Consider the following 115,343-nt stretch of genomic DNA (forward strand, 5'->3'; position numbering starts at 1 on the left):
ATGGATATATCCTACCGGTGTTGTATTATAATAGGAAAAAGAAAGCTTTTGAAGATGGACAAACTGTGCCCTCTTCAGATCCTTTCCCACATTCATTTCAATGTGAATGGCTGCCCGTACACTGAAAAATACACATACGGTCTGTGTCACGATCACCGCTGCATATACAAGTGCAAATATACGAATGCCTTTCAACGTATCCGGCACAATGAAATGATCGATGGCATAGCTTTGAAATAACGGCACCAACACATCCACCGCTACCAGCAACACATTGAGACTGATGGTGGTAATAAAATATTTATAATACGGACGAAAGAAGGGCAGCATCTTTTTCCACATTTTCAAGCTAAATGATTTCGGTTCCATCTACACCCCTCCTTCTAATAATCTTCGGTCATCCTGATTCATCTGAATATCATATATCTGACGATAAATCCCCTGCTGCCCAATTAGCTGATGATGCGTTCCGATTTCTTCTATTTGTCCATGATTCAGCACCATAATCTGATCTGCTTCCATCAACGTAGTGATCCGATGGGAAATCAAGATTACAGTAGCATCCTTCATCTTTTGCCTCAATGCATGACGGATATCAGAATCTGTCTTGGCATCTACTGCAGACAGCGAATCATCAAATACCATAATTGGAGCCTTAGCGAGAAGCATTCTGGCAATGGCAATCCTCTGTCTCTGTCCACCGGAAAGTGTAATTCCTCTCTCCCCTACTACCGTATCATACTGATCCTTAAATGCCATAATCGCATCGTCTATACAAGCTGTTTTGGCAGCCTCCCGAATCTCTTCCATAGAAGCATCCGGATTTGAGGCAGCAATATTCTCCCGTATCGTCCTGGAAAATAAAAACGGTTCCTGAAGGACCATCCCTATGTGCTTTCTTAACCACGGTTTTGGAATCTCGCTAATATCAATTCCTCCAATATGAATACTGCCTTCCTCTAATTCATACAGTCGATCTAGCAAATGAATGATCGTGGATTTTCCACTGCCAGTCCCTCCTAAGATTCCAAAGGTACTTCCTTCTGGAATGGAAAACGTCAGATTATGAAGAACCTTCTTTTCTTTTTCATAACCAAAAGAAACATTAGAAAACCGAATATCCAACGACTCAGGAATTTTCCCCACTTCCTCCATCGTCTCTTCAAGGGAATTTAAAATATAATTTACTCTGTCAAAAGAAACGCCTGCCTTACTCATCTCTGACAAGATCCTTCCAAGTCCTCTGATAGGCCAGACTAATGTGGTATTATAAGAAGCAAAGGCTACAAACTGCCCTGCTGTAATATCTCCATGAACGGCTTCGATGGCTCCTAATACGATGATAAAGATAACCTGAAATCCAGTGATCAGGTCACCGACTCCCCAATATAACCCAGATAAAGTTCCAAGCTTAATCCATAATCTGGCATAATTTAAGTTCTTTTCATCAAAACGATCAATTTCAAACTTTTCCCTTCCAAAAGCCCGCACAACCCGGACGCCGGTTGCATTCTCCTGGACCACTGTGGAAAGCTCTCCCTCTGCCTCATCTGCCACCGTAAAGTTCTTCGCGATCAAATGAAAAAAGACTCCGGAATACGCTGCTACGATCGGCACAAAAGCCAATGCTACCAACGATAACTTCACATTCATAGAGACCATCATCGTAAAAGAAATCCCAATGAGAAATACCGTACGAAATACCTCCAGCACCTGGGTCACTACGAAATTCCGAATCACTTCCACGTCTGCTGTACATCTCTGGATAATATCTCCTGTCTGATTCTCTCCATGCCATTTCATTGGAAGACGCTGTACATGAAAAAACAGCGTATCCCTCATATTTTTTGCAAAACCTTCCCCGGCCTTCGCTGTATAAGTACGATAGAAAAAGATAGAAATTCCATTTAAAAATGCAATTCCGATCACTGCCAAAGATAAGATCCATAAATGCTCTTTTAAATAACTCACACCATTCTCTGCCAACACAGAATCGATGGTAAAGCTAAAAATTTTTGGAATCCATGAATTTAATATGGTTGATACAAAGGACGCCACAAGTACGATCAGAAAATACCATCTGGACGCTCTGGCAAATCTTAGGATCAACCCCAATCTACTATTTTTCTTCATCTTTTCTCTCCTCGATTGAAACTGTGCTTCTATTATACACAATCTTATCAAAACTGACTACTCACTACCGCAAAGCTACCAAGTGATTATTTGTTTGCTCACAACAGTTCTCTCTCATGCATAAAAAATCCCTACTGAAATAACACAAGCATTCCAGTAGGGATTTTATCACATGAATGACTCTTATTTTATTTTGATTTGTTGATTTTCTGGATAGGCTCTAAACGCCATCCACTCTTCTCCCTTATTGACATCAAGCTCGATAAAGGTATTATCATAATAAATATCCAAAGAATATAGCTTTCCACTTTTCGTAGTTACTCTTCTCGTATATCCATATTTTCCACAAATCTCTTTGGATAGACTACTTCTATCTACACTTACCACACCATGATCCACATCCAGATTTATCTTAAAGCAATCTTTCTTTTCTCCAATCTGAACACAAGAACATTGAATTTTATCAAAGTCAAGTGAAAGCTTCCAAGTATTACTTTCCGGCATATGAGTCAAATCCGAAACCATTTCATATTTATCGGAGATTTCTTCTGGTATTTCCTGATAAAGCTGTCCATTCTGGATTTTTAATATTCGAGGCATCGTCAGACCATGAATCCACATATCCTCAGCGGCATAAGGCAAATTTTGCACGCCGCATCCAAACCAGGCAAACATCATCGGGGCTTTATCCTTCCCATAAAATACCTGAGGCGCATAAAAATCAAATCCTTTATCAATTTCATCGTAACACTCTACCTCAAATCTCATCTCCTCCAGATTCAGATTCCCGATAAAGTATAAGCTTGAAAATTCATTATGATAACGATCCCCTTCTGGTTCTCTTCCCATTAAGGATAAGAAGAGTACATCCTTGCCATCCACTTGGATATAAGAAGGACATTCATACATATATCCCATATCAAATCCATCGACGCATACATCAATCAGTCCCTGGTACTTCCATGATGTAAGATCTGTACTTTGATATAATAGCAGCGCTGCCTTTCCATCTAAAGTACCGCCACCAAGAAGCATATAATAGCATCCATTTTTTGAGAACACAAAAGGATCTCTGATCTCTCCGGTTAATCCATCTGGTGTTTCATCAATAATCGGATTGTTTTCATATTTATGTACGCTTCCATCCGGCTCCATCCATGCCATCGCCTGCTTTGGAATTTTGCCCTGTTCACTCTTATAGTTAGCTGTATAGAATAAATATAATTTTCCATCTGCCTCTATTGAGTTTCCAGAATAGCATCCATTCTTTTCATATTCCTGGTCTGGAACCAGCATCTCCTCTGACCACTTAAAATCCAAAAGATTTTCAGATTCTACATGTGCCCAATGTTTCATTCCATGCTCTGGGCCAAATGGAAACCACTGATAGAACACATGATACTTTCCCTGAAAATAAGCCAGACCGTTTGGATCATTCATTAGTCCACAGGGAGGATGTATATGAAATTTCGGATGTCTTGGTGTATTCCTGCAATAATTCATCAGTTGAGTGATATAGGATTGGTGCGTTTCATTTAATGCTGTATATTTTTCAACTTTTAAAAACTCCATATTATTCTCCAACAATATCCTTGCCCGCTGAAACTTTCATTCCTGTGCGGAATGTCACTGGGCTTTGATTTCCTTCTTCGGTTTTTACAAATACCACAACTGGATTTAAACCTTTTTCTTCAATTTTTTTCTTATTGAATGTTAATAACTTTTCTCCAGCTTTTACCTGATCTCCCACTTTTACAAAACACTGAAATCCTTCTCCATTCATATTGATCGTATCAATACCTACGTGAATTAAATATGTCATATTATTTTTCACACGAATTCCTACTGCATGATTACTTCCTTCCATAACAGTACAGATTTCTCCGTCTGCAGGAGCAACAATGGTTTCGCTTTCTGGAAGAATACCAATTCCATCGCCTAATACCTTTTCAGAAAATACACCATCTTTGATATCAGCAACTGGGATAACTGTTCCATCTACAACCGCTTTTACTGAAACCTTTACATCTTCATCTACAGAAGCTACTTCCTCTTCTTCTTCCTCTCTTGGAACTCCTTTTGCTTTATCATAAATTAAAATAAACACAATTGGAAGAATGAATGCGATCAGGTTTCCAATAACATAATATAACAATTTATCTGGAACCACTAACAATAGTCCAAGTACTCCAGTAAGCCCCTGACCAATAGCACGAACCCCTGCTAATTTCATAAATGCTCCACCGCATCCAGCTCCAAGACAGGCACATACAAATGGAATAATAGAATATTTTAAGTTTACAGCAAAGATTGCAGGTTCAGAAATTCCAACTAAGGTAGGAACAAAACTTGACATAGCGATGTCTCTGTCTTTTGATTTTTTCTTTGCCAGAAGGTACATACCGATTGCTCCACCACCCTGTGCAATAATGGATACGGACCAGATTGCCTGAATATAGTTGAATCCTGTTGTTGCGATTAAGTTTGCTTCAATTCCCTGAATTGCCTGATGGGTACCGGTTACTACTAATGGCTGAAGCATCGCTGCAAAGAAAAATGCTCCTAAGAATCCTAATTTGTTGTATAAAAGATCGATCAACCCTGCTAATCCATTACCAATCACATTTCCAACTGGTCCAAATACGGTAAATAATGCAATATTTGCAAATAAAATAGTAATTGTAGGAACCAGTACAAAGGAAATGACCTGTGGCACATATTTTTGTGATATTTTTTCCACTTTAGACATAAACCATGCTGTTAAGATTGCTGGGAATACTCCGCCCTGGAATGCAACCTTAGCAATTGCCAAAGGACCAAAATTCCAATAGTCTGCAGTGGACGGATCTAAAACAAATGCATTTCGATTCATCAAATCAGGGTGAATCATAACGATACCTACTAAAATACCAAGAATCGGGTTACCTCCAAAGCGCTTTACTGCACTATACATAACAAGGATTGGTAGATAATCAAAGGTCGTAGCAATAATTCTTAAGAAGTCTGCAATGTCTGCGATCAATGGACTCTGATCAACTAATGCACCTTCTAATCCAAATAATCCTTCTGCAGTTAATAAAGCTTTAATTCCAATAATGATTGCTGCTGCCACAAATGCTGGAATGATCGGAATAAAAATATCGGAGAAAACTTTAAATCCCTGTTGAAGTTTTCCCAGCTTACTTACGCCTTCTGCTTTGGCTTCTGCCTGAGATAATTCTTTTGCTCCAGTCAGTTCTACAAATACATCATACACATTATTTACTGTTCCGGTTCCAAAGATGATCATCAACTGTCCACTGTTAAATAAAACACCTTTTACTCCTTCAATGTTTTCCAATTTCTTTCTATCGTATTTTGTCTCATCATTTAAGATTAAACGTAATCTTGTTACACAATGGGTAGCACCCTTAATGTTTTCCTGTCCACCAATATGAGCGACTACTTCGCTGGCTATTTTTTTATAATCCATCTTCTTTTCCTCTCCTCTACTGATTAATCTCTGTTGAAATCTTAGTTCCTCTTGTTTTGATTGCTCCATTCATAACTGTTATGGAGAGAGCATTTCCTGGTCTATCACATAATCTGACGTTCAAGGCTGTTCCGTTCACATATAATGTAGCAATATCATTATCCACAATAAGCTGAATATGATATTCCTCTCCTGCATTCAGAGCAATCGGTCGCTCCAGTCCAATATTGAAGCACTGATACCATGGATAATTTGGACACTTGTTGAACACAATACGATTTTCTTCTACATAAAACCGATATTCATAAGATACTCCTGTCTCCAGATCCTCGTAAAATTTAATAGAAATTTCTCTTGTTCCCTCTTCAAAAGTCAGATACGTTTCCAGTGCTGTCAGAACGCCTGCTTCCTCACATAAAACACTTTCCTGTTTTATGTCAATCGTTTTCATACATGGGTTAAATAAATCCTTCCAGCCACTGAATGCTTCCATAACAGAATCTAATGGTTTTACTCCCAATGTTCCATCCTCTCTTTGGAATACTTCATGTGGTACGAAGGTTCCACCCCATAAATATGAATTTTTATCATCATCACCATCTCTTGTTGGTACCCATCCAAATAATACCCGGCGTTTGCCATCAAAAGCAGTTCTTCCGGCATAATATGCTCTTCCATCGAAAGAATCATCTTTTGGTGCGATCCATGGTCCGTATAGACTCTTACTCATACGATAATGAATCTTATTACCATCGCTGTACTCTGAAAATACCAGGTACCACCAGTCACCCATTTTGAAAATCTCTGGCATCTCAAACATGGTAAAAATTCCTGGTGACCAGAAGTCTCCTTGAAATTTCCATTTTTCTAAATTTTTTGATGTAAAAGAAACCAGTCGTCCTGTTTGCTTTCTCTTATCTTCCCCTTTTCTGGCACCCAGAATCAAAAGATACTCCTGCCTCTCTTCATCCCATAGTACAAAAGGGTCTCTCCAGTTTCGTCTATCATAACCACTCTGTGGTGGGATTTCCAATGCTTCTTTGGACTTTTCCCAATTGATTCCATCCTGACTGGTAGCATGAAGCAATGTCTGAGAGGTTTTTCCTGCTTTTAGGAATTCTCGATTATATCCAGTATAAAAGGCATGGAAACATCCCTGTGCTTCAAACACACTTCCCGCATAGATAAACTGATCTGCTTCTTCATCCGTTCCTCTTTTCAGGCTCTCTCCATAATCTTTATATGTTACAAAATCTTTTGTTGTTGCTAATGCCCATCCAAACGGCTCTCCAAATGGTCCTGGATTTCTTGTGTCTCTCTGATGATATACATAAAAGCTGCCATCTTTTCCATAAGGCATGATATCTCCTACCCAGACACCGTCTGGCTGATAATACAATTGATACATGATTTCCTCCTTCCTTTTTCATTATTATATGTCAATCGTTTTCATATGTCAATCGTTTTCACGCAGATTTTTCACCAAAAACCATTCTTATTTTTTGTGCTATTTTGACAATTATGTTCTTGAAATTGCCTCTTACATCAAAAAAAGAAGAAATCTTTCGATTTCTCCTTTCCCTTTTTATGTGGTTTTTCCTTCTAATAGCCGAACCGGGAGATTCAGACAACTTTCTACTTTTTTCCCTTCAATCAAATCTATTAATTTTTCTACCGCAACTCTTGCAATTTCATTGGATGGCTGCTGTACCGTTGTCAGTTCTGGAACAAATTGAAGTACTTCTCTTGTACCATCTATTCCTATCACCTTTAAGTCCTCCGGAATTCGAATTCCTTTCTGCTTTGCAATCTGCAAAACAATCACAGCCAAGGAATCATCTCCGGCGAACACTCCATCGATTTCTGGATGTTGATTCAGCATATCGTACACCAGCTTCTGTTTCTCTACATACTCCTTTACAAATGGGACTTCCAACACCAATGGTTCATAACCTTCCTTTTTCATCTCATCCAAATAAGCCTGACTTCTTTTATTACCAGGCATTCTCAATCTGCTATCCCCACGGATACATAAAATCTTCTTACATCCCCGTTCGATCAGATGTCTCGTTGCAAGTCTCCCTGCCTCATAATTGTCACAAGATACCACAGGTATATTTTCTCCCAAATATCGATCGATTCCAACAACCGGCATATGAAAACTAGAATATTCCTCTACCACTGCATTATGAGTTCCCACAATCATTCCATCAACCTGATTCCTTCTTAACATGTCAATATACTTCTTTTCGGTATCTAGTTGGTTCTTGCTATTGCATAAAAGCATCTTATAATTTTTCTCAGAAAGATAATATTCTATCTGCTCTACAATAACACCATGAAATGGAGAAGTTACCGTCGGCACGATGACACCAACAAAATATGTCCGATTATTTAACAATGCCCGTGCGATTTCATTGGGATAGTATTGAATTTTTTCCATAGCTGCATATACTTTTTTTCTTGTCTCTTCACTAATATATCCTCGATTATTTAAGACCCTGGACACAGTAGTCGGTGATACTCCTGCTACCTTTGCCACATCTTTTATTCCAGGTTTCATATCATCACTTCCCCACTCTTTTTTCTAGCATAATCTATCATACTCTTTGAATTTAGAAAAATCTATGAAAGCGCTTCTACAAAGGATTTTGTAATCAGCTGCGGTCTGGTAATAATGGAACCAACTACCACACTGAATGCACCTAATTCAATGACTCTTCTCGCTTTTTCCGGTGTATTAATATTGCCTTCCGCAATCACACGGTGTTTCACCTTCGCTACAATTTCTCTTAGGATCTCAAAGTCATTTTCCTCAATGCGAAGGTGTCTGCTTTGCTCTGTATAACCCACCATAGTCGTTCCGATAAAATCAAATCCCAGCTCATCTGCATGTAGTGCTTCTTCTATCGTAGAACAATCTGCCATAAAAAGCTGATCTGGATATTTTGTCTTCACTTCATGAAAGAAATCATCCAGACTCTTTCCACCTGGCCTTTTGGAAATCGTTGCATCCATGGCAATGATCTCTGGTCCGGCTTCCATAAGCTCATCTACTTCCTTCATAGTAGGAGTAATATAAACATCACACCCTTCATAATTTCTTTTTACAATTCCAATAACCGGAAGGTCCACCTGTGACTTGATTTCTTTAATATCTTCTTTTGTGTTAGCACGAATTCCATATGCACCGCCTTCTTTGGCAGCCAATGCCATCCTTCCCATAATAAAGGAAGAATGAAGTGGTTCTTCCGGCAAAGCCTGACAAGACACGATCAACTTTCCTTTTAACCCTTCGATTCTGCTATTCATTCTTCTTCTCCTATTCTTCCATTTTAGCCAAAGCTTCTTCTGTCAATTTAATGGCATCTTCGATACATCCTGGACAGCTTCGCAATACTTTTCCAGTTTCCATTCCCTTTAAATCCTTACATATCGTAGACCCATTCATATCGCGGAACTTTGCTACCAATTCTCTTACTGTCTTCATCGTTGCCGCTTTGGAATCCGGCTGTCCTAAATTAGCTGTACTGTTCTTCATCCCGATGACCATGGCTGCTCCGGAAAGTGCACCGCAGACTCCCTGCATATCTGCCATTCCAGCTCCAAATCCCTCTGTTAATTTAAATACGGTCTCTTCATCCAGACCCATCTCATCGCAAAATACGCATGCTACCGCCTGACTGCAGCTATACCCCTTTTTATGTTTTTCGTCCCCTAGGCTAATACGACTCATACCATATCCTCCTTGTATCTTTATCCAAAATTTTTAATCTCTTCTGATAAAAGATAACACTTTTTTGTGTTTGGTACAAGCCTAAACCTCAGATCCTTCCTTTGATTTTTCCACCGTCCTATGTGATGACAAAGCTTTTCTTTATTGTTATACTGAAAGAATGACCGATATCCCACAGAACTCGCCCTTACGGATTGAAAGGAAATATAGAAAGGATGAATACTTGTCAACTACCCATGACCGAAAGGTCATGGGCTTGTAACTGCCCAGTCGTAGTAACGGCTTACGCCTCCGACCTTTTAACCCCGATAGGTATATTACCTCCCGTGGCGTTACATCACAGGGTGGTTGACAGCACCCTTTGTAGCAAAGTTTACTCTGTTACAACTATATTCGGTACTTGGCTATCTGCGAGATAGTTTATTCCCATACGATACAGATTCATAGCTCCAATACGGTCATCATTCGATTTATAGCCACAATTCTTGCAAGTAAACAGATGTATTTTTTTGTTACGGTTCGACTTTTCAGTATGTCCACAAATAGGACAACACTGGCTCGTATAACGAGGGTCAACCTTAATGACAGTAGACTGGTTCTGTTTGGCTTTGTAGATTAGTTTCCGTTCAAGGTCATAGAATGACCATGATACAGAAACATAGCGGTCTTTCGTTTTCACACGCTCTGTAGCATTACGAATGCCTGCCAAATCTTCCAAAACAAAGAGCGTGTGCTTCGGGTTTGATTCAACAAGTGCCTTTGATACCTGATGGTTGATATCCTGCATCCAACGGTTTTCTCGCTGACCGATAGCTTTGATTCTTCGTCTTGAAGATGGAGTCTGACGTATTTGAAGCTCTTTACGAAGTTTGGAATAATTAGCACGTTTCTGCTTAATAGCCTTACCACTAACGAATCCGGACTTGTGGGCACTGTTATAGGTCGCAACAACAAAGTTAATTCCTCTGTCGATACCTACAACATTACAGATGTCAGAAATATTGCTTTCCTCGACATCATAAGTTACTGGTATGTGAAGATAATATTTACCATGTTTGTTTACAAGCTTAGCAGTGCCAAACTTGTAGATGGTATGGTCAAAATATTTAGACATACCATCAGCAAAATATGGTAACTTAACACGACCATTCAGAGTGTTCACTGAAAAGCAGTTTTGCGTCAAAGAATAATCTCTGTTCCAAACCAAATCATACTGTGGTTTTTTGAACGAAGGCTTAATCCATTCATTCTGATTTTCAAGGATGGTTTTATATCTCGCAATAACAGTCTTAAATACAGACTGAGTCATTTGCGATTTAAGACCAAACTTTTCTCGGAGCGTAGAATATAACATTTTGTTAAGCGAAAACTGTTTCAAATCGTGTGTACGGAATACATACTCTGAAACAAAGTTGCAGGCATCACGATATACAGACATGGTTTTATCAAGCAAAACCTTATCTGTATCATCTGCGACTATTTGAACTTTTGCTGTGATAGTCATCTGTTCCATAAAATGTACTCCTTTCATTGATATTTCACTAAATGTATTATATAATAATTATTAGTGAAAATCAATATTTGAGGTAAAGTTACGGATAACAGATATAATCGTCATAACAGACGTAAATACAGCTTAAAGGTGCATATAGTTTTGGTAACAAAATACCGAAAACAATTACTTAAAGGTTCTATCGCTAATGATGTTAAACAAAAGATATTCGATATAGCCAATACTCATGGTTACCAAATTATAGCTATGGATACAGACAAAGACCATATACATTTTCTGTTAAGTTACGATACCACGGAAAGAGTTGCGACATCGTTAAAATTGTAAAGCAGGAAACAACACATTACCTTTGGCAGAAATACAGTCCGTTTCTAGCCAAACAGTATTGGAAGAAAAAGATATTTGGGTCAGACGGATACTTTGCATGTAGTATTGGCGAAGTATCATCAGCTACAATTCAAAAGTATATTGAAAGTCAGGGTTAATGGCTAAAGATTTACAAGGCTCCTCCCACCGCCTAAAGGCAGTGGGTTTCCGCCTACGAAAACGAAAGGGGTTAATTTATGAAAGCACTTGCACGATATGGAATCAAACCAGGAGGATATCGTATGATCGATATCCCTGTCCCGGAATGTGGAGATAACGATATTCTCATCGAAGTAAAAGCCGCCGGCATCTGTGGCTCCGACCGAAAACATTATGGCATAGAAGCCGATGTAGATCAATTCAATTCTGTCCGCGGGCATGAATTCTCTGGAATCATCGTAAAAACAGGAAAAAATGTTGTTGATTGGAAGGTTGGACAGAGAATCGTTTCCGATAATACCAGTCATGTGTGTGGTACCTGTCCATCCTGTGATGCAGGAGATTTTATTACCTGCCCGGAACATGTGAATCTTGGACTGGATCACAGTCCTTATGGAGGCTTTACCAAGTATTGTCTCATTCCTGGAGAAATTCTTGCCATTCACAAGCACGCCATCTGGGAAATCCCAGAAAACGTATCCTATGAAGAGGCCGCTATCATGGATCCTATCTGCAATGTATACCAGGCCATTGCACAGCGTTCCAGCTTCCTGCCAGGACAGGACATTGTCATCATCGGTGCCGGTCCCCTTGGTATTCTGGCAGTTCAGATTGCCCGCATTATGGGTGCTGTTAATATCGTTTTAGTCGGCCGCCCAGGCGATGAAAATCTCCGCTTTCCAATCGCACGAAAGTTCGGTGCCACTCATACCATTGACAGCAAAGCAGAAGATGTAGTAAAACGCTGCCTGGAAATCTGTGGACGTGACAACTTAGGCCTTGTTGTCGAATGCAGCGGTTCTGCCATTGCCATGCAACAGGCCATCGCCATGCTCCGCCCAAATGGCCAGATCATCCGTGTTGGAAAAAGCACACAGCATCTTGATTTCTCCATCAACGATGTTTCCTCCAAAGCTCTGAGTATCATTGGACATGCCGGTTACGACTCCATAACATGGCGAAATGCCCTGCGGCTTTTAGCCGCCGGTAAAATCGATTTAAAATCCATTATTACCCATGAGCTGGGGCTTAGCCAATGGGAAAAAGGATTTGAATTGATGGCAAAAAAAGAAGCCATCAAAGTCATTCTTCATTATGACTATGATGATGAAGAATAAAAAAAGCTTATCTGTATATTAAGAGGAAGCCTCCATATACTATTCTCAATGGATTTTATGAGATATAAAAGGAGGCTTCCATGAAATTTTTCAAATATACTTGGCTTGCAAACTTGATATTCGATATCCTTGGATGTTTATTCATTGCCATCGGCATCCATGTCTTTATGGAGCCTGCCCATATTGCTCCAGGCGGAGTCTCTGGTATTGGAATTCTGCTAAAATACCTATGGAACCTGCCAGTAGGACTAACCACATTTCTATGCAATATCCCTTTGCTTTTCTTCGCATGGAAGCTTATGGGAAAAACCTTTACTCTAAGGACCCTTCAGACCATTTTCATCAGTACCATCCTTTTAGACTCTGTCGTCACACCCTATGTCCCTGCCTTTTATGGGGATCGTCTGCTCTCTTCCATCTTTGGCGGACTTCTTTCCGGAGTCGGTCTGGGTATTGTCTTTTTCCATGGATCTACGACTGGTGGAACGGATATTTTATCTTATTTTCTGAAACGAAGATTTCCCATACTGCCTACTGGTCAGGCCCTGCTCATTATCGATGCCTCCATCTTGCTGCTTTCCATGGTGGTCTATCGCGATCTGGAATCCGGACTATTCGGTACCGTTGCCCTCTATGCCCAGATGAAGGCCATCAATGGCATCATCTACGGTATGGATCAGGCCATCATTGTACTCATTATGTCTTCCAAAGCTCTGGAAATATCTGATTCTGTCATTACAAAAATGTCTCGTACTGCCACCCTGCTATATGGTATGGGTGCCTACAAAAAGAAAAGTTCCTTTACTCTTCTATGCATCATCCGCAGGCAGGAGCTTGCCCATTTAAAAGAAGTGATTCTAGAAACAGACCCCTCTGCTTTTGTGACTATTGCTCCTGCCAACCAGGTGTTGGGAGAGGGATTTCGTCCCATTGATAGTGAGTGAGAACGAAATCATTCCGGTCAGCAATCAGGCTACGGAGCTTCCAAATCTGATATATCATTCTTTTTATTTCTTTGTTCCCATATCATCATTCTTAAACTGCGTATAGGTTCTTGGCTTATAAGTACCACCAGAAAAGCTACAATAACGATACATACAATCCACCATATAATTCTTTTGATTTTCTGATGTCTTAGATTCTGCACTGCTAAGAGGATAGGTCACCTTCATCACATATACATCATCCTCATAAGCACGTACCAAATAATAGTAATAGATGTCAGAATCAAAATTATTCTTTGCTGCAAGAATCAGCTTTCCGGTATCTGGAGAATAAATAATCTCATCATATACATTCATGCTATTTTTAGCAGAGCTATAATAGCCTTCAATGGCCTCACTGGCAGAGGTATACTGGTTGTCTTCTTCATAAATCTCAAAAGCAGATACATCATCATCCCCAGTGAAGGAATAGCCACCATCAATTTTATATACTTCATTGTAGAAATTTTTCGGATAAGCAAAGGAATATCCCTCATCTGCCTCATAGACGATATAATCACTTGGTGATAATGGTGCACCGTAATCGATAGAATCATCTGCATAAACAACTGGCAGCCCATCATCCTGTCCCTCGGCAGTTCCCTCTGCATGTTCCGCATCATCGTCATGAACCACATCATCCCCATCATCATCGGCTGTGCTTGGTTCTGCCGTTGTCTGCGTTGTTTGTAGATTATTATTTTCTGTTTCTGCAAAAAACAGCTTCCATATAAAAAATCCAGCCACCGCAAGGGCAATCAACAGCAAAACGATCAAAATAATCTTTTTCGCGTTACCAGAATCTTCCTTCTCCTCTTCATATTCAAGGTCATCTTTCTCTTCAAAGACCGTTTCCACTTCTTCGTATTCTGATTCCTGCTCTACCGGTTCTTCTACTGTCTCATATTCCATTTCCTCTGTCTCTACCGGACTTCCACAATATGGACAAAACTTAGCCTCATCAGAAATTTTCTTCCCACATTCTCCACAAAACATACTACTCTCCTTTTCTACCAGTCTTCATTCAGCTCATCTAATGCCTCACGGAGCGTCCGCCTTGCATCTGCAATGGCTGCTTCGTCTCTGGTATTTAATACTCGTTCAAATTCCCTTAATTCGTATTCGATTTCCAGTCTGGTCTCTCCCACATTCTCCTCATACATCCGTTCTCCACGAAGAAGCAATAGCTTATTCTCTTCCTGATCTCTTGGATGAATCTTTAGATAAGATAGCTCCTTCATTCTGGCCTCAATCTCTTCATCGGTCATATCCACATCCTGGTTTTTTACGATCATGCGTTTCACCTCTCCTGTAGAAACAACCTTTACCTCCACTTCCAATAATGAATTAATATCATATGTATAGGTAACATCTACCGCTTCCGCTCCAGCTTTATTAGGCGGCACCTCAATCTCTAGCCTTCCCAGAGAGACATTATTGGCTGCAAATCTACTTTCTCCCTGAAGAATATGAATGCTCAGCCTTGTCTGCTGATCGTAGATCGTATGGAACTGCTCCGTTCTGCTGGCAGGAATAGTGGTATTCCTTTCAATAATCGGTGCAAAATGTCCGGATTCATACTTATCATCTCCCCGTTCAATGGCCACCTCTGTTCCCAATGTAAATGGACAGACATCCGTAAGGATCACTTCCTTGATCGCTTCTTTTCGCTCCTTCATAGCAGCCTGAATGGCAGCTCCCAGTGCCACTGCTTCATCTGGATGAACACTGGTATCCGGCATCTTCTTAAACAACTTAGCTACATACTTTCTCACTAATCGAAGCCGTGTTCCGCCGCCGACCAGAACGATCTCATCAATATCAGATACTTTAATCTTCGCATCTGCCAAGCTTTTCTTCACCGGCCTTTTAATACGGTCCAGCAATGGTTCACATCGCTTCTCAAATCTTCCAGCTGTGATCACTGCCTGTTTCTTCTCTTCTCCAATCTGGCAGCTCATGGTATAGCTGTTCTCGGTGGCAAAGCTTAACTTGCACTGCTCTGCCTGCTTTCGAATCATTCCCAACACCTTACTGTCCAGTTCTTCTTCAGAAAGACCCGTATCCTTCAGAAACAATTCCTGAATAACTCTGGTAAAATCTTCGCCTCCCAGGTAATTATCCCCTGCAACGGCACGCACCTCTAAGATATTCTGAAATAACTCCAGAATCGATACATCAAAGGTTCCACCACCTAAGTCAAATACTAAAATCTTCGTATTGGCATTCTTCTGGTAAAGTCCATAAGCAATCGCTGCAGCAGTTGGTTCACTGATGATTCTTTCAACTTTCAGCCCTGCCAGCTCTCCGGCACGTTTTGTTGCCTTTCTGCGTGCCTCATTAAAATATGCCGGCACACTGATCACTGCTTCTGTAATCTCTTCTCCCAGATAGGTTTGGGCATCCTCCTTTAAGCTGCGCAATACAAAGGAAGAAAGTTCCTCCGCTGTAAAAGAACGCTTGCCCAGCTGATAGGTCTTCTGGCTTCCCATATCTCTTTTAAATACACTGGCTGAGCTTTCTGGATACAGAATCTGCCGTTCCTTTGCCGTCTCGCCTACATAAATCTGTTCTTCCTCATCAATACTGACAACGGAAGGAGTCATATTCTTGCCCAGACGATTAGGAATAATCTTTGGTCCATCTTCTGTAAAATAAGCAGCCAGGCTATTGGTCGTTCCTAAATCAATTCCTATTATCATTCTTTAGTTTCTCTCTTCTAGTTTATTTTTGAATTGCCACACTTCCCCAAGATTCCGGTCCTGTGCCAGAATTCTCCGGCAAAGCTTTAATGCCTCCTGATCCTTATGTTCCATGGCAAGTAACACTGCCTCCGCAAACTTCTCTTCATAACAAAATCCATAAGAACAGAAATAGCACATCGGCCTTTCCTGCAGTTGAAGCAAATACTGCCTTGCAGTATCTATTTCACCACTATAATAATACATCATTGCAATATTATAGTAAACATACTTTTGATATTCCTTTTTCCGGAAGAAATCCTCCATGGAACCATAATATTCTGCAATCTTCTTCTCCGCTAAGCGACACATCTTCTTTGCATCCTGTTCTTTTCCCATTTTGGAAAATACCTCTACCAGCCTTACATAAGGTTCCTCTTTGCACAGACCACAGGCTTCATAATAAAACTTATAAGCCTTCTTAAAATCCCCTTTCTCTTCCAGATAAAATTCGCCAATCTGACAATACACATCTCCTGAATAAGAGAACATAAGCTCCGCCTGCTTTAACAGCTTTCTGGCTTTCAAACGGTTTCCATTATAATAATACGCCTTTGCCGCTTCGGTAAGCAGATGGTCCTTCACCCCTTCCTCCATGGTCATAGCCTTCTCATAATACTTAGCGGCATTTTCATAATCATTCATTCTCATATGAATCCAGGCTATCTCTTCCACTACTTCCACTGCCTGTCCATCAATCTTAAGACATCTGGCATAACATTCTAAGGCCTTATCAAACTGTCCATCTCTCTCATAAATCGGTGCCCACCAGCGGTACAGGGAGAACTTCTGCTGCTGGGTCACAGCCTTTTTCTCCGCCTTGCAATAATATTCAATTGCCTTTTTATAATCTCCCATCAATCGATATATATATCCCATACTGCTAATGGCATACAAATCCTCCGGTTCCAGCTCATAGGACTTTCGAATATCCATAAAAGCCTTAGAAAGCTGCATATCTTCGATATATAAATACGCTCTTTCCCGATAAAAATATGCATTGGCAACTACCTCAAGCTGCGCATTGGCATGAACCAATGCCTGATCAAAGTCCTGTCTTTCTCTATCCCTGGCAAATCTTCGCATATACAGATTCATTAAAGAATTATGTACGTATTCATGCCGTTCATGTGCTCTGGCCCCCTTTTCCATTGCATCAATGGCCTTATCGTCCTCTCCCATAGCTTCATAAGCACTTCCCATATCAATCCATGCATCGGAAAGAGACGCGTCCAGTACCAATACCGTCTGATATCTCAGAACGGCTTTTTCATATTCTCCAAACTTCTGATACATATCTGCCAAAAGCCACTGATACTGTGGCACTTCCTTATCGGCCTTAACCGCTTTTTTTGCATATCGTAATGCCTCATTGGCATAGTCTTCTTCATTCTCTGTCTCAGACAGACGATCATAGATGATTCCAATCCGATAACAGATCGCACCTTCCTTATTGGCAAGCTTTGGGACCAGCTTCTGCATCTTTTTTGCAATGGAAAGCAATTCCTCCTCGCTTGTTGCCTGCAGACGATCATATTCCAAACGGTAGAAGAAAAACTCTGGATCCTGAACCCGATTCTTCTCCGCCATCTGTATCATATTCTTAACCTCGCTTAACATATTGAAGTTTAAAAGCATGCGAATTACCATTACATAAGGTTTCCCCTGATCCGGAGCCAGTTCAATGGCCCGGTAAAAATCATCCATCACCTGTTGTGCCCGGAATAAATGGTAGTTGGCCTCCTGCCGATACACATAAGCCGGATAGAAAAATTCACTGATTTCCAGTACGATATTAGCCTCTTTGATACAACGTTCGTATTCCTTCCTTTTTAGAAAGGATTCCATGCGACGTTCTCGATACATCATCACATCAATCTGCTCCGTATCCAGCTCCAACGCCCGCATAAAATATTCCTGGCTGCGTTCCTCCATATCCAGTTCCAGACAATGCATGGAAGCAATAAAATGTGCATATCCATACCGTTTGCTTTTTCTCTCATAATCTTTTTCATTTCCTGTCAGCTTCTCAATGTTGGAAATCCAGATCTGGGTCATCTTAAATCCTTCCTCATAATCCCCGGTCTCTAAGAGAACTCTTGCGATCAGATTATAATAGTCAAATTCAATTTCGCCTTCTGGCTTTAGCTTCCGAAGTACCTTCAGAGACTGGTCAAACTTCTGATTCTGATAATAGCACCATGCCACGTCCATCTGCTTATCTTCCCGATCCTTCCATTGGCGAATCAATTCTTTATTGATCTCCACCATGGCAAGACAGATGCGCTCATCTGGAATCTTATCCTCCAGCACATCCAGGCAGATCTTCTTCGCCTGCTCATATTCTCCCAGCTTCTGGTGAATCTCCACCAGCTTCCTGGTTGCCCCTTGATGATCCTTTACTTGTGAAAGTACCTGCTCAAATACTTCTTTGGCTTCCTCATATTTCCCCTGTCTGCATAACAGCTCTCCTTCTAATTCCGTCAGAAATGGATCTTCATAAAGTTCCTCCCGAAGTTCCAAAAGAAGCTTCTCCCAACGAGGATCTTCTTTCGCCAGATAGTACTTTAAGACCTCCATCTTGGCATATGGATGCGTAATTTCAGAAGCCTCTACTTTCTCTACCAGCGGCTTGGCCTCTTCATACTTCTCATCATCCATCAACGTCTTTAGCATGTTGATATTCTTCATGTAAGCATCATAATCCCCATCCACAGGACCTTCATACAGTTGATAATCGTAGTAATCCTCATTTTCCCCGCGATATTGAATATAAGTAATAAAGTCATTGGAAATCTTCTCTGCGATCATTTCCCGTTCTTCTTCAAATTCAAAAACATCCCATACTCTCTTCCATACAAACTGTGGAAGAAAATAATGTCCCATTAAAAAACGGGTGATCTCCAATCTGGCTTCCTCTGCAGTATCCAGATCTGTACAGATTTCATTTTCAAAAATCTCTTCCCACTCATCTGCATCGATTCTTCGATAAAAGTTTTCATAAATCTGTTCTATCTCATACATCCACTGCTCCAATGGATTTTTCTTCTTTTTGGCCTTTTTTGCCCAGCTTACGGCTTCTTCATAAGCCTGTCTTAATTTCTTAAATCCTTCCGGATCCTCTTCCGGATTTACGGACACCAGCTTCCCTCGATATGCCGTCTTTATGACATCCTCATCGCTGGTGGGTGTAATTCCTAATATATTCCACATAACATTCTGCCACTCAAAATATGGACAAATATACCCATATCGAGATATTGAAAGTTTTCACAAACTTTTCTTACTGCTTCATCCTGTATGCTTTTGCGATTACAAGTAATACGCTACTCACAAGTTCTTGTACAGTCCACAGTCGTAAATTCCCGACTAAAGCCATCGGTACATGCCTACAAACGCTTGTTTTATGCTATTTTGTAGGATATTGCATCTCTTAAATTAAGGCTTGCATTATAATCTCTATCAGCATGATATCCACACTCACAAATATATTCTCTATCAGAAAGTTTTAAATCTCTCTTAATACAACCACATTCATGACATAACTTACTTGATGGATACCATCTATCTACAATTCTTAATTCAATTCCCAGTTCTTTGCATTTTGCTTCAAGTTTTGTTCTAAACTCATAGAATTTCTGTGAAGCAACTGCTTTAGACAGATGCTTATTCTTCATCATTCCTTTTACATTCAAATCTTCAATGGTAATATAAGATGGTTTGGTTTTCACTATCTCATTTACACATTTATTGATATAATCGGTACGAATATTGTCTATTTTATGATGAAGTTTCTGTACCTTTAAGACCTGTTTTCTAATATTTTGTCTAGTGGCTTCTCCTTTCATTTTATTGTTGCGTTTTTTAAAGTCTTCGTATTTTCTCGATAGACAACGCTGTTCTCTTTTTAATTGTTTCTCTAATTTTTTTAATTTTGCGGTTTTATTTATATTTTTCTTTATAATACCGTTACTGATAACTGCAAATTCCTTGATGCCTAGATCAATTCCTAATCCAAAATTATTTAATTTTGGTTTTTCTGTATTTGGAATATCAATTAAAACAGATACATAATATCTTCCAGCCTTGCAGGAGACTATACCACTTTTAATCACATATCCTTGCTTTGTTGTTGGAATGTAACCCTTTTCTTTTAATCTTACCCATCCAAGAGTAGGGATATTAATTCGATGTCTTTCACAGAAACAATCTTTTGGATTATTTTTCACAAAATACATTTTCACATCTGACTTATTCTTTTTTTTAAATCTGGGAAATCTACTTTGCTTTTTAAAAAATCTGGTAAAAGCAGTATACGCATTTTGCATGGATTTTTTAACTGACTTAGAACTCACATCTTTTATCCATAAATATTCTGGATTATTTAGTAGAAATTCATTATTTAGCCATACACTAAAAGATTTTGCTGTCATAAATTTTTCACCTTTGTTATAAAGTTCTTTATTATGGGCAAGATAAAAATTATAAATAAATCTACAAGTACCGATTGTTTTATTTATCTTTCGTATCTGCTCTTGTGTTGGATTTATTTCCGTTTTATAACTCTTTAGCAATTTCTTCATCCTCCTTTATCTGATTTTTATACTTGCGAAATCCATACAATCTACAACTGAACACATGTAAGATTGATATAATATCTTGAACTAATTCTTCATTCGGTGAAAGAGTTTCATTGATTTACAATAATACCTTTTGCATTACAGAATTGTTTTAAAAACTCTACTTGATTTTGTAGATCATCTTTTTGATTTCTTGTAGAAACTCTTGCATATATTACTGTGTCCCTTATATCATTCTCTGTTTGGATCCCTTTGAATTGTAAATATTGATCATAAGTATAATATCTTCTGTTAGTTGGAGTACGATTTGCTTTGAGAATTCCATCTCTGTCCCAATGTTGAAGAGTTTTTACTGACACTCCAAGTAATTCAGCAAAATCTTTTGGTTTATAATTTGTGATATTTGATGTGTCCATAAATAATTCTCCTTTCTTTACAAACACATTGCATCACATATAAACACATTTATCTATATTTTTAATTGCTTAACAATCGCTCCTCTATTGCTCAAAAAAGGAATTCAGCGCTCCTCCTCTACTATCGCTTTGGTATAAAGTTATCAAAAATAAATACCTGAAAGACCTCTTTTGCTCGATCTAACTGCTTTTGATTTTTGATCGTCCAGGCCACATTTTCCACAGAATACAGCTTTCGACATAAGCGATAAGAAAATTGGCTGGCATATTTATGATTATAAGCAATAAAATCCGGCTTTGCCAGAAAATTCAGTAATAAATTGGTCAAGATGAATCTTTCCACTATATTTCTTTCTATTCCATCTTTAGAACAAATCGTTGCCAACTGTCCCCGTAACACCTCTGGCTGATGAAACCGATACCAGGCAACTACCAGCGGATGAAAAGATTCTATGCAATATGTTCCTTTATAGCCTTGCATCATTTCTGCCAGTGTCCGTGCTGTCTCAATACAATCTCCCTCTGGCTTTATCTCAATAATCAATGGCACCCGTCCATCTACCATATTCAAAACATCCTGAAACAGAGGGATCTTTTCTTCAGATACGGCAAGGGAATACTGCTTAAGTTCTTCAAACGTATGGTCTACCACCGTTCCTTTCGCCTTACACATCCTTTTTAAGGTCCCATCATGAAAAGCCACCAGCTTATGATCTCTTGTCAGCTGCACATCCAGTTCAATCCCATATCCCCGCTCTACTGCTTTTCCAAATGCAGCCATGGAATTCTCCGGTGCCTCCCCTTTATTATCAAAAAGCCCACGATGTGCGATATATACCTTTCGAAAAGGCTCCATCTGCTCTCTTCTTCTGGTATTCGGCTTTATAGCCAATAAATACAAACACAATACTACAGCCACGGTTATAAATATCATTAACATTATTTCCTCCTACGATCACTCTATTTTTAAGTCCGCCTTGGCAGATGTCCTTTGAAACATTGTATGTCCTTTTGAAAAAAATTACAACTGTGAGAAAGAATCTCTCTTTGAATCGTAGAGCAGAGTTTCTTATATATAAAAATTGAATTTGATAATACGCAAGTACATGGAGATGTTTTCAAAAATTAAGAATCTCCCATAGAATATCACTTGCTGAAAAACACTGAATTCTATGGGAGATTCTTATTGTACGATGGAGAGGCTAAAAATCTGGTATTAACCGACAGCCCCATTTCTCATGCTTTTTATGGTAAATATCGATGGATGCGATTATCCTTCAATGGTAATATATTGCTTTTCTTCTTTTGGTTTTTCTTCCTTCTTTGGAATGGTCAATGTAAGGATACCATCCTTAAATTCACCTTTGATATCGGCTTCTGTAAGATTCTCACCTACATAAAAGCTTCTCTGGCAGGCTCCGGTAAATCTTTCCTGACGGATATATTTTCCGGTCTTTTCATCCTTTTCTTCTTTCTTCTCTTCTTTCACTGCATGAATGGTCAAATATCCTTTTTCAAGAGCTACTTTGATCTCATCCTTCTTATATCCTGGCAAATCCATCTCCAGCTGATAAGCATCCTCTGTCTCTCTTACATCCGTCTTCATCAAATCATTTCTCTTTGTATAAGCCTGTTTCTCTGCCTTCTTCCAGTCTCTGTCTGTGTAAAATGGATATCCAAAAAAGTCATCAAATAAATCTTTTCCAAAAATGCTAGGTAACATAATCATTCCTCCTATTTAAAATCTTATTACTTTCTTATTCTGTCCAAAAATCCCTTTTATTAAAAGGGAGATCACTACTATCCTTCAATCGTAATATATTGTTTTTCTTCTACCTTCTTTGCCTCTTTCTTAGGTACGAACAGCTTTAAGGTTCCATCTTCAAATTTGGCTTTAATGTCCTCCTGACCTACTTCTTCTCCTACATAAAAGCTTCTGCTGCTGGATCCAAAGTATCTTTCTCTGCGGACATATTTTCCTTTCTCGTCTTTTTCATCTTTATTCGTATTGGCAGTTGCCTGAATAGTTAAATAGCCATCCTTTAACTCTGCCTTCACGTCTTCTTTCTTTACACCAGGTATATCCATAGTAATCGTATATCCTTCTGGCTGATCTTCAATATCAGTTTTCATCAAATGGTTCGTTCCATTACTTCCAAATGGAAATTCAAAAAAGTCATCAAATAAATCTTTTCCAAAAATACTAGGCATCATCATAAAACATCTCTCCTTTTCTATTCAATCATGATATCTATTATTTTTAAAACTTGGATCGGGAAGCGGTATCTGGATTCCATCTTGATTACCCTCTTCCTTTGTTCTAGTTGTAATATAACACTTATTATTAGCACTGTCAAGAGGTGAGTGCTAATTTTTTTAAATTATTTTTTACTTAAATGAAAATTATTGACCATGTGGTCAATTTATGTTATTTTATTACCGACCACCTGGTCAATAATTATAAGGAGTTATTCATGAAAAAAGAAGAAAAAACAAAACAGACTTATCAGAAAATATTACATGCTGCAATCATGGAATTTGGAACTAAGAATTACGAAAATGCTTCTTTAAATTCCATATGCCAGAATTATCAGATTTCCAAAGGACTAATCTATCATAATTTTAGAAATAAAGATGACTTATATTTATGTTGTGTAAGGATCTGCTTTCAGGAGCTGACCCAATATCTGAAGGATTTAGACTATCAGGCAGCCACTATGAAAGACAGTATCCAAATTCTCTTACAAGCTCGTCAACAGTTTTTTAAGGAATATCCCTATTATGCCAATATCTTTTTTAATACCATATTGCAGCCTCCAAGACATCTGCAAAAAGAAATCAAAGAAATTCGCAGAAAATTTGACTGTTTCTATAAAGAATGCTATGAAAAGCTGCTATCTAAAGCTACATTGCGTGAAGGAATTTCATTGGATATGGCAATTGAATATTTTATAATTTTTCAAGAAATGTTTAATTGCTATTTTCAATGTAAATCCTATGAAAACGAAGATTTCCATTCATTTATTAAGAATCATGAGCTTAATATTGCTCCGGTATTAGATATTATGTTATATGGAATTACTGATAAAAAATAACTTTATCGATCAATTATAAAACAATAAAGGAGACGAATTGTTATGATGTTTGTAATAGAATTTTTCTTATCCATTTTTATAGCTGTCATAATCGGCAGACTGGTATCAAAGCTAAAGCTTCCATCTATTCTTGGATGGCTAATAGCTGGTATGATTTTAGGTCCTCATGCTTTATCTTTTCTGAATCAGCAGCTTTTGGATGCCACTTTATATGAGATAATAGTGCATATTCTCGAGTGTTCCGTGGGCTTAATGATCGGTACGGAATTAGTGTGGAACAAAATCAAAAAATCTGGAAAAGCAATTGTTCTGACTACCCTCACTCAGTCCATTGGCACCTTCCTTCTTGTTTCTTTTACTTTTGGAATCGTATTTTCCCTGATGAATGTTCCGACCTATCTGGCCTTCATCTTTGGAGGTATTGCCTTGGCTACTGCTCCTGCTCCTGCACTTTCTATCGTACGGGAATTTCAGACAAAAGGTCCTGTCACCAATACGTTAATTCCTATGGCAGCCTTGGATGATATCATTGGATGTGTTGTATTTTTTACAACGATAGCCTTGATCGCTGGAAAACTCTCTGCTGGAAAAATGCCACCTTATATGATTCCTCTTATTGCCATCCTCCCATTGATAATAGGAGCTTTTACTGGCATACTAACTGGTTTTTTATTAAAAAATACCAGAAGCTATACCAATATATCTTTTCTCATTTTGATATCAGGTATTTTGTTATCCTCCGGCATGGGATTTTTTATTAATTATTTTGTCCTGCCAAAACCAATGATGAATTTTATGTTAATCGGCATGGCTTTTTCCGCTGCTTTTTCTAATATTATAGATGAAGAACAACTGCGTGTCCTCATGAAGATGTTTAATCCAATCCTAGGATTTTCTATGATCGTTGTAATTTTGAATCTAGGTGCACCACTTGACTATCATTTAATTTTCGGTGCAGGAATGTTTACCGCCATCTACATTATTTCCAGAGCGATTGGCAAATATTTCGGTGCATTTTTGGGTGCTGTAATCACCAAGTCTCCAAAGACTGTAGAAAAATTTCTCGGTCTTACTTTACTACCTCATTCTGGTGTCTCACTGGTCTTTACCGGTATTGCTGTCTCTGTATTAAAGGGCCCATCTCCAAAATGTGCTGCTATTATACAGGGAACGATTGCTGCTGCCGCCGTGATAAATGAAATCATTGCTGTCATAATGGCGAAAAAGGGCTTTGAATGGGCTGGAGAACTGAAGCAAATAGGAAATACTACCTCTTCCACTTCATAATTTTTTATTCTATAATCACAACCACCGACTCAGCCCAACAGCAAAAGCCAGTTTAAATGGCAAAACCCCATTTGAACTGGCTCAATTACTATTTAAATCCTGTTATTTGCTTTCCTGATTCATTCCATATTATATTTATTCGCCTCCAAATATCCCACTCTTATTCTCATAAGAAGTATGTAACATCTTCTCTGCTAATTCGCTTAATGGCTCTCCATAAAATTCACTATATACTTTTTCAATATCCGGATTTTTATGGCTTAGACGCAGTTTCATAGACTGATCTTTTTTATACAGACTTTCCATGCGAGCTTTTCGAACTGCATCCTTATCTTTCATAATGTCTTTCGGCTGACCGCCTCCACCAATACATCCACCCGGACATGTCATAACCTCTACAAAATGATATTGCTTTCCTGAAGCAGCCATCTGATCAATAAATTTTCTTGCATTTTCTGTACCATAGATTACTGCTACATGAATGTCCTTATCCAGAATTTTCACCGTTGCTTCCCGTATTCCTTCATATCCACGTACTGGCGTATAATTGAGAAGAGCTTCCGGTGCTGGTTCTTTGGTAAGATATTCATATGCCGTTCGAAGTGCCGCTTCCATCACTCCTCCGGTATTTCCAAAGATTACTCCTGCTCCGGATGCTTCCCCCATAAAATCATCATATTCACTACTTTCTAAGGATGTAAAATCAATCTGTTCTTCTTTTGCCCATTTTGCCAGCTCTCTTGTAGTGATAACCATATCCATATCACGGAGTTCTTTCTCTCCATGATATTGAGCTGATGCACACATTTCCTCTCTTCGGATTTCAAATTTCTTAGCCGTACAAGGAGTCAATGCTACATTGACAATTTTCTTTGGATCAATTCCCATTTTCTTGGCAAAATATGTCTTAATGGTCGGTCCCTGCATTCCAATCGGACTCTTTGCAGAAGAAATATTAGGAAGCAGATCTGGATAATATAACTCTACAAATTTTACCCAGGCCGGACAACAACTTGTAAATTGTGGAAGTGGCGCTGTTTGCTTTGTAATCCGCTCAATCAACTCGCTGGCTTCTTCTACAATTGTAAGATCTGCCGCAAAATTAGTATCTAACACATAATCAAATCCTAATTTTCTCAGCAGTGCTACCATCTGATTCTGAACAAAACTGCCATCTGACATTCCAAATTCCTCCCCCAATGCCGCACGAACAGATGGAGATGTGCTAACGATCACAACTTTATTTGGATTTTGAATAGATGCCTTCACATTTTGATATTCATATTTTTCTGTAATACTATCCACCGGACAAACATTCGCACACTGTCCACAATGAATGCAGATTGCCTGATTCTTGGTCTGTTCCAATGTATAGGTCCCATGCACTCCTATTGGATCTGTACACACACCCTTGCACATTCCACATTTAATACATTTTGATTCCTCACGAAAAATACTTGGATTATCCTGTTCAATCGGTACTCGAATATCCATTGACATATGTTTCATATTGATTCACCTTTCCCTTCTTACATATTTTATTTATATTTCTTTTATCTTACCGATCACTCCAGTCACCAGCTGTTCAAACTGATCCTTCACCCGGTCTGCTGCTTCCTGAACTTCCTTATGATTCAATGGCTGATCTAAGATTCCTGCTGCCATATTGGTGATACAGGAAATTCCGCACACCCGCATTCCCATATGGTTGGCTGCTATGGCTTCACACACGGTACTCATGCCTACCGCATCGATACCCAACTTGCGAAACATGCGAATTTCAGCCGGTGTCTCATAGCTTGGACCAGAGCACTGTATATAAACACCTTTTTTCAGATCTATCTGTTGTTCTGACGCTATTTTCTCAATAATATGGCACAAGCTTCTGTCATATACCTGGCTCATATCAGGAAAACGCACACCTAACTCTTCCATGTTCTTTCCCCGTAATGGATTTGGGACTGCGATCGAGATATGATCTTCGATCATCATCAGATCACCTGGCTGAAAGTCTAAATTCACGCCTCCCGCTGCATTGGTCAGAATAAGAATCTTTGCTCCTAACATTCCCATTAATCGAATCGGGAGCACCACATCTGAAATATCGTATCCCTCATAATAATGGACTCTTCCCTTCATCATAACAACTGGAAATCCCTCAATATAACCAAATAGGAATCTTCCATCATGACCGGCAACGGTCGACACTGGAAATCCTTCGATTTCTGAATAAGCCACCTCTGCTTCTACTTTCATCTGCTCCGCATAGCCTCCCAGGCCGGAACCAAGCACAATGGCCGCTTTTGGAATAAATGCAGTCTTTTCACGAATCTGCTCCTTACAGTCCAAAAGCTTTTTGTATCCTTCTGATTTTATTGTATTGCTCATGATAACCAACACTCCCTTTCCATCCTATTGATTATCTTCATCATATGCCAAGACTTCTTCTCCGTCAATGTGAATCCTGCTGCATAGAACGATTTTCCAGATATTCCATAACTTCATTCATATTCTCTTCCGTAATCGGATATGGATAGTGGCGCACATCGGACATATGCGGAATCTGCTCCATCACCGGTATAAATTTCTCCGGCGTGATATCAATATCCTGAAGGCTAACTGGCAGTCCAAGCTTACGATTGAGCTGATAAATCTTTTCAAACTCTTCCATTTGTCCATCATACAACAGTGCGATCAACACTCCAAATCCTACCACTTCCCCATGGAGATGCTTTTCTTCAATGACCGGATAAGCCGTCAATGCATAAAACACTGCATGAGCAAGACCACTATTATAATCTGGTGTAAAATCTCTTGTTAAAAGAATGGATGCAATGGCAGTAGTCACTACAATGGCCAAAACTACCTGCTCCAGCTCATAGGAACAAATCCCTTTTTTATTATCTTCATATGCCTCTTTACCATATTGAAGCAATGGATCTAAACACATCTGACTGACCGCCACTCCAAGTGCCGTAAAATGCTCTAACTGTTCCCCTCTGGATGAAATCTTTGCTTCATAATATTTGGCATAGGTATCCCCGATTCCTGCCCACAGATACCGCTCTGGTGCATGTGCCATCACCTCTGTATTGATAAATGCATGCTTTGGTGGATGGAGAAAGAAATGAGGTTTTAGGAACGTACCATCCTCATGATACATAATGGAAACAGAAGTACACGCTGCACAATTGGATGCAATGGTCGGAAACGTAAAAATCGGCTTTTCCTCCTCGATACATAGACATTTGCACGTATCCAGGGCTTTTCCTCCTCCCACTGCAAATACCATGTCTGCCTCCTGATACAACTTCTGCTTTCGAAGCTCTTCCACCGCCTGATAGGTACAGTCTTTTCCATAGAGTATCGATCCTATGATCGTCAATGAGCTGCTACTGATGGCTTCTCTTATTTTCTCTTCTGCCGCTTTCCGTGCCTGTTCTCCTCCAATGATCAGAACCTTTTTCCCATATGGTTCACAAATTGCAGGGATGTGTTCGTATACTTTTTCGCCAATGGAATAACTCGGTAAATTCATTTCATAATTATTAAGTCTCATGTCTTTATACCTCCTGTGTTATCAATACTCCCTTTTTTACCTTATCCAAAAGATAATGAATGATAAATGGAAGTACAATGACTACGATAGTTGCATATCCGATATAAGAATATCCGGTTTTCACTAATGGAATCAGACCAAACTGCGCAATACCAAATGCCAGAAACGTAAATGCCAATGCAGTTATCGTTGTATACCTACGATGCTTTCCCTGTGAGATCTGTGTCTGCTTCTTTTCTATCTGATGAACGCTTCTTTCTACAATTCCTGCGATCATATTGACTCCTGTCGAAACTGCTCCAAGAACGATCAGAATAGAAATGATTGGTGTTAAAACAGACGCACCCACACCAGTCTGAACCAATAAAAGCATTGGCACGGAGTAATCGCTAAGCTGTGGAAGATGGGCAATTGCCAGTAATCCTAATACTGCCAGTTCCATGACTGCTGCATCGATGATAAACATATAAATCATGGATTTTTTGATTTCTTTTTCATCTTTTACATTTCTTGTATGCTGATACATTAATCCAATTGCGGTTAACTGAAAAACTCCATAGATACACGCCATCCGAAAAGACTCACCCAGGGAACCATCTGACTGAGAGCCGACTGCCATCGTTCCTGCTGCCATTTTCTGGATAGAGTCTATAATAACCCCTCTCTGCACAACGATATTTGGTATTAGCACTGCCAATAGCCCTACTATGATCAGTATGGATAATGCAGAAGAGCATTTTCTGACCAGATCTGTTCCAAACAAAGTGATTGCAAAGATAAATGCACCGATCATCAATGTACAGATAATATACGGAATTCCTGTCAGTGCATTTAACGTTGCTCCTCCCGTCGCAAATGCAACTGCTGGTGCCATACATACCATTACAAAATATTCGATTTCATATAAATTGGAAAAAAGCTTTCGAAACCGTCCATAAAAGCTGTCAGAAAAGCTGCGGTAATCATACGTGTGATGTCTATGAGCATATTTCATCCCATAGTAATAGAATAACGATAGCAGGGCCTGTGCAACAATGGGCATGATCAGTGCCCCGATGCCAAAGTTAATAAAGTATTGATAAATCTGTGCTCCAGAGGCAAATCCTCCTCCAAACTGTGTCGTAAATCCAACAAATGCAATTCCTAATGCCAATGAATGTGTATTTCTCGTTTTCATTTTCATCTTCCTTTCCTTCCATAATATATGTTCTCTTACTACATCTGTGGAACAGAAATTTTTTTATTAAGGAATTCGAGGAATTTCTTATGTAATAAAAAAAGCTCCTGTCCCTGAAAAACTGGGACAAGAGCTACAAATCCACTCCTGCGGTGCCACCCGTATTGACATAATATCTATGCCCACTCATTGCATACCATCATATGCATTACTTGTTAACGAAGCATCTCCTCCGTCTCGCCTACTAAGCACAATCGCTGCCGTTGGGTCCGCCCTCGTAAGTCCATTCACAACAGTGTTCTGTATGCCTCCCACCAAACGGCATCTCTCTGGACAGAATCAGGCTGTTCCTACTCCTCTTACTCATCGGTTTCATCTTGTTCTGTATTTTAGCACTTTAATTTTATAAAATCAACTAATTTTTCCATCTTTTAAAACTTTTTTCTGAATAATGGTATAATAAGATGCTGGGGTCAAAAGTCATGCTTTTTCATGTAAGCATGAACAGCATGACCTTTTGACCCTGGTATCATAATAATTGTATACAATATCTCAAAGGAGAATCACATATGAAACATACAACATTTGGATTTATTTATATTTTTATGATAATTGCAATTTTTCTGAGTGGATGTCTGCTCTGCTTTCACCTGTCCTCTTCAAAGATTTCAGATTCTGAAAATATCACCGTTGCCTGCATTGGTGACAGCATCACTTTCGGTTCCGGTGTTTTCAAAACCCGGCAGAAAGATGCCTGGCCTTCGCTTCTTGAGCATCGCTTTGGTAAAAACGCTACCGTCCTCAACTATGGCATCCGAGGTGCAACATTGCAAAAAGAAGGAAACCGCCCCTACAAAGATTATGTAGACTTAGACAGCGTCATGAATGAGAAACCAGACCTTTTTCTCGTCATGCTTGGCACCAATGATTCCAAGCCCATCAATTGGAACAAAGACCGCTATGCCAGACAGTTGGAAGAGCTGATCGAGAAACTAAACCGGGGAGACTGGAAACATCAGATTGTCCTCCTTGCCCCTCCCAAAGCATTTCCAAATCCCAAAACTGGTGCTATTCTGGCATCCATCGACAATACTGTGATCAAGAATGAGATTCATCCCATCGTGAAATCTACGGCAAAGAAATACCATCTTCTCTGCATAGATTTGTATGAAGCGACAAAAACCCATCCTGAATATTACACCGATGGGGTTCATCCAAATAAAAAGGGTAATCGGGCCATTGCCAGATTTATTTACGCGAAGATTTCAGAATATAATGGCTGGTAGTTTTTATCCACAAAATTTTTTCGAACCTTTGTTTGTTTTTCTATTGTCTGTTTTTTCTTTTCATGCTATAATAAGGCAAAACATATGTTCGAGGTGTGATATGGAAATACTGGCAAAAGATTTTTCTTTACAGGAGAAACTGAATATTTTAGCAGATGCTGCCAAGTATGATGTGGCCTGTACCTCTAGCGGATCCGACCGCCGGGGCAAGAAGGGCTTTCTTGGCAACACTGTTGCTTGTGGTATTTGCCACAGCTTTGCCTCTGACGGGCGATGCATCTCTCTGTTAAAGATTTTACTCACCAATGAATGTATTTTTGACTGCAAGTATTGCCTGAACCGGGCAAGTAACGATCGTCCCCGTGCTACCTTCACCCCTGAGGAGATCTGTACGCTGGTAGTAGAATTCTATCGAAGAAATTATATTGAAGGACTGTTTTTAAGCTCCGGTGTTCTTAAGAGCCCAACTTATACTATGGAACAGATTTATCGAACCATTTATTTGTTAAGAACCCGGTATCATTTTCGTGGATATATCCATGTAAAAGCCATTCCTGGTGCTCCTGAAGAACTAATTACCAAAGTTGGCTTTCTGGCTGACCGTATGAGTGTGAATATTGAACTTCCAACCAAAGAAAGCCTCAGGGCGCTGGCTCCTCATAAGAAGCCAGAGAATCTGATCAAACCCATCCGACAGATTCAGAACGGTATTATAGGGCATCGGCTTTCCATTGGAAAAAGTCCTCAGATGGAACGTTCTACAAGCAATCGTTATTTAAGGCATTCTATTTTTGAAGAAAATCCTTATCAGCGTCTGGAAACTCGCCAGACCGTTCCTTCTGTTGGGAAGTCCATGCCCCCAAAGCTTCCGAAGGACACCTCCTTTGTGCCGGCTGGACAGAGTACACAGATGATCATCGGTGCCTCTGGAGAAAGCGACCTACAGCTTTTATCGACGACTCAGAAGCTATATCAGCAATATGATCTTAAGCGGGTCTTCTTCTCCGCCTACGTGCCTTTGAATGAAGATTCTGCCCTGCCGACCCTCGATACTGCTCCTCCTCTGCTTCGTGAGCATCGACTTTATCAGGCAGACTGGCTGCTTCGCTTTTATGGTTTTCATGCAGATGAACTATTATCCACGGATCACCCCAACTTTAATATTCTGCTGGATCCTAAGTGTGACTGGGCACTCCGACATCTGGAATTATTTCCTGTCGAAGTCAACACTGCCAGTTATGCTAAGCTCCTACGAGTACCTGGAATTGGAACCAAATCCGCCCAACGAATCGTAAAAGCACGAAAGCAGGGCTATTTGGATTTTAGTCATTTAAAAAAGATAGGTGTTGTTTTAAAGAGAGCCAAGTATTTTATTACTTGCAATGGGAAAATGATGTATCGGATTCCTATAGAAGAGAATTTTATTACCAGACAACTGACAGGGGAGGATTCCAGACAGGCATGGGCGATCGAGCATCCGCAGACCTATCGCCAATTGTCTCTTTTTGATGATTTTCACTTTTCAAGAGGGACAACCACTGAGGATTATCAGAAATCCATCTCCGGTCAGATCTGATTTTAGCTTTATCGCTCACACATGAAAGGGATGGTATTAGGAGAATATGATGGATGAGAGAAAGACAGTGTTTACCTGTAATGATCAATTTGAAGATATGATGACCTGCATTTACGATGCATGGGCTTCCAGACTTGGACATTCCCATGTCCAGCTGAGAACTGAGCCCATTGGTAATCTGGAGCTTTTTTGCGACTATCGCCATGTGGAAAAGGACTCTGCCAAAGCAGCAAGTGTTGTTCGTTCCATTCAGAAGAAGATTTCCATGCGTGCTTATATGATGATCTATCGTGCTGCCATGTCCGATCAGGATGACAAATTAGATGCCATCTACCGTTTTCTTGTGGTTGGCTTTTATTATGGTGCTTCCATCATCAATTATTTGCAGGAGCCAACTGTAATGCGGATATTGGAACTGGACCGGTCGGTCAGTAATGAAGCACATTCTCATCGAGAGTTTATCCGCTTTTCCAATCTTCCTGGAGATGTATTGGTCAGCCATATTTCTCCGAAAAGCAATGTGCTGACACTGACTGCCCCTCATTTTGCGGACCGACTTCCTTCTGAAAACTGGATGATTATTGATGATACCCGCTATACTGCTGTAGTGCATCCAGCTGATCAGGATTATTATCTGACTACACTATCAAAAAAAGAAATGGACCATCTCTCTCAATTGAGGGATGACCCATTTGTTGATCTTTGGAAAGTTTTTTTCAAAAGCATTGGTATCGAACAGCGAAAGAATCCTCGCTGTCAGAGGAATATGCTTCCACTATGGTATCGCAAACACATGACGGAATTTCACTAATTCTGATCTTCTAATATCCTGTGTACCAACTGGACTAACGTTTCGTGTTCGTTTAATTCCGGTTGCTCCAGCACCCGTTCCAGAAGAAGATTCAGAATCCTTCCCATCTCCTTACCTGGCTTGATTCCCAATTCCATGAGACCTCTTCCGTCCATTGCAAGTTCCTTTAAGGTCAGGCATTCGTTGTCTGCCACGATTTCATCCAATAGAAGTCTGGTCTTTTCCAATATCTCCAGCTTTTCCTCCTGTTGATAGTCACTTTGTGCCATTATATCGGCTCTTTGTACTTGAAAAAGAAGATAACACATCTGCGTTCCAATCTGATTAGCCAGACGCCGAACGCCTTTTTTATTGACCTGTTTAGAAGAAGAAAATCTCCAGTCATGCCATTCCACTAAAGTCACGACTTTCTTTACGGTATCATTGTCAAATTTTAGTCTCCGTAACACCTGTCTGGCAATCTCCTTACTGCGCAGTGGATGCCTGTTAAAATGATCAATGCCTTCCTGATCGGTTGTTTTACAATCCGGCTTTCCGGCATCATGTAAAAGCATTGCATAACGAAGCACCACATCTGGTTCCACTCCACAAATGCTATGAAGCGTATGCATTCCCACAGAATATTTATGATGCGGATTCCTCTGTGGTGTTTCCATCATGCGATCCCATTCCGGTAAAATAATTTTTGTTATACCAAGCTCATAAGCCATAACCAGGAATTCCGGATGAGGAGAGACAAGTATCTTCGTCAATTCCTCCCGAATCCGCTCAGCACTGATATCCTTTAGAAATTCCCTTTTTTCAACCATGGCCTGCTTTGTCTGTTCTTCAATGGAAAAATCCAACCTCGCCGCAAACCGTAATGCCCTTAGTATCCGTAAAGCATCTTCATCAAATCTCTGTCTGGCTTCTCCAACACATCGAATCACTCCAGCTTCCAGATCCTCTTTGCCTCCGTACAGGTCTATCAAACCTTCCTGTTCGTTATATGCCATGGCATTAATGGTAAAATCCCTGCGTAGAAGATCTTCTTTCAAACATTTGGTAAAGACAACCTCTTTCGGCCGTCTATGGTCCTCATAGGTTCCATCGATTCGATAGGTCGTTACCTCATAAGGCTCCCTTCCCATCATGACCGTTACCGTCCCATGCTCAATTCCTGTATCAATGGTATGAGAAAAGAGTACTTTCACCTGCTTAGGAGAAGCCGATGTGGTGATATCCCAGTCCTTCGGTTCTTTGCAAAGCAAGGAATCTCTTACACATCCACCTACAATATAAGCTTCATATCCATGTTCCATTAAGGTGTTAATTATGAAATTGGCATGTTGCGGTATTGTTATCTTCATTCTTATCTCCCCTGATCATCCCTCACTTTAGTATGCTTTTCCGAAGTAAACCATTTTCTTAGCTGGTTTTCCACAATGAACACAGACATCTCCTAAATGTTCCTGTTCAAATGGCATACAGCGAGTCGTTGCTCCTGTTTCATCTTTGATTGCTTCTTCACACTCTTTATCGCCACACCACATAGCTTTTACAAATCCCTGTTTTTCTTCGATAATAGAACAGAATTCTTCCCAGTCATTTGCTACGTGTGTATTATCTTCCACATGTTTTTTCGCTCTTGCAAGCATATCGTCATGCATCTGATCCAACACTTCCTGAAGCTTCGTATCTAATTCATCAATAGAAACAAAGATCTTCTCTCTTGTGTCACGGCGTACAATAACTGCCTGATTCTTTTCAATATCCTTTGGTCCGATTTCTACACGAACTGGAATACCCTGAACTTCCTGTTCGCTGAACTTCCATCCCGGACTCTTATCAGAATCATCTACTTTTACACGATATCCAGATTTTATCAGATTCTGGCGAATCTCTTCTGCCTTCTCCAATACACCTGCTTTTTTCTGCATGATCGGAATAATCATAACCTGTGTTGGTGCAATTCTTGGTGGAAGTACCAAACCAGAATCATCCCCATGTACCATAATAATTGCTCCGATGATACGTGTAGACATTCCCCATGAGGTCTGATGTACATACTGTAATTTATTATTTTTATCTGTATACTGAATTCCAAAGGCCTTTGCAAATCCATCTCCGAAGTTATGACTGGTTCCAGACTGTAATGCCTTTCCATCGTGCATCAATGCTTCAATCGTATACGTTGCATGTGCCCCTGCAAATTTTTCCTTCTCTGTCTTTTGACCTTTTACCATTGGGATTGCCAACACTTCTTCACAGAAATCTGCATACAGATTTAACATCTGAACGGTTCTTTCCTCTGCCTCTTCTGCAGTTGCATGAGCAGTGTGTCCTTCCTGCCATAAGAATTCAGAAGAACGTAAGAATGGACGAGTTGTCTTTTCCCATCTTACTACAGAACACCACTGATTATATACTTTAGGAAGGTCACGGTAAGACTGAATGATATCTGCATAAAAATCACAGAATAAAGTCTCAGAAGTAGGACGTACACACAGACGTTCCTGTAATTCATTGGCTCCTCCATGTGTAACCCACGCAACCTCTGGTGCAAATCCCTCTACATGGTCCTTTTCTCTCTGTAACAAACTTTCTGGAATGAACATTGGCATTGCGACATTTTCCACTCCGGTTTCCTTAAATCTACGGTCTAATTCCCTCTGAATATTTTCCCAGATGGCATAACCACGTGGACGGATGATCATACATCCCTTCACGCTGGAATACTGCATCAATTCTGCTTTTTTTACCACATCTGTATACCATTGAGCAAAATCCTCATCCATTGGTGTAATCGCTTCTACTAGTTTTTTATTTTCTTTTGCCATATCTCTTTCCTCCATCTTTTTCTTTTACGGCAAAGGGTATTTCAATCTTAAAAATTGAAAAACGCCGAACACTTCCATCCCCCATAGGGACCGAAATCGTCCGGCGGTACCACCCTGATTAATTCAAATCATGAATTCACTCATCTGATCCGTAACGCTGACCTGCGCTGCCGTTTCCAGCAGAGACTCCAAGGCAGGTTCCATAAGGATCTGCTGGAAACTTCACACCTCCTGGTTTCCTCTCTGATAACAAATACTCCTATGTACTATCCCTTTTCACAGTCAACTTTTATTTTAAAAGAAGAACTCCTTTTTGTCAACTTTTGAAATTCCCGATTCTTCTCCACCAATCCATGCATTTTCAAAAAAGACAAAAAGTTTTTCTGTATCGGGTTGACTTTTATCATCCTGCGTACTATAATCACTTTATTGCGTTGAAGTGCTACACTTCATCACATTAAATATTAGCAGTGAGGAGATGAATTTATGAAGCTTACCATGCAGACTGCTTCTGCAGAATATGACATTATTCTGGAACGTGGCTGTATCAATCGGATTTCTTCTTTTATCAATTTAAATAGAAAAGTCTTTATCTTAACCGATGATAACATCCCGGATCGATGGGTAGACACTGTTCAGGCACAGTGCCCAAACTCCACGGTCTATCGTGTTGCCAGTGGAGAAGAAAGCAAGAGCATGCAAACATATGAAAAAGTATTAACAGCCTGCCTGGAATTCCATATGAGCCGAAAAGATCTGTTGATCGCCCTTGGCGGAGGTGTGATCGGAGACCTGGCTGGATTCGTTGCAGCAAGCTATATGCGGGGAATTGATTTTATGTCTATCCCTACCACAACTCTTTCTCAGATTGACAGCAGCATTGGCGGAAAGACTGCGATCAATTTAGGAAAGGTTAAAAATATTGTAGGAGCCTTTTATCATCCAAAACTGGTCCTCATTGATTTTGATACACTTTCTACCTTACCAGAAAGACAAAAGATCAATGGATTGGCAGAGGCCATCAAGGCTGGTCTGATCCGTAATCCTGCACTCTTTGAGCTTTTCGAGCGAGAGGATTATGAAGATCATCTGGAGGAAATCATCTATCAGTCTCTTTGTATGAAGAGAGACGTTGTTCAACAGGATGAAAAAGAAAGCAATCTTCGAAAGCTATTAAACTTTGGCCACACAATTGGTCATGGAATTGAAGCTTACTACAATTTGGAAAAATATCTGCATGGAGAATGTGTTGCCATGGGTATGTTTTATTTTATTACTTCTAAGGAATTAAAACAACGCCTAAAGAAGATCTGTACCCGTATGGGACTTCCGATTACAGATGATTACGATATTCAAAAAGTATATGAGATTACGACCATGGACAAAAAGGCGGCAGATGGAATCGTTTCCACCGTATGGGTTGATGAACCAGGAAAAGCCTATATTAAGGACCTTCCTCAAACAGAGCTTTTGACTTTATTAAAACAGGGGCCATTTTAGTATGGCTTAGAACATCGACTTGAATTTAGAAAAAAGGAGTATTCACAATGGTAATTACATTAAAGCAAAATGCTGAACAGCAATATATCAATCAGTTACACAAAGAAATCAAAGACGCCGGATGCCGGATTCATGCCTGCATCGGTGATTTATATACAGTATATGGTATCGAAGGCGATACCTCTAAATTAGATGAAAAAACAATCAAAGCAAACAAGGCTGTCAAAGACGTCGTTCGTATTGTAGCACAATACAAGTTGGCCAATCGTCTCTTCCATCCAGAAGATTCTGTCATCGACGTGGCAGGAATCAAAGTGGGTGGCAAATCCCCTCTGGTCATGATCGGAGGTCCCTGCTCTGTAGAAAGCGAAGAGATGGTTTGTTCCGTAGCGAAAAAGGTAAAAGAAGCCGGTGGCTGTATGCTCCGTGGCGGCGCATACAAACCACGTACCAGTCCATACGCATTCCAGGGAATGGGTACTGCTGGAATTATGGCAATGGTGGAAGCAAGAAATCAGACTGGCCTTCCGATCGTCTCTGAGCTTATGAGTGCTGATAAGATTGAAGAATTCGAAGAAAACGTGGATTTGATTCAGATTGGTGCCAGAAACATGCAGAACTTTGAATTATTAAAAGAAGTTGGAAAGCGCACGACCAAACCAGTTTTATTAAAACGTGGTCTTTGCAATACCATCGATGAATGGATCATGTCCGCAGAATATATTATGGCAAATGGTAATCCACACGTCATCCTTTGCGAACGAGGCATTCGTACCTACGAAACAGCCACACGTAATACGCTGGACTTAAGCGTTATTCCAATCGTAAAAGAAAAGACTCATTTACCGATCATCATTGATCCATCCCATGCAACAGGTGATTGGAAGCTGGTAGAAGCTGTTTCTCTCGCCGCTGTCGCTGCCGGATGTGATGGACTCATTATTGAAGTTCATGAAAATCCTGATCAGGCCTGGTCTGATGGTGCCCAGTGTCTAAAACCAAAAAAATTCCAGACATTGATCGAAAAAGCAAGAGCCATTGCTCAGATTGTAGGAAGAGACATCGCTTAAATCGATTTTTTAAACCCCGTGTCCTCAAATTTTATGGACACGGGGTTTCTTTGTTTGCTTTATCTTACAATTCTTCTTACACCCCATACACTGCGATAATCCGCTTTGGAGATGTGAATTCCAGTGCTGCTGCTTCCAGCATGAACCACCTGATTATTTCCAATATAAATTCCTACATGTCCAACTCCATCGATCTGATTATAACAGATCAGGTCTCCTGGCTGCTTATTAGACCAGCTGACAGCTGTTCCATATCCTCTCTGATCTATGGAGTTATGTGGAAGAGAATATCCAAAATGGGCAAATACTGCCTTGGTAAAGCCAGAACAATCGGCTCCATTGGTCAGACTTTCTCCGCCCCATTTATAGGGATTTCCCACAAACTGTACTGCATAATTGGCAACATCCTTCCCCGTTACCGTGCTTCCTGTAGAAGGTTTAGAGGATGATAAATACTGAGTACATACATAACGATAATAGCCATTATACTTAATCTTCGTCCAATCTCCACTTCTTCCATAGCAGGTCAGCTTTGCCCCTTTGCTGTAAGAGCCTACTACCGTTCCACTATAGGATGCTGTCTTACGCACATTTAAAGTACTTGCCGTCACATATCTGGTATATGTACTTCCCGTTGAACTTTCTCCAGATGATGGTTTGCTGCTGGATAAATATTGTGTGGCTACATAACGATAATAACCATTATACTTGATCTTCGTCCAGTCTCCGCTTCTTCCGTAGCAGGTCAGCTTTGCCCCTTTGCTGTAAGAGCCTACTACCGTTCCACTATAGGATGCTGTCTTACGTACATTTAAAGTGCTTGCCGTCACATATCTGGTATATGTACTTCCTGTTGAACTTCCTCCAGATGATGGTTTGCTGCTGGAAAGATAACTGCCGGATACATATCGATAATATCCATTATATTTTACCTTTGTCCACCCATCTACTACTCCATAACAGGTGACCTTATCTCCTTTATAATAATATCCGACAACAGCTGCCTTTCCAGATGCTGTCTTTCTGATATTTAAGGAGCTGGCTGTTACATATCGGACATAAGATGCCGCAGTATCTTGGATTCCCATTGCCATGGTCATACCCAGGACCATGCATATACTTAACGTATATATCAGAATCTTCTTCCATAAACTTTTTCTCATAATTCCTCCTAAACACATACCGTATTTTTACCGACCAATTTATTTTATCATAAATCATGGATTTTGCAATTACGTATCGTAATATTTTTGTAACAATTTTGATTTTTTCGTAATATTTTGGCAGTTTTTCCCAATCATTCGAGGCCGTTTTCAAACAAAAGTCGAATCAGACACCTTAGAATTCCTCTGCATCCAAAAGATCGAAAGCCTCTCCTTCTGGTTCTGTCTTAAATACCATCCTTTTCCCCGTTGTCGGATGTTCAAAAGAAATCCTCGTTGCATATAAACCAATCTGATGATATTTCTTCTTTGCCTTCTGGAATTTCGGATTATACTTGGTATCTCCCCAGATACCTGCACCTGCCTTGGCGCACTGCACACGAATCTGATGGTGTCTGCCAGTTAACAGATGAATCAACGCATACGTATAATCCCCCTGATCCGTTTCTAAAATATCCAGCACCTCATATTCCAGAACTGCTTCTTTGGCTCCCTTTGTTCCCTTCTTTACCGCCTTAGAACAATTGGTCTTTCCATCCTTTAAAAGATAATTGGTAAGACTTCCTTCCTCCGCTGGAAGAAATCCAGTTAGCACAGCCTGATAATATTTATCAAAGGTTCCATCCTGCATCTGTCCACTTAAGGCTGCTGCTGCCGTCTTCGTTCTGGCAAATACCATAACCCCTCCTACCGGGCGGTCTAAACGATGGACTACGAATACCTGTGGCTCTGTTTTTAATTTTTCTCTTCTTACAATTTCATTCTTCAGGTAATTTAATACGCTCAAATCTCTGGACTTATCATTCTGTACTGGCATTCCCTGCGGCTTGATGCATACGATAATTTCCTGATCTATGTATAAAATCTCTGGTTTTTTACAATTTTTTCTCATACTCTCTTCCTTTTCTATCATTCATTTTCGAAACATAACAATTTCTTTCCTTCCCAAATGCCTCATCAAATACGATTTCTTTGACAAAACATAAGAATTATAACTTGAATACCACAAATGTGCAACAACAAAAACTTGTTCTATAATGAAAAAAAAGCTTATTCAAATGTCCTCACCTAACATCTGAATAAGCCTCTTTTTCATTTATTTTACGATTCTTCTTACACCCCACACACTACGATAATTTGCGGCAGAAATATGTATTCCTGTGCTGCTGCTTCCAGCATGAACCACTTGATTATTTCCAATATAGATTCCTACATGCCCAACTCCATCAATCTGATTATAACAGATTAAATCTCCTACCTTTTTGTTGCTCCAGCTGACTGCTGTTCCACAGGAACGCTGACTGATCGAACTATGTGGCAGGGAATACCCAAAATGTGCATAGACTGCTTTGGTAAATCCGGAACAATCTGCCCCATTGGTCAGGCTCTCTCCTCCCCATTTATACGGATTACCCACAAATTGTACCGCATAATTGGCAACCTTTGTTCCCGTTGTGGAAGAGGAACTACTGCTGGATGATGGCTTACTGCTGGACAAATAACTGGTATATACATATCGATAATAACCATTATATTTTACCTTCGTCCAATTCCCGCTGGTTCCATAACAAGTAATCTTTGCTCCTTTTGTATAATGTCCCACTACTGCTGACGATGTGGATGTACTCTTTCTTATGCATAATGAGCTTGCTGTTACATATCTGCTATATGTTGCGTATACGGTTTCCATCTGTGTAATCATAGGTAAACTAAATGCAGAACATATACTTAACATATAGACAAAAATCATACAAAAAAATTTCTTTCTCATAGGCCCTCCTTTCTCTTTATTACCTCTTTATTATATGTCTATATTTTAAATTTGTCAATATTTTTGTAATATTTTTGTAATATTTATACTATTTATGTAACATTTATAAAGACCTTGCTCCTTAAATAAAACGTTCACCCAAACATCTTTGCATTTACCCTTTTATAAAAAACACTATCGTGTAACATTTGTTACAGATTTCTCCATTTTTTTATAGTATACTAAGGATAACAAAATGATATAGAATGAAAATATATTTTATGAAGAACAGGAGGAGACGGTTATGGGACAGAGATTTTTTGTGTGTGAACATTGTGGTAACATGATTGCTATGGTAAAGGATAAAGGCGTACCTGTTATGTGCTGTGGGCAGAAGATGACAGAGTTAGTTCCTGGTTCCGTAGATGCCGCTGTTGAAAAACATCTTCCGGTCATCGCTGTTGATAGTAACAAAGTAACTGTTACCGTAAGTTCTGTAGAACATCCTATGGCAGACGTTCACTATATTGAATGGATTTCTATCGAAACAAAACAAGGCAATCAGAGAAAGACTTTACAGCCAGGTGATGCACCTGAGACAACATTTATGCTCAGCGATGGAGATGAAGTTATTGCTGCTTATGCTTACTGCAATCTTCATGGACTTTGGAAAACAACTGTATAACCGAATTTATGTAATAAAAAAGAGCGATATCCGCTCTTTTTTATTTTGAAATGTTTCTTCTTAAATTTTAAATCGATATCCAACACCCCAGATGGTTTCAATATACTGAGGTTTGGATGTATCAAATTCAATCTTCTCACGAATCTTTTTAATGTGTACGGTTACCGTTGCAATATCTCCAATGGATTCCATATCCCAGATTTTATTAAATAACTCTTCTTTTTTAAATACCCGGTTTGGATTACTAGCCAGGAAAGTAAGCAGATCAAATTCCTTTGTAGTAAAGGCTTTTTCTTCTCCATTTACATATACCCGACGTGCCGTCTTATCAATCTTGATCCCACGGATCTCGATAATATCGTTTTCCTTTGCATTGGTTCCGACCAACCGTTCATAACGTGCCAGATGTGCCTTTACTCTTGCTACCAGCTCGCTTGGGCTAAATGGCTTGGTAATGTAATCGTCTGCCCCCAGGCCAAATCCATGAATCTTATCAATATCATCCTTTTTGGCAGATACCATAAGAATCGGGATATCCTTCTGGGCACGAATCTTCTTACAGATTTCAAATCCATCCATCTCTGGAAGCATCAAATCCAAAATGATCATATCGTAATCTTCAGCCAAGGCTCTTTCCAGTCCACTCTTACCATCGGTCTCAATGTCTACTTCAAAGGAGCTCAATTCTAAATAATCCTTTTCTAGTTCGGCAATGCTCAGCTCATCCTCAACAATCAGTATTTTACTCATATTCTTCATCCTCCTCAGTCACTTTATTTAATGTGAAATAAATCGTAGTTCCGGTATGCAATTTGCTGCTGGCCCATATATGTCCGCCGTGATCCTCAATGATCTTCTTGGAAATCGATAGTCCCAATCCACTTCCACCAGAACTGCTTCTGGACGCATCGGCCCGATACAAACGGTTAAAGATGTTCGGCAAATCCTTGGCGCTGATTCCAATTCCATCATCTTCAATCTCTACCTGCACATAAGTCTCCATCTCCTTTAAACGGATATTCACATGGCCTTTGTTCTTTGCCCCACTATATTTGCAGGCATTACTGATAATATTCATGATGACCCTCTTAAGCTGTTCTGGATCCGCCATAACGAAACAATGCTTTTCACAGTAATTAAAAAATGCAAAGTCCATATTTTTCTGTTCCAGATCAGAACCGATCTCATCCATACAATCATTAAAATAACTTTCGATATCAATCTTTGTAAAATTATATGGAATTGTATTACAGTCAATCTTGGAAGCAATGGATAATTCATTCAACAGCCCATCCATATCATTGGCCTTATTATAAATTGTGCGAATATAACGTTCCATCTTCTCTGGTGTATCCGCAACACCATCCATGATCGCTTCCGAATATCCTTTGATTGCCGTAAGCGGAGTCTTCAGATCATGAGAAATATTGCTGATCAGCTCTCGTGTCTCCTCCTCATATCGCAGTCGGTCATTGATGGATTTCTTAAGCTCTGCTCTCATCTCATTAAAAGACACACAAAGATCACCTATCTCATCTTTATTCAGTATTTCCACATCTGTATCCAGATCACCTTCCCGAATACGATCCGTTCCATCCTTAAGCAGATTGATCGGACGTACAAATTCATAATACATATACCATGTAAGAAGGGAACTTGTCATAAATAAGATCAGCACAACAGATAAAATGAGCTGAAGTATAATCTTGCGGAAATGAGGAGTAATATTATCCAGATTGGTCAATATAAAGATTGTTCCCGGTTCCGAATCACTAAATACAAAATCCTGTTGCTTGATCAGAAAATTCTCCGGTTCCCCAATTAAAATTCCACTGTCTTCCGAACTGATCGTGGACCCATATTGTGGCAGCATACTTTCCACCTCTGTATGCTTTTCTTTCGTCCCCCGATAGATGATCTCATTGTTTTTTCGAATGATCAGATAAGAATCCTTTTTTTGTAAAGCCTGATTCACTTTTTCAATATAATCCGGATTCTCAAAAGTCTCCGGTGCCTCCCGTGCAATTCTCTTAATCTCTTCAAAAGTATCACTGGTCAGAGCATTCATCGTCTGGGTCGTATTCACGAAACTGTCGATCGTGCCACTCTGACTGCCAGTACTATAAATAGATTTGGTATATGAGAAACTAAGAATGGCGATTGATATTACAATCAGGGTCAATGGTAATACAATCGCCGGTAAAAATATAATTCGTATTTTATGCACTACTTTCATACCGCTTTTCCTCCTGAAGGTCCTATATGATAAAACAAACTGCTCTCCGCATCCCGCAGACAGCAGTTTCTATTTTTTCGTATCTGCTCTTTCTCATATTATACCATAGGAGAAGAGTGCATTTCATAAATTTTCTATAAAGTAGCCATAAGGATTTGTAAAAATTTATCTTTTCCTGTCCGCTTAGGCCTGTTCTTGGAGAATAAAGTCCAGAAGCTGATCGGCAACCTCCTGCTTTGACATCCGTTCCAATGTCTTTTCCTGATCCTTGGTAATAAAGGTCACCACATTGGTATCCGTTCCAAATCCAGCTCCTTCTACCTTCAGATTGTTGGCAACGATCATATCCAGCTTCTTTTTCGCAAGCTTTCTTCTGGAATTTTCCAGCATATTCTGTGTTTCCATAGAAAATCCACAGATAAACTGGTCCTCTCTTCGATGCCCTGCCAAATACTGTAAAATATCTGTTGTGCGCTCCATTTCAATGGACATATCTCCATCTTTTTTCTTAATCTTCTCATCACTTACCTTGGCTGGACGGTAGTCTGCAACTGCAGCTGATTTGATGATCACATCCTGTTCTTCAAAATGATCTCTCACTGCTTCAAACATATCCTGTGCACTGACAACAGAAACTACGTTTACAAATGGAGGTGGCGTAAGATTCGTCTGTCCACTCACCAGAGTAACCTCTGCACCTCGAAGCATTGCTGCTCTGGCAATGGCATACCCCATCTTTCCGGTAGAATGATTGGTAATAAAACGCACTGGATCAATGGATTCCCTGGTTGGACCAGCTGTTACTAATATTTTCTTTCCAGCCAGATCCTTTGGTTTGGCAATTGCCTTTTCGATATACTCTACTAACACCTCTTCACTCGGAAGCTTACCTGCTCCCACATCTCCACACGCCAGACGGCCTGCTGCCGGTGCAATGATCTCATAACCGTAATGCTCTAATTTCTTTAAATTATCCTGTACAATCTGATTTTGGAACATATGGGTATTCATGGCCGGTGCGATGATCTTTGGTGCATCACATGCCATAATGGTCGTAGTCAGCATATCATCTGCAATTCCATTGGCGATCTTTCCAATTACATTGGCAGATGCCGGTGCGATCAGCATACAGTCCGCCTGCTGAGCCAGAGATACATGTGCCACATGAAATTGAAAATTACGGTCAAATGTATCCACCAGACATTTATGATTGGTCAATGTTTCAAATGTTACCGGTGTAATAAAATTGGTCGCATTCTGTGTCATGATCACATGCACATCACAATGCTTCTTAATTAACATACTGGCCACATTTGCCATCTTATATGCTGCGATACTTCCAGTTACACCTAATACTACTGTCTTTCCTTTTAACATGATAATCTCCCAAAAAGCGGCGCTTTATGCAGGCGCCGCTTTACTTCTTAAACAATGTTCATTCAAGTCCGTCAAGACGTACTTGGTGAGTTTCCTACATATCCTCTAGTCTACCATGTTTTTCATAGTTTGTGATACGTGAAATATGGTTTTCATCATCTACAAATAAGACTTTTGGTTTATGAGCCTTTGCTTCTTCTACTGTCATATCCGCATAGCACATGATGATAATCTTGTCTCCTGTAGAGACACATCTTGCAGCAGCACCATTTAAGCAGATCATTCCGCTTCCTCTTTCTCCTGCAATCGTATAAGTCTCGAATCTGCTTCCGTTATTTACGTCTACGATATGAACTTTTTCATATTCTAAAATTCCTGCTTCATCTAACAGATCTTCATCTACAGTAATGCTTCCTACATAATCAAGCTCTGCCTGTTTTACGGTCGCACGATGAATTTTTGCTTTTAACATATTAATCTTCATGATCTTAATCTCCTATTTATCGAACGAAAAGTTATCGATTAATCTTGCTTTTTCATTAATATAAACTGCAATGGCTGTTACAATTGGTCTATCAATCACATCGATCGGCTGCATAGTCATGGCATCTACCACTTTCACGTAATCGATACGTGCCATAGGCTCAGACTGAATCTTTTCCGTCATGGCTGCCACAACCTTCTTAGCATCTGTCTCACCATCTTCTACCATCTTCTGTCCAAGGAAAATGCTCTGGCTCAATACTAAAGCTGCTTTTCTTTCTTCTTCATTCAAGTAAGTATTTCTGGAGCTTTTTGCAAGTCCATCTGCTTCTCTCACGATTGGGCATCCGATGATCTCTACATCGATGTTCAGGTCTTCCACCATACGCTTGATAATAGCAAGCTGCTGAGCATCCTTCTGTCCAAAAAATGCTTTATCTGGCTGTACAATGTTAAATAATTTAGAACATACTGTACATACGCCTCTAAAGTGTACTGGTCGTGTTTTTCCACATAAGTCTTCGGTCAGGACATTCATATCCACATAAGAACAGAAATGTGGTGAATACATTTCCTCTGGTTCTGGATGGAAGATCATATCTACACCAATGCTTTCGCATAATGTTGCATCCTTATCCAGATCTCTTGGATAAGATGCCAGATCTTCATTTGGTCCAAACTGCATTGGATTTACAAAAATACTTGCAACCACCTTATCGCATTCTTCTTTTCCTTTTTTCATCAGGCTTGCATGTCCTTCATGAAGATATCCCATAGTAGGAACCAGACCTACGGTCAGTCCTTCTTTCTTCCATGCCTTTACCTGTTCTCTTACTTCCTTGATTGTAGAAACAATTTTCATTTTCTTAATCTCCTAAATCTATCTGTCACAGTATCTTAATACAATTTTTCAATGACTTCTTCCTTAATTGTGTAGCAGTGTTTGTCCTCTGGGAATTTCTGTTCGCCAACCTCTTCGATATAAGAAGTAAATGCTTCTTTCATAATGCTTCCCAAATCTGCATATTTCTTAACAAATTTCGGTGTAAAATCACTGAACATTCCAAGCATATCCTGATATACTAAAATCTGTCCATCACAATCCACGCCTGCTCCAATTCCGATAGTTGGAATGTGAAGTGCTTCTGTTACCATCTTAGCAAGCTTTGCTGGAATTCCTTCCAGAACAACAGCAAATGCCCCAGCCTCTTCCACTGCTTTTGCGTCTTCCAGTAACTGCTTTGCTGCAGCTTCGGTCTTACCCTGTACTTTAAATCCACCAAAGGCATTGATGGACTGAGGGGTCAATCCGATATGAGCCATAACTGGAATAGAAGCATCTACGATTGCTTTGATATGAGGTGCTACTTTCACACCACCTTCTAATTTTACTGCACCAGCACGTCCTTCCTTCATCAGACGACCTGCATTGACAACTGCATCATACACAGAAGTCTGATATGACATAAATGGCATATCGATAACGACCAATGCATTTTTTGCTCCTCTTGCTACAGAAGAACCATAACGGATCATATCTTCCATTGTTACAGAAATGGTATCTTCATAACCAAGCATTACGTTACCAAGAGAGTCTCCTACTAAAATTCCGTGAATTCCTGCTTCATCCTCCAGCTTTGCAGTAGAATAATCATATGCAGTTAACATGGAAATCTTTTTGCCTTCGTCTTTCATCTTCTGAAATGTTGATACTGTATTTTTCATTTTACTCTTCCTCCAATAATTTTTTCAATTCACATTCATCTCTGTCTGGATATTTTCTTCCAGCAACCTGTAAAAGCATCTTCGAGCACTCCTGATACACCCTTTTCTGGTCTTCCTCCAGCTCTGCCAAATGCTTCTTCACGGTCGTCACATCATTGCGTTCTACCGGCCCTGTTAATGCCTTTGTCGTTCCAACTGACAGTATATTTTCCATATTGCTAAGCGCCAATGGCTTTAATGCCTGTAAAGCTTCTTCCTCTTGAAATTGACATTTTTTTAACAGCCTTACTGCGATCTCCATCAAAGCAACTACCTGATTGGATGCCATTACTGCCGCCGCATGATACTTGGTCTTATTTTCTCCATCTAAGGCCTTTACTGGATTTCCAAACCCTTCAAATAAGGAAACCAGCTCCGCCCTTTTCTCCGGACTGCCTTCCACAGTAAAAAAAGCGGTCTGCATCATTTCATATGGAATTGTCTTACTGTTAAATGGAAACATTGGATGAATGGAATACCCATAAGCACCTTTCTCATGGATTCCTGAAAAGACCTCAGCGGACATTGCACCACTGCAATGACAAATCAATTTGCCTTCAATTGAAAAACTTTTTACCTGATTCCAAACTCCCTCAATCTGTCCGTCTGGAACCGTAAGAAATAGAGTATCACACATTCTAACAATTGCTTCTATTGTGTCAAACTGTGCTGTTTCTGTTAGCTTTGCTGCCTCAACCGCAGATTCCTTTGTTCTGCTGTAATACCCGGCAACTTCTATATTGTTGTGAATGAAATATCTACCCAGAGAACATCCAACATTCCCTGCTCCGATAAATCCAATCCTCATTCTATCACCTTCTTTCAGGCGATACTCTAAGTCTTATTCCTATTGGATATAAGCTTCATACTTTGAAAATAAATTATGATCACTGGTACAGTTTCTTTTCAGAATACCATCCAAATGTAAATATATCAAATCATTGTGAAAATGTAAACAAATTTTAATTGAAAACTATGTTTATTTTTTTATACATAAAATTCCATTTTCTATCCGCCGCAGTGCGATCCCCACGGAGTGTTTTTATGGAATAGGAAAAGGATGTTGCTAAATTACAACATCCTCTTTGCTGTCTATAAATATTTTTTCAAATCTTCTACTTTATCCAGCTTCTCCCATGGAAGATCTAAATCATTTCTTCCAAAGTGTCCATAAGCTGCTGTCTGCTTATAGATCGGTCTTCTAAGATCTAACATCTTAATGATTCCTGCTGGGCGCAGATCGAAGTTCTCTCTTACCACTTCTACTAATGTTTCTTCGGATATTTTTCCGGTTCCAAAGGTATCTACCATGATGGAGGTTGGCTGAGCAACACCGATGGCATAAGATAACTGGATCTCACACTTATCTGCTAATCCTGCTGCTACAATGTTCTTTGCAACATAACGTGCTGCATAAGCTGCAGAACGGTCAACCTTTGTACAGTCCTTTCCAGAGAAAGCTCCACCGCCGTGACGGGCATATCCACCATAAGTATCTACAATGATCTTACGTCCGGTAAGACCTGCATCTCCATGTGGTCCACCGATGACAAATCTTCCTGTCGGGTTAATGAACATCTTTGTATTCTCATCTACCATATCTGCTGGAAGAACTGGACCAAATACATACTTTTTAATGTCTTCATGAATCTGTTCCTGTGTAATATCCGGATCGTGCTGTGTAGATAATACCACTGCATCTAATCTGGATGGTTTTCCTTCTTCATCGTATTCTACGGTTACCTGTGTTTTCCCATCCGGACGAAGATAAGGAAGTGTTCCATCCTTACGTACTTCTGTCAGTTTTCTTGCCAGTTTATGAGCAAGTGAAATTGGATATGGCATATACTCTTCTGTTTCATTTGTTGCAAATCCAAACATCATGCCCTGATCTCCAGCACCAATGGCTTCAATCTCTTCGTCGGACATCTTATGTTCCTTTGCTTCTAATGCCTTGTCAACACCCATAGCGATGTCGCTAGACTGTTCATCAATGGCCGTCATAACTCCACATGTATCTGCATCAAAGCCAAATTTTCCTCTTGTATATCCAATCTCTCTTACTGTATCGCGTACGATTTTCTGAATATCCACATAAGCATTGGTTGTAATCTCTCCCATGATCATCACAAGCCCTGTAGTTGTACATGTCTCACATGCAACACGACTCATTGGATCTTTTTCTAAAAGCGCATCCAAAATGGCATCAGAAATCTGATCACACATCTTATCCGGATGTCCTTCCGTAACAGATTCTGACGTAAATAATAATTTTTCCATACGTATCATTTCCTTTCTCAAACTAATCTTTTGCTCTATAAGTAATTCGATGAATTTCTTATGTAACAAAAAGTCCGGTATGATTACCGGACTCCTACTTGCATCTACAAGTTCTTATTGCTCCGCTTTTTTGCGGCTCCGGCCGGCACCTTCCATCTCTGGGGTTGCCGCGACTTCACAGGCCCTTGAACCTCCGTCGCTCTTAATAAGAAACTATCTATTTACTTTTCTGGCATAATTCCTGTCTTCTGACTTCGTACAACCTCAATCTCCACAATGATGTCTTTGACCACCTTCGCCACACGAAGTGCACATCCATCAAAATACACACAAACTCCTTTACGAATTTGTTCGGATGTAGAATACTTACAGAACACATCATACAACGTATCATCCTTATTGTCAAACGGAAGATTAACATTCATAAGCTCATTGACCTTTCGAACCGGTTCTTTCGGTGAAAATGTCATATGTTCTACATCATCATACGGGAAGAATAAAAATCTTCGTATTGCAAATAAAATCGCAATACATCCAATGGAAACCATATTCTGCACCGGAGTTGTATGCTCTACGATCATCTGTCTGGCTACTGCAAAGATCAGTACCTCTACAATGATCGCTGGTGAATGCTTACAAAGCATCTTAATAAACTCAATTCCGATGACCAGACCAAATCCCATGTTGATGAATCCAGTTAAATCCTCAATATCCACTGGACTTCCTACAAGCAACTCCTTCAATTCAAATACCAACACCGCCGTATAAAACAATATAGCGACAATGATAATAATGGAAATCATCAGCTCCAGCCATTGACTGAACTGATATACTTTATCCTTTAAATATCTTCTTCTCCCCATATATACTCTCTCTTATCCTACCTGAAGAATAAACTTCTGTAATTCTTTCTCTGTCTCAACCAGCTGAATCTGTCCGCCCAATTCGCGCAGCTTCTCGCTGAACTTCTCATAACCTCGATGAATGTATCCAATACTGTCCACCTGCGTAATGCCTTCTGCAGCCAGTCCTGCAATGACCAATGCCGCTCCTGCACGAAGATCAGGTGCACTTACTTCTGCTCCTGTATACTTCTCTACACCTGTGATCAGGGCAGTATTCCCCTCTACCTGTATCTTAGCTCCCATACGGGTAAGCTCATCCACATAACGAAAACGATTCTCAAAAATACTTTCGGTAATCACACTGATTCCTTCTGATAATGCCAATGTGATCGCCATCTGTGGCTGCATATCCGTTGGAAATCCTGGATATGGCAGGGTCTTGATCTGCGTTGGTTTCAGGCGCTTGGTTGCTACCACACGCACTGCATCATCAAATTCCTGTACTTCCGCACCAATTTCCACTAATTTAGCAGTAATTGCCTCTAAATGCTTCGGAATTACATTCTTCACCGTAATGTCGCCTTTGGTAACAGCCGCAGCTGTCATAAAGGTTCCTGCTTCAATCTGATCTGGAATGATGGAATATTCACAGTTTCCAAAGGATTCTTTTCCATTGATACGAATCACATCGGTTCCTGCTCCACGAATATCTGCACCCATACAGTTTAAAAAATTGGCAACATCTACCACATGTGGTTCCTTTGCTGCATTCTCGATTACCGTATTTCCTTCTGCACGGGATGCAGCCATCATAATATTGATCGTAGCACCAACAGATACCACATCCATATAGATGTGTGTCCCGATCAGACGCTCTGCTTCTGCCTTGATCATACCATTTTCAATAACAACATTTGCTCCAAGAGCTTCAAATCCTTTAATATGCTGGTCAATCGGTCTCGCTCCGATGGCACAGCCTCCTGGCAGAACAACCTGTGCTTTTCTAAATTTTCCCAATAACGCGCCGATCAAATAATAGGACGCACGAATCTTACGGATGTATTCATTATCAACGATACCATCCGCTTCCATTCCTTTGCCTGTAATCACAACTTCATTCTCATTTACTCTATTAATGCCTGCGCCAATTCCTTCCATGGCCTGTAATAATACATTAATGTCTCTCACATTTGGCATATTATCAATGTGGCAACATCCATCTGTCATAATTGCCGCTGCTAAAACTGGAAGTGCTGCATTCTTAGCTCCGCCAATGACTACTTCTCCGACCAATGGATTACCACCCTTAATTACGTATTTTTGTTCCATTTTACACCTCAATATATACTTATCTATCTATCAATAATCGATTCTACTCGCTTAATTTCATATAAAAATTTACATACTAAAACATTTATATTATAGCATACAATTTTTTTTTGTAAACTTTAATTTACTTTAACTTTTAAACTTAAAGATTCTGTAATACTTCCTCTAATACTTCTCCAATCCCAAGCCCATCTACATTTATAGACACATGGGCATACTTTTCATAAAGCGGAGTCCGCTCATGATACAGATCTCTCAATGTTTGTCCTTTCTCAAATACGACTCCTCTCTTTGTTAGATCTCCCAGACGCTTCTCCAACTCCTGGTAAGATAATTTCAGATAAACAACTTTACTGATGGAAGCTAAATGCTCCATTGCCTTTGCTCCATATATGACGCTTCCCCCAGGCGCAATTACCGTCTTATCCACCTGAACGGATGCATTGACTCTTTCCTCAATTTTTTTAAACTGATCTAATCCTTTTTTGGCAATAATCTCACGAAGGAGCATCCCTTCTTCATTCTGGATCAAAAGATCCGTATCCAGAAAATCATAGCCAAGTGCTTTTGCCAAAAGCACACCAATGGTACTCTTACCTGCTCCAGGCATTCCTAATAATGTAACGTTATTCATTATGATGTTCCCTTTCGCTTTTTCTTTTTTCGCTTCTTTTTTCGAACAGAATATCCGAAACTTCCGATTTCCTTACCTGTTTCATAATATCCACCATGAGAATATACCAGCGGATTGGATTTTGACAAATGAAACTTTCCATTTTCATCCATCAGCCCATCCTCCACATTCACATTGACAACCTCTGCCAGAAACATATGATGGGAGCCAAGCTCTTTTACTTCTGTTACTTTACACTCAATATTTACCGGACTTTCTGCGATCATCGGTGCATTAACAACTTTCGCCTCTTCTTTCGTCAGGTTCATCTGCTGGAATTTATCCAGATCCCGTCCCGAACGTACTCCACAAAAATCCACAGCCTTCACAAGATTCTTTGTGGTCAGATTGATCACAAACTCACCCGTCTCCTTGATTATCTGATAAGAATGTCGCTCTGGTCGTACTGAAATGTACGTCATCGGAGGATTGGTATAGATCGTTCCCGTCCATGCAATGGTTATAATATTGTCTTCACCATCTCCGCCACGGCAGCTTACCATCACTGCCGGCAGCGGATAGATCATATTACCCGGTTTCCAAGAAACCTTCGCCATATTAAATTTCCTTTTTCATGCTCTTTACTAATTCTTCTTTTTCTTCTTCTGTAATACTTCCCTGTGGCCATGTTACCTGCACCTGATCTCCCTCATAACGTGGAATCAAATGGAGATGAAAATGAAATACGGTCTGCCCTGCCACAGTTCCATTATTCTGAAGAATGTTCATGCCGTCACAGTTTAACACCTTCTTCATAGCTCTTGCAATCACAGATGCAAGAGAGAATAGCTTTCCTGCTGTTTCTGCATCAATTTCATAAATATTATCATAATGCTCCTTTGTCAGAATCAATACATGACCTCTCGTTGCAGGTCCAATGTCTAACATGACCCTAAAATCTCTGTCTTCAAATATAGTTGCAGATGGAATTTCTCCATTTGCAATTTTACAAAAAATACAATCTTCTTTTTTCATTGTTCTGTTCCTTTCTTTTCTAATACTATGACAGATTGTTTCGGAATCTGCAAGGTCAAAGAATATGGAAATCCATTCCACCCTTCTTCACCAGTGAGAATCTGTCGATTCTCATAAGAACCTAATCCACCATATTCCTGTTCATCACTAGAAAATACCTGTTGATATTCTGCCTTCTTTGGAATTCCCAGCTTAAATGACTGATAATCCATCGGTGTAAAATTGCAGATAAAGATCAATTCTTCTCCTGTCTCCGTCTTTCTTCTAAGGAAGGATACAATCTCACTTTCTCCTACCTGTGTCAACCATTCCATAGAATCTGCATCATAATCTGTCTCATATAACACTTTATGTCCCCGATAAAAATACATCAGGTCTCTGATATAATTCTGAATCTTTTCATTGGAAGCTTCTCCCAAAAGATGCCAGTCTAAGCTCTTATGGATATCCCAGTTATTCCACTGTGCAAAATCCTGTCCCATAAAAAAATGCTTTTTCCCCTGCATTCCGATAATAAAAGCATAAAAGACACGCAGATTGGCAAATTTGGCAAAATAATCTCCCGGCATTTGTGAAATCATGGATCCAATTCTTTCGTTAAATCGATGAGAGATTTTGATGATCTGCTGTCCGGTACTGTTAAGCTTCTCAAAACGATTGACCAGCTGATTCTCCAGCTCCCGCTGTGCATATTCTTTTTTCTGTACGTGATGAATCAATGGATCAATATGATCTCCTGCCCATTGAAATGTAGACTTAATTGATTTTGGGAGCTTTTCTGTGATTACGATACATCCGCTTTCCTCTCCCTCGATCATCTCCGTAATTTCTCTTAAGAAGGCTCTTCCTATCTCATTTTCCTGGTAAGCATCCTCATATAACAGGCTATCCAAAGCTGCAATGCGAAAACCATCTATATGGAATTCATCCATCCAGAACCTGGCATTGGCGAACATATAATTTTTCACCTGATTTTTGGAATAATCAAATGGAACTGTATCCCATTTAAGCAACGACGTCTTCTTCTGATCTGTTGTCTCGAACAGGGCTGTTCCATCAAATTCACTAATTCCTGCTCCATCCTTTGTCATAGCAACTGGCGTCCAGTCCAAAATTACTCCAATGCCATTCTGATGAAGATAATTGATCAGAAACTTCAGACTATTGGCCGTTCCGAATCGTGAGGTCGGTGCATAAAAGCCAAAGATCTCATGTCCCATGCTTTCTTCCTTCAGATGCTCTATGATTCCGAGCAGTTCTACATGGGTATATCCCATGCGTAGTACATAATCCGTCAGCTGATATGCCAATTCTTTGTAAGATAAATATTCTTCTCCGTGGCTTCCCTTTCTTCTCCAGGAACCCAAATGTACTTCATAAATAGCTACCGGACTTTGCTGAATATCTTTTTCCTTTCGTTCCTCCATCCACGGCTTATCACTCCACTGAAAGCCGCTCAACTCCGTAATAACCGAAGCATTCTTTGGTGCAACCTCGAATGCATTGGCAAATGGATCTGATTTTAAGAATACCTCTCCATGAGGCGTCTTAATCTCATATTTGTAAAGCATTCCTTCCTGCACGTCTGGGAGAAATAATTCGAATATCCCTCCTTTGTCCCTTCGGATCATGGGATTCATTCGTCCATCCCAGTGATTAAAATCTCCAACCACACTGACTCTCTTAGCATTCGGTGCCCATACTGCAAAATGGACACCGGAAATTCCGTTGAGTACCATTGGATGGGCTCCTAAATAACGATAAACATCCATCCATTCTCCAGCTTCCCAAAGTTCCAACTGTTCCTCCTTCAGCTGAAGCTGAAAGGTATATGGATCCTTTTGCTTTACTGTACGGTCATCCTCTAAAAGTATGCGTATATTATATGGCTTATCTTTTTGATGTGGTACAAATGCAGAAAATATATTGGTCTTTTCTACATTTTCCATAGAGTATACCTCATCCATGAATTCAAGCTCTGCCTGCTTCCCATATGGATGATAAAAACTAATTACCTGACCGCCTTCAATAAAATGTCTCCCTAAGATTTCCTGTGGGTGATCACTATCTCCAAAGCGTAGATAATTCACCTGATCTCTTGTCAATACTTTACCAACTTCTGGTCTCATAATACCACCACCTTATTACTCATTCTACCACCTTATAAATCATGGTGCAAACTATGAATGTGTAAATTAAAATATCCCTTTGTCATGATCTATGAAAAAAGCCACTTTTTACACATAAAAAGCCACCCTTTGAAATATATGGATTCGTTCAAAAGGGTGGCTCTTATTCTTCTTTATTCAATTCTTTTTTCCTTTCGTAAATATCTATTCTCGAAGGCTTTTCTTTCAATAATCTTTTCCATACAACCTGTTTTTGCTTAATGTTTAAATAAAATACTACGTATTACTCTAAACTTTTCATATTTTAATATGAATGAATTTTAATTATTTACCTTGCCCTATGCACTTCGATCTGTATTAATGAATACTGGACGATTCTATATCTTAAAGGTGTACCGTATGGAATATACAATTCTGATTCATATTAAATTTAAACTGTGATTCGACTGTTCCCACCGGTATCTCCTCCTTTCCTTTCTTCTGGTTCTTTTCTTCTTTTATGTATAAATCATAGCAAAATCTTCCCAAATTGTCAAGTATATTTTTATATTCACGCCATTTATTTTTTCTTTTTTTCTTATTTTTTATAATTTTCTGAATATTCAGCAATCTTATTGTAAAGAATATGGAGGAATCTGTTTTCAAGGATTTTATAAATCCTACACACTTTCGTCACATTTCCTACTTATAATAATACTTGTTAGAGCTTTTCATATAATAACTTTTTAATCATTTTTCATTAAGGTTATATGAATCCTCTCCCCCCTCAATAGGCAGCTCAGAAGGGCTGCCTTCCTTTTACACAATCCAAAAAAAAATTACACAATCTAAAAAGTAAAAAGCTGACCGCACGATTGCAGTCAGCTTTTTATATTTCTACTCTTCCTTCCAATGCTCTTAAAAGAGTCACCTCATCAATATATTCAAGATCGCCTCCTACAGGTACTCCACTGGCTATCTTGCTAATCTTGATTCCAGTAGGCTTTACAAGCTTGCTGATGTACATCGCAGTTGTCTCACCCTCTAAGCTGGAATTAGTCGCAAGAATCAGTTCCTTTACGTCTCCCTGAAGACGAGCCATCAATTCCTTCAATCGGATATCATTTGGTCCAATCCCCAGCATAGGAGAAATCGCTCCATGCAGCACATGATACACCCCATTGTACTTTCCTGTTTTTTCATAAGCAGCCAGATCTCTCGTATTCTCCACTACCATGATCGTACTGTGATCCCGCTTCTTGCTGGAACAGATCGGACAGATTTCCTGGTCTGTCAGCGTACAACATTCTTTACAATAACGAATGTTCTTCTTCGCAGATACGATCGTCTGAGCTAATCGGGTCACCTGTTCTTCTGGCATATTCACAATATGAAATGCCAGCCTCTGGGCTGATTTTGCTCCAATTCCGGGAAGCCTGCTAAACTCCTCTATCAGATTGGTAATTGCCTCACTATAATAATCCATTAGAACGGAAAGCCTCCGCCCATACCAGCTGTGAAACGACCCATCTTAGCATTGCTGTCTTCTTCCATTTTCTTTAATGCATCATTAACCGCAACAATGATCAAATCCTCTAACATTTCCACATCATCCGGATCCACAACCTCTTCCGCAAGAGAAATAGATAATAATTCTTTCTTTCCTGACATCTCTACTTTTACAACTCCGCCTCCAGCTGTTGCTTCATATACAGATTCCTCCAGCTCTTTCTGTGTCTGTTCCATCTGTTTCTGCATCTTCTGTGCCTGTTTCATTAACTGATTCATATTTCCCATGTTCATTCCACCTGGGAATCCACCTCTTTTTGCCATGTTCCTTCCTCCTTAATCGTCTTGAAATTCAATTGACATATTAATTTTACTTAAATCAAAATAATCCCGGTTCTCTACCTGTGTCTTCGCCATCAGCTGACAATCTATCTTTACTTCTCTATGAACCAGATTACTAATTTCTTCTTCTAATTGCTGTAAGCGTTCTGCCCGTTGAAATGTCGCCTTTCCATCTTCTCCATCTGGGTTGTTTGGAAATAAGAGACAGAGCTGTCCGGTCTCTTCTTTTACCACCATCTTGGCGAAATTCACCAGATACTTCATTCTTGGTGGTAACTTCCTTTTAATCTTATCCCATCCGGCTGCAATTTGCTGCAATTCCTTCACCGTTGCTAGCGAAAAACGCTTATCTAATTCTTTGGCCACATCCACCTGTATCATTTCCTCTTCCAATTCAATGACCGGTGCTTTGCTTACTTCCTTTTCCACTACCGCAACTGGTCGCTCTTCCAATTCCTGAATCTTTTTTTCCATCTGACGGATACGATCCAGAATGCTATCATAGTTTTGTTCCATCTGAGGTCTGCAAAGCTTGATAAAAGCAACCTCGGTCAAAACCCTTTTGGACGTGGAATATCGGATCTGATTTAAAAGCTCTGATAGAACACGAATGTATCTCATAAGAAGCTGATCATCTACCTGATCTGCTTCCTGCTTCATGAACAGCAGATGATCGCTGGAGATATCCAGTGTATCCTCCTTCACTTCTCCGCTTTTCATCAGCAGCAGGTTTCTCAAATACCACATAAAGTCAGTAACAAACTGGGCCAGATCCTTTCCCTGCCAGATAATCTCTTCTATAAAATTCATGACGCCTGCTGCATCCTGTGCCAAAATGCACTGTAAAAGTCTTTGATAGATTTCAATATCTACTGCCCCGAGTACATCCAGCACTTTATCATAAGTAAGCTCCTGTCCCAGGTAAAATGCAATGCATTGGTCTAAAAGGCTCAGTGCATCTCGCATAGAACCATCTGCTGCCTTTGCAATATAGCGAATGGCCTTTTCTTCTACCTTTACCTGTTCCTTTTCCATCAGATCCATCAGTCTGGCTGATATGGTATCAATGGAAATCCTGCGAAAATCATATCTCTGACATCTGGATAAGATCGTAATCGGTATCTTATGGGCTTCCGTCGTTGCCAAAATAAAAATTACATAAGAAGGAGGCTCTTCCAGTGTCTTTAATAATGCATTAAAGGCCCCAATAGAAAGCATATGAACCTCGTCAATGATATAGACTTTATACTTTCCTTCCGTTGGAGAATAACGCACCTGCTCCTTAATATCCCGGATATTATCCACTCCATTGTTGGAAGCGGCATCGATTTCAATGACATTCATGGAACTTCCTTCTGCAATCGCCTGACAGCTTTTGCACATCCCACATGGACTTCCATCCACTGGATGCTCACAGTTTACTGCCTTTGCAAAAAGCTTTGCCACTGTTGTTTTTCCAGTTCCACGGGTTCCACAAAATAGATATGCATGACCAATCCGATCTGCTATCAGCTGATTTTTCAAGGTTGTCACAATGTGTTCCTGTCCTTTGACATCTTCAAATTGATCAGGTCTGAATTTTCGATAAAGAGCCATGTAAGACATCCTTTTTTCCTCCTTTACCATAGGTATTTTACCATAAGTGTATGGATTGGAAAAGGAAAAAAATCATCGAACTTTTGTCCATGATATTCGTTGAATGGGAATTTTTTCTCTGATAAACTAAATCTATCAACAATAAAGGAGTCATTACATATGAAACATACATCCCAGTCACTTCCAACCCTGTCCCATGAAATCAATAACTATCTTACCATTATCTATAGTCAGCTGCAACACATCGAACATTTATATAAGTATCTTTCCAAAGATGAACATTGGCTACAGATGAAGGAAGACTTTTCTTCTATCTTTCATCTGCTGGATCAGGCATTGGAGGAAGAGAGTCTGGCCTGTACTACCGCAGAATCTACCCTTTTATCTGATTTTCTTTTACGTCTTTACCATTCCTGGCTTCCTCGCTTATCCGAACGGCAAATACGTTTCTCCATACCATCCGAAATTGAACAGGTCAGCCTTCCTGTCAGCGAATATCAACTGGAACATATTTTTCACAACATTTTAAATAACAGTTATGATGCCATCTGTCAAAAAGAGTCTTCTGGAACTTATACGGATTTTATTTCCATCGAAACAGAGCTTCATTCCAAGAGTCTCCAGATACAAATTCGTGATTCTGGATGCGGCATGAACCAATCCCAGCTTGCCAAAGTGTTAAATCCTGGCGTTACTTATAAAAAAAATGGTCATGGAATTGGTCTTCCCTTCGTTCTGGAAATCATGGATTCTATCGGTGGTCAGTTAAAGATACTATCATCACCTGGACGCGGAACCATTGTCATTCTGAACTTTCCTCTAGATCATTAATTTTATGGAAAAATGGAGCGCTGCTCCATAGACAATCAATCTATTTTGCAACGCTCCTACGTTTACTTAATTTTACATTTTTTCACATTAGAATATTTTCCATATATTTTCTTTCCATTTGAGGATTTTTTAATGCCTCGGACCTTTGCATAATAGGTCTTTTGACTTTGCAAATCAGTCACCGTGACCTTATTAATTTTTCCATATGTTCTACTGCGCGTATTCTTAGCAAAGCTCTTATCCGTACTCATGACTACCTGGTATCCAGAGCAATGGCTATCTTTCTTCCAGACTAATGACACCTGCCCTTTTTTGCTACTACTCATTGTAAGCGATTGCTTGATTAGTACTGTAGCTGCTTCTGTCTGATAGGAAACACTCATGACCAATAATACATATAATAAAACCACATAATAACTCTTTTTAGACATAAATAAGCCCTCCTGTTATCACAAACTCTTTGCGATGCATATGACTGCTCATCAACAGTGTTTTGTTCTTACTTACGTCCGGACGTATATACACAAATGATGTCTCATTTGCTTTATCTATGATCAAGGAACGTCTTCCTTTATTTTCATGAATATTGTTTTCAGAACAGAAAAGGAGCCAGGAAAATATCTTTTTCCTGACTCCCATTCGTCCTTCGCTAAACCCTTTTATTTAGCGGCAAATATGTCGTTTTAATTCAAATACCTTTAAAGACCCATCTCGATTCTTTCTTATCTCGACATCATTGCCTTTATTCAGTATCCCTCGTATCAATTCTAAAATTTTTTTATCTTCTATCGTCATACCATCCCTCCTATGTAATAATTCCCCTTTCAATAATGCCCTTTTTAGAAAATATAGATTCCGTCACATCTTTGTTGATTCTCGGAATCTCATATTCAGAAATTACATATTTCTCAAAGGTATTAACCAATATTATTGAGAAAGCATCTTTCACAGCTACATTCTGAAATCTTTTTATCACCTCTTCAAACTCTCCTGCTTGATCGGTAATTAATGAGAATTTTATTCCGTGTTCAGCTGGACTATCCAGATAAGCTGCTCCAAACATACGGGATAACTTGTGCAAAATCGGTCGATGTTTTCCCGAATGTATATCGAATGCCCATAAGCTCAATCCTTCTCGTTTCACCGCATTGGTCTGAAGAACAAAATCGGCTTTATATGGCAGCTCTGGAATTTTAATCACATCTCTTTCTTCTGAAATGGCAATCGTATATCCACGAATCAAAAGTTCATTTTGAATGATCTGGCGTGCCGTCTTTTCCAATTCTGACATATTTTCTGCCCATTCCTGTTCAAATGAAGGCACAGATGAATCCAGATATATACCTCTTGCTGCTTCTTCCGCAGCTCCAAAAAATGTAACCATTGCCAATCCATACGCTTCTAATAGTTCTTCTAATGTCACTCCACTACCAGGAGCAACATTTTTTGCAATTGCATCTATCAAATCATCTGAGCATGGCTGATTATTTTTTTTATTCACCAATCGTGAAAGTGTTGATGGACTAACTCCGCATTCTCTGGCAAAAGCACTTAAAGAACGATCTCCTTTCGCTTTTATGATCAATTCAGACAACATATTTTTATCTGGTTCCCTAACCCGTACATAATTAGGAAAAGGATTCGTTGATTTCCTCCTCGCCATCTTTGTTACACCTTCCTTTCATGATTTTATTTTATCATATCGTTGCATATAAGCCAATATTAAGCAACGTTTTATATTATATTTTTTATGCAACATTATATGTGCTATGAATTACTTATGCTATAAAAAAACAACCATTATCGGTTAATATGAAATTTGATCCTTTTATAAAATATAAGGGCGGGGCATAGCTCATATGAGCCATGCCCTGCCCCAATTATGGCTGTCTATTTCCCGTCAGCCTCTTTCTTTTTGATTTGATCATTCAGCTTTCTTCGATAACAAATTCCTACAATAATTCCAGCAACCAGTCCTCCTATATGAGCCCAATGATCAATTCCTGCTGTCTGATAGCTGTGAAAGATGGAACCCAGAACAAAGAGAAAGATGCCTGGCCCCTGTATTCCTGTCATCCGTCCCCTGGTCTTAATTAAGATAACTGCCAGCATGCCCAGTACTCCGTAGATTGCTCCAGAAGCTCCCGCTGCCCAGGTAAGATCCGATGTGCCAATATCCATATAAAAGGAAACCATATTTCCTACCAGTCCTGTAGTCAGATAAGCCACCAGGTATCGAAAGGAACCCATATACTGTTCTACAAAGCTTCCCACTAAGAATAGTACCAGCATATTACTGACCAGATGCTCCAGATCAAAATGAAGAAACATGCTGGTTATCAGACGATAATACTCATGATTCAATAGAATATCTGTCCATATGGAAACACCCTTTTGAAGAACCCCTTCCCCCAAAAACATATATAAGCCAAAACAAATGCTGTTAATAAGAATCAGTCCTACATTGACCGGAGTCACATAAGTTCTCCAATCCACCTTCTTCTCTTCCTCCTGGGATTTTCGTTCTTCTATCATTCTTCTAGCTTCTTCTCCCTTTTGCACCAGGAAATCATACAGATATGAAAAATCCTGTTTCGCATCTTCATTCATATACAGCTTTCCAGATATCTCATCCTGTATCCATACGGTAAAGCTGTACTCTCCTGCAAACTGTTCCTCCATCAGCTTTCCATCATCTACGATCAAAATGCACAGCATCTTCACTGGTGCTTCGGGAAATATGGTATCTCTGGCTTCTAGCATCTTCTGGTCATATTCCTTTAAATGAATAGGCTCTTTTTTCTGATCTTTATGATAAGTCAAAAATACCATCTGCCTGTCATTCCCTCGTTCCAGCAGATAGACAGGCCCCATCTTACTCATATATTTCTTATACCCTGCTTCCTCAAGCAGCTGAATAAAACTTTGATACATTCCAATTTCTCCTATAATTTGGGGTCATTCATAAATGCCTTAGGATATCTTATCAATGGAATCCTCATCCGTCAATATGGTAGTGATTTCTTCGATTGTTGATTTTTGACGTATTTTTTTGATCAGATACAGAAAATTGGCTGCCAAAGCAGGTACTACAAGAAGAAAAATCTTTAGCTTCTGCCACATCCATCCATATTGAAAAATTTCCACAAACTGATATCCAAGAAAAAACATCAACATTCCACTGATTCCAATAGAAGCTGCGATTTCCCCATACCACTGTCTGGACTGCTTTCCCTCATAGCTTCCTTTCATGATTTCTGCATTCTTCTCTATCTCAAAAATTCCTTCTTCTTCCTCCTGCCATTTTTCTTCTGTTTCTTCCTGCTCTGCATTTTTCGTTATTTTATAAAGTTGTTCCGGCAATATTCCTCTGGCAAATTCCCCCTGAATGCCATATAAGAATTCTACCAACTCTCTATCCTCATAATTGATCCATTCTAAAAATTCTTCTGTTAGATGCTGCATCTGCTGCATCAAATCCTTCTTTCTCCCGGGAGAATAGCAAAAACGAATCTGCTCTTTTTTCTCATCATAAAAAACCACAGCTCCTTCCAAAAGAATTCCTTCTGCCGGCAACAGATATTCTTCAAGCTCTCCCACCGCTTCCAATATTTTTTCATAAATCAGCCTGTAATCCGATGTAGATGCCTTTGTATTTTTTAACTTCTGCTCCAAAGACAGATGTCCAGATGTCTGATAATAATAGTAGCTTTCATCATCTACCCTCCGGATCACAAAGGGCAATATGGCATAACATGCCTGCTCTTTGAGCATCCGCTCCTCATATGAAAATTCTTTTTCCCTTTTTACCACATAGTACGATTGAAAGCCTTCTCGTAAAAAATAATCATTCAATTTGCTGCCACCTCCGAATCTGTTCTGCCGGCATCCGTACCTTCGCCAATACTTTTTCCTCTATTCTAAATAGAGAGAATCCCCCTATTTCTATTGCTCCGATCACAGGGATTGGAATCTGTGAGGTCACTTTTCCCTCTATCACTCCATGTTTGATTTCTACCCATACCTTTGCCTGCTTTCCAAAGACAGAGCTTCTTTCCAGCTTTTCCTTGATGGATGTGCGCAACTTAGATTCGATTCGTCCGGTATCGTAATTCAATAAATAACTCAATTTTCTTTGATTCAAATAATCCAGATGATATTCGCCTGTCTCCAAATCTCCATCTGTCTTTACCACTTCTCCTGCCTTCTCCACTTCCTGGCATAAAATTCCTGCTGCCACTCCTGACTCAAATTCATAAAAAAAGAAAAATAAAATCAGCACGGTGGTAAATAAAACAATGGGCAGAATCATGGATGCCTCAACTGTAATCATTCCTTTTTCTATTTCCCGCATCTGCTGCATAGTTCCATTCCTTCCACTTCCCATATCGTCACCTTCCGTATCAATCTGGTTAATCCGCTGCAACTTAAAGAGGAATGATAACAGTCTCCTTCCTTTGCAACAAATAACTGATGTACCTCCTGTGCGGTATCCTTGATGCATTTGGCACATGGTTCATATTTTGTCTCCCCATTTAAATACTTTTCCACTTCTCCTCCATCTGAAATCTTTAACATAATATGACTGCATTGCATGGAAGTATGATACACTGTTCCATATTCCGTTACATATGCATATCCCTTTCCTGCTTCAAATGCAGTAGGCTGATACCCTGTAAATGCCTTTTGCGCTACCTTTTCTTTGATTCTAATTTTCTTCGTTCCTATAAATGGATAATTCAAAGAAATCTGATAGGACATGTGAAGCTCTATCTCATCCTGACCATTTGGAATCTGACTTCCTACAAAAGAAACATTTCCAATTTTAACAGCTCCTGACTGGGAACCTTCTCCTCCATATTTTTTTTGTAACGTCCTTGCCATCCAAACAGTTCCATGTCGATTCTTATGATTATAATAATATTCCTCCACTGCCATTTCTCTGACTGCTTCCACCAGACCATGATACATCCTTCCCTGTATCATGATCATTTCCCCGAATAACATGCTCGCCGTCATGGCAAATAGGAAAAGCGGAAGTACCAAACTGGCTTCTAATGTCATCGAGCCTCGCAAAGAGGGGAAGCAGCATGCCCTCCGTATCATTACTCTTTGGTAATTTCCTTTTTTCTTTTGTTCACACGAGTTAATACTTTTAACATTAGTGCAGGTGCATTCGCCTTGGAGAGAAGTTTTTTTATTTTTTAGTACAAAAGAGATTGAGGGCATGCTGTTTCACCTCCTAATAAACATAATTTCTTGTATCTTTTACTGTATAAGTGTGCTTGAAAAAGAGCGAACGAATCTTAGATTCTACTGTCATCTGATAAGAAAAATAACATTCCTGAAGCACAAAGTCTGGCTGTTTTATCTGAATCCTCTGTTCCATCAGGTCCATCATACGCATATATTTTTCTTTTTGATCAGATTGGAGCAACAATAAGATTTTTAAATAATCCTGATAAGAAATACCGGATTGATCTGATTTTGTTTCTGCGGATAGCTTTGCCAGGTTATGCAGGGAAAGCTGCCAGTTATCTTCCTTTTTGATCAATGGAATCTTATTTCCCTTTAACAGACCTCGCAAATCAATGACTGCTTCTCCATAGGCCCAGGCGGCCATAATCAGCATCTTGATTCCTTCCACAACAGCGGGAACCGCTGATGCAATGGTTCCAATCTGAACCGCCAACGCATATGCCTGAGCCTGCTTTCCACCATCGGAGAGCAAATAGGCATAATTTAAACCAAATCGTATCGCCATTAATCGATGTACGACAGATTTTAGATTCTCCGTATCCGTTGCTTTCCCGGCAATCAGATACTCCATCTCATATTGGACACCATCCTTGTAACGCTGTCCTACTGCATCCTGGAATACCTCAGCTGCATAAGCTGCTGCTAATCCCTCTGTAGCAAGATTCTTTCCTGCTGTTTTTTTCCCGTTTGTGGACAGATACTCTGCAACTGAATCTTTTTGGAAAAAATCAATCTTCTTCTCTTTGGTTCCATCCTTTTTTCCATACACAATGTTTACCGCCTGCTCAGAAATATTCTTTCCCTCTGGCATCACCAATGGCAGCAACCCTTCAGAAAGCAGCTTTTTCAATCCTTTTCTCGGATCCTGCACGGGCTGCTCCTCTACCTGTACCTCCTGGTCACTATCTTCCTCTTTTATGTGCTCAACCTGATTCTTTATACTGTCTGTCTCCGCCTCTTCTTTCACACCCGATAAGCTGTCTTTAATCTGATCTAACAGCTTTGCACTTTCTGCATATTTCATATACTCACGAATCTGATGCCTTAATACCTGTCCATCGCTTCCCGTGACAGCCACCGCGTTTGATATGTGAAGTACACTGGGAGCATTTCCAGTATGATAGGTCCAGTTCCTTTTTAATGATGCCTCCATTTTCGCCCCATATCTGCCATCAATGGCAAAGATATGGTACTGTTCCAGCAGCTCCTTATGATAATTAGCCTGCGCATATTCTCCAGCAGCTGCTTGTTGCTGTGCTATCCTCCCCTTCTGTATATGAAGATAGATTCCTTCCAGACACACACTCAGGATTAGCAGAAAACTTATCAACAACAGACTTAAAAAAATAGTTACCTGTCCACATTCTTCGTTTTTCATTTCACACTCCCTGCTTTTGAAGTAATCGTTTTGAAAATGTTATTTACAATCTTCTGAATCTGTGTCTGGAAAATAATGACCAGACCAATCAAAACGACAATGATCAAAATAACTTCTACCACTCCCATACCGGATTCATCTTCAAGAAATCGTCTCATCCTTTTCACCTCCCTTTAAAACTGCATAAATGCAGGTACCATTAACAGCAGCAATATATTTAAAAGCATTACTCCCATGGGCAGAAGCAACTTTGTATCTGCCTCTTCTCCCATGCGTTTTGCCTGCTCGCATCGATTGGCAAAAGCAATCTGTTCCTCTGTCTTTAATATATCCAGCATATTTTTTGAGCCCTTTGTCAGATTCTGCAGAAATAATGTCATTAATTTGGAATAGGATTTCATAGCCATCTTCCGGCTAAAGATATCAAATACCTTTTCCTGAGGCTCACCCAACTCCATCCGATGATAAGCATATGCCATTTGTTCATAAACATATCTTCTTGACTTTTGCATATCCGCTTTCTGCTTTTCATAATCTTGTACGATCTTCTTCCATGCAGAACGAATAGTAAATCCAGCTTCCAACAGTAAAATAAACTGCCATAAGATGTTGGAATATTCCAATTCTGATGCATGTCTCATCTCCTCCATCTGCTTTTTCTCATATTCCCACTGTCTAGCCACCAACAGGGGAATCAACAGTATAAGAAAGATCAGGAGCAGCATCCATGGATTCCTTCTTCCTTCTATTTGGACTTTCACTTTGGACAATGCAGAAGGAAGCTGAAAGAAATGGCTGGTTCGACTATTCTTTTCGATGTTCTGGATCCTTTCCCAGATGCCCCATGCTTTCTGTTCATTCTTTGTCCGCTTTTTTGGACAGATGATAATTGTATACACTTTCTCCTCCACACTTCCCTGATAAGTAAGAATTGCTTTTACATGGGTAATTATGTTATTCTTCTCCAGGTTTTCGTTATAGACCTTTCCTTCCATATCTACCATATTCTCATCCTCAAATTCCCATCGCACCTCCATAGGGCTATCTGGAATCTCCCATAAGAACGTAAGATCACTTCGCACCTGATTCAAAGAAACGTTTTCTCCCAGCATCCCCTTCTCCAGATAAGAAAATGCATCCTTAAATGCCTGCTTCTCTTCTTCCTTCGTATAGATTTCCTCGGATACCGGCAACTCATAGGTATAGGTTTCTCCTTCCACCTGTATCTCTACCCTCTCTGTCGTTTCTCCATCTCCAGCAGCATTCCTTTCAATTTCAATCGTTTTCCTTTGCATACCTGAATACCAGATTGCTCCAATCACACAAAAGAGCAGCAAAAGCAGCAGCACTACTACCATTCTCACTTCACCGACAACCTGTTCCCGAATCTCCTGCTTCATCTCCACCTCTGTGCCGATTGCATATCTTCGGATTCGTCCCTCCCTCTTTTGCCGGAAACGCTCCGGCAGACTTTCATAAATCCTCTCTGCCCAATTCATATCTACACCCCTATTTCTACAATACGATCTGCCAGTCTCCCTGCAGCTGCCATTGTGATCAGACTGATCGTCATACAGATTCGTCCTGCCATGGTTTCATACATAATCTCCAGATAAGCTGGATTAAAGATGCGAAGATAACAGATCAGCAAAAATGGTACTGCCTTCATGATATTCTTTTCCAATATACGTCCCGATAAAATGGTACGAATCTCTTCTTCCACCTGATTCTTCCTTGCAATCGTATCCACCGTCTTTTCCAATACCTGTATGAGATTTCCACCTTTTTTCTTAGCGGTTTTTAAAATAAATGCAAATTGTATCAAATCTTCATTCTCATACTTTTGCGCAAATTCTTCAAATATCTCCTCCATACTCTGATTCATTCGAAGCTTTCGTTCCATTATGATCAATTCCGGAAGAATGATGCTCTTTCCATTCGGATACATTAACATCATTTCCTTTTGAATGACCGGGATGCTTCGTTCTATGGAATAACCTGCTGACAGACAGTTCATCAACGATTGCAGGAATTCTTTACTCTCCTGCCGTAAACGAACTTTCTTCTCTTCTTCCCTACGTTTTCTCTGCTTCTGGTTCCATACATATAAATATGGCGAAAGCACCAGCCAGGCTGCCGGATGATCATAGAATACCATAGCAATCACCAATAGAAGGATACTGCCAGATCCCATGATCACCATAGTGTCTTTATCTGGAAATCTCATCTTCCCCTTCTTCAGATGACGGATATCTTTCCAATAGCTTTTCATATTCATGGAGCAATCCCCTTTCTTTTAGCTTCTGTGTAAACAGCAATGCCTGCTTCCTTATAAACTGCCCTTGTATTCTTCCGTTTTCCTCTCCGGTTTCCTGAAAACGATACAGGGTTCTGAGAAGGATTTCCCCATCCTTCATCCCTATGACTTCCGAAATCTCCACAATCCTTCTGGATTTATCGCGGAGCCTGGATATGTGGATCATCAGATCCAAAGCCGATGCAATCTGTCCCCGAATGGCACTAATGGGAAGATCCATTCCCATTAATACCATGGTTTCCAATCGAAGCAGCATATCCCTTGTGCTGTTTCCGTGACCAGTGGAAACCGATCCGTCGTGTCCTGTATTAAATGCCTGTAGCATATCAATGCATTCTTCGCCCCGTACCTCTCCTACGATGACTCTGGTCGGCCGCATCCTCAAGCTGGCTCTGATCAGATCCTTAATCGTAATCCGGTTCTCCCCTTCCAGATTGGCATTTCTCGCCTCGAGCCGCACCAGATTATCAATACCGTATAACTTCAATTCAGCAGAATCTTCTATGGTAATGATCCTTTCATCTTTTGGAATGCAATTGGAAAGTGCATTCAACATGGTGGTCTTACCTGCTCCCGTCCCTCCTGATATAAAGATATTCATACACCCTCTCACCATCAAAGAGAGAAATTCCATCAATTCTTCATTTAATGAACCAAACTTTAATAATTGTTCCATATTAGTAATATCTTTCGTAAACTTTCGAATCGTCACTGTGGAGCCATCCAGTGAGACAGGTTCCAGCAATACATGGACTCTGGAACCATCTTCCAGCCTGGCATCTACAATAGGCGAGGATTCATTGACAATCCGATTGGTTCTGGATACGATCTGCTGAATGACCTGTTCCAGTTTCTCTTTTGAAGAAAATCGTTCCTCTGTCCGAAATAATCTTCCATTCTTTTCAATAAACACCTTGTCATAGCCATTGATCATGATTTCCGTAATCGAATCATCCTCCAACATATCCTGGAGGATATCCAACTGTCGCAAAGAATGAAAAATCTCATTGCAAATCTGTGCCTTCTTATCCAATGGAAGATAATAATCCTGTGTCTCAGAAAAGACTGCCTGTCGAATCTGATTTCGAATCTCCTCATCCGAAATCTCTTCATTAAGATCGATCTGCCCCATTACGTGCTGTATGATCGTCTCCTTCATCCCAGATTCCCTTCCGGTATGAAGGTAATCTTGCTGCGTATTCCTGGACTCATCTGGTGTATCAATTGTAAAAATACCTGCATCTTCTGCCATCTCCGCCCCTCCTCCGATGTTAACAGTAAAACCTGATCAAACAGGTCTAAAATCTGAAAATCCGTCAGACTTCCCACTCCGATATCAAATATAACGCTCTGCTTTCTTTCTTCTCTTAACTTCTCAAACAGCCATTCATAGTCTGCTTTTTTCATATACCGATAATCCAAAAAGCATCGGGCCGATGGAAGCACCCGCACCCCATCCGACCATTGTAAATGCTGCTGCATCTGTTCACAGATATTCTCTTCTCTCTCTCTGACAAGAAATAACAGCTGTTCCATCCAATAATCCTTCGTCTCAAGGCTGCAGAAATCCTCCATTCCAAAATATATGCCATCCAATTCCTCTGCCTTCTTAAGCGCATAAGCAGTCTTACCAATTCCTCCTGCTGGTGAATACACGGCAATCATCTTTCCTTCTCCTGTTCCATACGAAAGATCCGGTTTCTGTCGTTCTAAAATCCTCTCTGCCAATAGCCTTGCAGAACTATAGCGATAAAATCCATCCTCTGTCTCTTCCTCGCAGATTCTGATCACATCTGTATCTTCCATATATGAGGCATCATCCGTCACTATACACTCAAATCCATGCTCCCTGCTTTCCTCCAGCAGAGAGTCTTTCTTTGTAAATACAGCTACATCCATATGCTTTCCATATCGGTCATTGAGATAGTTCATAAGTCTTCTACTATACTCTACATCCCGGTCATAAATTGCTATTCTTAATTTCTCCATTCGCATCCTCCTTTCCCTACGAAAGAATTCCTGTCAGAAATGACACCTTTCCGGTAGCATATGCTGATAGGAATACTGACAGCGAAGCGCAGAAGATCCCAATGGAAAAATGAATCTGATTCTCCTTGCTTCCTTCATAATCCCGCAACAGCTTTCCTGCCATCTGACAGTCTCTTAGATATCCCCTCAGATAGCAATATCTCGTCAGTAGGCTCTCACTCTTATACATCTTGATCAACGCACCAATTCCATTAAACAAAAAGCTCAGTATCATCACTCTCCAGATCTGTCCTCCCAGAAAAGTCCCAATGGCTGATAGAAGCTTAATATCTCCGGCTCCCAGCACTTTACAATAGAACAACACATACAGAATCACTATCGGCTCTGCCATTCCGATCACCGCACTCCAGATTCCACCCACCCCTAATTCCAGATAAGAAAAAAAGAATCCTGTTATGGCCATACAAAGACAAAGTACATTGGGAATCCGGTAAAATCTCCAATCGCAAATAGCTCCGAGCATCACATATAAATTTACTACCATCGCTGCCTCTCTTTCCAATTATTTCCTTTTTGCTGTGATGTAACTATACTATATTTGGAAGAATCTGTCAATTATATTTTCCTAAATTTTCCAAATACTATTGTATGAAAAAATGATGCAACGAAAAACCGGAGGACAACTCCAGGAATCTTCCTGAAGCAGCCTCCGGCATCTTTATATTCGCAGATTGCGATTATATTAAATTAATTATTTATTTCCCTCCAAACAACAAATACAAACATATCCCTTGTATATTTATATGAACATTTTAACATTTTTACCCACAATTTTCAACAATATATCCAATTTTTCGTTTAATTTTTTATATTTTTTCATTTATTTTTACAAATTTTCAGATTTTTTATTTCTCAGCTCTTACTTTATACATAGCTTTGTTCTACGGTTACGACCGCATTGTATTTTGGATGTTTTTCATGAATATTTTTTCTGATCTGCTCTTCGATCTCATCCTTTTCCTTCATCTGTTCCATCGGAATCACAACATCGAAAATAACATTGGAGCTTTTCTTGCCCTTTACCATACGGAAATCATGGAATTTCCATCTATCATCCATGGATTTTAAAATGGCCTTTACATCATCCTTAGCCTGGATTACATCCACATCATCGGTAACAATCGGATCCATATGAATGGTCGCCATGCACTGGAAGCGATCCATAAGATTCCTCTCGATGACATCGATTTCCTCATGAAGCTCTAGGATATCTTCTCTATGGGATACCTCTGCATGAAGAGAAATCATTCTTCTTCCCGGACCATAATCATGAACGATCAGGTCATGGATCCCCAGAACTTTATCGTAGGACATGACACATTTCTGGATCCCATCAATCAGATCCGGCTCTGGTGCTGCCCCCAAAAGTGGCTGAATCGTATCTTTTGCTGCCCCATAGCCTGCATTTAGAACGAATAACGCTACCAGGATTCCTACAAACCCATCAATATTTTTCCCTGTAAAATAAGTAACTAGCATACCGCCCAGAACTGCTGCGGTTGCCACACAATCACTTAAGCTGTCTGCTGCAGTTGCCTTCATGGCTTCTGAAGAAATCCTCTCTCCCAGTACCCGATTAAAATGCGCCATCCAGAACTTTAATAAGATAGCCAGAACTAAAATAGCAACAGAAAAAAGGGTCACTTGCACATCCTCTGGATGGAAAATCTTATCCACTGATGTCTTAAACAGCTCCACGCCCATGAACAAAATTGCCACCGCCACAAATAGTCCTGACAGATATTCGATTCTTCCATGTCCAAATGGGTGATCTAAGTCTGCCGGCTTTCCTGCCATATAAAATCCAATCAACGTTACGACAGATGAACCTGCATCGGATAGGTTATTCATGGCATCTGCCATAATGGATATGGCACCTGTCATCAATCCGGATATGAATTTTACAGCAAATAAAACCACATTACATAAAATCCCCACAGAACTGCCCAGAGTTCCATATCGCTGACGAACCTGTGGATCATGAATATTATCCTTATCAGGAACAAATTTCTTTACTAAGAATTCTATCATTGTTCTCTTCCTTTCGTATACTCTCTCAATTGTACTTTTATGGATTATATACTCAATTTCTGGGAAAATCAATACCACTCATTCCGTTTCCTCAGAGCAGACGCACCAGATAGAGCAGTACAATTCCGGGTATGCCAAGAACTCCACTGACTGCAGTTGTCATTGCATTCACTCTCACCCCCTGTCCCCAGCCAAAATGAATACAGGTAAGCTGAATACCATATAAAAGCAGAATACTAAACATCCCTCTTGCAATAACCATCAAGCTATGTCCCGGTTTTTTTAAGAATCCCCACAACAGGCAAATGACTGCAGGTACCCCTGCAACAAGCAGAATCATTTCATTTTGTGACATAAGAAAACCCCCTTTTTCAAGCTTATGCTCAAAAAAGAGGGTTCATGTGATATTATCTTAAGAAATCAAATAAGGATAAAAACCAGTTTTTCAGTTTGGTAAAAAATCCTTCATTAAATTCTATTCCCATACTTTCTAACTTATTATAAATATCCTTAGCCTGTTCCTTCAGCTGATCGATATCCAGATCCAGATCACTGATCTTCTGCATCAGCTCTTCAATCTTGGCACGGTCTTCATCGGATAATTTAATATTCAGTTCATTGGCAGATTCATCAATGATCGTCTCAATATCTTCTACCGATTCTGCACCCCGAGAAACAACCTTTTCTTTTACCAAGGCCATCAGCTGTTCTGCTTCCTCTTCACCGATGCTCTCTGCCACCTGTCCAGTTACGACCAGTTCCTGATTGGCTGCATCCAGATTCTCCTCAGACACCTTTTCCCCAGTCATGGATTCATAAGCCTTCATAGCTCCTACGAGAGCTGCTGTACCAGAGATATTAAATGGTCCAGCTACTGTGACCTGTGCATTTTCCATACCTGCAGTTGCCAATGCATTGCGGTACATCCCTTCCGTACAAAAAGAGATATTATAAGTCTTTACTTCAATGCCATCTCCGCCTTCTTTCACCCGAACAGAAGACAATGCACGGGAACCGATTACAGATTTCGACAGATATTCATCCAGATACTCATGCTCCTGCTTATTGGTAATGTATTCCACATCATAATCCTCAAGATTATCGATGTCTAAAAGCTTTAAAACGGTTTCCTTTTCTTTTTGTGATAAATCTGCTCCAAGAGATACATATTCTTTTTCTCCGCCCATGATACTGTCTGCAAAAACAGTCTGACTCATGACCATGATCATGCATAAAGCGGCAGATACTATTTTCCAGATTCTTTTCTTCATCCTTCGTTCCTCCTCATCCCTATGATGCTCTCACTATACCACATTCTCTTTTGTTAAATATGAACTTTTTCTGAATCTTTTCTTACTAAATAACAATCCTGCAAAAATCAACCACCCCAGGGCCGACAGCTTCCACCCCAGAGAAAATCCCGGAGGAGTATAAGTAAGCGTAAGGGCATATTCCCCTTTCTCCACATCCACAGCCAGAAAACCATCTGCCATCCGCACCTTTCTGATTTCTTTTCCATCCATAGTGACTTTCCAGCCTTCATCATATGGAATCGAAAAGAAGACTCTGCCATCTTCCTTGACATTGATAATTCCCTTAATCTGTCTACTGGTCTGTGAAAGCATCTCAAACTGGTTGCTTCTCATACTCTTTTTCAGAAAGCGAAGTGCTTCCTTATTCAAGCTAGCTGCCCGCATGGTAATCGTTCCAGTGCTTTCCTCTCCATCCTTTAGCCGAAGCTGTACGGAGACAGTATCTCCTTCTTCCACATTACCAATGGAAACTACCTGTGAATTCAGTCGACCGCTTTGCTGTTCTCTTCCATTAACATATATGGTGGTATGATCCACATTACCACAATCAAAATGCAGATACAGGTCCTCCGCTTCTTCTATATTAAAGACAAACGTCACATTATCCGAATGCTGCTTTTGGGCCTTTACAAAATAGCTTCCATCATGGTGACTAGTAATCTCACAGTCATTTCCAACCGGGTCTTCCACTTCCACTTCTTCATATAATTTCGGACAATCGTAGGCCAGAGCCATCAGATCATTTTGCACTTGAAATGGATCTTCATCATCATAATTCCATCTTCGAACCTTCTCATCCATCCAATATCCAATGGCCGTCGGCAGTGAATTCTGGTAAAGACTGACATTCTCGATTGAATACAAATACTCATAACCGGTTCGATACATGCGATCCCCATTGCGCACCAAAATGCTCTTTATTCCCAATAGAAGATCCGTTACCGGAGTTCCTCCTTCATACAAATATTCATTCACCCCTGTATAAAATCCCAGCTGATCCATAGCATCTACGGTGTCCCCCAATGCCGTAGACCCAAACATGGTCGCATTAGGAAGGGTATGCCAGATACTTTCATCTAACATTTTACTACTTAATAATTCCATCCGCTGTTCCACCGATGGATTCACCTGTTCCTTCAGCTTTTGTACTTCTTCGGTCTCTGCAAAATAATACGCCGTATCCATCTGCCCACTGCAATAAAATCCATAAATTCCATTGGCACACACCTCTGCTATCACAAGAATCGACAAAATCATCTTCATCTGACGCTTCCGCATCATAAGCAGCACTCCATAAACCAGAAGGATTCCGGCAGATAAAGCCAGCGGAAGCGGGCTTTCAAATTCTCCATACTGATACAGCAAGCCTACACAGGCCAAAAGGATTCCAAGCGATACCACTATCTTCCAGCGCTTCACCTCGATCCATTCCATATGATTCCACTGTTCCCATGCCAGAATCAATATCAGGAAAATATACACAAATGCAAAACGATTTGGTATCCCATATTGATTATGAAAACCATGCCATACATAATTTAGGATCTCTATCTGAAAGCTGACTGCCAAAAAGCCCAGTAAAAGCAGTTTTTTCAGTTTCTCCTTCCAGGAAAACTGACGGTCTAACACATATAATACTCCCAAAAGAAGCGGCAGGATTCCACAGTATAAATTGCCCAGTCCATCATCAACGGACATATTATAAGGCTCCATAGCTACTAGGTGGGTCGAAAAAAGCTCCACTGCCTGTCCGTAGGCTTCCCACTGTGGAAAGCTTAAATGAGCAGATGAAGTAGCCATCAGACCCTGATAAGCCGGCAGCAGCACCACTGCTGCCATAGCTGCCGCAAGCAGAGAGGCTCCTGCAAACCGAATCCCCTTTCTGATAAAGTCCTTGATCCCATCAAACCGATAACAACCATACCATAACACAAGGAACAGACATACCATAAAGGACATATAATAGTTACAGAACATGGCAGCAAAAAGACTGATCGTATATAGCTTCCATCCTTTTTGCTTCATAAGCCGATCCATTCCGATCAAAATCACCGGCAGCAGGATCATAACCTCCAACCACATCACATTCCAGTAATATCCAGTCATATAAGAGCTGAAGCAATAGCATATCCCAAGCGCTACATGACCAATACTTTCTTTCCCTTCCCGATAGGTAAAATACGAAAATCCTGCCAGAGAACATAAAGCAAATTTCAATGCAATGATAAAATTTAACGCCGGAATCAATGCCTGTTTGGACAAAAATCCAATTACCAGATTAAAGGGACTAGACAGATAATAGGCCCATAGGGAAAAGAAATTATATCCCAATCCCCCATTCCAGGAATAAAACAGGCTATCCATATTCTTTAGCTTTTCCTGATAATCTGCAAAAAAGGGCAGATACTGATGCAGTGCATCGACGATCATAAAGCTATTCTCTCCAAAAGGAGCCGATTCCGTCACCACCATAATAAAGATCATAACAAACAATGGTATGAAAAATGACAGAAAGGCATACTTATGCTTTTTTATACATTTCATTCTACTCAAACCTCCTATCTGAAAAAGAATCTCGCTTTGCGAGATTCTCCGCCTGAGGCGGGTTGCAACAGCAACATCTTCTCCTCCCCTAGAGCATCCAGCTATGTTTCCTATCATAACATATTTTCCATAAAAATGTTGTGTGATTCTATCGACTCTTCTATAATGAAAAAAGATACAACACCCAGATTCTTCGAAGCATACTGGAAGGTTATAGAATAGAAAGGATTTTCAAATGAAAAAAAAGATTAAAATGATTGCTTTAGATCTAGATGGTACCACATTTACCAACGACAAACGCATTACCCAACATACCAAGGATGTAATTCAAACAGCAATTGCCCAGGGAATCATCGTTCTCCCAAGCACTGGTCGCCAGTTTTCTGGTCTGCCAGAAGAATTTTTATCCATTTCAGGAGTTTCCTATGCGATTACTTCCAATGGAGCGGCTGTTGTAGATACAGCCACCGAAAAACCCATCTACACTAATTATATTCCCTACGAACTGGCTGCCTCCGAGATGGAAAAGTTTCTGCAGGAAGATGTCCTTGTGGATATCTATGCCAACGGAGTCTGTTATATTGAACAGAGCATGACTGCACGTTATGAAGACTTTCTTACCTCTCAGATTCAAATGGATTATTTTCATAAGACCAGGATTCCAGTAAAAAATCTTCCAGAATTTATTCGGAACAATCGCATGGATTGTGAAAAATTCCATATTCTATTCCGTGATGACACACTTATGAACCAGCTGCGTGAAAAATATAAAAAGGATTCCCGTTTCCTGGCAACCTTTGCCCTAAGCAACAATTTGGAGCTGAATGCCCCTACTGCAGATAAGGGAACTGCACTGCTCGCCCTTGCTGATCACCTTGGCATTCCCCATGAACAGACTATGGCATGCGGCGACAGCTTTAATGATGAGGCTATGTTAAGAAAGGCTGGATTCTCCGTGGCCATGGGCAATGCAGTGGCAGAAATGAAAGAAATCTGTGATGTTATTACCAAAACCAACGAAGAAGATGGCGTCGCTTATGCCATTGAAACCTACGTTTTGGATTTTTGATTTGAAATTTTTTCATTTCAATTTTTCATAACTTAATTATTTTCTTTGAAAACAAGCCATTTCTTAATTTTTTTAAGTTAATTTAAATTTTTTTTGCAATTTTCCAAACTGAAACTTGTAAATATAAATATTTTTATGTATAATAGTTGCAGGGCAACGGTGCTGGTCAAAAGCGTACAGTCCCGTACGCTTTTTCTATTTAGATTTTCATAAAAAGCACCTTTGTACAAATAACGGATATAAAATTGAGAAATTGAAGGAGGACACTCACATGTCATATGTTGATGAGGTAATTGCAAAAGTAATTGAACAGAACCCTGCTGAACCAGAATTCCATCAGGCAGTAAAAGAAGTTTTGGAATCTCTTCGTGTTGTTGTAGAAGCAAACGAAGAAAAATTCAGAAAAGACGCTTTATTAGAACGTCTTGTTAATCCAGAAAGACAGTTTAAGTTCCGTGTACCTTGGGTAGACGATAAAGGACAGGTTCAGGTTAACACAGGTTACCGTGTACAGTTCAACAGTGCAATCGGACCTTACAAAGGAGGACTTCGTCTTCACCCATCTGTAAACTTAGGTATCATTAAATTCTTAGGTTTTGAACAGATTTTCAAAAACTCTTTAACAGGCTTACCAATCGGTGGTGGTAAAGGTGGATCTGATTTCGATCCTAAAGGAAAATCTGACCGTGAAGTTATGGCTTTCTGCCAGAGCTTTATGACAGAATTATGCAAATACATCGGCGCTGACACAGACGTTCCAGCTGGTGATATCGGAACAGGCGCTAGAGAAATCGGATATATGTTCGGACAGTACAAACGTATCCGTGGATTATATGAAGGTGTATTAACAGGTAAAGGATTATCTTACGGTGGATCTTTAGCAAGAACAGAAGCTACTGGATATGGTTTATTATACTTAACAGATGAAATGTTAAAATGCAACGGCAAATCTTTAGTTGGTTCTACTGTATGTATCTCCGGTTCTGGTAACGTAGCAATCTACGCTACAGAAAAAGCTCAGCAGTTAGGTGCTAAGGTTGTAACTGTTTCTGATTCTACCGGATGGGTTTACGATCCAGAAGGAATCGACGTTGCAGCATTAAAAGAAATCAAAGAAGTAAATCGTGCAAGATTAACAGAATACAAAAAATATCGTCCAAATTCTGAATATCATGAAGGACGTGGCGTATGGACCATCAAATGTGATGTTGCTCTTCCATGTGCTACTCAGAACGAATTACATTTAGAAGATGCAAAAGCATTAGTTGCTAACGGATGTATCGCAGTTGCTGAAGGTGCTAACATGCCTACAACATTAGAAGCTACTGAATACTTACAGGAAAATGGCATCTTATTCGCTCCTGGTAAAGCAGCAAACGCTGGTGGTGTTGCTACATCTGCTCTTGAAATGTCTCAGAACAGCGAACGTTTAAGCTGGTCATTCGAAGAAGTAGATTCTAAATTAAAGAACATCATGGTTAACATCTTCCATAACTTAGATGATGCTGCAAAACGCTACGGTTTTGAAGGAAACTACGTTGTTGGTGCTAACATTGCTGGTTTCGAAAAAGTCGTAGATGCTATGAACGCTCAGGGTATTGTATAAGCCGATTAAAAAAATAAAAATTTTATTGTTTTTGATATCATTTCGTGATACAATAACAGTACAGACAAAGGTGTCACTTATATTTAAGTGGCACCTTTTTGTATATTTAGGGGGTAATCTTATGACAGAAAAGAAAGAAAAGACAAACGTACCAAAGACAGAAACAGAAGAACTCAAAGATTCCAAAAAAAAGGAATTGCAGATTGACTGGGCAGAAGAAGCCAGCCATGAATTGCAGGATTACATTGAAGAGCAGGGAATCTATATTCGTTATTGATGAAACATTTCTTTACCCAAAGCAAGGGGCATCGCGGTCTGATCCGTGAAGCCCCTTTTTCTATGTCTGATTTTTTCTTTTTCTCTTTTTTATACCTGGAATTTTCCTTCATTCTTCTCTTCCAGTGCACAGATCATATGGTAGAAAATCTCATTATACGGCGTTGGAACTCCCAATTCCTTCCCCATTCGAATCATATCCCCCGCAAATGTCTCCACCTCTGTCTTTTTTCCAGCTTCAATGTCTTGAAGGGTCGAAGGTTTTCCATGGGGAATCAGATTATGAATGTATTCCTGATGTGCGATCAGATCCTCTTCCGTCAGATTGATTCCCTTCTTCTGTGCAACGGCAATGACTTCTCTTGCAGAATTCTCTCGAATGTATTCAATATGCTGGCTAACTGCAAAACCTTTATACGGAGTCCCCAGTATCGCACATGTCTGATTCTCACTAACATTGGTCATATATTTCATCCACATGGTCTTTAACATATCCTCTGGAATCTCATAAGAAATACCAGCCTGATCAAACAGCTGCTTTACTGCCTTCACCTGCTCAGAAAGTACCTCATTTCGTTCCTCTCCAAAAGAGATTTTTCCCTTTTTCTTTGGATAGGTAATTCTTCCCCCCTGATTTAAAGACGGAAGGCGAATGATCGTCGTCAGAACCTTCTCTTTATAATACGCTTTTTTAATCTTTTCTTCGCTGGTCACCCCATTTAACAATGACATTACGATGGTCTCTGGTCCAATCTGATGCTTCATATCCAGAATTGCCTGGTCTAACTGAGTATTCTTAGTTGCGAAAATGGCAAAATCCGCATATCCTGTCTGCTCCTTCGGATCTACAATATGAAACTTATAATTCACATCGTTGATGAACACTCCATTGTTCTCTAAACGCTCTCTTCTGGCTCCTCCTGCGATGACCCGAAACTGATCTCCTAACTGTTCTTTCAATCGTGGTGCTACGAATGCCCCAATGGCACCCAAACCCACTAATGCAACTGTCTTAATCTCTCTCATGTCTTTTCTCCATTATTCTATAATATAGTAATTGATGTCACAGTATCCTTCGTCATCCTTCTTGCTGGTATTGGCTCCCGCCACAATCCCCTTGCTGGTATACTGCCACATATGATATTTATATGGGTAGCTTGGTCCTGTCTTTTCTACTCCATAATGAGCCACCCAGATCTTATAGTCCTTGATGGCACTGTGCTTAAAGTATCGCATCAGGTGAGATGCAGAGGAATATACCATTGGGGTATACCCTGCCTTCTTGATTTCTTCACAAAAAGCCACTGTAAGATCTGTGACATTCTTTCTTCCTGTGGCAAAGGTACACTTTTCTTCCACATCATAGGCAACTGGAAGCTTCAGATCTTCCGGCCCAATTCCATACTTATGTAACAATTTCAGACAAAATCTTGCCTCTTCCTTTGCTTCACGGACTGTGGTCGCATAGGAATAAAAATACACTCCCATACGCATATTATAATACTTTCCACTACGGTAATTCGTCTTAAAATACTGGTCCTCCGCCATTTCTCCAGTTCCTGCATCCCCACGGCCCACCCGCAGCATAGCATAATAAATTCCCTGCTTTTTTACTTTGAACCAATGAACCTTTCCATTCCATGCAGATACATCGATTACCTTTACTTTATCTCCATATTCTACACGAATACTCTCCTTTTGTATATAATAAACTCCGACAATCAGAAAAGCGACCAGCAGAAGCAGAATCTTTAGATGAAACATATTCTGCTTCTTTTTCCTTCTTCGCCTCTTCATGACACTCCTTCTTTCCTTTTCCTGCCCTTTGCTTTTTCTCCAATTAAAGTTATAATAATATTCAAGAATGCGATTGGCATTTTTAATATTAAAGACAGGAGCAAACTATGATTTCCATTATTTTATTCTTATTATCCGTTTTCTGTATCATTTACTACGGTATCATCATCGCCTACTCCGGCCCAAAGACCTCATTTATTGGTTTCTGGCCTGTGGCTGCCATGCTGTCTGCTTTCTTTGCAGTATTTTTGCAAAGCAGCTTTTTCCTAAGCCTGCCACATGTCATTACTCTTATTTTAAAGCTCTTTTTCATCACTGTCATCTTATTATTTGTGATTCTTTTCTTAAGAATTTCTGTATGTCGTTCTGATGCGGACATAAATGCGGATTATCTTATCGTTCTTGGTGCTATCGTTCGGGGAGAAACCCCTTCCAACGCATTAAAAGAACGAATCCAGACCGCCTTCGACTATCTAAAGACCCACGAGGATGCCATTGCCATTTTGACTGGCTATCGCAATCCTCAGGCGACGATTTCTCAAGGTGCGTGTATGCAAAAGGAACTACGCAGGCTTGGAATTCCTGCCTACCGCCTTCTAGTAGAGCCGGATGCCCGTACCACTTATGAGAATTTTCAATTTTCCAAAGACTATATGACCCGATTAGAACCAAAGACTGCTTTCATTACCAGTGATTTTCACTTATACCGTGCTAAAAAAATTGCCGCAAAATGCGGCTATAAAAATATCAAAGGCATCGGGGCCAAGACTCCGACACCTCTGATCCTTCACTGTTATATTCGTGAAGTATTCTCTGTAATGAAATTCTTCTTACATGCTTTGTAATTGTTTATTTTTCTATCTTCTCAAAATCAGCTGCACCATGCTTACAGATTGGACAGATAAAATCTTCTGGAAGCGGATCGCCTTCATAGATATATCCGCAGATTTTACATACATATCCAGTCACCTTCTTTGGTGCTTCTGGTTTTGGTTTGATATTCTTCTGATAATAATCATAACTTGTCGTTGGTACATCTGCCAAAACTTCTGCATCCGTTACATCTGCAATGAACATGGTATGTGTTCCCAAATCCAACGTATTGATCACCTTACCGCTAATATAGGCATTGGTATCCCCGGTTACATAGTAAAGTCCATTCTCACTGCGTGTTGCATCCTTATAATCAGCAAACTTATCTACATCTCGTCCAGATTGGAAACCAAAATGCTTAAATACATCAAAGGTTGCCTTTTCTGACAGTATGGATACATTAAATACCCCTGTCTTCATAATCATATCATGGGTATAATTCTGCTTATTTACGGTAACAGAAATGCGATTCGGTGTAGAAGTCACCTGAATGGCCGTATTGATCACACATCCATTGTCCTTCTCTCCATCCTTTGCTGTAAGAATATACAATCCATATCCTATCTTAAACATTGCTTTATTATCCATATGTGTTCCTCCTTTATATAAAAAATATTATGATTCGAAAAACATAAAAATCTTATTCCAATAAGAGCGAATCTGCTCTTCTTCTCCCATAAAAATCTCATGACCGGAATCCGGAAATACCTCCAGCCTGGCATGCTTTACATATGTTAAGAACTTATTCTGTCCCCCATTCTTCACCGTCATATCCCGACCTGCCTGGCACAAAAGCACATCTGCCTTTATTCGACTCGCCCATAAAGGACTGATGATCCGCCTGCATGCCCGAACGGCCTGATAGACCCATCCATAGCTGGAATCACAAGTCTGATATTCCTTATGTTCTTTGATATACTGACATGTATAGAGATATCTGGCTCTGGAAGCTGCACTGCTCTTTTCAAACCCTTCCGGCGTCTTATAAGACTTGGTCTTATTGAGATGATCATACTTATGCCCTCTTCGTACCTTAAAGCCTGCCAATACCCGCACAAAAAGCTCTGGATACCTGCCAAGCCGCATCTTCATCATCGGAGAGGACAAAACTGCCTTTTTCACAGAATTTGGATAAAGCTCCAGATAATATGCTGCCACAGCTCCTCCCATGGAATGCCCATATAGATAGATCGGCTTGTCCGCTGCATAACCCTTTACCACACTTTCTATCATATAATGTACATCGATGACATATTCCTCAAAATGGTCCACATGGATCAAATATGGGTCCTCTTCCACATATCGGTAAGACTTTCCATGCCCCACCTGATCCATCAAAAATACCCGATACCCATGCTGTACAAAATAATAAGCAGCTTCTTTATATTTCTCCATGCACTCTGAATATCCATGCAGCAAAATCACAGAAGCCTGAAATTCTTCCGGCAAAAATCCCTCATAATAAATCTTCCGCCTATGAATCCTTCTTGCATAACCACTGACCTTTATGCGCTCCAAATACGGAAGTACCTCTTCTCTCATGACCTTTTCATAGTTCTCTTCTCTTAAATACACAACTACTGCCACTCAAAATATGGACAAATATACCCATATCGAGATATTGAAAGTTTTCACAAACTTTTCTTACTGCTTCATCCTGTATGCTTTTGCGATTACAAGTAATACGCTACTCACAAGTTCTTGTACAGTCCACAGTCGTAAATTCCCGACTAAAGCCATCGGTACATGCCTACAAACGCTTGTTTTATGCTATTTTGTAGGATGTTGCATCTCTTAAATTAAGACTTGCATTATAATCTCTATCAGCATGATATCCACATTCACAAATATATTCTCTATCAGAAAGTTTTAAATCTCTCTTAATACAACCACATTCATGACATAACTTACTTGATGGATACCATCTGTCTACAATTCTTAATTCCATTCCCAGTTCTTTGCATTTTGCTTCAAGTTTTGTTCTAAACTCATAGAATTTCTGTGAAGCAACTGCCTTAGAGAGATGTCTATTCTTCATCATTCCTTTTACATTCAAATCTTCAATGGTAATATAAGATGGTTTGGTTTTCACTATCTCATTTACACATTTATTGATATAATCAGCGCGAATATTTTCTATTCTATGATGAAGTTTCTGTACCTTTAAGACCTGTTTTTGAATATTTTGTCTAGTGGCTTCTCCTTTCATTTTATTGTTGCGTTTTTTAAAGTCTTCGTATTTTCTCGATAGACAACGCTGTTCTCTTTTTAATTGTTTCTCTAATTTTTTTAATTTTGCGGTTTTATTTATATTTTTCTTTCTAATACCGTTACTGATAACTGCAAATTCCTTGATGCCTAGATCAATTCCTAATCCAAAATTATTTAATTTTGGTTTTTCTGTATTTGGAATATCAATCAAAACAGATACATAATATCTTCCAGCCTTGCAGGAGACTGTACCACTTTTGATCACATATCCTTGCTTTGTTGTTGGAATGTAACCCTTTTCTTTTAATCTTACCCATCCAAGAGTAGGGATATTAATTCTATGTCTTTCACAGAAGCAGTCTTTTGGATTATTTTTCACAAAATACATTTTCACATCTGACTTATTCTTTTTTTTAAATCTGGGAAATCTACTTTGCTTTTTAAAAAATCTGGTAAAAGCAGTATACGCATTTTCCATGGATTTTTTAACTGACTTAGAACTCACATCTTTTATCCATAAATATTCTGGATTATTTAGTAGAAATTCATTATTTAGCCAAACACTAAAAGATTTTGCTGTCATAAATTTTTCACCTTTGTTATAAAGTTCTTTATTATGGGCAAGATAAAAATTATAAATAAATCTACAAGTTCCAATTGTTTTATTTATCTTTTGTATTTGTTCCTGCGTTGGGTTTATTTCCGTTTTGTAACTCTTTCGCAATTTCCTCATCCTCCTTTATCTGATTTTTATACTTGCGAAATCCATACAATCTACAACTGAACACATGTAAGATTGATATAATATCTTGAACTAATTCTTCATTCGGTGAAAGAGTTTCATTGTTTACAATAATACCTTTTGCATTACAAAATTGCTTTAAAAATTCTACTTGATTTTGTAGATCATCTTTTTGATTTCTTATAGAAACTCTTGCATATATTACTGTGTCCCTTATATCATTCTCTGTTTGGATCCCTTTGAATTGTAAATATTGATCATAAGTATAATATCTTCTGTTAGTTGGAGTACGATTTGCTTTGAGAATTCCATCTCTGTCCCAACGTTGAAGAGTTTTTACTGACACTCCAAGTAATTCAGCAAAATCTTTTGGTTTATAATTTGTGATATTTGATGTGTTCATAAATAATTCTCCTTTCTTTATAAACACATTGCATCACATATAAACATATTTATCTATATTTTTGATTGCTTAACAACTACTCCTCCTGATCAGGTCCTCTCTCTCCAATCTTTTCATAGACAATATCATATAGAAAACAGTTTTCTTATATAAACTACTTCTATTTTAGCACTCTTTTTCCTATAAGCCAATACTTTTAAATAGGAAACAAACTGGGAAAAAAGCCTTATTTTATGGTATACTTAAGATACTGGATTTTGAAAGTATTCCTGGAGGTAATAATAAGCATGGTAGATATGAATGTATTAACTTTAAATCAAACCTATACTGCCAAACAACTGGCAAGTCTATGGGGCTATAAGAGTCATCATGCCCTCGTAAAGGGCGTATTTCACCCAAAAGGCTCCGATATCCTAATTCTTTTTGTAACAAAAGAACGCCAACCGGGAAGTACCCAGTTTAAGAATGAACTGCGTGGAAATATGATCAAGATCGAAGGCGCCGATAAACATGGGACTGATCAGCTTCTATTGGCTAATCAGGGACAGGATAAGGATAAGATTTATTTATTCTACCGTGAAAAGCATACCCTGCCATTTACCTTCCTCGGACGGGTCCATCTGGTACAAAGCTTTATCTACACAGATAAATCCAGTGAATTTGAATTCTTTATTGAGAATTTGGAATCCATCGAAGATGACATGGCACTTTTGGACTATGTCATTCATTATGATGAGAATCTATCTGCCAGTCTGGACGTGGTATGTCACTCCGCCAAGGATCTGACCTATCATCTGAAATGCGAACGGGATATTAATAATCGGGAACAGGTAACCAGGCTCCTTGGATACAGCTGTGCCATCTGTGGATTCAATTATGCCAAAGCCTATGGTAAAGACCTTGCAAAAGATTTTATCGACATTCATTATATTGGAGATGGGAAACAAGATGGGAATCCAGACATTTCCAAAGACTTTGTCCCTGTCTGCGCCAACTGCCATCGCATGCTGCATCACAAACGCAGCCATAACATCAGCGTCGAGGATCTTAAGAAGCGAGTAGCTTATTATAAAAAAGAGCCAGATTATGAACAACTGACTCTTTCTTTTGAATAACCACTATTCTAACGACACATACCCCGTCGTTTTCTTATAATATAGTACATGCTATGTTCCATAGCCATAACCTTTTCCAAAGGTACACTCTTAAATACCGACATCTTCATCTTATATTTAATCCAGAAGAAGGAATAGATGGAAAGCAGCAAGAATACAGCACCAGTCAGCAGCCAGATGGCATGCCGTTCTACCGGATCTGTGGAAATATTTAAGATCATGTAGACCGTTCCTATAATCCCGATCATAGGAATCACTGGTCCAAATGGAACTTTAAAGGTTCTTGGTGCCTTTGGAAGCCGTCTGCGAAGTACCAATACATCAATATGTGCAAATATGTAAGATACCATCCAGAATACAGAGCCCACCAGAATAAAAAAGCTGATCGCATCTGAGGAATCGTTGCTGATAAATGCAAAGATCAAAATTAAAATGCTGACAAACCAGACTCCGATATACGGAACTCCATTTTTATTGGTTTTCGCAAAACACTGCGGCATCATATTCATTTTAGCCATTCCCTGACAAATGCTTGATAAGCCATTGATTCCGGAATTCTGTGAGCTGATTACCGCCAATGCTGCAACAAATGCCATCCAGATTTTTCCCGGAGTTCCTAAGAGGTTCACTCCATACAGCAGATGGGGTGCCGGCGAATTGGCAAGCTCTCCCCAGTCTGTGTAATTATGAAATCCAAATACCAGAATGGATTGAACTACACAGATAAGAGCCAGTCCTAAAAACATTCCCAGCGGTACATTTCTTCTGGCATTTTTTACGTCCTTAGAAATTGGAATCACGTACTCTGCTCCGATAAACAACCAGAAGGCCACTGCTGTCATAGATGCAATGACAGAAAAATCAGTCGTCATATAGTATGGCTGAACTACCTTCGGTCCCGTTCCCATACCAATCGCTCCAATCACTCCCATAATTACCATAGATGCCACCATAAGAAAGGCCACTGCATCCTGGATCTTTGCAAACATATCTACCCCTTTTAAATTGGCGATCAGAAGAATGATCGTCATCACTGCCGTATAGACAAAATTGGGAATCGGCAGTGGAATGGTCTCGCCCATGGCATAGGCAAAAATGGATGCTTCTACACCAGAAGATAATACATTACAAAACAGATAGCCTCCTACCATAGAAATCAAGGTAGGAAATGGTCCAAGGCTTGCCAGTGTATACTGCGCCAGTCCTCCTGTCGTATTGGGCATCAACGCATTTAACTCTGATAAAGATGCAATGGTGGTCATATTGAGCAGACAGGCAATGACCATTGCAAAAATAAATACAATTCCAATGGTTCCCGCTCCCTGTCCAAGAGAGACCAGACAGCTGGTTGCAATGACCAGTCCCACAGAAACAGAGATAACACTACGGAGTCCTAATTTCTTTTCCTCCATGTAAATCCCTCCTTCTATAAGGCATCCACGCCTTCGTCACCAGTTCTGACACGGATCACATTATCAATACCGTAGACAAAGATCTTACCGTCTCCAATATGTCCTGTATAAAGCTCCTGCTTTACCATCTCTACGATTTCCTTGATATGTTCCGTTTCCACAATAATATTAATCTGCTGTTTCGGAAGCAGCTCCATCTCACTCGCTTCATCTACTTCATATTCTCTCGTTCCTTTTTCAACACCGCAGCCCAAAACCTGCATCACGGTCATACCTCTAACGCCTGCTTTACTAAGTGCTGCTTTTAAATTTGAAAGTTTAGACATTCCTGTAATAATTTCGATTTTTGATAAACTCATATGTATTTCCTCCTCTTCATACTGCCTTTTTTTATTTTTTATTAACATTGATCCCAAGATACTTCTCAGGTGTCATTCCTGCAAAACATTTAAAATCTTTTACCATGTGGGACTGATCATAATAGCCACAGTCTACGGCAATCTGATTCAGTGTCTGGAATTGTTCTCTATGTCCCATCCGATTTAATACATTCTGAAATCTTACAAACTTTTCAAACACCTTTGGTGAGATACCATGAATCTGCTTAAAGACCCGTCGGATATAACATGGTGAATATCCAGTTTCTTCACTCAATGTCTGAATCGTAATATTGCCTTTCTGTTCATAAATTCTGTTTCGGATATAATCCTCCAGAGAAAGAAGCACATTCGCATCGTTTTCTTTTTGAAGGGATTTCATATATTCCTTCAAAAATGTCCGGCTATGTCGGACAATCCCGCATTCTTCCCCAATCTGCTGCACAAGACTCCTGCCTATACTACTATTGTCCAGTTCCAAATCCTCATTGATCAGATCCCCAATCTCAACATCTTTGGGAAGTATACATTTTCCAGGCTGAAAGCTGACGCCAAAGTAGGTCGTCCCTTCATACAAAGGCCAGTCCTTTGCCTTTAGGACCGTCCCGCCTATATAAGTATGAATTCGATCCTTTTCAATACCAAATAACAGATCCACACTCCCATCTGGTACTGCCTGTAACTGCTTCTTATGATTTTCACAAATCTTAAATTCATAGAAATGAGAAATGCCATATTGTTTTACTACAATCTTCTCAAAATTAGTAGTCTTTAGTGGCATGTATGGCTGCAACAGCTCAATTTCTCTGCTTCTTCCTCTTTCCATAGAATCATTCCTTCCTAATTAAGCCATTTTAGGAACGTCCCATAATGGCAATTCCATGCCAATTCCTTTCTGCACTGCATTGCGATATACCTCGCCACCCCATGCAATATCTTCTACTGGCATTCCTCCAACAGAATAAATGATGATCTCATCTTCCTTTTCTCTGCCAGGGTGCTTTCCAGTCATGATATCTGCAATGTCAATAATATCTTCTCTTGCAATTTTTCCCTCATGCAGAAAATCTGTGAACTTGGAACCAATAATCTGAACCAGTTCATAGCTTGGATATGGGAATTCTTCTGCCCAGGCTTCATATAATTTATAATTATCAACTACTTTTTTGCACCGTTTTATAAGGAATTCCTCCTCAAATCTGGCTGCAGATGGCATACAGATCAAGGCTCCTTTCTTGACCCATGCCTCATCGATATATAAGAAATCTTTTTCCTTCACCGGTGCTGTTGTATTCACTCCCACAATATCGCTGTCTCTGACTGCCTCTTCTACGGTATCACACACTATGACCTCTTTGATCTGTGGGCATTCCTCCTTTACAAATGCGAGGAAAGAATCCATGGAACGTTTTCCTCTTCCCTTTACTTTTAACGTATCCAGCTTTGGACATACGCTGATAAACGCCTGAAGAGAGGTCTTGCCCATAACACCTGGTCCGATAATAGAAACAACCTTTGCATCCTTTCTGGCCAGATATTTGGCACCTACCCCAGGAATGGCTCCTGTACGATATGCACTGACCAAATTGGCGGACATTAAAGCAAGGGGTGCCCCTGTATCTTTATCATTTAACATCATCATCAAAATAGATCTTGGAAGGCCTTTCTGTTTATTTAACACGTTAGAGCCGTACCACTTCATACCTGCCATCTGATAATTTCCTCCCAGATATGCCGGCATGGCCATAAAGCGGCGGTCATCTGCATTGGCAGGCATTCCTGGAAATTGAGGATGGTCCGGAAAGCTGATCTGTGTTCCATGAGAATTATGATTGGTTCCTCCCATGACATAATCCCCTCTATTTAACGTCAGCAACAAATCCTCCATAACCTCCACGCAGCGTGGCATATCCGTGACACCTGCTTTTATCATATCCGGTTCACTTAAATATAAAAAACTGATTTTTGTATCCATCTTTTCCTCCTGACCGGCTGATATATGCATCTTTATTGATAATATAAAAATTTCTTATGTAATAATAAAAAGGGCATCAACAGTTTTCACTATTGACGCCTTTGTCATAGATACAATATATCATAACCTTTTTTTATTTTCTACCATAAATTTCACTTCATTTCGGAAGGGAACCCCCTCTGAAACGCTATTTCTAAATGACTGCGTGAAAGCGGTCATAACGAAATTCCTTCATATCTAAAAGTGTCTGTTCCTCCAATGCCATTTGTGACAGAAGAATTCCGACTACCGGAGAAATTCCAAATCCATGCCCGGTAAATGCACAGGCAAGAATCAATCCCGGAACCTCTTCCACTGGACTGATGACTGGAATACCATCTGCACAGAGATCCTCATAACCAGCCCATGTCCGTACAATTTTAGCATTGGCAAGCTTTGGAATATACTTCATGATTCCCCGGCAAATACAAGGTGCCGTAATGCTGGATGTGGCATTGGTTCCGTTGTCCTTATTCACGGACTCAAATCCAGAAGCACCTCCAAATACAAAGGAGCCATGATCCGTCTGATGTCCATAGAAGTCTGCATCTGCTGTTCCGAGCATCTGTGGAAACATCTTTGGTTCTGCTTCCGTCACCAGTGCTTCGATCAGTTCCTTTCGCATTGGAATATCAATTCCTACGGTTTCTACGATTTTACGGCTTTCATAGCCGGCAGCGACGATGATCTTCTCTCCTTCATAGACATTTTTCTTCGTAATGACTCTTCTGGCCTTTCCTCTCACTTTTTGAATCTGAACCACCTCTTCTCCTGTATAGAAGCAGACACCTAAATCTCTGGCTCTTTTATAATATCCAAGTGTGGCAATCAGCGGATTTGCATGTCCATCGGTAGGACACCAGCTGGCTCCAATGACTTCCTCAGAAAGATATGGATTGATGGCTCTGACTTCCTCTCCACTGATCATCTTAACATCCAGGCCACAAGCAGTTGCCCGATCGGTAAGTCCCTGAAGAATTTCCATATGCTTTTCTGTCTTTCCCAGTCTCAGATTCCCTTCTTTGTGATATTCTACATTCACGCCCAGTTCTTCCGATAATACCGGCCATAAATGCTCTACACTATACATGGCAAGAGGCAGTTCTCTTGGGTCTCTTCCTGACTGTCTCACCCCTCCGCCATTTCTGCTGGAACCTCCATTTCCTATGCTGTCATCTGCTTCTAACACAATAACGGAAGCGCCCTTTTTCGCAAGGTTATATGCAGCTGCACATCCAATGATGCCGCCTCCGATAATCACTACTTCTGCACAATTACTCATCTGCATCCGCCTCCTTTGCAAACACTTCCATTTCAATTGGTCTCATTGGAGATCTGGACGTTGCCGGTTCCAGTTCATCCGGGGATACCTGAAGCTCTGCTGCCACAATTCTTTTTACCAGCTTTGCACAGGTCTGTCCTTGGCAAAGTCCCATTCCCGTCCGTAGATATCTTCGAATCTCTGTTAAGGTGTACATACCCTCATGTACTGCTTTTCTGATTTCCCCCTTTGTAACCTCTTCACATCTGCAGATGAGCATATCATCATCTGGTGCTGCAACAAACGGCCCTATATCCATGGATCTATCATTTATCTTCTTCATATCTGACCTCCTGTAATTACTCTGCCTTATAGAATCTGACCCTCATACCCATCTCTTCTGGAACTTTAATCGTCAGTAGATTGGTATGATCATAAGCCTTGGATGTCTTCACTTCGATGACTGTGGCTTTACAAAGCTTTTCTCCATTTCTTCCCAGACCATAGCCCTCATCTCCTTTTTCAGGCAACGGAAGGAATTCATATGGCATGGTAATCAATGTAAAACCAGGTTCCACTCCTTCCTGTAACAGGAAGATGGCCTGTCCGGAACAGGAAGCCACACACAAACCACATCCAATACATTGTGCTGTCTCATCTACAGCCGGAAGAGAAGTAATCTTCTCTCCAATCTTGATGCAATGCTTTGGACATGCATCCTGACAAGGGTTACATGGAATGTTCTGCGTACACTCCATAACCGGATGGATTCCCACACGATGTGTCACTCCTGGATAACGTTCAATCTCATCATCTGCCACAAATCCCTTCTTTAACAAATTCATTGAGGTAAGAACGCCTTCCTCTGTTCGTTCTAAGATCTTTCCTCTGTTTTTCGGAGCAAACATTCCCTGTCTTAATCCTTCCAATGCACTGGTTTGGCAGCTCATATTTTCCTCCAACTCATCCCCATTGATGTACCCAAGGTAATGAGCCGCCGCAATTCCTGCCATTCTTCCTTCAATCATGGCTGAGCTTGCTTCTTCAATCCCAGATACGTCTCCTGCCACAAAGATTCCATCAATTGATGTTTCCCCATATTTATTACAGATTGGAACCTGTCCACCCCGTTTCGGGTTGTCCTCCATCTCACATCCTGCCATCTTAAGCAGCTGAGACATTGGTGATAATCCAACTGCAAGACAGATGGTATCCACATCGAAATGCTTTTCCGTTCCTTCCATGAATTGAAAATGTTCATCCACCTGGGCAATGGTAACTCCGGTTACTTCTGTCTCGCCCTCTGCCTTTACAATCGTGTGAGAAAGATAAAATGGAACTCCGGTTCTTGCCACTTTAGCTGCATGAACACCATAGCCTCCTACCCTTGGAGCTGCATCCACCAGCGCTACGACTTCACATCCTGCCTGAATCAATTGAAATCCTACGACAAGACCAACATTACCGGAACCTAACATTAAGATTTTCTTTCCCGGCTTAATCCCATGAAGATTCATCATGGTCTGAGCTGCTCCGGCTCCGATCACACCCGGAAGAGTCCATCCATCGAATGTAACCATGTTCTCTGCTGCTCCTGTTGCAACGATCACAGCATCTCCTTTATAGTGATGCACCTGATCATCGATTTGGACTACAATTTCCTTATCCATATATAATCCAACTACTGTGGCATTTAACACAACTTCTACGCCAGCTTCATCCGCTTCTGCTAATAGCTGCTGACCGATCACAAAACCTCTGACTTTTGCTTTGTGCTCCTTAGAACCAAAGAACTTATGAATCTGCTTAAATAGCTGTCCTCCTGGTTTCTCATTCTCATCAAAAACGATAACCTGAAGTCCTCTTTTCGCCGCCTCAATGGCTGCAGACAACCCTGCGGGACCAGCACCTACAATAACCAAATCATATCTTTTCATTTCCATTCCTCCCTACTGTTCTTCAAATGGCTCTGCCAGCACCCCATACTGGGTCTGTACTACCATACCTTCTTTTAAAGGAGTCACACAGGTTCTTACATTTGGCTTTCCATCAACGACCATAACACAGTCTGTGCATCTTCCAATGGCACAAAAGATACCTCTTGGTTCATGCTTCTTCTTTGTATATCTGTGAACCATAACACCAGCCTCTTTTAATGCCGCTGCAATGGGTTCTCCTTCAAAGCCCTCCAGCTTTTTTCCATCATAATAAAATGTGATTTTTTTTCCTTTTTTAAATTCTCCTAAAATTGGATGTTCATCAATTCTGTTCTGCATACAACCAACCTCTTTTCTTCCAGATTATCTCAAGATGTAACAAAAAAGAAAGATGCCCATACCTCTATGTATTGGACACCTTTGTCTGATCTTTGGCTATTCACTTTTGTTATCTTCTAACTTGTTCCCAGATTATCATAAAGAAAATGCCCTGTCTTGTAAAAAACGATACAAGACAGGGCGAATGACATCTTTCTATTATTTTTTCCTAATGCTGGCAGACATATATAAAATCAATGCTACTACGATCACAAGTGCCACTGGCGTTTCCAGACTCTCACGATACGCCGCATTCAATTCTCCCAATCCGGAATTGATAATGGCCAATACGATCATGCCGATCCAAAATCTCATCTTCTTCTTATCCATCTTTTGTTCCTCCTGATTATCTTTCGCTTATCGCTTTCTTCGTCGCGCCTGCTGTCTTTTTCTCCGTCTCGCTCTTTTAATTCTCTGCACATGAATAATACGAAGAATCACAGCAACACAGAGAATCACCAAAATGATCACACCGATCTTCACCCCTAAGATCACCCGATCCATGACTGTCGGTGCCTTATGATAAGAGATTTCTTCCCCTGAATGATCCACCTCTGTAGTCACTGCAGTCGTTGCATCACTTTTCTTCTCATAAGGAGAAAAATCCCCATTCTTTTCTACATATTTATAAAGCTTGATGGAATCCGAATAAGCAGTAGCAGAATTCTCACTTTTTAGAATCACACATGCCAAAACCCGGTGATTGATATTGGCATAGGTCACTAAAGTTCCGCCTGCTGTAGTCGTGTAGCCTGTCTTTCCACCCAGACATGGTTCGTAATAATACTCACTTCCATTTCGGATCATACGGTTTCCATTGATCCAGGTACGAACAGAATCATATTTATTGGTTGCTTCCAGATCATAACGAGTTGTTCTCATAATCTTTCGCAATGTAGTATTCTCATAAGCGGCCCTTGCGATCTTAGCCATATCTGCCGCAGTCGTATAATGATTATCATCGTGTAAGCCGCTGGCATTGACGAAGTTGGTATTGGTACATCCCAGCTGCTTTGCCTTGCCGTTCATCAATTCTGCAAATCCAGGCAAATCTCCCCCTACATAATAAGCCAGTCCATGTGCCACATCATTGGCAGAATGGAGCATCATCACATAGAGACTCTGCTCTACCGTAAGCACCTCTCCCGGCTTAATATAAGCTGCACTGCTTCCTGGCTCAATAGAATACAACGCCTCTTTAGAAAAGGTTACCTTCTTATCCAGATCACAACGTTCCAAGGTAATCAGTGCTGTCATAATCTTAGTAATGCTGGCCGGATATCTCTTTACCTCCGTATTCTTGCCATATAACACATCGCCGGTCTCCACATCCACTACAATCGCTGACTTTCCGATGATGTCTACTTTATTACTATTACTGTCGGCGGCTGTTTCAACTGGAAATACGGTTGTCATAAACATCACGAACAGGACCATTGCTATATATTTCAATTTTTTCATTCCTTTTCCTCCCATTTGCAATAGTTTATTATATCAGATTTCCATATGAAATTAAAGATTTTACCTTCAACAAATCGAGTAGGAGGAATTTCTCTTGATTGAGAAATTCCGACCTCTCACACCACCGTGCGTACCGTTCGGTACACGGCGGTTCAATCAACTTAACAAGTAACACACCTTTCGGTGTAGTAATCTAACATTGAGACTAATCCGAATGAGGTTAGTCTCTTATTGCTTATAGCTTGGCATACATCTGAACCTCGACATACTCTTGCGAACCCTTTAGCGTAGGATGTTCGCTTTGCTGCCCATTGGGGCACGCCTAGTTTCATTAAATTCTTTGCCCTGTTTTGTGGTGTTTTCCATTGTTTCCATATACACATACGAAGTCTGAATCGGATATGTTTATCCATTTCTCTGCACAGATGTTTCATACTCCCTATCTTGAAGTAGTTAACCCATCCTCTGATAAGTTGATTGAGTTTCTCCACTTTGTAGCTGTTGCTTACACCCCAGCTACGACAGGTGAGTTCCTTCATCCTCTTCTTGAATTTCTCAACTGATTTTGCATGTGGCTTCGCCTTGTATTGGTGTGCTCTTGAATCAAAATAGAATCCAAATCCAAGGTATTTGAGTCCTTGCGGTTTATCCACTTTACTCTTTGTCATGTTGACCTTAAGCCCTAGTTTCTCCTCAATGAATCGAGAGATATTTCTCATTACTCGATTTGCAGACATTTCACTCCCAACCATAATGATACAGTCATCCGCATATCTCGCGAAATTGAGCCCTCGCTTTTCCATTTCTTTGTCAAGTTCATTGAGCATGATATTCGCTAATAGCGGAGAAAGATTTCCTCCTTGCGGTGTTCCTATTACAGAGTCTTCATACTCATCATCAATCATAATTCCACTGACAAGATACTTTCTCACAATGGAGATGACATCTCCATCCTTGATTGTTCTTCCAATTAAGGTCATCAGCTTGTCATGATTTACTGTGTCAAAGAACTTTTCCAAGTCAATGTCTACAATCCAATCATTACCATCATTCATCATATCAAGTGCTGTTAGGATTGCTTGTTGTGCACACCTATTCGGTCTGAATCCATAACTGTGGTCATGGAATTGTTCCTCATAGATTGGTGTTAGTACCTGTGCAATGGCTTGTTGTACAAATCTGTCTGTTACCGTTGGTACTCCTAGGTTTCTGACACCACCATCAGGCTTTGGTATCTCCACTCTTCGTACTGGTTGAGGTTTGTATTTTCTTGTCCTCAACTGTTCCTTGATGATTTCGCCGTTCTTTGCAAGATGTTCCTTGAGTTCTGTGTACTTCATTCCGTCCACTCCCTCTGCACCTTTGTTTCGTACGACTTGCAGATATGCTCTGTTGAGATTATCACTAGATAATATCTGCTCCATTAGATTACTTGTGTCCATGCGTTCTTTCCTTTCCGTCTCGCTTGATTTGACCATCTTTTACCCGATTGGTTACGGCAGATGTTGTCATTTCTGCAATACGAGACATACTCAAACTGATTGATTGTTCGCCCCTTCACTCCATCCCCATTACAGAGACTTCTTCACTACTATGGGCTCGGCTGATTTCTCACAGTTCGTTGTTACTAGGCTGATGATACCTCTGTGAGACCTCCACGCTTAAGGTGCACGCTCTTTCCTCTCATCTATCCGCCACATTTACTCGTACTTCCAGCAACTTTTGGACTTCATCTCCTTTTGCAGACTTATCCGTATTTCCGAGCCTTATATGTGATTTCTGTCCGTCGGACCAAGAGTTTGCTTACAGCTTCCTTCAGATTCCACCTCACGATGGACACCCTTGCTGTTCGGCTATACACTTCCTCGTTGCCTAGGCGTGTTCGGGACTTTCACCCGTTAGAGCGCGCCCATGGCGCGCAAACAAAAAGAGAAGAACTTTCATTCTTCCCTCATTTTTTTGATTTGTCAAAATTTAAAATACACAACTATTTTCTAGACGCCTATCGATCCACTCGTAACTATTTCCCATTTTTCAGTCTTTTCATTTTTCTGTAAGATCCAACACCAATCATCTATTTCTGTATACTTTTCCTCAGTGCTATCTCCCCATGGACCTACAAAATATTCTGCCTGTATGGCTATCATGGATTTTTTATCCTTATACTCTAAGCTTTTTACTTCTTTATCAGAAAATTCCTCATTATAGTATACTTTATCCAGCCTACATCCAGAATATTCTTGCCTAAACTCTTCTTTTATGCAAGAAATCGCATCCTCCAGCTCTCCTTGATCATATTTCGAAGATGCTCCTATTTCAACATCTACTTTGTCAACTTTTCCATCTCCACTCCAGCTAATCAAATATACTCCTGCAACAAGGATAACCACAAGAAGTATCAGCTTTTTTAAATGCTTTTTCATAATAATGTTCCTCCATATTGTATTTCATAATATATAACAATACAAATATAATAAATGTCTCAAAAACTTTAATATAAAAGTTTTATGAACAAATACATTACCCATATACTAACATATTGTGTTAAAAAAAGACCGTTTTAACGCCAACGGTCTTTTTTTAGACGTAAAATATATCTTTACTTATCTGATTTCTCTATAAGATCAAGATATTTTTCTCTTTCCTCTTTTGGTATATCCAGCATCTCCATGGTCTGTTCAAAAGAAATACCATTCTTTGTAGATAATCGAAGGACCATATTGGCAACTGCCCGATTCTCTCCTTGTTGTCTACCTCTCTCTTCTCCAATTTCTTCGCCAGCTCTTTTACCAGATTCCCATCCGTCTTCATAACTCCACTGCTTTTCATTCTGGATATGTTCCTGTTCATTATATTCCGTTAAGATCATGTCCCGCACCTCTGCCACTCAAAATATGGACAAATATACCCATATCGAGATATTGAAAGTTTTCACAAACTTTTCTTACTGCTTCATCCTGTATGCTTTTGCGATTACAAGTAATACGCTACTCACAAGTTCTTGTACAGTCCACAGTCGTAAATTCCCGACTAAAGCCATCGGTACATGCCTACAAACGCTTGTTTTATGCTATTTTGTAGGATGTTGCATCTCTTAAATTAAGACTTGCATTATAATCTCTATCAGCATGATATCCACATTCACAAATATATTCTCTATCAGAAAGTTTTAAATCTCTCTTAATACAACCACATTCATGACATAACTTACTTGATGGATACCATCTATCTACAATTCTTAATTCAATTCCCAGTTCTTTGCATTTTGCTTCAAGTTTTGTTCTAAACTCATAGAATTTCTGTGAAGCAACTGCTTTAGACAGATGCTTATTCTTCATCATTCCTTTTACATTCAAATCTTCAATGGTAATATAAGATGGTTTGGTTTTCACTATCTCATTTACACATTTATTGATATGATCGGTACGAATATTGTCTATTTTATGATGAAGTTTCTGTACCTTTAAGACCTGTTTTCTAATATTTTGTCTAGTGGCTTCTCCTTTCATTTTATTTTTTATTTTATTGTTGCGTTTCTTTAAGTCTTCGTATTTCCTCGATAGACAACGCTGTTCTCTTTTTAATTGTTTCTCTAATTTTCTTATTTTTGCAGTTTTATTGATATTTTTCTTTGTAATACCATTACTAATAATTGCAAAATCTTTAAGTCCCAAATCAATCCCTAATCCAAAATTATTTAATTGTGGTTCATTCTGATCAGGAATCTCTATTAAAACTGATACATAATATCTCCCAGCCTTGCAGGAGACTATACCACTTTTAATCACATATCCTTGCTTTGTTGTTGGAATGTAACCCTTTTCTTTTAATCTTACCCATCCAAGAGTAGGGATATTAATTCGATGTCTTTCACAGAAACAATCTTTTGGATTATTTTTCACAAAATACATTTTCACATCTGACTTATTCTTTTTTTTAAATCTGGGAAATCTACTTTGCTTTTTAAAAAATCTGGTAAAAGCAGTATACGCATTTTCCATGGATTTTTTAACTGACTTAGAACTCACATCTTTTATCCATAAATATTCTGGACTATTTAGTAGAAATTCATTATTTAGCCATACACTAAAAGATTTTGCTGTCATAAATTTTTCACCTTTGTTATAAAGTTCTTTATTATGGGCAATATAAAAATTATAAATAAATCTACAAGTACCGATTGTTTTATTTATCTTTCGTATCTGCTCTTGTGTTGGATTTATTTCCGTTTTGTAACTCTTTTGCAATTTCCTCATCCCCCTTTATCTGATTTTTATACTTGCGAAATCCATACAATCTACAACTGAACACATGTAAGATTGATATAATATCTTGAACTAATTCTTCATTCGGTGAAAGAGTTTCATTGTTTACAATAATACCTTTTGCATTACAGAATTGTTTTAAAAATTCTACTTGATTTTGTAGATCATCTTTTTGATTTCTTATAGAAACTCTTGCATATATTACTGTGTCCCTTATATCATTCTCTGTTTGGATCCCTTTGAATTGTAAATATTGATCATAAGTATAATATCTTCTGTTAGTTGGAGTACGATTTGCTTTGAGAATTCCATCTCTGTCCCAACGTTGAAGAGTTTTTACTGACACTCCAAGTAATTCAGCAAAATCTTTTGGTTTATAATTTGTGATATTTGATGTGTTCATAAATAATTCTCCTTTCTTTATAAACACATTGCATCACATATAAATATATTTGTCTATATTTTTGATTGCTTAACAATCGCTCCTATATTAATCTTACTGACGGAACATGATCAACCTGACTTACTTAGTTAGGATATCAACAATAATATTCATTACTATAACTAGATAAATACACATTCTATACTCTCTAGTTTCTGGAACAAACCAAGTTAAAACCAAAAGAATAAGTGCTATAATTGATAAAATGATATTGATGATTTTAATCTTTTCTTTTTTCATTTTCTTTTCCTTTTATTAATTTTTATTCTAATCAGCATGTTCTTTAATATAAATACCAATTCCTACCACTGCTAATATGGTTATAAATCCGCTTATAATGCCACCATACTTATCGCAAAGATGAGGAAATTCAAAATACAGTATTATATCAATAAGAATCAACACATCTAATAAAATTTCTGCTAATTTTTTCATCCTGTTCTCCTTCCATATTGTATTTCATAATATATAACAATACAAATATAATAAATGTCTCAAAAACTCGTTTAAAATTGCTTCTACCAGATTTTTTGACCAAGAATAATTATCATTATAAACCTTAACTTTTAAAAAGACTGCCATTGTAAGAATTATGATGCCTATCGTCATAATCATCTTTTTGTTTACTTTTACCTTAGCCAATAATCCTGTATAATAATCATAGATCATCCCATATATTTCTTCTCCACATCACTAAAAGGTCCATAATAAATTTTACTTCCTGATTTTTCATATCCACGAACTTTTATATAATATGTCCTTTTTTTCTTTAGCTGTTTTCCTGTCATATATAGACAATCACTTGCTCTTCCAAGTCTTTTATATGTTCCATTTCTACTGGTTGAATAATAAACTTCAAATCCTCTGCACCAATTATCCGACCAGGAAATTCTAAATTGCGTTTTCCGATTGGTGATACCTAAATCCTTTACCTTTGAAGGAATTGCCCGTTTCGATATCTTCTTACTATAAGCCGCTTTCGTATTTTTCTCATTCCCGATTGCCTTTATACGATAATAATATACTTTTCCAACTGATGTCTTGCTGTCCTTATATGTTACCGTTTTATTTCCTTTTGTCTTACCGATTCTTTTATATTTTCCACTGGAAGAAGTACTCCTATAGATTCCATATCCATCCGCTCCCGCTACTCTGCTCCATGAAAGCTTAATCTGCTTATTCTTATATGATCGTGCGATCAAATTTTTGGGTGCGGTCAATCTTGGATAAGAACTTGACAGTAAATATATTGAATTATGTTTAATTTTATATTGTGCATAAAGATCCTCTTCTACTTTGACATTCTCATCCAAAATATCACCACTTCCATTCGAATAATAGGTAAGAATTAAATTATTATGAGAAGTCTGATACTTTTCATATAAATATTCATAATTTACTCTCATTTCTACTGTTCCCGGAAGTTCTCCATTATTGGCATACTGCATATATAGAATATATTTGTCATCTGCATAACCATATTCTTTACCCGATGTGCGCCTTACCTTAACAGTAAGATCTATATCCTTACATTTATTCTTTTTTATATTTTTTCCGTTAAATATCCACTGAACATCTTCATCTTCAAATACAAGAATCTTATCTTGTCCTGCAATAGCTTCAAATAATTCTTTTGCTGCTGTCTTTTCATATCTACATTCCAATACTACTGTTTGACCAGATTCCATCTCTTCAATCTTTTTCAACGCTGCAGATACATTACCCACACTTCCATAATAAACCGTATCAAAAGAACTGGAAATACTTATTTTTCTAGTGTCAAACTGCTCTTTGTCACTTGTGACTTCTATGGAATTATGCTTTCCATTTCGCCCATCCACTGTCATCTTGTATAATTCCCACTCTTCATTTCCAAAAAATGGGCTCACCGGAAAGGATAGCTTATGAGTTCCAGACTTTATCGGATCTTCACTTTTCCATTCAAGATATTTCATATCCCCATCTTCATTTTTTAGCCAAAGACAAATCTCATCTACTCCTTGTTCATCGCAGTTTATATCAACAACCGCTTTTAATAAATCCGGTGCTTGTATCTTTGTCTCCTCATATTGGAAAGACATAATCTCTGGAGTCTGATTGGCGGTATTTACTACAAATTTTGTATCAAATTGTTCCCATTCTGGAGAATCTATGTCATATCCAGCTACATTATCGTTATTATCGCTTACTTCGACGTAAATAATTTCATTTTCTCCTAATTTTGCATTTGAGATATCAACTTCCATTTTTATTTTTCCATTTATCTTTTTATCGTTTTCTGTAAAAGTATAAGAATCTCCCCATGAATTAGAATTTTTTCCAACGTCTATCGTAATATTATGAATTCCGCATCCCATCTCTTCAATATCTAGCTCTATTTCTAAGGGTTCAGACGCATCTATATCCTCAGACTGACAAATTTTCATTCCACGAAGGATAGGCGGATCTAAATCTTGATCTGGATTATCATCAAATGCTGTTTTTATTACATTCATTTCTTGTGTACTATTTTTTAATGCCGCATCACTCTCTTCCGTATACGAAACAATGTTACTACCACCATCATGAACGTAAATTCTTTTTAATTTGAATATCCCAGAATGTATCTTTTTCGTATTACAGAATTGCATTTTTACTTTGGTTTTTCCTGTAAACAAGATCCGATTTCCTGTGGTATCATAGTTATACGTTGCATCAAGCTCTTCTCCATAATCATTGCACATTATAATTTCAAATTTTGTTACTCCAGATTCTTCTTCCTCCAAATCCACTTCCACTTCTAATTGTTCTGTTGCATCTATTTGATCTGGATTACATATCTTTATGTAGTTAATCACCGGTGGTGTCTTATCATATCCTGCTGATGCCATTACAGAAACCGAAAAGTTAAAGACTAAAATTACTACCAAACATATACTAATCCATCTATTTTTATTTTTCATCATACTCTCCTCCATTGATAATAATACTTTCTCCATCCATAATTTCTCTCTCATCATCGTATTTTTCTTTTATTCTTATTGGTGAAAATATCATTTTTTCAATATCTTTTTTCGGTATTTCATAATAAATACTTCCACTATATGACCCATCACCATTTTTATCAGCAACTGCTCCAAGATCCGCATAGGTCATATCATTTTCATCTGAAAATTGGAATAAAAAGAAATCCTCATTTTTACTTTTCCACTGATATTTTACTTCCATATACCATATGTTTTCAGTCACTTCTGTGATTCGATAGTCTGTTCCATCTTTTCCGTGCTTCCATACCGAATCTGTTTTTCTTTTCTTTAAAGAATGGACAGACTCTATTGGAATTTGAATATTTAACGGCTCTTCCCACATAGAATCTTGTCGTTCTTCTAAAAAAGTAATTCTGCAATTCACTTTCTGTTTTTCTAACTTCTTCAACTTTTCTTTCTGCTTTGTTTCAAAGGAAACAACATAAAGCTTTCCCTCTGTTGAAACTGGCATATATACACACTGATCAAAAGAAATCTTCCATCCATTTGAAAGCTGCATCTTACAGGAATCCGGATATATATTTTCTGATTTTCCCTTCTTCTTAATTTCATATCGAACAGTAATTCCCTGATCTGTAATAACTCCATCCTTTATCCAAATTTTACTTCCACTTTTTGTGATTATTTCCTTATTTAGTACTATTTTATCCTGTTGTGTTTCTATTTCATAAATACAAGAAAAGTTATTATAAAAATTTTCAAATATATCCTTCACCGCAGCTGCAATGGGTGTCCGAAATAAAAATATTCCAATACAAAAAAGCAGCGCTGCTGTAACATAGGCTATCTTAGGTGAATATCTATTCCGGCTGTTTTTTTTATGTTTTTTCTTCCCTTCTTCTTGAATCTCCATCAACTGATTCAGCAATTTCTCCTCAAATCCTTCTTCTGCTTTCACATAGGACAACATATCACAATATTGATCTATGATTCTATCCACTACACTCCCTCCTTTTCCAAATAATCTTTTAATTTTTTTCTTCCTCTGGACATCCATGTTGTAATCGTTGATACCTGTCTATGAAGAATCTGCGCTATTTCTTTCACTGAATATCCTTCATAATAATACAGATACATCACTGCTTTATATTTATCTGGTAATATTTCTAATGCTTCCAATAAGCCATACTCATCTTTCTCAAATTCCGGAATATCATAGGTCAGTGGAATTTGTCCCCGTCTTTTTGTTGCTTTTATATAATTAAGAGAAGTATGAATTGTCACACGAATCAACCATGCTTTTTCATGTATTTCATTCTCAAATTTTGGTTTTTTTGTAATTAACTTTATCATCACTTCTTGTACAATATCTTCAGCATCAGGAATATTTTTGGTATAAGTAAATGCCAAACGTACCAATGAAGGCGTATATGTTTTAATAATTTGGCTTAATTCTTCTTTTGTGTACACTTTTTTCCTCATATTCTTGTTTTCCTTAATTCATAAATTTCTTTTCTGAATTCATTTCATATATTATACAATTGAACTTTTTAAAATGTCTCAGTACTTAAATTTAATTCATATCTTTCATCTATAGAAACTACGACCATTTTCAATTTTTATTTTTTCTTTTCCTATGATAGACTGTCAGTATCGAATATTAATTTCATGCATCTTTTTCTTTTTTTAATGTTTGTTTGTGTGAATACTCTTTTTCTATTGTTTTTTCAATAGTTTTTTAGATAAGAGCATGAATTAATTTCAAGTCTGTCTCAATGGACTTGGACGAGAAAAAAACACCTATCCGCCAATAGGTGTTTTTTTTCTAAAATTTTCCGGTATGATTTTTTGTTTTTTACATATATTAATTCCAAAGGAGGAATCATATATGAGATTAAAAACTTTTGATTGCATTGCTTTGACCATTACGATCATTGGTGCTGTCAACTGGGGACTGATCGGTTTCTTTAATTTTAACCTGGTCTCTTTTCTTTTTGGCAGCATGAGCTGGCTTTCTAGAATCATTTATGCTCTTGTAGGACTCTGCGGTCTCTATCTTATTACTTTTTATACTTCCAACGGAAATACGGATGCTTCAGGCCAATCATAAACTGTTCATAAGAACCCATTCAAAGGCGAGAAGCATTTCCATCTAATATAATAGCCCAATCTGGATGACTATCCTAATTGGGCTACTATTCTATGTTACTATGATTGAGTCAGGAATATCGAAGGATTTCACTTACGAACCAAGTCATAAACTGCTACTGTTCCCCCTACTTCACATGCTGCCAGAAGAAGTGCTTCACCAGAAGGACTTTTACCAGCAGGAACAAATTTCAAACCTTCAGGTGAATCATCTACTGCCACATCAGAAGAAAAATCACGAGAATTGATATAATTTATATAGGAAACATCTGCAGGATTGGTAATATCATAAGCCATCACACCACCAATACGCTCCAGTGTAACAAAAGCATAGGTTCTTCCTTTGATCTTACCAGATGTAACCGTTTCTGCTTCAGGTCCTTTTTTACCAGAACGATCATCGATTGTCAGATCATCATTGGAACAGTTGAAATATTCTGGTAAATATGCAGCTGTCTTTGCCTCAAAATCATTTCCGCTGTCAAAGCACTCTTTCAACCCATTCTTTGTTACCTTAAACATGGTAAAGGATCTTCCACCAAAGAGATAATCACATCCTTCATCCAGTCCATCATAATCCTCTGCATCAAAAAATACTACTTTTCCTTTTAACCCTGAATTATCAGCAGTGATTGCCCCAGTAGGTGATGTTTTATTTTTTCCAAAATTGCGCTCATCCTCATTCAGGTATTCTCCCCATTCTCTGGAATCACCTTCATTTGCAGTCAACAGATAATCTCTTCCCTTGATATTGACCAGAGAAACAGCATCTGGCATTCGAATTCCTCTTAAAGAATCATATGTCTGAGGTTTATATTCTTCATCCTTTTTATCAATATCCACTGCAACCTTTGAGTAATCTTCAAATCCAGTAGAAAAAATATTTTTAAATTTATTTGCTGATAAATCCAACACAGCAACTGCATTTGCTTCCTGTAGTGTCACATATGCAGTCTTATTGTTACATGCAATGTATTCTGGCTCCAAATCCACAGAAGGAGCAGTATCCTTCTTCAAAACAATGTTTTTATTTACAAGATCGCTACGTGCTCCTTCACTGTCATAAGCACCAAATCCTGTCGTTACAGCAGAATACCCCTTGGTTTTTATTACAGTAACAGATCCTGCCGGGTCCACAGTCCCATCACCGTATCCTTCCCGCGGCTCTCCTTCATTTGCAGTCAGAATTTTTTTCCCATCTGGTGTAAAAGTGATCATATCCGGCTGAACACCTGTTTCAACTATTCGAAGCAATGTAAGGGAGCCATTACTATTGCAAGTAAAAATTGCTGCCCTACCATTATCCGCATATCCTTCTGCCTGGATTGCCACTGCCAGTGTCTTTCCATCTGGTGATACTGCTACAGAAGTCATATCCCCATATGCAAAATTATCCTCTTCGACCAATTCTCTTACATTGATATCACGACCGCTCAAGGAAACAAGAGATTTATTAGAAGATATCTTTTTCATGGAAATAGCAGTAAGTACTCCTTTCTGTCCATTGACAGCATATGCATAGCCATTCTTATAGTTATAATCTACAATTTCCATAACACCGCCGTCTGCATTCGTCATGCCACTATCATATCTTGCAACCTGAGTCATGTTAAGAGAAGTGTTATTATTCTCAAACCCTGTCGCCTGGGCAGACTGCTTGCTGGCAGCTAATGTCTGTGGGCAAAAACTTGCTGCCATAACAAAAGCCAGCGACAATGCGCCTAACCGTCCACATAATTTTCTTTTCATAATGTTCTCCTTCTTTCTTATAAATTTCAATTACAATTAAATTTCAATTACAATTAAATTTTAATCATAATTATAGAGATGCATCATGAAACATACATGGGAATACTGTAAAATTTTTGTAAAATGAAGGCCGACGCAGGGGATTTTTATACAAAAGAACAAAGCAGGTATCATAGACTATGTACAAATCAAGGTCAGAATCTACTGCTCAAGCAATAAAAAAAGCGACCTCTAATTTCTTAGAAATCGCTTAAATAAAAGATTCATACACCATTAGGGATTCGAACCCTAGACAAATAGATTAAGAGTCTACTGCTCTACCAACTGAGCTAATGGTGCATATTTTTTCCAACGTTTTTCAACGCAAGATTTATTATATATGATATTCTCAAAGAATGCAAGTACTTTTTTATTTTTTTTTCAAAATTTCCTCCAATTCACATAAGGAACGGACAAAGCACTTCATCCTTGGATTCTCATAGGCAAGACGAATCCAAAAAAGCCTGCATTTTTTTCGCATGGAAAAACCTCTTTTTCTTTATTCTATTCACTGGTCTCCCGATATGCTACCAGACGGCAGATTGGTTTTCCTTCATTGACAAATCTTGTTTCATATTCTGTCATTACATTGCCTTCTACATATTCGCTATTATGAAGGTCAAAGGTATGATTCTTTAACTTCCATCCTGCCAGAGGTACCTGCTCCAATGAGAAATCAAATAAATCCCGGTTATCTGTCTTAAAGATCACTACTCCATCCTTTTTCAGAATCTGATTATATCTTTCAAAAAATTCCTTGGATGTAAGTCTTCTCTTGGCATGGCGGTCCTTTGGCCATGGATCTGAGAAGTTTAGATAAATCTGATCAATTTCTTCTTCTGCGAAAATATTCGGAATATCTTCGGCATCCATTCTGAGGAAATATACATTATCCCCTTCATATTCTTCTCTTTTTTCCAGTGCACGCACCAGTACGCTGGAATATTTCTCAATTCCAATATAATTAATATCCGGATTGTCCTGGGCAAGCTGCATTAGGAATTTTCCCTTTCCCATACCGATTTCTAGATGGATTGGATGATCATTGTCAAATAGCTCTCTCCATTTTCCCTTTTTCTCTTCTGCATCCTTGATCACATATGGATTGGCAGCAATCGTTTCCCTTGATCCTTTTACATTTCTTAATCTCATCTTCATTCTCCTTTGCATGGCATCTATTTTGCCAATTCAACCTATTTTAACATAGAAAAATTCAATTGAAAATGCCCCTGCGTTGACTTTTTTCGACAAGTTCTTTACAATATGAAGTATCATACAAAAAGGAGAACAGCCATAATGAAAAAGTTAAGTTTTTTTCTTGTCATGATTCTCACTCTGCGGATATTTACTTTTCATATCTATGCGGATGATCACGGCACTTCCATTTGTGATACAACACAGACCAATCAGCCCTCAGTAACAGCCAAATCGGCCATTTTGATGGATGCCAATTCCGGTGAGATCCTCTATTCCAAGAATATCAATACGAAGCGGTACCCAGCTAGCATCACCAAGATCATGACAACCTTAGTTGCCATTGAAAACTGCAAATCCCTCTATGAGACAGTTACTTATTCTGAACATGCCATTAACAGCATTGAACCTGGCAGCAGTCAGATTTATATCCTTCCTGGAGAGAAGCTCACGTTAGAGGAAAGCTTATATGCCATCATGCTGGAATCTGCCAACGAAGCCTGTAACGGTGTAGCCGAGCACATCGGTGGATCTATTGAAGGCTTTGTAGATATGATGAATGCGAAAGCGAAAGAGATTGGATGTACCAATACACACTTTATGAATCCCAACGGACTTCATAATGATGACCACTATGTAACTGCCCATGATATGGCATTGATCACAAAGACTGCACTTAGCAATCCTACCTTCCGTAAGATTGCTTCCACGATCAGCTACACAATCCCAAGTACCAACAAGCAAAAACAGCAGCGTCCATTATGGAACCATCATAAGATGGTGAAGAAGACCATGTTTAACTTTGACGGTGTAGAAGGCGGCAAGACGGGATTTACCGTTATGGCACGTAACACTCTGGTCACCTGGGCAAAGCGTGACGGTCTGGAATTGATCTGTGTCGTACTAAGAGACAATGGATATGAATGCTACGGCGATACCTTAAAGCTTTTAAACTACGGATATAAAAATTATAAGGCTTATACACCGCTAACTCATCATACCTTTGCTATTTCTGATTTTGAAAGTGAAAGCTCTGATCTTCTCATCGAGAATATAAAGACCTTCTCTCCATATACCCTGACCGTAGATGGAGATACCAGCTATTCTATTCTTATGAATAAATCTACCGATGCTTCTTCGATCCAAAAAGAAGTATCCTACGATGAGAAATCCAAATCTAATGTTTTTAACTTATATTGTAATAAGAAGAAAATTGGTTCTGTTCCATTTACCTTAACTATGGAAAGACCATAAATGCGGGTTTCTTTGACTATGGGATAATGTGTGAGAACGAAATCATTCCGGTCAGCAATCAAGCTACGGAGCTTCCAAATCTGATACATGTTTTCTCTTGTTTTACACCAGGATAGACGAAAACTTCTCCGAAAGCGACATATGCGGAATGTTAGAACAACCTGTTGGCTGGATTCTATCACCAGAACTGCTTCAGGCATCGAAGATGACTGTTTTCCATAGGACAGTTGGTAGGGAAGTTTACTTACCTTTCCAACTGTTATGGAAAAAAGGAATGCAGTTCGTCTTGTGCCATGCCAAGCCCGACTAGCGGAGCGGATTAGGGTTTGGCTCGGGGTAAATCCAGACAGCTTTGGTTGTTCTTACGTTCTGGCATCCTAGGCGCAGGAGGAGAAGTTTTTCTTCTACACTTAGTCTACAAAACCCAAGTTATCCTAAAAAAATAAGACTGTCACACAAAACGAAAATTTCATTTCATGCAACAGTCCATCTCTCTCCTAAGGAATAATCACCTTAACTGCTTTTTCAATAATTGACACTTCAATTGGAAGTCCATCTTCCAAGAATTCACCATCATAATCAATGGCTACATCCTCGCCTTCTACCAATTCAATTCTTATCTTCTTTGTCTGGAAATACTCAATATCCGGATGATTGTGGTGTTCTGCTGTCAATGCTTTAAACAACAGTTCTGGTGTATTTAATAACGTAACTTTCTTTAATACCAATACATCCAAATATCCATCCGATACCGATGCCTCTGGTGCTGCCTTATCAAATCCACCGACACTCTTGGAATTGGTAATTAAGAATACCAGTGCCTCCATCGTATCGGTAAGCTCTTCACTTTCGAATCTCAGTTTCAACTTTGGACCGATCATCTGCTTTGGAAGCTCAATGGCTCCTTCCAGATAATAAGCAAACTTTCCAAGCACTGCCTTATGATCTTTTGGGACCTTATATGCAATATCCGTCAAAAGGCCACCTGCCAGTACATTAATAAAATACTCATTATCCACCTTTCCAAGGTCTACTTCCTTGATCGTAAACTGCTCGATCATCTCTACGAATTTATCTGGTGTTTGAGGAAGCTGAAGATAGGTGGCAAAGTCATTGACCGTTCCAGCAGAAATAATCGCCAGTGGAATATCGCTCTTACTCAAATACAATCCACTTACTACTTCATTTAAAGTTCCATCGCCGCCAACAGCTACTACAAAATCATATTCTCCAGGCATCAGTCCCTGCACATGGATCTTGGCATCATCTTTTTTCTGTGTATAGAATACATCGATATGATTTACCATCTGCTTCATGACCAGCTTTGCAATGATCTCTTCTATCGTTGACATGATATTCTGCTTTCCTGAAGATGGATTAATTACAAATAACGCTTTCTTCATCCTTTGTCCTCCTAATTACTCTACCTATCCAAGAATTGTTCTAAAGCATAAGAATTCCTTTATTATACACCATGCAAAATGATATGTCTAACTATTTTACACGTCTTTCTCATCCTTTTTTCGCCCGTTCATCCCAGAATACACAGTCATCTCTACCAATGACTTTGGATGTAAATGGAGTTCCATCATTCTTCTTATAATGATTTGTGGCACGCAGAACATATTTAGAACCAATATACACAATCGGAACGTTAAAAAATACGATCAAAATATTTCCCAGATCGGAGAATGCCCACAAGTTGCCCAGCTCCAGACCTGCAATATTACACAAAATACCAAATGCTGCTACAAAAAGTGCAATCACCCTGACGCCATTAATAAATCCTTTATCCTTTCGAATCCGGTTGGCCGCAATCTCAGAGAAACTGATCATTCCAAGCAGACATGTATAAGCAAACATACAAAAACACAATGTAATCAAAAAGGTAATCATCGCATTGGCTGATGTTCCCGGTGTCAATACTGCAATAGATTCTGTGAACTTTGGAAGCTTGTCAAGTGCTGCCCATGCATCTGAACCAGGGCCCTCCCAGCAATGTGCCATAACCACAACAAAACCGGAGAGTGTACAGATAACTATGGTATCTAAAAATACTCCTAAAGATGCTAAAATCCCCTGTTCGCAAGGATGATTGGCATCTGCTGCTGCCGCTGACATGGTAATCGTACCCTGTCCAGCCTCATTAGACATCAATCCTCGTTTTACCCCTTGTGCCAGTACCGTACCAAACAATCCTCCGAAAAATGCATCCGGCTTAAATGCTCCTGTAAATACCGCACGGAAGAAATACGGCACAGAACCAATATTTAAAATAATCAATACAAGAACCGTTACGATATAAAGTACCGCCATCACCGGTACCATCTTATCGGTCCATTTAGTAACCTTTTTGATTCCTCCAAACGCAACCAACGCGGTAAGAACCACAATTGCTGCGCCTACCGCATAGTAAAAGGCAGAATCGGTTGGAATTGTCGTTCCCGTTACAATCTCTGCCATTCTTCCAACAGAAGAAACCACATTAAAGCCCTGTGCCGGAAGACAACAAAGGGCATAAAGGATATACAACAGCGATAAAAATACGCCGATCCATATCTGATTTCCCAACAATTTTCTTCCATAAAAAGGAAGTCCCCCAATAAACTCGTCATCCTTCTTTTCTTTGAATATCTGTGCCAGCACACCTTCCATATAAGCGATGGCCATACCAAAGAACGCAGAAATCCACATCCAGAATAAGGCTCCTGGTCCCCCAACTGCAATGGCACCGGTTACTCCAATGATATTTCCCGGTCCCACACGCATGGCGGAGCTTAAGAGAAACGCAGCCAATGGCGAAATCCCAGTCTCAACCCTTCTTTTTTGTGTCATAATTCCAATTCCCTTTTTGAAATAGGTGACCTGCATAAATCCTAATCGGAAACTAAAGAAAATCCCCGATCCTAAAAGCAAAATAATGGCAAATGAGAAATTGCCCAGAAGCGGAATGGATGAATACCATTCAAAGTTTGTTGGAAAATCCCATAAAAAATCTGATAATGGACCAACAAACGAAAAAATACCGTTAATAGATTCAAAAATACTTTGCAAACTTACCCTCTCCTTATTGTTTTTTTGCATCATCTAGCATTTCTATCATATCATGAAGAGATAGGCTTCACAATCCTGTTAGAACGACCTTTTTCATATTTTTATTGTTAATTAGTATTTTCCTGTAACTATTTACCTATATATAAATAGCTTATCATATTTCATAATTATTGAAGCCGAAGGACATGTATCAAAAGAAAAACCCCCTAAACCATTAAAAGCATTTTGGTTTAGGGGGTTTATTTTATATCTCTATTCTTCCCGATATTTTTATAGACTGTATTTTGTCCCACGTCCATTGCCAATAACTTTGATATAATCCTTTTCTTTTAAACGATCAATCAATCTTAAAGTCTTTGATTTCGTGTAGCCTATTACCTTCGCAATCTCACTGCTTGATAACTGTTCTCCGTTCTCCAGTGCACTCATGATTTTTGCTTCATCATTCGTTACATGATACTGATCTGTTATCACAGGTAATATCTCCATTCATATATTCTTCTGCTGATATCCCTCTGGGCAGGTCCCCTGGAGACTTAATCTCTATTTTATCAGAAAACATTGATATACGAATATGAGAATTTATACTCCAATCTCGATGTATCAAAGCATTTGCGATTGCTTCACGGTAAGCAGTTTCCGGGACTAAATCTTCTCTTGAATCTCTTTTTTCACTTTCCATTACTTCCTTTCATTGCTTTATATCCAATTAAGACAACCCATACATAGGCACATGTTTTTGGAATCATTAACATTCCCACCGGAGGCACCATATCTGCAAACAGTACTACCGGGATATAGCAGGCAAAACTTATGACTACTGCAAGCCACAGAAAACGGAAAGGTTTATCCTTCTCTGTCCTCACACTACGATAAAAAAGAATCACTATCACTGCACCAAGGATTGTAAACGGGATGTTTCGATAAATTCCCCATGATAGCGGTGCTTCTGCGCTGGTCCATGCATTTTGCGGCATCAGACATAGAATAACGTCATTGTAACGGATGTGAGCATTTTCCCAATACCGAGTGCCACTGTAAAATTTTTCAATCCGGTTGTACAAAG

At 39.3% G+C, this 115,343-nt stretch carries 110 protein-coding genes, 1 tRNA gene, 3 pseudogenes, 1 riboswitch and 1 other annotated feature (2 of these 116 cut by a window edge); of the genes and pseudogenes, 20 read left to right on the top strand and 94 right to left on the bottom strand.

The annotated features are described in order from the left end of the window. The 9 genes from BHF69_RS10670 to BHF69_RS10710 all read right to left on the bottom strand — a co-directional run. Positions 1 to 369, bottom strand: partial view of an ABC transporter ATP-binding protein gene (locus BHF69_RS10670; RefSeq protein WP_075671374.1) — the start only. It extends 1,437 nt beyond the left edge of the window; only the first 369 of its 1,806 coding nucleotides appear in the window; the start codon lies at positions 367 to 369; the stop codon falls past the left edge of the window. Continuing rightward, positions 370 to 2,133, bottom strand: a complete 1,764-nt coding sequence (locus BHF69_RS10675) for an ABC transporter ATP-binding protein (RefSeq protein ID WP_075671376.1) — start codon at positions 2,131 to 2,133, stop codon at positions 370 to 372. A 183-nt stretch (positions 2,134 to 2,316) separates the two neighbouring features. After that, positions 2,317 to 3,705, bottom strand: a complete 1,389-nt coding sequence (locus BHF69_RS10680) for a glycoside hydrolase family 32 protein (RefSeq protein ID WP_075671378.1) — start codon at positions 3,703 to 3,705, stop codon at positions 2,317 to 2,319. Between the two features lies 1 nt (position 3,706). Next, entirely contained in the window at positions 3,707 to 5,605 is a 1,899-nt protein-coding gene (locus BHF69_RS10685) for a PTS beta-glucoside transporter subunit IIBCA (protein WP_075671380.1), read from the bottom strand. A 16-nt stretch (positions 5,606 to 5,621) separates the two neighbouring features. After that, the gene (locus BHF69_RS10690; protein WP_075671382.1) at positions 5,622 to 7,013 is read right to left on the bottom strand and encodes a family 43 glycosylhydrolase; all 1,392 of its coding nucleotides are present in this window, start codon (positions 7,011 to 7,013) and stop codon (positions 5,622 to 5,624) included. Positions 7,014 to 7,190: 177 nt separating this feature from the next. Further along, a complete protein-coding gene (locus tag BHF69_RS10695; RefSeq protein WP_075671384.1) occupies positions 7,191 to 8,168 on the bottom strand; it encodes a LacI family DNA-binding transcriptional regulator in 978 nt (325 codons plus the stop codon). Positions 8,169 to 8,230: 62 nt separating this feature from the next. Then, positions 8,231 to 8,917 carry an N-acetylmannosamine-6-phosphate 2-epimerase gene (locus BHF69_RS10700; RefSeq protein WP_075671386.1) on the bottom strand — a complete coding sequence of 229 codons (687 nt, stop codon included), beginning with the start codon at positions 8,915 to 8,917 and terminating at the stop codon, positions 8,231 to 8,233. A gap of 10 nt (positions 8,918 to 8,927) precedes the next feature. Continuing rightward, complete coding sequence (locus tag BHF69_RS10705; protein WP_075671388.1) at positions 8,928 to 9,341, bottom strand: C-GCAxxG-C-C family protein; 414 nt, start codon at positions 9,339 to 9,341, stop codon at positions 8,928 to 8,930. A gap of 373 nt (positions 9,342 to 9,714) precedes the next feature. Further along, on the bottom strand, positions 9,715 to 10,854 hold the full coding sequence (locus BHF69_RS10710; protein ID WP_075671390.1) for an RNA-guided endonuclease TnpB family protein: 1,140 nt from the start codon (positions 10,852 to 10,854) through the stop codon (positions 9,715 to 9,717). A gap of 84 nt (positions 10,855 to 10,938) precedes the next feature. Here BHF69_RS10710 and tnpA point away from each other — a divergent pair. From tnpA to BHF69_RS10725, 3 genes and pseudogenes are all read left to right on the top strand, one after another. Then, a pseudogene (gene tnpA, locus BHF69_RS14770) lies at positions 10,939 to 11,339 on the top strand (IS200/IS605 family transposase); the annotation flags it as partial. A gap of 78 nt (positions 11,340 to 11,417) precedes the next feature. After that, positions 11,418 to 12,497: a zinc-binding dehydrogenase gene (locus tag BHF69_RS10720; protein WP_075671392.1), complete on the top strand. Its 1,080-nt coding sequence runs from the start codon at positions 11,418 to 11,420 to the stop codon at positions 12,495 to 12,497. An 80-nt stretch (positions 12,498 to 12,577) separates the two neighbouring features. Beyond that, a complete protein-coding gene (locus BHF69_RS10725) occupies positions 12,578 to 13,441 on the top strand; it encodes a YitT family protein (RefSeq protein WP_075671394.1) in 864 nt (287 codons plus the stop codon). 63 nt (positions 13,442 to 13,504) lie between these two features. Here the strand turns inward: BHF69_RS10725 and BHF69_RS10730 are convergent, their stop codons facing one another. The 8 genes and pseudogenes from BHF69_RS10730 to BHF69_RS10765 form a co-directional block, all read right to left on the bottom strand. Next, positions 13,505 to 14,476 (bottom strand): zinc ribbon domain-containing protein, encoded by a 972-nt coding sequence (locus tag BHF69_RS10730; RefSeq protein WP_075671396.1) that lies wholly within the window; start codon positions 14,474 to 14,476, stop codon positions 13,505 to 13,507. A 14-nt stretch (positions 14,477 to 14,490) separates the two neighbouring features. Then, positions 14,491 to 16,182, bottom strand: coding sequence for an Hsp70 family protein (locus BHF69_RS10735; RefSeq protein ID WP_075671398.1), 1,692 nt, complete (start codon positions 16,180 to 16,182; stop codon positions 14,491 to 14,493). Positions 16,183 to 16,185: 3 nt separating this feature from the next. After that, complete coding sequence (locus tag BHF69_RS10740) at positions 16,186 to 19,434, bottom strand: tetratricopeptide repeat protein (protein ID WP_075671400.1); 3,249 nt, start codon at positions 19,432 to 19,434, stop codon at positions 16,186 to 16,188. Positions 19,435 to 19,625: 191 nt separating this feature from the next. After that, positions 19,626 to 20,804, bottom strand: a complete 1,179-nt coding sequence (locus BHF69_RS10745) for an RNA-guided endonuclease InsQ/TnpB family protein (protein WP_075671402.1) — start codon at positions 20,802 to 20,804, stop codon at positions 19,626 to 19,628. Beyond that, a pseudogene (locus tag BHF69_RS10750) lies at positions 20,779 to 21,202 on the bottom strand (IS607 family transposase). The gene BHF69_RS10745 and the pseudogene BHF69_RS10750 overlap by 26 nt, the downstream one beginning before the upstream one ends. 136 nt (positions 21,203 to 21,338) lie before the next feature. Beyond that, positions 21,339 to 22,157 (bottom strand): glycerophosphodiester phosphodiesterase family protein, encoded by an 819-nt coding sequence (locus BHF69_RS10755; protein WP_075671404.1) that lies wholly within the window; start codon positions 22,155 to 22,157, stop codon positions 21,339 to 21,341. Positions 22,158 to 22,487: 330 nt separating this feature from the next. Then, positions 22,488 to 22,943, bottom strand: a complete 456-nt coding sequence (locus BHF69_RS10760) for an Hsp20/alpha crystallin family protein (RefSeq protein ID WP_075671848.1) — start codon at positions 22,941 to 22,943, stop codon at positions 22,488 to 22,490. Between the two features lie 74 nt (positions 22,944 to 23,017). Further along, positions 23,018 to 23,434: an Hsp20/alpha crystallin family protein gene (locus BHF69_RS10765; protein ID WP_075671406.1), complete on the bottom strand. Its 417-nt coding sequence runs from the start codon at positions 23,432 to 23,434 to the stop codon at positions 23,018 to 23,020. Between the two features lie 257 nt (positions 23,435 to 23,691). Here BHF69_RS10765 and BHF69_RS10770 point away from each other — a divergent pair, with 257 nt between their 5' ends. Both BHF69_RS10770 and BHF69_RS10775 read left to right on the top strand, forming a co-directional pair. After that, positions 23,692 to 24,312: a TetR/AcrR family transcriptional regulator gene (locus BHF69_RS10770; RefSeq protein ID WP_075671408.1), complete on the top strand. Its 621-nt coding sequence runs from the start codon at positions 23,692 to 23,694 to the stop codon at positions 24,310 to 24,312. Positions 24,313 to 24,357: 45 nt separating this feature from the next. Further along, positions 24,358 to 25,599, top strand: coding sequence for a cation:proton antiporter (locus BHF69_RS10775; protein ID WP_075671850.1), 1,242 nt, complete (start codon positions 24,358 to 24,360; stop codon positions 25,597 to 25,599). Between the two features lie 135 nt (positions 25,600 to 25,734). On the opposite strand, the gene BHF69_RS10780 is transcribed toward BHF69_RS10775, so the two are convergent. The 4 genes from BHF69_RS10780 to BHF69_RS10795 form a co-directional block, all read right to left on the bottom strand. Beyond that, on the bottom strand, positions 25,735 to 27,108 hold the full coding sequence (locus BHF69_RS10780) for a [FeFe] hydrogenase, group A (protein ID WP_075671410.1): 1,374 nt from the start codon (positions 27,106 to 27,108) through the stop codon (positions 25,735 to 25,737). Between the two features lie 33 nt (positions 27,109 to 27,141). Continuing rightward, the gene (locus tag BHF69_RS10785) at positions 27,142 to 27,987 is read right to left on the bottom strand and encodes a purine-nucleoside phosphorylase (protein WP_075671412.1); all 846 of its coding nucleotides are present in this window, start codon (positions 27,985 to 27,987) and stop codon (positions 27,142 to 27,144) included. Between the two features lie 64 nt (positions 27,988 to 28,051). Further along, complete coding sequence (locus BHF69_RS10790) at positions 28,052 to 29,158, bottom strand: iron-containing alcohol dehydrogenase family protein (RefSeq protein WP_075671414.1); 1,107 nt, start codon at positions 29,156 to 29,158, stop codon at positions 28,052 to 28,054. A 4-nt stretch (positions 29,159 to 29,162) separates the two neighbouring features. After that, a complete protein-coding gene (locus tag BHF69_RS10795; protein ID WP_075671416.1) occupies positions 29,163 to 30,335 on the bottom strand; it encodes a YkvI family membrane protein in 1,173 nt (390 codons plus the stop codon). 569 nt (positions 30,336 to 30,904) lie between these two features. Here BHF69_RS10795 and BHF69_RS10800 point away from each other — a divergent pair. From BHF69_RS10800 to BHF69_RS10810, 3 genes are all read left to right on the top strand, one after another. Next, complete coding sequence (locus tag BHF69_RS10800; protein WP_075671418.1) at positions 30,905 to 31,621, top strand: GDSL-type esterase/lipase family protein; 717 nt, start codon at positions 30,905 to 30,907, stop codon at positions 31,619 to 31,621. A gap of 100 nt (positions 31,622 to 31,721) precedes the next feature. Continuing rightward, positions 31,722 to 33,197, top strand: coding sequence for a putative DNA modification/repair radical SAM protein (locus BHF69_RS10805; RefSeq protein ID WP_075671420.1), 1,476 nt, complete (start codon positions 31,722 to 31,724; stop codon positions 33,195 to 33,197). A 49-nt stretch (positions 33,198 to 33,246) separates the two neighbouring features. Continuing rightward, positions 33,247 to 34,008, top strand: coding sequence for a TIGR03915 family putative DNA repair protein (locus BHF69_RS10810; RefSeq protein ID WP_075671422.1), 762 nt, complete (start codon positions 33,247 to 33,249; stop codon positions 34,006 to 34,008). Here BHF69_RS10810 and BHF69_RS10815 read toward each other — a convergent pair. Together BHF69_RS10815 and proS are read right to left on the bottom strand one after the other, a co-directional pair. Next, a complete protein-coding gene (locus tag BHF69_RS10815; protein WP_075671424.1) occupies positions 34,005 to 35,357 on the bottom strand; it encodes a CCA tRNA nucleotidyltransferase in 1,353 nt (450 codons plus the stop codon). The genes BHF69_RS10810 and BHF69_RS10815 overlap by 4 nt on opposite strands. Before the next feature lie 27 nt (positions 35,358 to 35,384). After that, the gene (proS, locus tag BHF69_RS10820) at positions 35,385 to 36,827 is read right to left on the bottom strand and encodes a proline--tRNA ligase (RefSeq protein WP_075671426.1); all 1,443 of its coding nucleotides are present in this window, start codon (positions 36,825 to 36,827) and stop codon (positions 35,385 to 35,387) included. 82 nt (positions 36,828 to 36,909) lie between these two features. After that, positions 36,910 to 37,116, bottom strand: a binding site (T-box leader). Between the two features lie 197 nt (positions 37,117 to 37,313). On the opposite strand from proS, the gene aroB reads away from it, so the two are divergent. Both aroB and aroF read left to right on the top strand, forming a co-directional pair. Beyond that, the gene (gene aroB, locus BHF69_RS10825; protein WP_075671428.1) at positions 37,314 to 38,327 is read left to right on the top strand and encodes a 3-dehydroquinate synthase; all 1,014 of its coding nucleotides are present in this window, start codon (positions 37,314 to 37,316) and stop codon (positions 38,325 to 38,327) included. A gap of 47 nt (positions 38,328 to 38,374) precedes the next feature. Continuing rightward, a complete protein-coding gene (gene aroF / locus BHF69_RS10830; RefSeq protein ID WP_075671430.1) occupies positions 38,375 to 39,397 on the top strand; it encodes a 3-deoxy-7-phosphoheptulonate synthase in 1,023 nt (340 codons plus the stop codon). Positions 39,398 to 39,456: 59 nt separating this feature from the next. On the opposite strand, the gene BHF69_RS10835 is transcribed toward aroF, so the two are convergent. From BHF69_RS10835 to BHF69_RS10845, 3 genes are all read right to left on the bottom strand, one after another. Then, positions 39,457 to 40,560 (bottom strand): C40 family peptidase, encoded by a 1,104-nt coding sequence (locus tag BHF69_RS10835; RefSeq protein ID WP_075671432.1) that lies wholly within the window; start codon positions 40,558 to 40,560, stop codon positions 39,457 to 39,459. Between the two features lie 175 nt (positions 40,561 to 40,735). Beyond that, positions 40,736 to 41,452 carry an RluA family pseudouridine synthase gene (locus BHF69_RS10840; RefSeq protein ID WP_075671434.1) on the bottom strand — a complete coding sequence of 239 codons (717 nt, stop codon included), beginning with the start codon at positions 41,450 to 41,452 and terminating at the stop codon, positions 40,736 to 40,738. A gap of 204 nt (positions 41,453 to 41,656) precedes the next feature. Further along, the gene (locus tag BHF69_RS10845; protein ID WP_075671436.1) at positions 41,657 to 42,331 is read right to left on the bottom strand and encodes a C40 family peptidase; all 675 of its coding nucleotides are present in this window, start codon (positions 42,329 to 42,331) and stop codon (positions 41,657 to 41,659) included. Between the two features lie 283 nt (positions 42,332 to 42,614). Here BHF69_RS10845 and BHF69_RS10850 point away from each other — a divergent pair, with 283 nt between their 5' ends. Continuing rightward, positions 42,615 to 42,995 (top strand): desulfoferrodoxin family protein, encoded by a 381-nt coding sequence (locus BHF69_RS10850; protein ID WP_075671438.1) that lies wholly within the window; start codon positions 42,615 to 42,617, stop codon positions 42,993 to 42,995. A 60-nt stretch (positions 42,996 to 43,055) separates the two neighbouring features. On the opposite strand, the gene BHF69_RS10855 is transcribed toward BHF69_RS10850, so the two are convergent. The 17 genes from BHF69_RS10855 to dnaX form a co-directional block, all read right to left on the bottom strand. Beyond that, positions 43,056 to 43,745, bottom strand: a complete 690-nt coding sequence (locus BHF69_RS10855) for a response regulator transcription factor (RefSeq protein ID WP_075671440.1) — start codon at positions 43,743 to 43,745, stop codon at positions 43,056 to 43,058. Further along, positions 43,738 to 45,231 (bottom strand): sensor histidine kinase, encoded by a 1,494-nt coding sequence (locus tag BHF69_RS10860; protein WP_075671442.1) that lies wholly within the window; start codon positions 45,229 to 45,231, stop codon positions 43,738 to 43,740. Before BHF69_RS10860 ends, BHF69_RS10855 begins: the two co-directional genes overlap by 8 nt. Positions 45,232 to 45,414: 183 nt before the next feature. Beyond that, positions 45,415 to 46,608, bottom strand: a complete 1,194-nt coding sequence (coaBC, locus tag BHF69_RS10865) for a bifunctional phosphopantothenoylcysteine decarboxylase/phosphopantothenate--cysteine ligase CoaBC (protein WP_075671444.1) — start codon at positions 46,606 to 46,608, stop codon at positions 45,415 to 45,417. A gap of 94 nt (positions 46,609 to 46,702) precedes the next feature. Then, positions 46,703 to 47,092: an aspartate 1-decarboxylase gene (gene panD / locus BHF69_RS10870; protein ID WP_075671446.1), complete on the bottom strand. Its 390-nt coding sequence runs from the start codon at positions 47,090 to 47,092 to the stop codon at positions 46,703 to 46,705. Positions 47,093 to 47,104: 12 nt separating this feature from the next. Then, positions 47,105 to 47,953: a pantoate--beta-alanine ligase gene (panC, locus tag BHF69_RS10875; protein ID WP_075671448.1), complete on the bottom strand. Its 849-nt coding sequence runs from the start codon at positions 47,951 to 47,953 to the stop codon at positions 47,105 to 47,107. Between the two features lie 35 nt (positions 47,954 to 47,988). Beyond that, entirely contained in the window at positions 47,989 to 48,816 is an 828-nt protein-coding gene (gene panB, locus BHF69_RS10880; RefSeq protein WP_075671450.1) for a 3-methyl-2-oxobutanoate hydroxymethyltransferase, read from the bottom strand. 1 nt (position 48,817) lies between these two features. After that, positions 48,818 to 49,663, bottom strand: coding sequence for a Rossmann-like and DUF2520 domain-containing protein (locus BHF69_RS10885; RefSeq protein WP_075671452.1), 846 nt, complete (start codon positions 49,661 to 49,663; stop codon positions 48,818 to 48,820). A gap of 284 nt (positions 49,664 to 49,947) precedes the next feature. After that, positions 49,948 to 51,135, bottom strand: a complete 1,188-nt coding sequence (metK, locus tag BHF69_RS10890) for a methionine adenosyltransferase (RefSeq protein ID WP_075671454.1) — start codon at positions 51,133 to 51,135, stop codon at positions 49,948 to 49,950. Between the two features lie 111 nt (positions 51,136 to 51,246). Beyond that, a riboswitch (SAM riboswitch) is annotated at positions 51,247 to 51,347 on the bottom strand. A 9-nt stretch (positions 51,348 to 51,356) separates the two neighbouring features. Next, a complete protein-coding gene (locus BHF69_RS10895) occupies positions 51,357 to 51,998 on the bottom strand; it encodes a hypothetical protein (protein ID WP_075671456.1) in 642 nt (213 codons plus the stop codon). Positions 51,999 to 52,010: 12 nt separating this feature from the next. Then, complete coding sequence (locus BHF69_RS10900; RefSeq protein ID WP_075671458.1) at positions 52,011 to 53,309, bottom strand: UDP-N-acetylglucosamine 1-carboxyvinyltransferase; 1,299 nt, start codon at positions 53,307 to 53,309, stop codon at positions 52,011 to 52,013. Positions 53,310 to 53,451: 142 nt separating this feature from the next. After that, a complete protein-coding gene (locus BHF69_RS10905) occupies positions 53,452 to 53,943 on the bottom strand; it encodes a shikimate kinase (protein ID WP_075671460.1) in 492 nt (163 codons plus the stop codon). Further along, positions 53,943 to 54,539, bottom strand: a complete 597-nt coding sequence (locus BHF69_RS10910) for a flavin reductase family protein (RefSeq protein WP_075671462.1) — start codon at positions 54,537 to 54,539, stop codon at positions 53,943 to 53,945. The genes BHF69_RS10905 and BHF69_RS10910 overlap by 1 nt, the downstream gene beginning before the upstream one ends. A 1-nt stretch (position 54,540) precedes the next feature. Beyond that, positions 54,541 to 54,957, bottom strand: coding sequence for an HIT family protein (locus tag BHF69_RS10915; RefSeq protein ID WP_075671464.1), 417 nt, complete (start codon positions 54,955 to 54,957; stop codon positions 54,541 to 54,543). Then, positions 54,954 to 57,086, bottom strand: a complete 2,133-nt coding sequence (gene glgB / locus BHF69_RS10920; protein ID WP_075671466.1) for a 1,4-alpha-glucan branching enzyme — start codon at positions 57,084 to 57,086, stop codon at positions 54,954 to 54,956. Before glgB ends, BHF69_RS10915 begins: the two co-directional genes overlap by 4 nt. Positions 57,087 to 57,954: 868 nt before the next feature. Further along, the gene (gene recR, locus BHF69_RS10930; RefSeq protein ID WP_075671470.1) at positions 57,955 to 58,551 is read right to left on the bottom strand and encodes a recombination mediator RecR; all 597 of its coding nucleotides are present in this window, start codon (positions 58,549 to 58,551) and stop codon (positions 57,955 to 57,957) included. Beyond that, positions 58,551 to 58,898 carry a YbaB/EbfC family nucleoid-associated protein gene (locus tag BHF69_RS10935; protein WP_075671472.1) on the bottom strand — a complete coding sequence of 116 codons (348 nt, stop codon included), beginning with the start codon at positions 58,896 to 58,898 and terminating at the stop codon, positions 58,551 to 58,553. Before BHF69_RS10935 ends, recR begins: the two co-directional genes overlap by 1 nt. A 12-nt stretch (positions 58,899 to 58,910) precedes the next feature. Then, a complete protein-coding gene (dnaX, locus tag BHF69_RS10940) occupies positions 58,911 to 60,521 on the bottom strand; it encodes a DNA polymerase III subunit gamma/tau (RefSeq protein WP_083651246.1) in 1,611 nt (536 codons plus the stop codon). Positions 60,522 to 60,671: 150 nt separating this feature from the next. On the opposite strand from dnaX, the gene BHF69_RS10945 reads away from it, so the two are divergent. Then, positions 60,672 to 61,343 (top strand): sensor histidine kinase, encoded by a 672-nt coding sequence (locus BHF69_RS10945; RefSeq protein ID WP_075671476.1) that lies wholly within the window; start codon positions 60,672 to 60,674, stop codon positions 61,341 to 61,343. A gap of 62 nt (positions 61,344 to 61,405) precedes the next feature. Here the strand turns inward: BHF69_RS10945 and BHF69_RS10950 are convergent, their stop codons facing one another. The 18 genes from BHF69_RS10950 to BHF69_RS11035 all read right to left on the bottom strand — a co-directional run bounded on the left by BHF69_RS10950 (position 61,406) and on the right by BHF69_RS11035 (position 78,234). Then, on the bottom strand, positions 61,406 to 61,774 hold the full coding sequence (locus tag BHF69_RS10950) for a hypothetical protein (protein WP_075671478.1): 369 nt from the start codon (positions 61,772 to 61,774) through the stop codon (positions 61,406 to 61,408). A gap of 232 nt (positions 61,775 to 62,006) precedes the next feature. Next, positions 62,007 to 62,138, bottom strand: coding sequence for a hypothetical protein (locus BHF69_RS14595; protein ID WP_278277025.1), 132 nt, complete (start codon positions 62,136 to 62,138; stop codon positions 62,007 to 62,009). A gap of 10 nt (positions 62,139 to 62,148) precedes the next feature. After that, positions 62,149 to 63,006 (bottom strand): helix-turn-helix domain-containing protein, encoded by an 858-nt coding sequence (locus BHF69_RS10960; protein WP_075671482.1) that lies wholly within the window; start codon positions 63,004 to 63,006, stop codon positions 62,149 to 62,151. A gap of 227 nt (positions 63,007 to 63,233) precedes the next feature. Beyond that, entirely contained in the window at positions 63,234 to 64,277 is a 1,044-nt protein-coding gene (locus tag BHF69_RS13830) for a rhomboid family intramembrane serine protease (protein ID WP_083651248.1), read from the bottom strand. 39 nt (positions 64,278 to 64,316) lie between these two features. Beyond that, on the bottom strand, positions 64,317 to 65,198 hold the full coding sequence (locus tag BHF69_RS10970; RefSeq protein WP_075671484.1) for a DUF6382 domain-containing protein: 882 nt from the start codon (positions 65,196 to 65,198) through the stop codon (positions 64,317 to 64,319). After that, positions 65,191 to 65,730 (bottom strand): hypothetical protein, encoded by a 540-nt coding sequence (locus BHF69_RS10975; RefSeq protein ID WP_143249533.1) that lies wholly within the window; start codon positions 65,728 to 65,730, stop codon positions 65,191 to 65,193. Before BHF69_RS10975 ends, BHF69_RS10970 begins: the two co-directional genes overlap by 8 nt. Continuing rightward, the gene (locus BHF69_RS10980) at positions 65,685 to 66,407 is read right to left on the bottom strand and encodes a TadE/TadG family type IV pilus assembly protein (RefSeq protein ID WP_075671488.1); all 723 of its coding nucleotides are present in this window, start codon (positions 66,405 to 66,407) and stop codon (positions 65,685 to 65,687) included. The genes BHF69_RS10975 and BHF69_RS10980 overlap by 46 nt, the downstream gene beginning before the upstream one ends. Before the next feature lie 178 nt (positions 66,408 to 66,585). Then, a complete protein-coding gene (locus BHF69_RS10985; RefSeq protein ID WP_075671490.1) occupies positions 66,586 to 67,980 on the bottom strand; it encodes a DUF5702 domain-containing protein in 1,395 nt (464 codons plus the stop codon). After that, positions 67,977 to 68,138: a Flp1 family type IVb pilin gene (locus BHF69_RS10990; RefSeq protein ID WP_075671492.1), complete on the bottom strand. Its 162-nt coding sequence runs from the start codon at positions 68,136 to 68,138 to the stop codon at positions 67,977 to 67,979. Before BHF69_RS10990 ends, BHF69_RS10985 begins: the two co-directional genes overlap by 4 nt. Before the next feature lie 15 nt (positions 68,139 to 68,153). After that, entirely contained in the window at positions 68,154 to 69,479 is a 1,326-nt protein-coding gene (locus BHF69_RS10995) for a hypothetical protein (RefSeq protein WP_075671494.1), read from the bottom strand. 2 nt (positions 69,480 to 69,481) lie between these two features. Continuing rightward, complete coding sequence (locus BHF69_RS11000) at positions 69,482 to 70,207, bottom strand: type II secretion system F family protein (protein ID WP_158022578.1); 726 nt, start codon at positions 70,205 to 70,207, stop codon at positions 69,482 to 69,484. Beyond that, on the bottom strand, positions 70,191 to 71,456 hold the full coding sequence (locus BHF69_RS11005; protein WP_075671854.1) for a CpaF family protein: 1,266 nt from the start codon (positions 71,454 to 71,456) through the stop codon (positions 70,191 to 70,193). Before BHF69_RS11005 ends, BHF69_RS11000 begins: the two co-directional genes overlap by 17 nt. Continuing rightward, complete coding sequence (locus BHF69_RS11010; protein ID WP_075671498.1) at positions 71,453 to 72,286, bottom strand: hypothetical protein; 834 nt, start codon at positions 72,284 to 72,286, stop codon at positions 71,453 to 71,455. Before BHF69_RS11010 ends, BHF69_RS11005 begins: the two co-directional genes overlap by 4 nt. Before the next feature lie 16 nt (positions 72,287 to 72,302). Further along, positions 72,303 to 72,830, bottom strand: a complete 528-nt coding sequence (locus BHF69_RS11015; RefSeq protein WP_075671500.1) for an A24 family peptidase — start codon at positions 72,828 to 72,830, stop codon at positions 72,303 to 72,305. Positions 72,831 to 73,210: 380 nt separating this feature from the next. Next, positions 73,211 to 74,377, bottom strand: a complete 1,167-nt coding sequence (locus BHF69_RS11020) for a cation diffusion facilitator family transporter (protein ID WP_075671502.1) — start codon at positions 74,375 to 74,377, stop codon at positions 73,211 to 73,213. A gap of 91 nt (positions 74,378 to 74,468) precedes the next feature. Beyond that, complete coding sequence (locus tag BHF69_RS11025) at positions 74,469 to 74,732, bottom strand: pro-sigmaK processing inhibitor BofA family protein (protein WP_075671504.1); 264 nt, start codon at positions 74,730 to 74,732, stop codon at positions 74,469 to 74,471. Between the two features lie 52 nt (positions 74,733 to 74,784). Then, positions 74,785 to 75,648, bottom strand: a complete 864-nt coding sequence (locus tag BHF69_RS11030) for a DUF1002 domain-containing protein (RefSeq protein ID WP_075671506.1) — start codon at positions 75,646 to 75,648, stop codon at positions 74,785 to 74,787. 33 nt (positions 75,649 to 75,681) lie between these two features. Beyond that, complete coding sequence (locus tag BHF69_RS11035) at positions 75,682 to 78,234, bottom strand: YfhO family protein (RefSeq protein WP_075671508.1); 2,553 nt, start codon at positions 78,232 to 78,234, stop codon at positions 75,682 to 75,684. Positions 78,235 to 78,469: 235 nt separating this feature from the next. Between BHF69_RS11035 and BHF69_RS11040 the strand changes: the two genes are divergently transcribed. The 3 genes from BHF69_RS11040 to BHF69_RS14190 all read left to right on the top strand — a co-directional run bounded on the left by BHF69_RS11040 (position 78,470) and on the right by BHF69_RS14190 (position 81,186). Next, positions 78,470 to 79,303 (top strand): Cof-type HAD-IIB family hydrolase, encoded by an 834-nt coding sequence (locus tag BHF69_RS11040; RefSeq protein ID WP_075671510.1) that lies wholly within the window; start codon positions 78,470 to 78,472, stop codon positions 79,301 to 79,303. 271 nt (positions 79,304 to 79,574) lie between these two features. Next, on the top strand, positions 79,575 to 80,909 hold the full coding sequence (gene gdhA, locus BHF69_RS11045; RefSeq protein ID WP_075671512.1) for an NADP-specific glutamate dehydrogenase: 1,335 nt from the start codon (positions 79,575 to 79,577) through the stop codon (positions 80,907 to 80,909). A gap of 121 nt (positions 80,910 to 81,030) precedes the next feature. Then, a complete protein-coding gene (locus tag BHF69_RS14190; RefSeq protein ID WP_158022579.1) occupies positions 81,031 to 81,186 on the top strand; it encodes a hypothetical protein in 156 nt (51 codons plus the stop codon). Positions 81,187 to 81,275: 89 nt separating this feature from the next. Here the strand turns inward: BHF69_RS14190 and BHF69_RS11050 are convergent, their stop codons facing one another. Both BHF69_RS11050 and BHF69_RS11055 read right to left on the bottom strand, forming a co-directional pair. Next, complete coding sequence (locus BHF69_RS11050) at positions 81,276 to 82,211, bottom strand: ketopantoate reductase family protein (RefSeq protein WP_075671514.1); 936 nt, start codon at positions 82,209 to 82,211, stop codon at positions 81,276 to 81,278. 12 nt (positions 82,212 to 82,223) lie between these two features. Continuing rightward, complete coding sequence (locus BHF69_RS11055) at positions 82,224 to 82,982, bottom strand: glycoside hydrolase family 25 protein (RefSeq protein WP_075671515.1); 759 nt, start codon at positions 82,980 to 82,982, stop codon at positions 82,224 to 82,226. Positions 82,983 to 83,089: 107 nt separating this feature from the next. On the opposite strand from BHF69_RS11055, the gene BHF69_RS11060 reads away from it, so the two are divergent. Further along, complete coding sequence (locus BHF69_RS11060; protein ID WP_083651252.1) at positions 83,090 to 83,827, top strand: YdcF family protein; 738 nt, start codon at positions 83,090 to 83,092, stop codon at positions 83,825 to 83,827. A gap of 4 nt (positions 83,828 to 83,831) precedes the next feature. Here the strand turns inward: BHF69_RS11060 and BHF69_RS11065 are convergent, their stop codons facing one another. From BHF69_RS11065 to BHF69_RS11080, 4 genes are all read right to left on the bottom strand, one after another. Further along, positions 83,832 to 84,443, bottom strand: a complete 612-nt coding sequence (locus BHF69_RS11065; protein WP_075671517.1) for a flavin reductase — start codon at positions 84,441 to 84,443, stop codon at positions 83,832 to 83,834. 27 nt (positions 84,444 to 84,470) lie between these two features. After that, the gene (locus tag BHF69_RS11070) at positions 84,471 to 85,430 is read right to left on the bottom strand and encodes an alpha/beta fold hydrolase (RefSeq protein ID WP_075671519.1); all 960 of its coding nucleotides are present in this window, start codon (positions 85,428 to 85,430) and stop codon (positions 84,471 to 84,473) included. Between the two features lie 190 nt (positions 85,431 to 85,620). Beyond that, a complete protein-coding gene (locus BHF69_RS11075; protein WP_075671521.1) occupies positions 85,621 to 86,799 on the bottom strand; it encodes an RNA-guided endonuclease InsQ/TnpB family protein in 1,179 nt (392 codons plus the stop codon). Then, positions 86,729 to 87,196: a MerR family DNA-binding transcriptional regulator gene (locus tag BHF69_RS11080; RefSeq protein WP_143249550.1), complete on the bottom strand. Its 468-nt coding sequence runs from the start codon at positions 87,194 to 87,196 to the stop codon at positions 86,729 to 86,731. The genes BHF69_RS11075 and BHF69_RS11080 overlap by 71 nt, the downstream gene beginning before the upstream one ends. 302 nt (positions 87,197 to 87,498) lie before the next feature. On the opposite strand from BHF69_RS11080, the gene BHF69_RS11085 reads away from it, so the two are divergent. Then, positions 87,499 to 88,326: an HNH endonuclease gene (locus BHF69_RS11085; protein WP_075671525.1), complete on the top strand. Its 828-nt coding sequence runs from the start codon at positions 87,499 to 87,501 to the stop codon at positions 88,324 to 88,326. 8 nt (positions 88,327 to 88,334) lie between these two features. On the opposite strand, the gene BHF69_RS11090 is transcribed toward BHF69_RS11085, so the two are convergent. From BHF69_RS11090 to BHF69_RS11175, 19 genes are all read right to left on the bottom strand, one after another. Next, a complete protein-coding gene (locus BHF69_RS11090) occupies positions 88,335 to 89,738 on the bottom strand; it encodes an APC family permease (RefSeq protein WP_075671527.1) in 1,404 nt (467 codons plus the stop codon). A gap of 14 nt (positions 89,739 to 89,752) precedes the next feature. Beyond that, positions 89,753 to 90,097, bottom strand: coding sequence for a P-II family nitrogen regulator (locus tag BHF69_RS11095; RefSeq protein ID WP_075671529.1), 345 nt, complete (start codon positions 90,095 to 90,097; stop codon positions 89,753 to 89,755). A gap of 31 nt (positions 90,098 to 90,128) precedes the next feature. Continuing rightward, complete coding sequence (locus BHF69_RS11100; RefSeq protein WP_075671531.1) at positions 90,129 to 90,941, bottom strand: helix-turn-helix domain-containing protein; 813 nt, start codon at positions 90,939 to 90,941, stop codon at positions 90,129 to 90,131. A gap of 18 nt (positions 90,942 to 90,959) precedes the next feature. Further along, positions 90,960 to 92,090 (bottom strand): tyramine oxidase subunit B, encoded by a 1,131-nt coding sequence (locus tag BHF69_RS11105; protein WP_075671533.1) that lies wholly within the window; start codon positions 92,088 to 92,090, stop codon positions 90,960 to 90,962. A 193-nt stretch (positions 92,091 to 92,283) separates the two neighbouring features. After that, positions 92,284 to 93,411 (bottom strand): NAD(P)/FAD-dependent oxidoreductase, encoded by a 1,128-nt coding sequence (locus BHF69_RS11110; protein ID WP_075671535.1) that lies wholly within the window; start codon positions 93,409 to 93,411, stop codon positions 92,284 to 92,286. Beyond that, complete coding sequence (locus BHF69_RS11115) at positions 93,404 to 93,733, bottom strand: (2Fe-2S)-binding protein (RefSeq protein WP_075671537.1); 330 nt, start codon at positions 93,731 to 93,733, stop codon at positions 93,404 to 93,406. Before BHF69_RS11115 ends, BHF69_RS11110 begins: the two co-directional genes overlap by 8 nt. Before the next feature lie 16 nt (positions 93,734 to 93,749). After that, complete coding sequence (locus BHF69_RS11120) at positions 93,750 to 95,327, bottom strand: FAD-dependent oxidoreductase (RefSeq protein ID WP_075671539.1); 1,578 nt, start codon at positions 95,325 to 95,327, stop codon at positions 93,750 to 93,752. 12 nt (positions 95,328 to 95,339) lie between these two features. Further along, positions 95,340 to 95,666, bottom strand: coding sequence for a (2Fe-2S)-binding protein (locus BHF69_RS11125; protein WP_075671541.1), 327 nt, complete (start codon positions 95,664 to 95,666; stop codon positions 95,340 to 95,342). A gap of 198 nt (positions 95,667 to 95,864) precedes the next feature. Beyond that, on the bottom strand, positions 95,865 to 96,035 hold the full coding sequence (locus BHF69_RS14195) for a hypothetical protein (protein WP_158022580.1): 171 nt from the start codon (positions 96,033 to 96,035) through the stop codon (positions 95,865 to 95,867). 27 nt (positions 96,036 to 96,062) lie between these two features. Further along, positions 96,063 to 97,166: a D-alanyl-D-alanine carboxypeptidase family protein gene (locus BHF69_RS11130; RefSeq protein ID WP_075671543.1), complete on the bottom strand. Its 1,104-nt coding sequence runs from the start codon at positions 97,164 to 97,166 to the stop codon at positions 96,063 to 96,065. A gap of 161 nt (positions 97,167 to 97,327) precedes the next feature. Further along, entirely contained in the window at positions 97,328 to 98,608 is a 1,281-nt protein-coding gene (gene ltrA / locus BHF69_RS11135) for a group II intron reverse transcriptase/maturase (protein WP_158022527.1), read from the bottom strand. Positions 98,609 to 99,160: 552 nt separating this feature from the next. Further along, complete coding sequence (locus BHF69_RS11140) at positions 99,161 to 99,589, bottom strand: hypothetical protein (RefSeq protein WP_075671545.1); 429 nt, start codon at positions 99,587 to 99,589, stop codon at positions 99,161 to 99,163. Between the two features lie 176 nt (positions 99,590 to 99,765). Then, complete coding sequence (locus BHF69_RS11145; protein WP_075671547.1) at positions 99,766 to 100,035, bottom strand: hypothetical protein; 270 nt, start codon at positions 100,033 to 100,035, stop codon at positions 99,766 to 99,768. A 196-nt stretch (positions 100,036 to 100,231) separates the two neighbouring features. After that, on the bottom strand, positions 100,232 to 101,422 hold the full coding sequence (locus BHF69_RS11150) for an RNA-guided endonuclease InsQ/TnpB family protein (RefSeq protein WP_075671549.1): 1,191 nt from the start codon (positions 101,420 to 101,422) through the stop codon (positions 100,232 to 100,234). Next, the gene (locus tag BHF69_RS11155) at positions 101,352 to 101,819 is read right to left on the bottom strand and encodes a MerR family DNA-binding transcriptional regulator (protein WP_143249551.1); all 468 of its coding nucleotides are present in this window, start codon (positions 101,817 to 101,819) and stop codon (positions 101,352 to 101,354) included. Before BHF69_RS11155 ends, BHF69_RS11150 begins: the two co-directional genes overlap by 71 nt. A 321-nt stretch (positions 101,820 to 102,140) precedes the next feature. Beyond that, positions 102,141 to 102,308 (bottom strand): hypothetical protein, encoded by a 168-nt coding sequence (locus BHF69_RS14200; RefSeq protein WP_158022581.1) that lies wholly within the window; start codon positions 102,306 to 102,308, stop codon positions 102,141 to 102,143. 230 nt (positions 102,309 to 102,538) lie between these two features. Then, on the bottom strand, positions 102,539 to 104,818 hold the full coding sequence (locus BHF69_RS11165) for a fibronectin type III domain-containing protein (protein ID WP_143249536.1): 2,280 nt from the start codon (positions 104,816 to 104,818) through the stop codon (positions 102,539 to 102,541). After that, entirely contained in the window at positions 104,805 to 105,839 is a 1,035-nt protein-coding gene (locus tag BHF69_RS11170) for a hypothetical protein (RefSeq protein WP_075671557.1), read from the bottom strand. The genes BHF69_RS11165 and BHF69_RS11170 overlap by 14 nt, the downstream gene beginning before the upstream one ends. Further along, on the bottom strand, positions 105,839 to 106,321 hold the full coding sequence (locus BHF69_RS11175) for an RNA polymerase sigma factor (RefSeq protein ID WP_075671559.1): 483 nt from the start codon (positions 106,319 to 106,321) through the stop codon (positions 105,839 to 105,841). Before BHF69_RS11175 ends, BHF69_RS11170 begins: the two co-directional genes overlap by 1 nt. A gap of 406 nt (positions 106,322 to 106,727) precedes the next feature. Between BHF69_RS11175 and BHF69_RS11180 the strand changes: the two genes are divergently transcribed. Beyond that, positions 106,728 to 106,949 carry a DUF378 domain-containing protein gene (locus BHF69_RS11180; RefSeq protein WP_075671561.1) on the top strand — a complete coding sequence of 74 codons (222 nt, stop codon included), beginning with the start codon at positions 106,728 to 106,730 and terminating at the stop codon, positions 106,947 to 106,949. A gap of 128 nt (positions 106,950 to 107,077) precedes the next feature. Here the strand turns inward: BHF69_RS11180 and BHF69_RS11185 are convergent, their stop codons facing one another. The 3 genes from BHF69_RS11185 to trmB form a co-directional block, all read right to left on the bottom strand. Then, positions 107,078 to 108,736 (bottom strand): choice-of-anchor I family protein, encoded by a 1,659-nt coding sequence (locus BHF69_RS11185; protein ID WP_075671563.1) that lies wholly within the window; start codon positions 108,734 to 108,736, stop codon positions 107,078 to 107,080. Positions 108,737 to 109,002: 266 nt separating this feature from the next. Continuing rightward, positions 109,003 to 109,075, bottom strand: a tRNA-Lys gene (locus BHF69_RS11190). Between the two features lie 204 nt (positions 109,076 to 109,279). After that, complete coding sequence (trmB, locus tag BHF69_RS11195; RefSeq protein ID WP_075671565.1) at positions 109,280 to 109,927, bottom strand: tRNA (guanosine(46)-N7)-methyltransferase TrmB; 648 nt, start codon at positions 109,925 to 109,927, stop codon at positions 109,280 to 109,282. A 144-nt stretch (positions 109,928 to 110,071) separates the two neighbouring features. Between trmB and BHF69_RS11200 the strand changes: the two genes are divergently transcribed. Together BHF69_RS11200 and BHF69_RS14205 are read left to right on the top strand one after the other, a co-directional pair. Beyond that, complete coding sequence (locus tag BHF69_RS11200; protein ID WP_075671567.1) at positions 110,072 to 111,223, top strand: D-alanyl-D-alanine carboxypeptidase family protein; 1,152 nt, start codon at positions 110,072 to 110,074, stop codon at positions 111,221 to 111,223. A 148-nt stretch (positions 111,224 to 111,371) separates the two neighbouring features. Beyond that, positions 111,372 to 111,533, top strand: a complete 162-nt coding sequence (locus BHF69_RS14205; protein ID WP_158022526.1) for a hypothetical protein — start codon at positions 111,372 to 111,374, stop codon at positions 111,531 to 111,533. A 187-nt stretch (positions 111,534 to 111,720) separates the two neighbouring features. On the opposite strand, the gene BHF69_RS11205 is transcribed toward BHF69_RS14205, so the two are convergent. The 5 genes and pseudogenes from BHF69_RS11205 to BHF69_RS11225 form a co-directional block, all read right to left on the bottom strand. Next, positions 111,721 to 112,626: a diacylglycerol/lipid kinase family protein gene (locus tag BHF69_RS11205; protein ID WP_075671569.1), complete on the bottom strand. Its 906-nt coding sequence runs from the start codon at positions 112,624 to 112,626 to the stop codon at positions 111,721 to 111,723. Positions 112,627 to 112,735: 109 nt separating this feature from the next. After that, positions 112,736 to 114,277, bottom strand: coding sequence for an alanine/glycine:cation symporter family protein (locus tag BHF69_RS11210; protein ID WP_075671571.1), 1,542 nt, complete (start codon positions 114,275 to 114,277; stop codon positions 112,736 to 112,738). Positions 114,278 to 114,547: 270 nt separating this feature from the next. Beyond that, positions 114,548 to 114,766, bottom strand: coding sequence for a helix-turn-helix transcriptional regulator (locus tag BHF69_RS14480; protein WP_242946140.1), 219 nt, complete (start codon positions 114,764 to 114,766; stop codon positions 114,548 to 114,550). Next, positions 114,720 to 114,959: an ATP-binding protein gene (locus tag BHF69_RS14870; protein ID WP_075671575.1), complete on the bottom strand. Its 240-nt coding sequence runs from the start codon at positions 114,957 to 114,959 to the stop codon at positions 114,720 to 114,722. The genes BHF69_RS14480 and BHF69_RS14870 overlap by 47 nt, the downstream gene beginning before the upstream one ends. Beyond that, positions 114,949 to 115,343 (bottom strand): annotated as a pseudogene (locus BHF69_RS11225) (hypothetical protein); its annotated part runs 33 nt beyond the window's last position; the annotation flags it as partial. The pseudogene BHF69_RS11225 and the gene BHF69_RS14870, both read right to left, overlap by 11 nt.

It is taken from the genome of Anaerostipes sp. 992a (genome assembly GCF_001940245.1).
In the GTDB taxonomy this organism is placed as follows: Bacteria; Bacillota; Clostridia; order Lachnospirales; family Lachnospiraceae; genus Fimousia.

Bases quoted from the DNA above. Each gene is read 5' to 3' on its own strand.
- BHF69_RS11145 (WP_075671547.1), bottom strand. From the start codon at position 100,035: ATGATCTTAACGGAATATAATGAACAGGAACATATCCAGAATGAAAAG.
- BHF69_RS14195 (WP_158022580.1), bottom strand. From the start codon at position 96,035: ATGGATAAGAAGAAGATGAGATTTTGGATCGGCATGATCGTATTGGCC.
- BHF69_RS11100 (WP_075671531.1), bottom strand. From the start codon at position 90,941: ATGGAAAGAGGAAGAAGCAGAGAAATTGAGCTGTTGCAGCCATACATG.
- BHF69_RS11115 (WP_075671537.1), bottom strand. From the start codon at position 93,733: ATGAAGAAGATAAATGATAGATCCATGGATATAGGGCCGTTTGTTGCA.
- BHF69_RS10680 (WP_075671378.1), bottom strand. From the start codon at position 3,705: ATGGAGTTTTTAAAAGTTGAAAAATATACAGCATTAAATGAAACGCAC.
- BHF69_RS11010 (WP_075671498.1), bottom strand. From the start codon at position 72,286: ATGGAGAAATTAAGAATAGCAATTTATGACCGGGATGTAGAGTATAGT.
- BHF69_RS11180 (WP_075671561.1), top strand. From the start codon at position 106,728: ATGAGATTAAAAACTTTTGATTGCATTGCTTTGACCATTACGATCATT.
- BHF69_RS10700 (WP_075671386.1), bottom strand. From the start codon at position 8,917: ATGAATAGCAGAATCGAAGGGTTAAAAGGAAAGTTGATCGTGTCTTGT.
- BHF69_RS10840 (WP_075671434.1), bottom strand. From the start codon at position 41,452: ATGAGAAAAAATTGTAAAAAACCAGAGATTTTATACATAGATCAGGAA.
- BHF69_RS10915 (WP_075671464.1), bottom strand. From the start codon at position 54,957: ATGAAAAAAGAAGATTGTATTTTTTGTAAAATTGCAAATGGAGAAATT.
- BHF69_RS11040 (WP_075671510.1), top strand. From the start codon at position 78,470: ATGAAAAAAAAGATTAAAATGATTGCTTTAGATCTAGATGGTACCACA.
- BHF69_RS10765 (WP_075671406.1), bottom strand. From the start codon at position 23,434: ATGATGATGCCTAGTATTTTTGGAAAAGATTTATTTGATGACTTTTTT.
- BHF69_RS11175 (WP_075671559.1), bottom strand. From the start codon at position 106,321: ATGAGGAAAAAAGTGTACACAAAAGAAGAATTAAGCCAAATTATTAAA.
- BHF69_RS11000 (WP_158022578.1), bottom strand. From the start codon at position 70,207: ATGAGATTTCCAGATAAAGACACTATGGTGATCATGGGATCTGGCAGT.
- BHF69_RS10935 (WP_075671472.1), bottom strand. From the start codon at position 58,898: ATGGCAAAAAGAGGTGGATTCCCAGGTGGAATGAACATGGGAAATATG.
- BHF69_RS11200 (WP_075671567.1), top strand. From the start codon at position 110,072: ATGAAAAAGTTAAGTTTTTTTCTTGTCATGATTCTCACTCTGCGGATA.
- BHF69_RS10685 (WP_075671380.1), bottom strand. From the start codon at position 5,605: ATGGATTATAAAAAAATAGCCAGCGAAGTAGTCGCTCATATTGGTGGA.
- BHF69_RS11075 (WP_075671521.1), bottom strand. From the start codon at position 86,799: ATGAGGAAATTGCGAAAGAGTTACAAAACGGAAATAAACCCAACGCAG.
- BHF69_RS11060 (WP_083651252.1), top strand. From the start codon at position 83,090: ATGATTTCCATTATTTTATTCTTATTATCCGTTTTCTGTATCATTTAC.
- BHF69_RS10695 (WP_075671384.1), bottom strand. From the start codon at position 8,168: ATGAAACCTGGAATAAAAGATGTGGCAAAGGTAGCAGGAGTATCACCG.
- BHF69_RS11020 (WP_075671502.1), bottom strand. From the start codon at position 74,377: ATGATAGAATTCTTAGTAAAGAAATTTGTTCCTGATAAGGATAATATT.
- BHF69_RS11005 (WP_075671854.1), bottom strand. From the start codon at position 71,456: ATGAAGGAGACGATCATACAGCACGTAATGGGGCAGATCGATCTTAAT.
- proS (WP_075671426.1), bottom strand. From the start codon at position 36,827: ATGGCAAAAGAAAATAAAAAACTAGTAGAAGCGATTACACCAATGGAT.
- BHF69_RS11015 (WP_075671500.1), bottom strand. From the start codon at position 72,830: ATGGTAGTAAATTTATATGTGATGCTCGGAGCTATTTGCGATTGGAGA.
- BHF69_RS10835 (WP_075671432.1), bottom strand. From the start codon at position 40,560: ATGAGAAAAAGTTTATGGAAGAAGATTCTGATATATACGTTAAGTATA.
- BHF69_RS10735 (WP_075671398.1), bottom strand. From the start codon at position 16,182: ATGATAATAGGAATTGATTTAGGAACGACCAATAGCCTGGCTGCTTAT.
- gdhA (WP_075671512.1), top strand. From the start codon at position 79,575: ATGTCATATGTTGATGAGGTAATTGCAAAAGTAATTGAACAGAACCCT.
- BHF69_RS10675 (WP_075671376.1), bottom strand. From the start codon at position 2,133: ATGAAGAAAAATAGTAGATTGGGGTTGATCCTAAGATTTGCCAGAGCG.
- BHF69_RS10985 (WP_075671490.1), bottom strand. From the start codon at position 67,980: ATGAAAAACGAAGAATGTGGACAGGTAACTATTTTTTTAAGTCTGTTG.
- recR (WP_075671470.1), bottom strand. From the start codon at position 58,551: ATGGATTATTATAGTGAGGCAATTACCAATCTGATAGAGGAGTTTAGC.
- BHF69_RS10690 (WP_075671382.1), bottom strand. From the start codon at position 7,013: ATGTATCAATTGTATTATCAGCCAGACGGTGTCTGGGTAGGAGATATC.
- BHF69_RS11125 (WP_075671541.1), bottom strand. From the start codon at position 95,666: ATGCAGAACAGAATTGATGAACATCCAATTTTAGGAGAATTTAAAAAA.
- BHF69_RS10995 (WP_075671494.1), bottom strand. From the start codon at position 69,479: ATGAATTGGGCAGAGAGGATTTATGAAAGTCTGCCGGAGCGTTTCCGG.
- BHF69_RS10720 (WP_075671392.1), top strand. From the start codon at position 11,418: ATGAAAGCACTTGCACGATATGGAATCAAACCAGGAGGATATCGTATG.
- BHF69_RS11085 (WP_075671525.1), top strand. From the start codon at position 87,499: ATGGTAGATATGAATGTATTAACTTTAAATCAAACCTATACTGCCAAA.
- BHF69_RS10730 (WP_075671396.1), bottom strand. From the start codon at position 14,476: ATGTTTTGTGGAGAATGTGGGAAGAAAATTTCTGATGAGGCTAAGTTT.
- BHF69_RS11065 (WP_075671517.1), bottom strand. From the start codon at position 84,443: ATGGATAATAAAGCAATGTTTAAGATAGGATATGGATTGTATATTCTT.
- BHF69_RS11095 (WP_075671529.1), bottom strand. From the start codon at position 90,097: ATGAGTTTATCAAAAATCGAAATTATTACAGGAATGTCTAAACTTTCA.
- BHF69_RS10950 (WP_075671478.1), bottom strand. From the start codon at position 61,774: ATGTCTAAAAAGAGTTATTATGTGGTTTTATTATATGTATTATTGGTC.
- BHF69_RS10790 (WP_075671414.1), bottom strand. From the start codon at position 29,158: ATGAGACTTAATAATTATGAAATGAATTTACCGAGTTATTCCATTGGC.
- BHF69_RS11150 (WP_075671549.1), bottom strand. From the start codon at position 101,422: ATGAGGAAATTGCAAAAGAGTTACAAAACGGAAATAAATCCAACACAA.
- panC (WP_075671448.1), bottom strand. From the start codon at position 47,953: ATGAAAATTGTTTCTACAATCAAGGAAGTAAGAGAACAGGTAAAGGCA.
- BHF69_RS10770 (WP_075671408.1), top strand. From the start codon at position 23,692: ATGAAAAAAGAAGAAAAAACAAAACAGACTTATCAGAAAATATTACAT.
- BHF69_RS11050 (WP_075671514.1), bottom strand. From the start codon at position 82,211: ATGAGAGAGATTAAGACAGTTGCATTAGTGGGTTTGGGTGCCATTGGG.
- BHF69_RS10845 (WP_075671436.1), bottom strand. From the start codon at position 42,331: ATGAGAAAGAAATTTTTTTGTATGATTTTTGTCTATATGTTAAGTATA.
- BHF69_RS14190 (WP_158022579.1), top strand. From the start codon at position 81,031: ATGACAGAAAAGAAAGAAAAGACAAACGTACCAAAGACAGAAACAGAA.
- BHF69_RS11055 (WP_075671515.1), bottom strand. From the start codon at position 82,982: ATGAAGAGGCGAAGAAGGAAAAAGAAGCAGAATATGTTTCATCTAAAG.
- BHF69_RS10905 (WP_075671460.1), bottom strand. From the start codon at position 53,943: ATGAATAACGTTACATTATTAGGAATGCCTGGAGCAGGTAAGAGTACC.
- BHF69_RS14595 (WP_278277025.1), bottom strand. From the start codon at position 62,138: ATGACGATAGAAGATAAAAAAATTTTAGAATTGATACGAGGGATACTG.
- BHF69_RS11110 (WP_075671535.1), bottom strand. From the start codon at position 93,411: ATGAGTAATTGTGCAGAAGTAGTGATTATCGGAGGCGGCATCATTGGA.
- BHF69_RS10945 (WP_075671476.1), top strand. From the start codon at position 60,672: ATGAAACATACATCCCAGTCACTTCCAACCCTGTCCCATGAAATCAAT.
- panB (WP_075671450.1), bottom strand. From the start codon at position 48,816: ATGAAAAATACAGTATCAACATTTCAGAAGATGAAAGACGAAGGCAAA.
- BHF69_RS10980 (WP_075671488.1), bottom strand. From the start codon at position 66,407: ATGACATTAGAAGCCAGTTTGGTACTTCCGCTTTTCCTATTTGCCATG.
- BHF69_RS11035 (WP_075671508.1), bottom strand. From the start codon at position 78,234: ATGAAATGTATAAAAAAGCATAAGTATGCCTTTCTGTCATTTTTCATA.
- ltrA (WP_158022527.1), bottom strand. From the start codon at position 98,608: ATGGACACAAGTAATCTAATGGAGCAGATATTATCTAGTGATAATCTC.
- aroB (WP_075671428.1), top strand. From the start codon at position 37,314: ATGAAGCTTACCATGCAGACTGCTTCTGCAGAATATGACATTATTCTG.
- BHF69_RS10795 (WP_075671416.1), bottom strand. From the start codon at position 30,335: ATGAAAACGAGAAATACACATTCATTGGCATTAGGAATTGCATTTGTT.
- BHF69_RS10960 (WP_075671482.1), bottom strand. From the start codon at position 63,006: ATGGCGAGGAGGAAATCAACGAATCCTTTTCCTAATTATGTACGGGTT.
- BHF69_RS10860 (WP_075671442.1), bottom strand. From the start codon at position 45,231: ATGAAAGTAGTGCATAAAATACGAATTATATTTTTACCGGCGATTGTA.
- BHF69_RS10910 (WP_075671462.1), bottom strand. From the start codon at position 54,539: ATGGCGAAGGTTTCTTGGAAACCGGGTAATATGATCTATCCGCTGCCG.
- panD (WP_075671446.1), bottom strand. From the start codon at position 47,092: ATGAAGATTAATATGTTAAAAGCAAAAATTCATCGTGCGACCGTAAAA.
- BHF69_RS10745 (WP_075671402.1), bottom strand. From the start codon at position 20,804: ATGAAGAAATTGCTAAAGAGTTATAAAACGGAAATAAATCCAACACAA.
- BHF69_RS11090 (WP_075671527.1), bottom strand. From the start codon at position 89,738: ATGGAGGAAAAGAAATTAGGACTCCGTAGTGTTATCTCTGTTTCTGTG.
- BHF69_RS10705 (WP_075671388.1), bottom strand. From the start codon at position 9,341: ATGAGTCGTATTAGCCTAGGGGACGAAAAACATAAAAAGGGGTATAGC.
- coaBC (WP_075671444.1), bottom strand. From the start codon at position 46,608: ATGTTAAAAGGAAAGACAGTAGTATTAGGTGTAACTGGAAGTATCGCA.
- BHF69_RS14870 (WP_075671575.1), bottom strand. From the start codon at position 114,959: ATGGAAAGTGAAAAAAGAGATTCAAGAGAAGATTTAGTCCCGGAAACT.
- BHF69_RS10775 (WP_075671850.1), top strand. From the start codon at position 24,358: ATGTTTGTAATAGAATTTTTCTTATCCATTTTTATAGCTGTCATAATC.
- trmB (WP_075671565.1), bottom strand. From the start codon at position 109,927: ATGAGATTAAGAAATGTAAAAGGATCAAGGGAAACGATTGCTGCCAAT.
- aroF (WP_075671430.1), top strand. From the start codon at position 38,375: ATGGTAATTACATTAAAGCAAAATGCTGAACAGCAATATATCAATCAG.
- BHF69_RS14205 (WP_158022526.1), top strand. From the start codon at position 111,372: ATGTTAGAACAACCTGTTGGCTGGATTCTATCACCAGAACTGCTTCAG.
- BHF69_RS14480 (WP_242946140.1), bottom strand. From the start codon at position 114,766: ATGGAGATATTACCTGTGATAACAGATCAGTATCATGTAACGAATGAT.
- BHF69_RS11165 (WP_143249536.1), bottom strand. From the start codon at position 104,818: ATGATGAAAAATAAAAATAGATGGATTAGTATATGTTTGGTAGTAATT.
- BHF69_RS10755 (WP_075671404.1), bottom strand. From the start codon at position 22,157: ATGTTAATGATATTTATAACCGTGGCTGTAGTATTGTGTTTGTATTTA.
- BHF69_RS11205 (WP_075671569.1), bottom strand. From the start codon at position 112,626: ATGAAGAAAGCGTTATTTGTAATTAATCCATCTTCAGGAAAGCAGAAT.
- BHF69_RS11025 (WP_075671504.1), bottom strand. From the start codon at position 74,732: ATGTCACAAAATGAAATGATTCTGCTTGTTGCAGGGGTACCTGCAGTC.
- metK (WP_075671454.1), bottom strand. From the start codon at position 51,135: ATGGAAAAATTATTATTTACGTCAGAATCTGTTACGGAAGGACATCCG.
- BHF69_RS11030 (WP_075671506.1), bottom strand. From the start codon at position 75,648: ATGAAGAAAAGAATCTGGAAAATAGTATCTGCCGCTTTATGCATGATC.
- BHF69_RS10885 (WP_075671452.1), bottom strand. From the start codon at position 49,663: ATGAGGATTGGATTTATCGGAGCAGGGAATGTTGGATGTTCTCTGGGT.
- BHF69_RS10780 (WP_075671410.1), bottom strand. From the start codon at position 27,108: ATGAAACATATGTCAATGGATATTCGAGTACCGATTGAACAGGATAAT.
- BHF69_RS13830 (WP_083651248.1), bottom strand. From the start codon at position 64,277: ATGTATCAAAGTTTTATTCAGCTGCTTGAGGAAGCAGGGTATAAGAAA.
- BHF69_RS10855 (WP_075671440.1), bottom strand. From the start codon at position 43,745: ATGAGTAAAATACTGATTGTTGAGGATGAGCTGAGCATTGCCGAACTA.
- BHF69_RS10725 (WP_075671394.1), top strand. From the start codon at position 12,578: ATGAAATTTTTCAAATATACTTGGCTTGCAAACTTGATATTCGATATC.
- BHF69_RS14200 (WP_158022581.1), bottom strand. From the start codon at position 102,308: ATGAAAAAATTAGCAGAAATTTTATTAGATGTGTTGATTCTTATTGAT.
- BHF69_RS11105 (WP_075671533.1), bottom strand. From the start codon at position 92,090: ATGGATACAAAAATCAGTTTTTTATATTTAAGTGAACCGGATATGATA.
- BHF69_RS10810 (WP_075671422.1), top strand. From the start codon at position 33,247: ATGGATGAGAGAAAGACAGTGTTTACCTGTAATGATCAATTTGAAGAT.
- BHF69_RS11185 (WP_075671563.1), bottom strand. From the start codon at position 108,736: ATGAAAAGAAAATTATGTGGACGGTTAGGCGCATTGTCGCTGGCTTTT.
- glgB (WP_075671466.1), bottom strand. From the start codon at position 57,086: ATGAGACCAGAAGTTGGTAAAGTATTGACAAGAGATCAGGTGAATTAT.
- BHF69_RS10815 (WP_075671424.1), bottom strand. From the start codon at position 35,357: ATGAAGATAACAATACCGCAACATGCCAATTTCATAATTAACACCTTA.
- BHF69_RS10900 (WP_075671458.1), bottom strand. From the start codon at position 53,309: ATGGAACAAAAATACGTAATTAAGGGTGGTAATCCATTGGTCGGAGAA.
- BHF69_RS10990 (WP_075671492.1), bottom strand. From the start codon at position 68,138: ATGAGACGATTTCTTGAAGATGAATCCGGTATGGGAGTGGTAGAAGTT.
- BHF69_RS10975 (WP_143249533.1), bottom strand. From the start codon at position 65,730: ATGGGAAGTGGAAGGAATGGAACTATGCAGCAGATGCGGGAAATAGAA.
- BHF69_RS10895 (WP_075671456.1), bottom strand. From the start codon at position 51,998: ATGGGGAGAAGAAGATATTTAAAGGATAAAGTATATCAGTTCAGTCAA.
- dnaX (WP_083651246.1), bottom strand. From the start codon at position 60,521: ATGTCTTACATGGCTCTTTATCGAAAATTCAGACCTGATCAATTTGAA.
- BHF69_RS11130 (WP_075671543.1), bottom strand. From the start codon at position 97,166: ATGAAAAAATTGAAATATATAGCAATGGTCCTGTTCGTGATGTTTATG.
- BHF69_RS10800 (WP_075671418.1), top strand. From the start codon at position 30,905: ATGAAACATACAACATTTGGATTTATTTATATTTTTATGATAATTGCA.
- BHF69_RS10710 (WP_075671390.1), bottom strand. From the start codon at position 10,854: ATGGAACAGATGACTATCACAGCAAAAGTTCAAATAGTCGCAGATGAT.
- BHF69_RS10785 (WP_075671412.1), bottom strand. From the start codon at position 27,987: ATGAGCAATACAATAAAATCAGAAGGATACAAAAAGCTTTTGGACTGT.
- BHF69_RS11140 (WP_075671545.1), bottom strand. From the start codon at position 99,589: ATGAAAAAGCATTTAAAAAAGCTGATACTTCTTGTGGTTATCCTTGTT.
- BHF69_RS11120 (WP_075671539.1), bottom strand. From the start codon at position 95,327: ATGAAAAGATATGATTTGGTTATTGTAGGTGCTGGTCCCGCAGGGTTG.
- BHF69_RS10850 (WP_075671438.1), top strand. From the start codon at position 42,615: ATGGGACAGAGATTTTTTGTGTGTGAACATTGTGGTAACATGATTGCT.
- BHF69_RS10805 (WP_075671420.1), top strand. From the start codon at position 31,722: ATGGAAATACTGGCAAAAGATTTTTCTTTACAGGAGAAACTGAATATT.
- BHF69_RS10740 (WP_075671400.1), bottom strand. From the start codon at position 19,434: ATGTGGAATATATTAGGAATTACACCCACCAGCGATGAGGATGTCATA.